The sequence below is a fragment of the Paenibacillus intestini genome (assembly GCF_030803945.1).
GTDB lineage: Bacteria > Bacillota > Bacilli > Paenibacillales > Paenibacillaceae > Paenibacillus > Paenibacillus polysaccharolyticus.
The window spans coordinates 1-115,343 of the sequence record NZ_JAURUN010000006.1 but is presented as its reverse complement, the minus strand read 5'-3'; the positions used below and the strand labels follow the sequence as shown (position 1 = coordinate 115,343).

Below are 115,343 nucleotides of genomic sequence, written 5' to 3'. Positions count from 1 at the left end.
ATATTTGGTTCGGTGAGCATCTTCCAGTCGGTTATTGTAGCAAGCTTTATGCTATACGGTCTCGGACTAGAGACAACTAGTACAGGACTGTTTTATCTGTTTACGATTATAACGGGTCTAACCTTCATGCTGATCGTTCAGGCGCTGGTTACTTGGCTAGATCTGCCTGGACGTTATGTAATCATCTTGTTATTGGTCTTCCAGCTTGCAGGAAGTGCGGGTACATTCCCAGTAGAACTGATTCCTTCATGGCTGCAATCCATTAGTCAGTGGCTACCAATGACACACAGCATTATGGGTCTCAGAGCCGTTGTCTCCAGCGGTAACTTCAATGTGATGTGGCATCAGGCTGAAATATTGAGCGTCTATGCAGCTATATCTGTGTTGCTTACGCTAACGTACTTCCTCCTGAACGGCCGACGTACTAAGAGAGAAGCTGAAGTTGCCGAAAGCGGTCAGCCTTTGACCGTATAATATTTAATGAAGCAAGACGACAATTCGCACAACTTTCTGCAAAAAAAAGTTAAAGCATATGTATCGAAATTATGCAATATAGTAGTCAAATAGTACAAATGGCCTGCGGCGCGAAATTAAGCTGCAGGCCATTTTGTATTCAATAGTATGAAAATAGAAAGTTATATTGGAAGCTGAAGCATGAAAATTGCGAAAATATGGTCAAACGTAGGCTGGATATGGAACGATTTTCTTTTATCAGCAATTAAAATCAGTTGTGCTCTGCTATAAAATGTGTATAATTATTCGAAAAAGAGATGTTTTTAAACGTCAATACACTAAAGCTGTACTGCAAAGCAATTCTTATCAGAGGTATTAAAAAGTTTAAATTGCGCTGATGTTAGGTCGGTGTTAAAATAATAGAACTATATCAAAAAACGTCGCTCCATCTTGAGTAGTCGTGCCAGCGGCTACATATTGTTGTATATATGCTGTTACCGGATCACCGGATTCAGTCCTTCGCAATAATCGCGGTCTTTACCGCAATACCAGGCTTACAACAGATGGCTCAAGCTATCACCTCTCCATCTCAGCAGGCAGGCTTATCGCAAGCGAAATGCCAGCTCCTCCCGTTTCAATGTTGCCTGTTGTTATGTTCTTGATCTTTCCGAAATACTTCATTATAGAAAGGTTGCGTTCCATGAGACACATCGGATTACCTCCAAAACAAGGTCTGTATGACCCACAATTCGAAAAAGATGCATGTGGTATGGGTTTTGTTGCCAACATCAAAGGAGTACCTTCACACGATATCGTTAGTCAAGCACTGACCATGCTCAGTAATATGGAGCACCGTGGGGGTCAGGGAAGTGAACCGAATTCCGGTGACGGAGCAGGCATCCTGATTCAGATTCCACATCGTTATTTTGCAAAGGAAGCAGATCGACTCGGTTTTGCATTGCCTGAACAGGGATTCTATGGCGTGGGCATGTTGTTCCTGTCTCATGATCCGGCAGTCCGTACTGCACATGAAGAGAGCCTGAAGAAGATTATTGAAGAAGAAGGACAGACCTTCCTGGGCTTCCGGGATGTACCTACGTATGATGAGATGCTGGGCCGTTCTGCATTGGCAGCGAAGCCTTATGTACGTCAGGTGTTTATCGGAAGATCAGATGAAGTGAAAGATGAACTTGCATTTGAACGCAAATTGTATGTCATCCGCAGACGTGCTGAACTGGCCATTCGTTATTCTGCAGACGAGGCGGAAGGAGAGTCATTCTACTTGCCGAGTTTGTCATGCCGTAAAGTGGTCTACAAAGGCATGTTGACAACCGAGCAGGTCGGCAAGTTCTATCTGGATTTGCAGGAAGAACTGGTTGAGTCAGCGATTGCACTCGTACACTCTCGTTTCAGTACGAACACCTTCCCGAGCTGGGAGCGTGCTCACCCGTATCGTTTCATGATCCACAACGGTGAGATCAACACGATGCGTGGTAATGTGAACTGGATGCATGCACGTCAGTCCTTGTTCGAAAGCGAACTGTTCGGCGATGATATTGCGAAAGTAAAACCGGTTATTAATCCGGACGGTTCAGATACAGCGATGTTTGACAACACGCTGGAATTCCTGTACCTAAGCGGACGCTCCCTGCCACACGTGGCGATGATGATGGTTCCTGAGCCATGGAGCACTGATGAAGGGATGGACCCTGCGAAAAAGGCATTCTATGAATACCACAGCACGATGATGGAGCCATGGGATGGCCCTGCGGCTATGGCATTTACAGACGGTTTACAGATCGGTGCTACGCTTGACCGTAACGGTTTGCGACCTGCTCGTTATTATGTAACGAAGGATGACCGAATCATTCTTTCTTCCGAAGTCGGTGTTCTGGATATCGCACCGGAAGACATTCTGTACAAAGATCGTCTGCGTCCAGGACGGATGTTGCTCGTAGATACTCAAGAGGGCCGTATTATCTCTGATGAAGAAGTCAAAGCACTCATTGCTGCAGAGAATCCTTATGAGGATTGGCTTGAAGAGCACTTGATGGATCTGAACGAATTGCCGGAAGCACCGGAGCTTCCAGACCCTAAACATGACAATGTTACGCAACTTCAACTGGCTTACGGATATACATTTGAAGAACTGCGCAAAGTGCTGGAGCCAATGGCATCCACAGGAATGGAAGCCACAGGTTCCATGGGTTATGATGCACCTCTGGCTGTTCTGTCAGATCGTCCGCAACGCCTGTATAACTACTTTAAACAGATGTTTGCACAGGTAACCAATCCGCCGATTGACGCGATTCGTGAAGAGATCGTTACCTCTACAGCGACAACGATTGGTCCGGAGCGTAACCTGCTTAACCCTGAACCGGAGAGCTGTCGCCAGATTCGTCTGGATACACCGGTATTGTCTAATGAAGACTTTGCGAAGATCCGCCACGTTCGTCGTCCGGGCTTCCGTTCCATGACAATCCCGATCTTCTTCACCGCTGCAGAGGGAGCGGAAGGGTTGCGTAAAGCAATGGACTTGCTCTTTGAAGCAGCAGACCGTGTCATCGACAAAGGACATAATATTCTGATCTTGTCTGACCGCGGTGTGGATGCCGAGAATGCAGCAATCCCGGCGTTGCTGGCTGTTGCAGGTCTGCATCACCACCTGATTCGTCAGGGTACAAGAACTAAAGTCAGCATTTTGCTCGAATCGGGAGAACCGCGTGATATTCACCACTACGCATTGCTTCTGGGTTATGGCGTAAGTGCGGTTAACCCTTATCTGGCATTTGAAACACTGGATGATATGATTCAGCAAGGTTTGCTGCGCGGCATTTCCCATGAGAAAGCCGTTAAAAACTACATTAAAGCCGCAACAAAAGGCGTTATTAAAATATTGTCCAAAATGGGAATCTCAACGATCCAATCGTATCGCGGTGCTCAAATTTTCGAAGCCGTTGGTCTGAAATCAGATTTCGTTGACCGTTACTTCACTTGGACACCTTCACGAATCGGTGGTATCGGTCTGGAGGAAGTAGCAGCAGAGGCGCTGACACATCACAACCGTGCCTTCACGGATAAGGACGGCAATGATAAAGTGCTGGATTCCGGCGGTGAATACCAATGGCGTAATGACGGGGAAGAGCATTTGTTCAACCCGCAAACGATCCATACGTTGCAACACGCTGTACGTACGGGCGATTACAAACTGTACAAAAAGTATTCCAAACTCGTACAGGGTGAGAATGATCAATTGCTTACGATTCGCTCCATGCTGAAGCTGAAACCGGTCGGAGCATCCATTCCGCTCGAAGAAGTGGAATCGGTGGAAAACATCATGCGTCGTTTCAAAACGGGTGCAATGTCCTTCGGTTCGATAAGTAAAGAAGCTCACGAAGATTTGGCAATCGCCATGAACCGTGTAGGCGGTAAATCCAACACAGGTGAAGGCGGAGAAGATCCAGCTCGTTTCGTGAAAGACAGCAATGGGGATTCCCGTCGCAGTGCGATCAAACAAGTTGCATCCGGACGTTTTGGTGTAACTTCCAACTATCTGGTTAACGCTGACGAGATTCAGATCAAAATGGCACAAGGGGCTAAACCAGGTGAAGGCGGACAGCTGCCAGGTCGTAAGGTATATCCTTGGGTAGCAGAAGTTCGTGGTTCTACACCAGGTGTAGGTCTGATCTCACCGCCACCGCATCACGATATCTATTCGATTGAGGACTTGGCTGAGTTGATCTATGACTTGAAAAATGCTAATCCGCGTGCCGAAATTAACGTGAAGCTGGTATCTGAAGTGGGTGTCGGAACGATTGCTGCAGGTGTAGCTAAAGGTCGTGCGGACATTATCCTGGTCAGCGGTTACGACGGCGGTACAGGGGCATCTCCTCAAGGTTCCATCCGTCATGCCGGTATGCCGTGGGAGCTTGGACTTGCGGAGACACATCAAACGTTGATGCTGAACAATCTGCGTGATCGTGTTGTTCTTGAAACGGATGGTAAAATGCTGAACGGGCGTGACCTGGCGATTGCAGCGTTGCTTGGAGCGGAAGAGTATGGTTTCTCTACTGCACCACTCGTTGCATTGGGCTGTATCATGATGCGTGTCTGCCAAATGGATACTTGTCCAGTTGGTGTGGCAACACAAAATCCGGAACTGCGTAAAAACTATATGGGAGACCCTGAACATGTCGTAAACTTTATGCGTTTCGTTGCTGAAGACATGCGTGAGATTATGGCTGATCTTGGATTCCGTACCATTCAGGAAATGGTTGGACGTACAGATTGTCTCGAAACGGTAGAAGCTGTGGATCACTGGAAGAAAAAAGGTGTGGATCTGTCGGTATTGCTACATGTGCCTGAACTGCCAGAAGGCGCTGCACGTTACCGTACACAGCATCAGAATCACCAACTGGAAGAAACGCTGGATATGCAACAACTCGTGCCACTCGCACAGCCAGCTATTGAATCCGGTCAACCTGTAGAAGCGGTTCTGCCAATCACCAACGTGAACCGTGCAGTGGGTACCATCCTGGGTAGTGAGATTACACGTAAGTATGGTCTTGCTGGTTTGCCTGAGGATACGGTTAAATTTAAATTTGTCGGCTCCGCTGGACAAAGCTTTGGTGCTTTTGTACCAAAAGGTATGACGCTCACGGTTGAAGGAGACTCCAACGACTACGTGGGTAAAGGATTGTCAGGAGGCAAGCTGATCGTTATGCCTTCACCAAAAGCGACATTTGAAGCGGAGAATAACATTATTATCGGAAACACTGCTTTATATGGGGCGACTAGTGGGGAAGCGTATATCCGCGGTATTGCCGGTGAACGTTTTGCTGTACGTAACTCCGGAGCTAAAGTCGTTGTTGAAGGTGTAGGCGATCATGGCTGTGAATACATGACAGGCGGGCGTGTCGTAGTACTCGGCGATACAGGTCGTAACTTTGCAGCAGGGATGTCCGGAGGTATTGCTTACGTGTATGATCCAAAAGGCACATTCCTGCAACGCTGCAATCTGGAAATGGTTCTTTTGGAGCGTGTAGAAGATACTGCCGAAAGTGCAGATCTACGTGGCATGATTCAACGGCACGTAGCACTCACTGGAAGTGATGCAGGTCAGCGTATCCTGGATACATGGCAGGATTCCCTGAATCAATTTGTACGTGTCATTCCGAAGGACTTCAAACGTATGACGGAACAGATCGAGCGGATACAGGCGACAGGTCTGACAGGTGAAGCCGCTTTGCTGGCCGCATTTGAAGCAAATATGCGTGAGCTTGCGCGCACCGGAGGGTAATGTTTCGTATATTTTCCTGAAAAAAGAAAAGCTTTGAAACAAAAGGAGTCTTATAGCCGCCAGAGCGGCGTCATAAGGCTCCTTTTTGCTTTCGACAAAATTAGAACCCGCTCAAAAAACGTTATCGCCATGAGACGACAACATCAAGGAACGTTCTAAAGTATAATTAGGTTTAGTTTTTGGCGTGCAGAGAAAGTATAAAGATAAGAGAGGTTAGCGGAATGAAGATGAAGCATCCAAACATGGGCGATTCTAAGCCGACAAGTAACAAAGTCGAAGCAACCCGAGTGGACATCATGAAAGTTTTACTGCAATGTGGAATCGACCCGGAGCGTTTGAAACATTTCGTATCCTCCGAGAGCAAGCGTACATGAGCCGTTGCACACCAAGGAATGGAGGGAAATCATGATGCACAAAAAGGCCCAGAAACCGGAGCAGGAAGTACTCGGAAACTGGGTTTTCTTTTCGGGTGTAGCATAATTAATCCATACTGCGTTCCATTCGTACAAAAGCGATAAAACGACGAGCTTCTTCCTCTGTTAAAGGTTTACCATCAATCATCAGATCAAAGCGCTCTAACACTTCCTTATCTGACAATTCAAGCGCATCCACGAATTCACGCACGTCTTCATCCATAACCACATCACTTTGCTTCGTACGTCCAATCAAATAATCAATGGACACATCGAAAATGTCAGCAAGCCGCGTTAACACCTCGAAATCCGGTTTGCGCCGGTTTTTCTCGTAGTGGGAAAGAGCTGCTCTCGTAATATGAATGGAGTTCGCAAGTTCTTCTTGAGTAAGTCCCCGCTGTTCTCGTAATTCAGCAATGCGATTTCCGTAGCTCATAAGCTATTTCCCCCTGAACACCATCATATATATTGAAACAATCCTGAGCCAAGTTTTTGATCAGGGTAAACTTTCCTGCAAATGTACTACGCCTCATTCGTCTCATATACCACTTATTAAATAGGTCTGTCTAAGGACAGCTCATATTGTCGTAAATCAAAAGAACCATGTCCAAATACCGCTTGACATGATACGTATTGTATCGTAAATTGAACGTATGGAGTTACAAAATGTATCATAGTTAGTAGTTTAAGTATTTCCTCATGGTTTGAGCGTTATACCTGTCAAAAGTAACGTTCTCGTCCATGCTGGCCAATCCATTCTAAAGGAATGAAATCATGAATTCAAAAATTCTTCAGGAATGGGCCGATCTGAAACCAAATGTCCATATGTACATTCAGGAATTTCATGGGAAAATGGTAGACCGCAAAAGACGACCCGTCCTGTTACTTGGTATGGATACACAAGCGATCACTTTCCTGAGCGACCTGAACTTACCCGTAATATCAGAAATGGTACTAGGTTTAGATGTAGAAGACAGCCGTATATGCGTCAGGCTTCATGCCAAGCTGCAATGGAAACAGCCTTTTGGAGAACTGATATTGTATCATTCAAACTTGCATATTCAGAAAGACCAAACACTATATATAACTGGACAGTTAAACAGAATGCTTACCGAAGTTGAATTTGAGGCGGTTCCCCGTTCTACATATGGGAATGCAACAGATCCATCTCCTCAGCTAAAGCCTTATCGTTACATTGATTTTATCATATAGGATGAGGTGGACTCTGAACAATTTCTGAACAAGCATGTACTTAACGCCATTTTACTATATTTCGTAGCGTTATGCATTAGTTCTTTAACACCAAAAGCATTTGCGCAATGAATAAAGGGGCGAGGGGGAGCATATATTTCTGGAAGTTTGGATATGGTTGAAATGCACTGCCACATTCTATTCGGTCTGGATGATGGTCCTGTTCAAATGGAGCAGTCCGTTGCGATGGCTGAGAAGGCAGTAGCTTCAGGAATTACCTCCATTATTGCAACTCCGCATCACCTGAACGGACATTACAACAATGAACCAAAGGTAGTCAATCAGGCTGTTTATATGTTTCGTGCCGAGCTTGCCAAACGAAATATCCGTTTGCAGATTGATCCCGGTCAGGAGATCAGAGTGCATGATAGGCTGATTGAAGACTTGTATGCAGGAAAGTGCTGCACACTTGCCGGTAGCCGTTATATGTTGCTGGAGTTGCCCTTTGGTCATATTCCCTCACAGTTCCCCGGAATACTGCACGAACTGCGAATCGCGGGAATTACCCCTATTATCGCTCATCCGGAACGCAACCTTGTCATTTTGAAAAAGCCATTGCTGTTGTCCGAATACTTGTTTCAAGGTGGACTATGCCAGCTTACGGCGGAATCATTCACTGGGCTTTTCGGGCGAAAAGTTCAGAAGTGGTGTTTTCATTTTTGCAAAGAAAACGGGTTTCATTTCATTTCATCAGATGCACACGATACGAAACATCGAACGTTCAAACTGGATGTCGTATATCCGTTGCTCGAAAGACGTTTGGGACGTTGCTGCATTCAACATTTTCAAGATAATGCACAATCCATATGGAATAATCAACGTATTTCGGCTGTATTACCAGCCAAGAAAAAGCGCAGCTTTTTATTCTGGTGAGCAGCTACTGATGTACCAAATACATAGTCACTTAATATGGCTGACTTAAATGGGAGGAAAATCGAATGGAACTCAAAGAGTATTTACACATTTTACGTAAACGCATCTGGATTATTGTTGCCTTCGTAGCTGTGGCTTGTATTGGTGCAGGTGTCAAAAACTACTTTTTTACTGTACCGATCTATGAAGCAGGCGCCAAATTAATCGTCAACCAGGCATATAATGCCCAAGGTGTTCCAAGTTTGGATATTGGAACTATTCAGACAAACATCAAAGTGATCAACTCTTATATGGAGATTATTAAATCTTCTGCAATCCTCGATAAAGTGGCATCTACATACCCCGATCTTGGTATGACTGGTAATCAAATAGGGCAGAACATCCGAGTTTCCACCGCCAATGAGTCCCAGGTTATGAGTCTAACGGCTACGGGACTATCATCCGAAAAAGCCGCAAAAACCGTAAACGCAGTTGCGAAAGTGTTTAAATCTCAAATCCCCGTAATTATGAAAGTAGACAATGTCACGATCCTAAGTGAAGCGAAACCTACGGATTCCTCCAATCCTATTAACGTCAACCCCATCATCAATATTTTGATCAGCTTTATTGTTGGCCTACTACTGGCAGTAGGGTTTATATTCCTGCTGGAATATTTGGATGACACCTTGAAAACGGAAGATGAATTGGAGAAAGAATTAAATCTCCCTGCACTTGCTGTCATCTCCAAGATAAGAAAAGAAGAGAGCCGTATGTCAAAACAGTCATCCATATCTCAAAAACAGGTAGGTGATGGACAGTATGTCACGATTAACCAATGAACGAGTAGGCCTGGTAACGATGGCTAATCCCAGATCCACTTCATCAGAAGCCTATCGAAAGCTACGAACCAATATTCAGTTTTCATCCATAGACAGTCAGATTCAAACGATCATGATTGCCTCGGCATCCTCAGGGGAAGGGAAAACAACGACGATTGGCAATCTGGCAGTCACCTATGCGCAGGAAGGGAAAAAGGTTCTGGTAATGGATACGGATCTCCGTAAGCCGGCAGTACATCTGATGTTTAATGTGCCCAACCATGTAGGCCTAACCAGTGTGTTATCGAGTCAATACAAAGTGACGGAAGTGCTTCGGGAAACCGGGGTCGAAGGTCTTCATGTCTTATCTTCCGGGCCGATTCCCCCTAATCCTTCGGAGATGATCGGATCACGTAAGATGACAGCACTCCTTGAAGGCTTGAAGGAAGAGTATGACGTTATTCTCTTCGATACACCGCCGGTTCTAACCGTGACAGATGCATTGATTATCAGTTCATTGTGTGATGGTGTCATTCTTGTGGTGAATGCAGGCAAGGTGAAAAAGGATCTGGTCAAAAAGGCGAAGGCTCATCTTGAACATGTGAATGCACGTATTCTGGGCGCTGTGCTGAACAATGTGCAGGTTCCGAAAAGCCGCAATAACAGTTACGGGGAAAAATAACAGGCAAGACAATGGAGTTTTATTTTCAAATCATTTTATAAGGTCATGTCTACTATACCTCTATCAAGGTAGGCACTCGGTCACACTGTGGGTAGTGTACCTTAGACGTGTATCGTCAGGGGTGTGATGTGAGGAGGGGTTCAATGCCCTATTTATGAATGATATGTTTCATGTTTTCATGGTTTTGAGTTAAATAAAAAAACTAAATGGATAGGGTGATATCTATGACAAAGGTGAGAAAAGCAATTATCCCTGCTGCTGGATTGGGAACCCGTTTTTTACCTGCTACAAAGGCAATGCCTAAAGAAATGCTCCCTATTGTGGATAAACCGACTATCCAGTACATCGTTGAAGAGGCGGTTGCTTCCGGGATCGAAGATATTATCATCGTGACGGGAAAAGGAAAACGTGCGATTGAAGATCATTTTGACAGTGCGTTTGAACTGGAGCATAACCTCCTTGAGAAAGGGAAACTCAGTTTACTGGAAGAAGTCCGGAAGTCCTCCAACGTGGATATCCATTACATAAGACAGAAGGAAGCCCTTGGACTTGGGCATGCGGTCTGGTGCGCCCGGAATTTCATAGGCAATGAACCCTTTGCCGTGTTGCTTGGCGATGATATCGTCGTGTCGGAAGTGCCGTGCCTGAAACAGCTCATCCAGCAGTATGAAAAGGTAGAGCAGTCGGTGCTTGGCGTGAAAACGGTAAGTCCAAGTGAAACATCACGCTATGGGATTATTGATCCGTTGCACACAGAAGGACGTTTATCTTCTGTTAAGAGTATGGTTGAAAAGCCTCCACTAGGTTCGGCGCCGTCTAACCTAGCCATTATGGGAAGGTACATTTTGACTCCGAAAATTTTTGAGTATCTGGAAGAGCAACATGTCGGTGCAGGAGGGGAAATTCAGCTTACAGATGCGTTGCAAAAGTTGAATGATGATGAAGGAATTAGCGCCTATGACTTTGAAGGCTCTCGGTTTGATGTAGGGGAGAAGCTGGGCTATATTCTCACGACACTCGATTTTGCACTCAAAAATAAAGAGTTGCGTGCACCGGTGCTGATGGCGATTGAAGAGATTCTAATGAAGGAACAGATGAATCAAATCCTTGTAGCTGGAGGGGATAGTCTGTGAAGCTATCAGGACCGGAATACTTTGGGAGTGGGGAAACCTTGGTTAAAGAGGGGAATGCCGCTGTACTTGAGCAGCCATACTCACAACGTGTTGGCGGGTATACGGATGTGATGAAGCCATTGGCCGATTTTGTTATCGCTATTCTGTTACTGCTCATCACATTACCGGTCATGCTGCTTTCGGCTATTTTGATTAAACTGGATTCCAAAGGGCCCGTGATCTTCAAGCAGGAGCGGTACGGGAAGAATGGAGTCAAATTTAACATTTATAAATTCAGAACGATGCGTACAGACGCACCGAAATATGGCCTTTCGCCAACGACCAGCCATGATCCGAGGATTACACGACTAGGCAGAATTCTGCGCAAGACGAGTCTCGATGAACTGCCGCAGCTGCTCAATATTATCAAAGGCGATATGAGTTTTATCGGCCCAAGACCTGAGATGAAACGTATTGTGGAGGAATGTTACACCGATCTGGAACGCAGGCGTTTTCTGGTGAAACCGGGAATTACGGGATTGTGGCAGGTGAGCGAGGCTCGGAAGGAGCCTATTCACCATAATCTCCAGTATGACTTCCACTATATCTCGAATGTATCCATGAAAATGGACATTACGATCATTTTTAAAACTATCGGTGTAATGATTAAAAGCAACACCTTTTGACCATTTTGGATCATAATTTGGAGTGTGATGTAATGAAACATATTGTAGTGACAGGTGCTGCCGGATTTCTGGGCTCTCATCTCGTGCAATCTTTGATCGGCCAGGGCCATCGGGTTACAGGGATCGATAATCTTTCAACAGGTGTGATTCGCAATCTGGCAGGGGTTATGGAGAACCCTAACTTTGTATTCCATGAAGCAGATGTTACACGTCCCGATACAATGGATATTTTCGTTGATCAGCAGGTGCACGAAGTCTATCATCTGGCTTCGCCTGCTTCACCTAAATTCTATCAAGCAGATGCGATTGGCACGATCTGGGTGAACACGCGAGGAACCTATCATATGCTGGAACTGGCTCGGGTCAAAGGAGCCAAGTTTCTGTATTCCAGTACAAGTGAAGCCTATGGCGATCCCGAGATTCATCCGCAGCCGGAGAGTTATCGAGGCAATGTAAATACGTGGGGGCCACGAGCTTGCTATGATGAAGCCAAACGGTTAGGCGAAGTTTTTTGTTATGAATACTACACAAAACAACGAGTTTCCGTGAAAGTTGCGCGTATTTTCAACACGTATTCTTCCGGGCTTCGCAATGATGACGGCAGAGTGATATCTAATTTTGTAACGCAGGCGCTGACGGGTCAAGATATTACAGTGTATGGAGATGGTTCACAGACCCGATCCTTCTGTTATGTGGATGATAACATTCGGGGATTACAAGCTTTCATGGCGGAAGATCGGGCTGATGGAGAGATTATCAATATCGGAAACCCTACGGAATACACGATTCTTGAGGTCGCTCATTTGGTGAAACAGCTCACACAATCGGACAGTAAGGTTGTATTCTTGCCTTTACCTGAAGATGATCCGAAGGTTAGACGTCCAGTGATTGATAAAGCTCGTGAAATATTAAACTGGGAGCCGGAGATTGGTCTGGAAGAGGGATTGAAACGCACGATAGAGCACTATCGATCGATGCTGCAGGTACAGGAAACTTGATTACACTGAACTGATAACAATGAAGCTGAATAAAAGCGAGTTGAGAACCATGCAAACTATATTGATTGCTCACAGTTTATATCCACCCCATATTATTGGGGGAGCCGAGATATCGACACAGATTTTGGCCCAGACGCTGGAGTCCAGTTATGACGTTAAAGTCATTACAGTTGGTGGACACAAGGAGGGCGGGGTGCAGACGGATACAGTGAACGGGATTGAAATCTCGCGGCTACCATTTAATAATCGGTACTGGATCGGTGATACAGCAAGGCAGGCCAGCACTTCTGACAAAGTGTTATGGCGTATCCAGGATATTTTTAATGTGAAGCAGTACCAGCATATTAAACAATATCTGATGATGAAACGTCCTGCTCTGATCCACACTCAGAATATACCGGGACTAAGCCTTGCGATCTGGAAAGCGGCGTTTGAACTGAACATCCCGGTTGTGCATACCCTGCGCGATTTTTCGTTAATTGAACCCATCGCGATCTCGGCATATTCCATGTTCTACAGACAGATTTCCAAACACTACAGCCGCAGAGTTTCTTCCGTTATTGGCATATCCGAACATGTCCTTAACAAGCATACCGAACTGGGGTTTTTCGCGCACGCGTCCAAACATGTCATTCATAACATTGTTGAGCGGGATAATCAGGTTCAGCATGTTAATGCGGGGAAAACGGTTCGTCATGAGCAACCCCTGCACGTTGGATATTTTGGACAACTAACCGAGGTCAAAGGAGTTCAGTATCTGATTGAAGCAGTGCAAAAGCTCGATCAGCAGATTGTGGGGAAGCTGTTCATCCATGGGGATGGCCCTCTGCTTCACACATTACAAGAACTTGCAGGGGCTGATCCCCGGATCGTGTTCGTGGGCAAAATCGATAAAAAGGAGATCACTTCCCAGATGAAAAAGATGGATCTCACGATTGTACCGTCCACCTGGGATGAACCTTTTGGCAGAGTGGTCATCGAATCGTATCAAGCAGGTACGCCAGTTTACGCTTCCAAGGTTGGGGGCATGCCCGAGATTTTGCTGGATGCGGATACCTTCTCTTTCACCGCCCATCGTGCGGATGCGATCCGTGACGCAATCCTCCATTATTACGCCTTATCTGAAGCGGAGAAAAATGAATTAATGCTACAATGCTGCGAACACAGCTTATCCTTTAATGAAGATTATCTTCTCACCAGACATGCGATCATCTACGAGAAGTTAATTGGAGGTGAAGGCTAAGATGTACATGACTTCTCTGAACGTCAAATCGCCATCATTAGTTCAAGCGAGGTCTGATGCGCCTTCCTCAGTCATCATGATGTTGATTCATTTCTTACTGCTCTATCTGTCCATTTATGGTCTGATTTCGATCTATGTCGATAATATTGTGATTCGTTCGTTAAAGGACGCAGGCATGTTGCTACTTGCGGTATACACACTTGCTCGGGTATATCGCCAGCAGATTCATTTTCTGAATCTATTCCTGTTTATACTGGCCTCCCTCATCGTGCTCGGATCGTTAAATGTACTTGTCGGTTCCAGCGTGGTCACGTTAGTCTATGGAATCAAAATTACGCTTTTACCACTGGTGATGCTGTTTGCAGGCATGTTTATGGCCGAGCAGGGTGGAATGTACGCATTTGCCAGAACCAATCTGGTTATTTTTATTATGCTCATTGCAGGATGGTGCGCCCAATATGCGCTGGGTATAGAAAAGTTAATCACTATGGGATTCGTATACGGCGTAAACATCAAAAACTATTTTGAGGGTGTGCCGCGTTTATCCTCCATTACGTACTCGCCGGATGGTTATGCGTATGCACTGTTAATGACAGGCATCATTGCAGAACAAACCAAGCTGGCAGTGAAGCACCGCAGCTTTCGCCTGATGATCCAGTTGCTGACGATCGGCTTTTTGCTTTTATCTACGATTCGATCGGCTTTGTTGCTCTGGTTTGTATATCAAGTAGTTCTTTTTTTACTTCAGATTCGCAAGTACAGCAAAAAGAATATGTTAGTTCTGGCGGTTGTTTTTCTGACACTGCCTGCAGTTGTGTTTTTCGGAGGCAGGTTCCTGCAGTCCAAAAATCTGCTCTCCAGTTCATCCCTGCTTGATCGATTACAGATATGGGGAAGCAGCCTGACCTCGCCGTTCACCATGAATGGCATGATCGGCAACGGAATTGGTTCGGTTGGTGCTGCCAGCCGGCGCACACATATGATGGGTCTGAACTCCAGTAATTTTGCAGTAGATAACCAATACTTTTCCTTGTACGAACAGACGGGTTGGATCGGGCTTGCCTATTTTTTGATGTTATTCTTGTGGTTGTTGATCACACTGGTTAGACGAATGAATGCCTCACCTTACTCGGCAGGTTCCAGACTTCCTCAGGTGGCTATAGCCCTCGGCGCAGGAGTGGCTGCGGCTAGTATGACGACCAACGTTCTTGAGTTGTTTCCTGCGAACGTTTTTTTCTGGATGTTCATAGGCATAGCTCTGTATCAGCATCGTAATGCAGGTGATATACCATATAAAGCGGGTGAGCGAAAATGAAGGTTTTGCACATCGGAGAATATGTGGTGGGCGGTGTTGCCACGTATTTAAACGAGCTGGTGTCCTACCAGCGTAACCGGTTTGAGGTTTATGTATTGATGAGTGATTATAACTCGGCAAAGGATTTTGATCTGGAGCCAGAGCATATCTTTCGTTACAGTTACAAACGCCACCCGAAACACTTTTTCTCAGCGATGAGACAGATTCACCAAGCTATTCGGCGGATCGAGCCGGATATTATTCATGTACACAGCTCATTTGCGGGTATGCTCGCAAGGGGCTTATTTTTTTTCACCCCGCGCAAAGCGAGTATCTTTTACTGCTCACATGGCTGGTCTTTTTTGATGGATACCAAACCCCTGCATAAAAAGGCTTATTTCATGATCGAGAAAATACTGGAATTCAAAACAGACTATATCGTGAACATTTCAAAATATGAGATGCAGCAATCGATTCGCATGGGCATGTCTCCAGCCAAATCCCGATTCGTTTATAGTGGCCTGCGTGACCGCAAGTCTCACAAGCCTCAAAATCACGAAGAGCAGCCGCAAGTAATTGTGCAAAAAGATCAGGAGCAAGAGGATGACAGCATGATTCGGCTCTTGTTTGTGGGCAGATACGATCGGCAGAAAGGACTGGATCTGCTGCTGGATGCATTCAGGCAGTATCCCGAGCTGCAGCAGCGTATTCAGTTATACATCATTGGAGACAGCGTATTGGAAAAAAATGAATGGACCTTTACCGACAATATGATCCGGTTAGGGTGGGTCAATAATGCAGAGATTGATCACTATTACGAGCAGTGTGATGCGATCATTATGCCTTCCAGGTGGGAAGGGTTACCCTTGGTCGCGCTGGAAGCAATGAAAAATCACAAACCCGTCATCGCTAGCAATCGGGCCTCGTTGCCAGAGCTGGTGACGCATGGGGAGAATGGCTACATCTTTGAACTTGAACGACTCGAAGGGTTGAGAGAGATTCTAATGCAACTTGATAAAGAAACGTTGGCAACTATGGGTGAAGCAGGATATCAGGTGTATAAAGAGAAGTTCAGCTCGGATCGAATGAATGAGGAGTTCGTGAGTCTCTATTATGAAGCGAGAAATGTAGAAGTTAGCTTCCAAACCGCGGGGCCGGCTTCCCGTTTGGAAATTTCAAAGAGAAATGGAGATTAACATGAATACAATCTATATCAATGCCCGTTTCCTGACACAGACCGTTACCGGGGTTCAGCGATATGCCATTGAACTCGTGAAGGAAATCGATAATTTGATTGACGCTGGAGAAGTAGACGGTACGAAAGTAGAGTTTTGCCTGCTCTCACCCGCGAATGTGGTTACTCATCTTGAACTGAAACATATTCGGCACCGGATTGTTGGCAGACTGAAGGGACATGTGTGGGAACAGCTGGAGTTGCCATTTTACGCGAAAAAAGGATTGCTAATTAACCTGTGTAACACAGGCCCGGCATTCAAACGCAATCAGGTCGTGACGATCCATGACGCTTCTGTATTCAGTTATCCGAAGGCATTTTCCTTCGCGTTTCGGTCATGGTATCAGTTTTTAACGGTTCGCTTAGGCAAGATTTCGAAAAAGGTCATTACAGTGTCTAACTTTTCCAAAGGTGAACTTATTCAACACTGCAAAATTGCCGCTCAGAAGGTATCCGTTACGCACCTGGGCATCGATCATATTCATCACAGGCAGGCGGCTCAAGGCACACTTGAGAAATATAGGATTAACTCCCCGTATGTACTGGCTGTCAGCACGATGAACCCTTACAAAAACTTTAAGCTGATCTTGGAGATTTTACCTCAGGTGAAAGCACAGAATTTGAGTGTTGTCATCGTGGGCTCCAAGAACAGTAAGGTGTTCAGCAATCATGCTGTGAATGATTCGGAAGGTGTGAATTGGGTAGGGTATGTGACGGATGAGGAGTTAAAAGCGCTCTACGAACATGCCACCGGTTTTATTTTCCCATCCTTGTACGAAGGGTTTGGCTTACCGCCACTGGAGGCGATGGCGCTTGGTTGTCCGGTTATCGTGTCTTCCCGTGGTTCGATCCCGGAAGTATGCGGAGAGGCAGGACTGTACTTTGACCCTCATCATCCACAGGAAGCAGCTTCACGTCTGGTAGAGATGATGTCTGATCCGGAGCTTGGACAGCGAATGTCCATTCAGGGCAAAGAGCACTCGGCCTTCTTCTCCTGGAACAAATGTGCCAAGGATACGGTCAACATTATTATGAGCACGGTGTAAGCATGGCAAATGTATTGTTGTGAGGGAGATAAAGCTATGAACAAAGTGTTTGTTGCGATTGATTTCCCGCCTGAAAAGGGAGGGATTCATGATTATGCCTACGGGCTGATATCACAGATTCCAGCAGAAGAGACAACGGTGCTGACCAATAAAATAAATAATACCGCAGAGTCCGAGCAGTTTGACCGGAAGAGTGATTTTGAAATCATTCGGAAACGTATTTTTTCGGATTCTAATAAATGGCTGTTGATTCTCTCGCAGCTTGTTCTGGTCATGCAACTGATTTTGTTGAAATGGCGCAAAAAAACAGATGAGATTCATTTTGTGAATATATTCCCGGTTGGCTTAGCCGGTCCATTCATGAAATTCCTTTTTCGAGTAAAATACTTTCCTTATGTTCACGGCCTGGATGTGATGGGGATGGTTAATAGCCGATTATTCCCACTGCTGTTGTTCATTCTGAAGCGTGCGGACAAGGTGATTGCCAATAGCCAGTATACGAAGTCGAAGCTGGTTGAACTGGGGATTTCGGATTCTCAGATTGTCATTATTCCACCGGGACTTAATGTGAACAAGTTAAACGCGGATACAGGGAGCCAGGGGGATTTACGGGATAAGTATGGTCTGCATGGCAAAAAAGTGATGATCACCGTCTCGCGACTTGTGGAACGCAAAGGTCATGATGTCACACTGAAAGCCGTGAGTCAGGTTATTACGCATATTCCTGATCTGAAGTATGTTATCTGCGGAGATGGGCCGTATAAGGGAGAACTCGAACGACTGGTAACTCAGTACGGACTCGAATCTGTTGTTGTATTTACAGGACGTACTACAGACGATGAGCTTCAGCAATTATATGAATGTGCGGATCTCTTCATTATGCCAAGCCGGGATATCAAGGAGAAGGGTGACGTGGAAGGGTTCGGGATTGTATTCCTGGAAGCCAACTATTATCGATTACCTGTCATTGCAGGCAACAGTGGCGGTATTCCCGACGCCGTGAAGGACAATATCACCGGTTATCTCGTAGATCCGGTTAATGATCAGGAGATTGCTACACGTATCAAACAATTAATGACCGACGATGGGCTGGCCAGAGCGATGGGGGATAACGGATACGACTGGGTGGTCAACTATTGTTTGTGGTCGCATCGTGGAAAGTTGTTGAAGCAATTGGCCTAAATATCAATGTGATTGGGGTGAAGAGCATGAGGGCTTCTGTAGCCATTTGTACACACAACAGAGCGGTAGACACTATGCAGGCTGTTGAGAGTGTATTGAAAGGAGATACCGATCCTGCCGATTACGAAATTTTGGTCATAGATAATCATTCGACAGATCATACTAGGGATTTATTTGATTCGTCTCACATGCCGGAGCATGTAAGGTATATTTTTGAACCACAATTAGGCCTTTCTTATGCAAGAAACCGGGCAATCAAGGAAGCAAAAGGTGAGTTTATTTTATTTCTGGATGATGATGCATTGGCATGTCCTACTTGGATAAACGAAGTCATTAAGATATTTGATATGGATTCCCGGATTGGTTGTGTGGGTGGGAAAATCGTTCCTATATGGGAGGGCGGAAGGCCCGAATGGATACCACAAGATATTGTGAGCTTGTACACACTAATGGATTTCTCTGAAAAAGTTGTTGAGATGCCTGCGCCTTCTATTCCTTTTGGGGCCAATGTAGCATTCAGAGTGAGTATTTTCGAAAAGTTAGAGCCGTTTAGAGAAGATTTGGGGCGGGTTGGTACAAATCTAATGTCAAGTGAAGAGAGTGAGCTAATAAGTCGAGTCCGCCAAGAACATAAAGTTTTCTACAGTCCATATGCAGTTGTTGAACACAAAATAGCAAAAAACAGATTAACCAAACGTTGGCTATTACGCCGGGTGTATTGGCAAGGTATAAGTGATGCCACGCGGTATAAGAAAAGTGCATGGGGCGTATTCAAACATACGATAAGAATTGTGCAAGCAGCTCTATTAATCGTCATCTCTTTCAATAATGTGCAGAAAGTCATGAGTGAGATGGCTAAAATATCTTATCGGAACGGCACGATTGTGGGATCTTTCCGAAATGGCAGAGGGCTGAACACCTGATGAACATGGCGATTGCCCGAAAACCAAGGCAGCGAAGCATTATTCAGACCATTGTCATGACAAGCATGGCTAATATTCTCATTATGGCTGTGACTACGCTAACTTCCATTATTACAGCTCGCATGTTCGGAGCGACGGGGAAGGGAGAGCTTGCGGCTGTTTTATTCTGGCCTGCATTCATTTCGGGTCTGGCCGCATTTGGTCTGCCCACCTCGTTAATTTACAATGTCAAAAAAAACAGCCAGCAACTCCCTGTCTATATCAGCATGAGCTTTGCCGTTCAGATTCCGATCAGTATCATCGCTGGGGTGATCAGTTGGTTTGGTATCCCTATCTGGCTATCAGCATATTCAGAATCTGTCATTACCATTGCAAGGTGGTATACCGTATCCATGGTTCCAGTGATGCTGTTCATGGGTGTGCTTGCGGCAGCCGCACAAGGTACCGACAAGTTCCATATTTATAATCTGTCGCGTTTGCTGGCTCCCTTATTGAATCTTGCAGGGTTGGTACTACTGTGGGTAGCGCAGGTATTAACCGTGGAACGAGCCATTATTATCAGTTTTGCCAGCACTATACTGGTGTTGACCTGTTATATGATTGCCATGCGTCAGCAAATATTCAGTTCCGTCAGCAAGCTGGTAGCTCAGATTCGAACGGGGATTCATCTATTCAGCTATGGCCTTCGTGTATATGGGGTAGAGTTGCTAGGCACGTTGTATAGCCAGTTTGACAAAATTATTATTTTGGCTCTGCTGACACCCAAAGATTTCGGGTTATATTCGGTTGTGTTTGCCCTATCGCGTATGTTTAATGTTGTGCAGACGGCCATCACCAATGTCATATTTCCAAAGGTAGCCGGCATGGAGCAGCAACAGGTGTTGTCTCTTGTTGGCAGAGCTTTCCGCATTAGTATGGTACTTATGACGATCATCATCATACCGAGTATGCTGATTGGTCGTTTTTTTATTGACTTGTTGTTTGGCCCGGAATTTCTGGAGGCCAGCGGTGTATTCTATCTGTTGTCTCTGGAGTGTATCGTTGGCGGAGGATCTTGGATTCTGGCTTCGGCTTTTAATGCGCTCGGTAGACCAGGCGTTATCGTGCTTCGGCAGGTCATCGCACTTGCTGTGACGATTACGTTGTTCTTTGTGCTTACGCCCATGTTCGGGTTATACGGTTTAGGGCTGGCGTTGTTACTTGGTTCCTTCGTCCGTATGTTGATGTCATTAATATCCGTTTCGATTATTTTCAAAATGCCGATGCACAAGATGTTATATAACAAGGAAGATATGGCCTTCCTCAAGCAAAAATGGAGAGAAAAAAATCTATTTAAAGGAGCAAGAAGAGATGTCAAACGTGCAAAAGATTCATCCCATGGATGAGTTGAAAAAACGACTTGAATCGATCCTTGAAGTTGTGCCTCCTCATTCGAAGATCTATTACATTGATTATCCCGTTCACAGCAATTGTGGTGATCTGCTTATTATGAAAGGAACAGAGGCTTTTTTCAAAGACCATCATATTCATGTGTCTCAACGATACAGCGTCCATGACTTTCATGACCAAGTTGAAATTCCCCAGGATCATATTATTGTTCTTCATGGTGGTGGGAATTTCGGTGATTTATACGAAGCTCATCAATCATTAAGAGAACGTATCGTTCAGCATTACCCGCATCATCGAATCGTGATTCTTCCTCAGACGATATTTTATAAGGATCAAGCTATTCTTCAAAGAACTGCATCTGTTTTTGCTCAGCATACAGATCTGCATATCTATGTTCGCGATGAGATATCGTTTCAAATTGCCTCGGATCATTTTTCCAACTCTAAGGTGAACTTAGTTCCCGATATGGCGCACCAATTATGGCCGATGGAGATCCAGCGTAACTCTCGTAAAGAGAGATTGAATTTCTTTAGAACTGACATTGAACAAACAGCAGCTCAACAATCTCTGAATTCCGCAGAGCAGCAAGGAGATTACCTGGATTGGCCCACCTTGTACAACAAATATGAGCGAAAGCTAATCTACTATATCAGTAAAGGGTTGAAGAAACCTGCTTCGCGAGCCCTCTCCCAATTCATATGGATGAAATATAGTGACTACCTTGTGAATAAGGCGGTACGCTGCTTCTCGGATTATCGCATGATTCACACATCCAGATTACATGGTCACATCCTGTCTTGTCTGATGGCGAAGCCTAACCTATTGATTGATAACTCTTATGGGAAGAATTCGGGATATTACCGGATATGGACACATGAAGTGAACACAGCCAATATGGACTCCTCTTCCAAGGCGAGTGCTCCGCCCGTGACCAAGTATATGGAATCAACGGCAACCGTATAACGAACGAAAAGCTGTCCCGTATCACCTTAAAATATATAGAGTGGAGTGGTTGCATTGAGAATCGTACTTCTCTCCGGTGGATCAGGTAAACGGTTATGGCCTTTGTCCAACGACACGAGATCCAAGCAATTCCTGAAGGTGCTTGAAGGCGAGGACGGACAGACGGAATCGATGGTACAGCGCGTATGGAGGCAATTGCAGCACACGGGGTTAAGTGGCCAAGCAACGATTGCAACGAGCAAACCGCAGGTGGAGATTTTGCGAAGTCAGTTGGGTTATGAAGTGGATCTAGTCGTTGAGCCTGAACGAAGAGATACCTTCCCCGCAATCGCCTTGGCGGCCGTATATTTGTACTCCGTGCAGGGAGCCAGCTTAAATGAAACGGTAGCCATGCTTCCGGTTGATCCCTATGTGGAGGAGTCATTCTTTTATAAAGTAACAGAGCTGGAGGACGTGCTGGATGACTCCGGTGCAGAGCTTGCGTTAATTGGCGTGAAACCCACGTATCCTTCGGAAAAGTATGGTTACATCATTCCAGAACGGTCTGAAACTAAAGAAGAACAACGTTACGCCAAAGTATCCCGTTTTCAAGAGAAACCCCGTGAAGCTGAAGCGGCAGAGATGATCGAACAATCTGCCCTTTGGAATTGCGGGGTTTTTGCATTCAAACTCAATTATTTGATTAATCTGCTCATCTCGCTTGAACTGCCTATCCAGTATGAAGAAATGTTGAAACAGTACGGGAGACTGCAGAAAATCAGCTTTGATTATCAAGTGGTGGAGAAGGCTCAGCATATTGTGGTTACACCTTACGAGGGGTACTGGAAAGACCTTGGCACATGGAACACGCTGACAGATGAGATGAGTACCAATATTGTGGGCAAAGGTGTCATGACGAACAGTACGGTGAACACACATCTGATTAATGAATTAAACATTCCGGTCTGCGTACTGGGAGTATCCAACTTGATCGTGGCAACAAGTCCTGATGGCATTCTGGTCAGTGAAAAAGAGGCGAGCCCTCAGATCAAGGAAGTGTTAAAAGATAGCGCTGAGCGCCCCATGTATGAAGAACGTCGTTGGGGCTGTTACAGAGTGCTTGATTACACACGCAATAAAAAAGGCGAAGAAGTATTAACCAAACGCATCATCATCGAGCCCCATAAAAACTTTTCGTACCAGTACCATCTCAAACGAAATGAAGTATGGACCGTTGTCTCGGGACAAGGTGAATTCATTATGGACGGCGAGCTCAGACCGCTTCATCAAGGAGATGTCATTGTGATTCCGGCAGGAGGGAAGCACAGTGTCAAAGCGTTGAGCGAACTCGAAATTATTGAGGTGCAGATGGGCAGTGAACTGGTGGAAGAGGACATCGTTCGCGTTGAGATGGAATGGGAAGATATTATCCAAAATTGCGTGAATTGGGGGAAAACAAGATGAATATTGCGGTGATTGGAACAGGCTACGTAGGTCTGGTATCAGGGGTTTGTTTTTCGGAGATTGGCAACCAGGTGATCTGTGTAGACAACAATGAGGAAAAAGTACAAATGCTGAATGAGGGCATCGTTCCAATCTACGAACCTGGTCTTAAAGAGTTGATGATTTCCAATATGCAAGCAGGTAAACTGTCGTTTACCTCAAACATTGGTGAGGCGATACACCAGTCAGATATTGTCTTTATAGCCGTAGGTACACCTTCTCTACCAAACGGTGAGGCGAATCTGAGTTATGTAGAGCAAGTGGCTATGGAGATCGGCACCCATCTCGAAAACTACAAAATCATCGTGACTAAAAGCACGGTTCCTGTAGGTACCAATGACCGTATCCGCGATCTGATTCGCAGTATATCCTCCCAGCCATTTGACGTGGCCTCTGTTCCCGAGTTTTTGCGAGAAGGCTCCGCAATCAAGGATACGCTTAACCCTGACCGGATTGTCATCGGCACCAGCAGTGATCGGGCCATCCAGACGTTAAAGAAACTTCATCGGCCCTTGACAAGTAATCTGATTATTACAGATATCCGCTCAGCGGAGATGATTAAATACGCATCCAATGCTTTTCTGGCAACCAAAATATCATTTATTAATGAAATTTCGAATATTTGTGAGAAAGTTGGGGCGGATGTTACACGTGTTGCAGAAGGCATGGGGTACGATAAACGCATCGGGTCTGCTTTTTTGAAGGCAGGGATCGGTTATGGCGGCTCTTGTTTTCCTAAAGATACACAGGCGCTGATCCAGATTGCAGGTATGGTGGATTATGATTTCAGGCTGTTGAAATCTGTAGTGCAAGTCAATCAGGACCAACGTATGCAAGTGATCTACAAACTGGAGGAAGCGCTGGGGTCACTCGCAGGCAAAACAATTGCTATCTGGGGACTGGCGTTTAAACCGGATACCGATGATGTGCGAGACGCACCAGCCATTGATATTGTTCAACATCTTATTGATGCTGGAGCATCGGTCAGAGCCTACGATCCGATTGCAACGGCTAACTTCCGTAAAGAGATCGACATTGCCTCGATTTCGTGGGAGGATAGCCCGCTTCATGCTGCTCAAGACGCGGATGCGCTATGTGTACTGACAGAATGGAAGGAATTTGCCCAGGTTGATCTGACAACCTTAGCCCAAACGATGAAGGATCCTGTGATGATTGATGGTCGTAATGTGTATAGTGCGGAGCAGATTCAAGCATCTGCTTTCCACTATTATTCTGTCGGACGTCCAGGTCTCGTGAAGGTGGAAGGGAAAGCACCAGCAATTATCTAATCTGCCAGTGAATATCAACAATATGAGTGAGGAAGATCCCCATGAAAAAGTGGATGAAATGGACGGCTTGGATTGCTTCCCTTTTGATCATCGTTGTATTTGGTTATGCGATCTATCTCTATCAATCGGTTAAATCAACCGCTGATCAGATTTATGAGCCTCGTAATCCCGTAAAGCCTGTTTCGGTAACCGATGCGAAGGGCGGACTCCAGGTTGAACTCAATCGCAAAGAGCCCTTTAATGCCTTGATCCTGGGGGTGGATGAACGCCAGAATGATCGAGGACGTTCAGATACGATGATTGTTCTAAGTGTGAATCCGGGGAAAAAGAAAGTGCTGATGTTTAATATTCCGCGAGATACACGAACAGAAATTGTAGGACGCAACACCGAAGACAAAATCAATCACGCTTATGCTTTTGGGGGCGTGGATATGTCTCTTGCAACAGTTGAACAATTTTTGGGAATTCCCATTCACTATTATATGAAAGTAGATATGGAGGGGTTCTCCAAAATCATTGATCTTGTTGGTGGTGTGGATGTAAACAACCCGTTTGCCTTTGACTATGAGGGTAAACGTTATGAGCAGGGCAATATTCATCTGGATGGTGTCGCTGCTCTCGGATTCTCCAGAATGCGTTATGATGATCCGAAGGGCGACTTGGGAAGGAATGATCGTCAGCGAGAGGTCCTGAAGCAGATGCTCAAAAATACGATGCAATTCTCCAGTGTGCTTCACCTTCAGAATATGTTAGATGAGCTGGGTACACATGTCAGAACAGATCTGACATTTGATGAGATGAAAGAACTGCTTCTGGATTATCGTAGCGACCTGGAAGAAATCGATACAGTTGAGATCAAGGGAAAAGGCGAGAAGATCAACGGTATTTATTATTTTATTGTAGGTCAAGAGGAAAAGGAGCGCATTCACGGATTACTGACGCAGCACCTAGAACAGTAAGGGCAACGTTCGTGAAACAGCAAGGAAAGTGGTGAAAACATTGCTGAATGCGGAGGGAAGAGAAACAAGAAAACAGAAATATCAACGGAAGAATCGTTCGTATAAAATGTTGTTTTGGCTAATGCTGGCAGGGGTCTGGATTGCGATAATCTGGCTGATGTCTTCCCAATCCTATCAACAGCAAAATATTCAGCCATGGCTTCAACGTTTGACCAAACAGGTGCACATCGGGGTTACATTGCCCGATGTGCACCTGTTTTATAATGGTCACGAGTATTCACTAAGAGAAAGGCCTTATGCTTTTGTAGAATTCCTCTTTCGCAAGACTGCGCATCTGTTAATCTACGCTGTTCTCGCAGTATTAATCTATGGCAGTCTGCGTTACAAACGGGTGAGAGTCATAACTTGTATTACGGTGGCGCTGATGTTCGTTGCAGTGATTGCCTCCATTGACGAGTATATCCAACAGTTCAGCCCCAATCGTACGAGTTCAATCTGGGATGTCGGTGTAGACTTGATTGGTGGAAGTTGTGGCATCTCGGTTTATACAGGAATTCGAGCTTTGCTGGGTAGGAGACATCATTGATTTCCCAGGAAATGCATTGTGTAGTTCGGGCGTAGCTTCTACTTGTTTGCAAACCATCATACATATGGGGTAGGCAGGACAAGGGGGCTGAATGATGCTAAGAAGAAGAAACCGTAATGCACTGTTCAAAAAAAGTGGACTTATTTTATTTGTAGTGCTTTTGCTGTGGCTGATTATTAGGAGTGTACCTGCGCTGTTTCGTGCAGATGCGGCTACAGAGGCTGCTGCTGTGGCGGAAGAGTTTTACAAATACGAGCAAACGGGTGACTTCGGAAGCTCCTGGGAGCTTTTTCATCCTTTAATGAAAGAGCGATTTCCGAAGAGTGCCTATGTGCAGAATAGAGCTCACATTTTTATGCAGCATTTTGGTGTGCAGACGTTTGAACTGGAGATGGAACCGCCAGAGCGGGAATTTGATGTGGAGATCATTCAAGGCGTTAAGCCTTTTTCTGAAGCATACAAAATCAAAGTTACACAAACGTATTCCGGAACCTTTGGAAAGTTTGATCTTGTGCAGATCTGTTACCTTGTGCAGGATGGTAAGCAGTGGACGCTGTTATGGTATTATCCAGATGATAGGAAACACAACACTGAAACTTCATCGTGATGCATGATAGGGTGCAATATCAGGATGAGGAGTAAATGTTACATATGCTGTGATGTAAATGGAGGTTGAATATACCGTTTTGTATCATTAGTCCTTGACCAAGCGCTATAAATGCGAGACTTTTGTCGCATTTATAGCGTTTTTTTGAATTTTCAACCTAAATCCATGCTTAAAAAGCTTGACAATAGTCCCGGTGTCAAGTAAATTACGAATTAGGATACAAAATGTATCAATTTTCAGCGTCTAACGACAAATAACAGGGACTAGAGACTCCCTGTGAGGGGAAGGTATTCCATTGAATGAAACGGGCCGCTTTTACTGTGTCAGTTGTGGGATGATTGTGTCGGTCGCTAGAGACGCCGCCCAGAAGCCAGAGGGCAATGGAGGCAATCACGTGTTTCGTACTGGATTTTACCGGAGTGAAATGCCACTTGGATGCTGTGAGGCGTGTGTAGTTGAGTCAAAACGAGAAGGTAAGTCCCAGTTTGCAGGACAATATACTAAAGATTATGATACACTATGCTCATATGAGAAACGGGCATGAAATAAGTCCGTCCATGAAGGAGAGGATTGAATGCAGCAGGAGCCGGTCGTCCGACTTCAAGGCGTCAGTAAAATCATTTCCTCCCGATCATTGGTCAGTGACCTGACCCTGGATATTTCTCCGGGGCAGGTTTTTGGTTTTTTAGGACCAAATGGCGCGGGGAAAACAACAACGATTCGAATGATGGTAGGTCTGATGTCCATTAGTAAAGGAGATATTTTCATCTCTGGACACAGTGTAAAGAATGAGTTTGAAGAGGCGATAGCCCAGGTGGGGGCGATTGTGGAAAATCCGGAGATGTACAAGTTTCTGACCGGATATCAGAATCTGGTGCATTTTGCCCGTATGTCACCTGGCGTTACCAAGGAACGTATTGCAGAGACCATTGAGCGTGTGGGCCTAACAGCGCGGATTCATGACAAGGTAAAAACCTATTCTTTGGGTATGCGTCAGCGCCTTGGTGTCGCACAGGCTATATTACATAGACCTAAGCTGTTAGTTCTGGATGAGCCAACGAACGGTCTCGATCCACAGGGCATAAGGGAGTTGAGAGATTATCTGCGGCTCCTCACCCACGAAGAGGGGATCACCGTGTTTGTATCAAGCCATCTGTTGTCCGAGATGGAATTGATGTGTGACACCGTAGCTATTATTCAGAACGGTAAACTGATTGATGTTCGAAATCTGCGGGATGAGCAAGGTCCAGATGCTTTAATTGAAGTTGCGTTTGAAGTCGATGACGCTGAACGTGCTGTTGAACTCATGGAGGGTGAGGCAGTTATTCAGGGTAAGGTTATCGTGTTGTCTCTCTCTCGAGAACAAATTCCAGCGGTCAATGCCAAACTGGTACGTGAAGGCGTGCAGGTTTATGCCATTCGTAGTGTGACTCGTACGCTGGAAGATCAATTTTTGCAAGTGACTGGAGGTGGCGGCATTGGGTAGTTTCGGCAATCTGCTACTGAATGAAAATATGAAGGTGTTCCGTCGTGTACGTACCTGGATTATGTTAGCTATTCTTGTTCTGATCTCGTTACTCATGCCTGTCTTAATGAGAGAAGGCATGGGGTCAAGTGACACCTTGTTTTGGCAGCCTGCGGCTACAACAGTTCAGATTGCATTTTTTCTGAACACCATCTTCTGTGTAGTCATTGCAGCAGAAACGGTGGCGGGTGAATTTACATGGGGAACCATTAAACTGTTACTTATCCGACCATGGTCACGCAGTAAAATTTTGGCTTCCAAATATCTCACTGTAGTAGGCTTTAGTATATTAAGCACACTACTGGTGATTGGTATGGCCATGCTTAGCTCATATATTCTCTTCTCTCATGAGGTTTCGGTAGACAGCAGTATAATCGCAGCTGATGCGTTTACGAGATGGGGATATCTGTATATCGACTTGTTTATTACACTTGCGATTGCCTTTATGGTCTCCTCGGTATTTCGTTCAGGTGCGCTTGCGATTGGTTTGTCCTTGTTTATTATGTTTACACAAAATATATTCTCGCTGATCTTTAATCCGGATCGTTATGAATGGGCTAAATATGTTCTGTTCAATAATATGAACTTGAGCAAATATATGAACTCTTCATCGGATATGGGCTTGATGAATGGAGCAAGTGAGGGCATGACTCTCGGGTTCTCCTTGGCAGTTCTCGCTGCATATTATGTCATCTTTATGGTGATTTCCTGGGTTGTGTTCAACAAAAGAGATGTGGCAGGTTAACTCCTGCCTCTTTTTTTGTTTTCATGTGGCATAGCTGTCTATTCAGGGTACATACTGGTATTGTAATGTTAGAATCATATTATCGTCGCAGTCACTTTGGCATGACAGCGCATGGAGGGATCATTTTTCTTGATTAACAACAAATTTTACCGCATATGCACAGCAATTATTTTACTGTTGCTGATCGTGTATTTGGGGGATAAAGTCAACTTTATTTTCCGCCCTCTCACTTCGCTGATTCATATCATTATTATCCCGCTCTTGATCGCAGGATTTTTCTACTATCTGTTGCGTCCGCTCGTGGACTTCATGGAGCGGCACAAAATCAAAAGGGCACTGTCTGTCCTGATTATTTATGTGGCTGTTGGACTCCTCATCGCAGGATTCAGCGTTCTCGTGTGGCCTTCCCTGCGGGAGCAGTTATGGAATTTTATCGAAAATACACCTAAGCTTGTGTCATCTCTTGTAGAGCAGATTAAAGCACTGGAAAACAATCGTTTTCTTGCCCGTTACCTGCCTGAGAATTCGGACTTGTTTACCAGATTGTCCAAGTATTTAAGTCAGGGGATTACGCAGGTTACGGATTATGTCTCTGGTCTATTTTCTGTGGTGTCCAACTTGGTCATTATTTTGGCAACATTTCCGATTATGCTCTATTACATGCTCAAGGAAGGCAGCAAATTTGGAACCAACTTGACGCTGTTATTGCCGAGACATTACCGAAAAGACGGGGAAGAGACGGTGCATGAAATTGATGAGGCTCTGAGCAATTATATTGTAGGCCGGGTTATCGTTAATGTGGCGCTGGGCATTCTCATGTTTATCGGTTTTCTTCTTATCGGGTTGCCTTATGCGCTATTGTTAACGGTTGTGTCCATTATTCTGAACTTTATCCCTTATGTAGGGGCGCTACTGGCGGCGATTCCTGTTGTGATTGTTGCTTTTATCGACTCGCCTTCCATGGCTCTCTGGTCTCTGATCATTATCGTCATTGCACAGCAAATACAGGATAATCTCATCTCTCCTTATGTGTATGGCAAACAGCTTGATATTCATCCGTTGACTACAGTGATCCTGTTACTTGTTGGAGCCGACCTGGGCAACATTCTAGGTATGATTATTATTATTCCGCTTTACATGATCCTTAAGATTATATTTAAGAAAATCCAGAACCGGATTGTTGAAGATCGAGCAGATGCCAAATAAGATGTAGGTAAGATATTTCATCCCTCAGCATAAAGAAAAGGTCTGTCCACATCGGAAATGACGTGGACAGACCTTTTAAATCAAACGTTTGTTTCTTTCTCGTCTTCATCGGTGTAGTCTGACATATTCAGTGGTTCTTTCGGGACGATAGCCACCTTGTAGAAGCGATTTTTATCTTTTTCCAGCAGGACAAAGGTCAGGTTTTCGTATTCATATTCTTCCTGTTCGTTCATCTCCGGACGGTGGCTGTATAGCCATCCACCAATCGTATCCCACTCGTCCGCATCAAGCGAAGACATGAACATATCGTTGACCTTGGACAGCGAAACCTTACCATCCATGATGATATAATGCTCATTCACAATCTGAATTTCTTCTTCTTCGTCTGCGTCGAACTCATCGCGAATCTCACCAACAATCTGCTCCAATACGTCTTCAATCGTTACAATCCCCGACGTGCCTCCATACTCGTCGACGAGAACAGCAATATGCACGCCATCCTTCTGCATTTTTTTAAGCAGATCCTTGACTGGAGTTGTCTCATGAACAGCCGAAACGGGCTGAATGAGGGAAGACAGGTCGACGGGTTCATCATTACCATACAGTTCTAAGAAAAATTGTTTCGTATTAATGATACCGATAATATCGTCTTTGCTCTCATTAACGACTGGAAAGCGAGTGTATTGCTCTTCGCGAATGATCTCTAGATTTTCCTCGTTCGTTTTATTTAGATAAAGGCAGACCATGTCGGTCCGGGGAACCATGATCTCTTTGGCCAGCATCTCATCAAATGCAAAAATTCGGCTAACATACCCAAATTCCGCCTGATTGATTTTACCACTCTCAAAGCTCTCGTTAATAATGATCTGGAGCTCTTCTTCAGAGTGTGCGTCTTCATGTTCCGAAGCAGGCTTGATGCCAAACAATTTGACCAGTTGGTTCGCAGAGCCGTTCAACAGCCAGATAAAAGGATACATCACTCGGTTAAACAAGATGATAGGACCGGATGTCAACAGTGCGACAGTCTCGGCTTTGCGGATCGCTATCGTTTTGGGTGCAAGTTCACCCACAACAACGTGTAAATACGTGATCGCTACAAAGGCAATGACAAAGGACAAAAATGAAGCGAGTGCATCTGGGATGCTCATGCTTTCGAACACCGGGTGGAGGATTTTCTCTACCGTGGGTTCACCGAGCCAGCCCAGTCCGAGAGACGTAATCGTAATCCCGAGCTGACAAGCAGACAGATATCCGTCTAGGTTAGCGACGGCCTGCTTCACAGCGAGCGCCCGTTTGTTCCCTTCTGCAATCATTTGGTCGATCCGACTCGGACGAACCCGTACCAGAGCGAACTCCACTGCCACGAAAAATGCCGATAACCCTATCAAAAATGCAACCAAAACCAAATTTAACGCATACCTCTCACTGTCCATTCACTACTCTTCTCCTTTTATGTAATAAGTTTTAACGAGTATTATATCTAATTTTACGTAAGAAGACCACCTTTACCGGAAGAAAAGAGGAAGAGTCTGGAAAGGGAGTTATGCAAAACAGTGTTGAAGTTAGGTTATGTAAAGTTTTATCTAAGTATTCGTTACGAATGAGGTCTACATTGGGTATCTATGATTAGCTGGGAACAATATCGTCAAAGCTGTTTAGAATGAAAGCGAAGAAAAGGCTGGAGAGCGAGATAACGGAATATTACAAAACAGATAATTGAAATATTATAGCGTATGTACTAAGGGGGAGGCCACATGTTCTGGCTGGTCATTATTTTACTTGTTTTTATTTTTCAAGCGGCTACGATTCTCGTGCTGGAGTTCCGCAATCCAGCCAAAGCAGTGGCTTGGCTGTTCATCTTATTTTGTGTGCCCTTAATCGGATTTGTTGTGTATTATTTCGTGGCTCAGGACTACAGTAAACGCAAAAAGCTGCGAAAGGGCGGGTCCCGCATCTTCAGAGAAATGCGGGAAGCGATCTGGAAACAGGCGCACATTATAGAAGAGATTGCCCAAATGCCAGGGGATCGATATACCCACCAGCACCGTTTATTCAACCTGTTATCCCATTTGTCCGAGAGCCCGATTACGGGATGTAACCGGAGTAAAGTGCTTACCAATGGGGAAGAGGCATTTGCGGCTATGCTTAGAGAGATGGAGAAGGCGAAGCACCATCTGCATGTCGAGTTCTATATTTTCAGAGATGATGTGATCGGTACTCGCTTTCAACAGGTCATGATCCGTAAAGCACAGGAAGGAGTGAAAGTCAGGTTCATCTGTGATGGGCTTGGCAGTCATAAACTGAGCTGGAGTTTTATCCGCAAGCTTCAGGATGCGGGTGTTGAGTTTCATTTTTTCCTGCCTCCGCTCATTGCAACGATTGATCGCAGAGTTAATTACCGAAACCACCGTAAAATTGTAGTTGTGGACGGAAAGGTTGGTTTTGTTGGCGGTATTAACGTCGGAGATGACTATCTGGGTCAATACCCGGAGGTTGGATTTTGGCGAGATACCCATGTGCAGATTGAAGGAGATGCCGTCTATTTCCTGCAAAGCACGTTTCTTAACGACTGGAAGCTGGCCTCGGGAAAACGGATTATGGAGCCGCAACTCGGAGAATTGTTCCCACCTCATATTTGCAGCGGCGGAGAACGAATTCAGATTTTAGGTAGTGGACCTGATCAAGATTGGGACGCCATTCAGGAGATGTGTTTTGGCGCGATTTCAGTAGCCTGTGAACGGATATATATTACAACACCGTATTTCATTCCTGATCCAGCTCTTTACGAGGCTCTCAAGACCGCTGCGGTCAGTGGAGTGGATGTGCGAATTATTATTCCGTATCAATCCGATTCACGGTTAGTGCATCTGGCTTCTCTTTCTTATGTTGAAGAGTTGCTACGTGCCGGTGTGAAATTTTATCAATACCGCAAAGGTTTTGTACATGCCAAAGTGATGATTGTCGATGAATTACTGGCGACAGTAGGGACGGCCAACATGGATATGCGCAGTTTCTTTTATAATTTTGAATTGACGGCTGTATTGTTTGAAAGCTCTGCGATTCATCGTCTGATGCATGATTTTGAACGTGACCTAGAGGAGTGTAGCCAAATAGATACTTTCGCTTTCCAACATCGCTCACGTCTACAAAAAGGGGCTGAAATGCTTTCTCGCATGCTTTCTCCGCTTCTTTAGCCGATTTAGGGCAGATTTCTGAAGATAAATTCACTTTTTTTGAATTTATCTTCTTTTTGCTAAGTCTTTTGCTCCAATTTGATCTTTTATGATATAATAGTTATATAAATCATGTCGTGATGAAGGAGGGGAGTCTGGGGAAACAGGCTCCCTTTTGCTCTTTTTTGGAAGTGTGATCCGGCAAGCAGTACATCTTGAATCTATTTTATATCGCCTTTAGATGCCCGTTTTGATGGTGGGTTAAAGTACATGAAGAATACAGTTTGGCTCGTTTTCTACATGCAGCTTCCCCGTGGAGTGATTTAATGGATATATAAAATGGATTCACATTCTGATTTTACGGGGGGGATACCATGTCCAATGTAACGGTGAAAGAATTAACGGCCAAGCAAGCCGACCGCGGCGTCAAAAGCTCGGTGTTTACGCTGAAATTTCTGCAACGTATTGTAATGATCCTGATCGGTGCTGTCCTTATGGCTGTATCGCTTGAAGTATTCCTCGTGCCAAACGGCGTCATCGACGGCGGTATCACGGGGATCTCGATTATGGTTTCAGAGCTTACACATCTGCCGCTGGGGATATTTCTGACTTTGCTCAATATGCCTTTTCTAATCCTTGGTTACAAGCAGATTGGTAAGACCTTTGCATTATCTACTTTGCTGGGGATCGTCGTGATGTCTATCGGCACGTCTCTATTGCATGAAGTTCCGGCACTGACACCCGGTGAACCACTTCTGGGTGCTGTATTCGGCGGATTGATCCTGGGTGTGGGAGTAGGTCTCGTCATTCGTTCAGGTGGTTCACTTGACGGTACAGAGATCGTTGCTATTTTGTTTAGTGAGAAATCACCGCTGTCTGTAGGACAGATCGTATTGATTATTAACGTATTTATTTTCGCGGGTGCTGGATTTGTATTCGGCTGGCCGAACGCTCTGTACTCGATGATTGCTTATTATATTGCCATGAAGATGATTGATATCGTGAATGAAGGGCTGGATCAGTCCAAGTCGGTCTGGATCATCAGTGAGAAGTATCGTGATATCGGTTCCGCGTTGACAGATCGTCTCGGACGTGGTGTAACGTATTTGGACGGAGAAGGCGGATTCAGCGGGGATGAGAAAAAGATCATTTTTGTTGTCATCACTCGTCTGGAAGAAGCCAAGCTGAAGTCCATTGTTGAGGACTGGGACCCGCAGGCCTTTGTAGCTATCGGTAACATTCACGATGTGAAGGGCGGACGTTTCAAGAAAAAAGGCATCCATTAGCGAAGCTTTCTGCTCGATATGACTCTACTATACCAATAGCCGATATCCTGAATCACAGGGGATCGGCTATTTTTTCTTGAGATGTTTCAGAATCAGTTCGATAGGTTGCGGTGGCACTGCTGCAATCAGGTCGCCAACGGTTGTCAGGCGTTCAATAATATTCATAAGGTGATAATCCTGAATAGAGACATCACGGCGCACTTCATCCCAAGTCAGGGGAGTGGAGACTGTTCCCCGTGGCTTTGCGCGAGGGGTATAGGGAGCAGCTAATGTTTTGCCGCCATAATGCTGGAGATAATCAAAGTAAATTCGATCACCCCGATCTTTTTTGAGCCGTTCCAGCGTAAACAAATCAGGATGTTTTTGCGTGACATATTTACCTACAAAATGACCAATATCCCGTAACTCATCAAATGTTACACCCGGAGTAATTGGTACAATAATTTGAACACCTGTGGCGCCAGAGGTTTTGGGAACCGATTGCAACCCGAGGGAGGACAATGTTTCACCTACAATCAAGGCGGCCTGCATGATCCGCGGCTCGTGCTCCATCGAAGGGTCGAGATCAATCATCCATTCACAGGGTAGCGTACTGTTAATCGCATGAAGCGAAGGATGGAATTCAAGTGCGGCCAGATTTCCTAACCAGAGAAGTTCAGGTAGCCCGTTCATGACAATATACCGTATACCTTCATGATCCTGTGTTTGAACGAAATCAGGCACAGGCTCCGGGGCATTTTTCTGATAAAAGAACGTGTCACCAGCGCCATGAGGGTAGCGAATGGTTGTCAGTAAACGGTTGTGAGTGTAGGTTAGCAGATAAGGAGCCAGTGCGGCCAACTTTTGCAGATAGATGGCTTTGGTAATCCCTGCCTCTGGCCATAACAGCTTGTCTGGATTCGTAACCGTGAGTTCTACACCCTCAATCTTGATGGAGCCTTTGACTTTGTGTGGCACCACTTCACCTCCTTTTACTGGAATTCATGTTGTAACTGGCTCGCCAGACAGTCCTCCCGTGTTACTTCTGCAAAGGTTTGGATGCTAGGATGTCTCAGTGTGCGATGATGCGTCAGTTCCATATACTGCACCTTAAGTCCAATCTGGGGTTGTACCCAAGTTGTCTCTGCGCTACGCTCAGGAATGTTATGGAACGGTCTATCCTTTATGATAAGTGGTTGCACCTGTGAAGTGAGTTCCCGCCAGCGATTAATGTTCAACTTCCCTGTTCCTACATGACCAATATAGATAAAATGAGGTCCGTCATATACGCCAATCGCAACGGCGTTGACGATTCCATCACGATATGTAACGCCCCCGATCATGGCGTATAGATCATGCATGATCTTCACCTTCTGCCAGCGTGAGTCCTTGCTACCGATCCCGTAGGTGCTGGTGAGATCCTTGCAGACGATGCCTTCCATCTGATGTTGCCTCATAACGCTTAGCAAAGTAGATGCATCCGTTGAGTTGGTTACTTCCTGAACATGAGTGCTGGTATGTAGCACTTGGTGAAGCAGCTGCTGACGGGCAGATAGCGTCAGATCTGTGACCCAATTTCCATCGTAATATAGAATGTCAAAAACCATATAAGTTATCGGTATCTGCTGTTTGGCTTGAGCAATGTTATCCGGCTTGCTCATGCGATCCCGGCGAAGTACGTGATAAAAGGAAGGACGTCCCGTATCCGGATCGAGAGCGATGATCTCACCGTCCAAAATGTAAGAGTTGCCCTCGCATAGATTGCGCGGTCCCACTAGTTCTGGATACTGGGTCGTCCGGTCGTGTAACCTGCGATTGACCAGCCGTAACTCTTGCCCGTTCTCATAGGCGAGCATGCGTACACCATCCCACTTGATCTGGGCAATCCACTGGGAGCCTGTGGGTAAAGTGTCTCGGGATACAGGTTCAAACGGACTAACAGGTTTGATCATGTGTTACTCCTTTCCTTCCTTAAGCCAGCCACGTATGAGGATTAAATCAAATGCGTGGAGGGCATTAATGTTTTTGCAACTTATGTTTCAAATGATGAATCAGGATCAACAGCAGCGGCATAAAAATGCCACAGGTTAAATCCCAGTCAATCCAATAGGGAATGATCACTTTCAGATAGAAGGTTTCATTCGGAGCGATCAGGATGGAACATGTTAAAATAAGAAATGCCGCTGGGAAGATGAGATTCCGATAGCTGGACAAGCGAAACAGATGAGCGAGCCCAAGCACAAAGCTGTAGAAGAAGAGCACACTTTTGAAAAATACAGCGATAACCCAGACGGAAGCCATAATAGCCTCAATGCGTTCTAAAAAGTTACCAATGTTAATCAGACGGGACAGATTAAATGAAGTAAACCAGTAATGCTGTGTCATGAATGGTCCCATAATAAGCAGACACATACTTATGGTTAGCGTTAACATTAATCCGCCGATCATACCCATGAGCAAAAAATCTCTTTTCAGATGAGGGCGTTGCTCTGTGTAAGGCAATAACATCATGAAAATACATAATTCACAGTACGGATATGTAAGTACAGCGATAAAGCCTTTGAACGGATCAACGAATCCCCGACCAAGAATGGGTTTTATATTGTCGAGCTCTGCCTTGGGGAGTAGGCATAGGGTGAGAATAATCAAGAACAGGACAACGATAGGCAACAGGATTTCGGCAGTCCTTCCCATGTTAGGGAGTCCCGATCGCAATCCCCAAGTCAGGGCGCAGATGAATGTCAGGTGCAACACCCATAATGGCGAATTTCTCAGAATGTTCGTCGTCATAAAGTCTCCCATTTCACGGATAAACGTCGATGCACCAATCAGAAAATAAAAAATATAGAATGCGCTGATCACAGCACCCACCCAAGGCCCCAGCACCCGGAGTACATGTTCAATTAAATTTAGACGCGGATCCAAGCGATATACAGCGAGCATGATCAGAAGCACACCTATTCCGCCTCCTACGCCAAGCAATGAAGAGATCCAGGCATCCTGCTGGGCATAAGATGTGATCATCGAGGGGAAAAAGAGGATCTGCTCACCGATTGTGCAAAGGAACATCAGCGAAGCAAGTTGCCTGACGGTCAAACGTCCCTTTTCAATCATTCAATAAATCTCCTTCGTCTGACAATGTTTAAGTCTGAGTTAGGATGTACCAATATTTACGGTTTTATCAGAAGTATAAAAAAAGCCCGACCCTTTACCTCCTAAGGAAGCTTTGGAGGAACGAGGTCAGGCTTTTTTTGCAGTAACAAATTTGATCAAGAGAAGGAATGCAGAATGAAATCGGCAGAGTGAATGGATGGTAACAGTTTGTGTTCAAAGTAACACGAATTGAGCTTTAGGCCTCTGCGATCAGGCGGATTCCGATGTTTTGCGGGTCTGCTGCATACCATGCATCACCATCGGGACGTACTTCAACGCCAGACTCGCGCAGACGTTCAACGGCCTGCTCAACTTCATGGTTATGGGCATACACAATGGTGAAATAGTTGATTCCCGTAGCATTGGCAGGATTGATTGGAGCGTTAACTCCGGCCCAAATATTCAGTCCCAGATGGTGATGGTAGCCTCCGGCAGACACAAACAGTGCTGACATATTGGCGAAGTTGCCTACAACATCAAATCCGAGAATACCGGAGTAGAAGCTGCGGGCTTCCTCCAGACTACGAACGTGAAAGTGAACATGACCGATAACGGTGCCAGCTGGCAAACCATCCCAAGTTTCACTTGCCGACAGATCAAACAAGCTTTGCACATCCACTGGATCGCTTGCCATGACGTAATTATTGTCAGCATCCCGTTTCCAAGTATCACGAGGGCGGTCGGCATAGATTTCAATCCCGTTCAAATCGGGATCAGAGATATAAAAGGCTTCACTCACTAGGTGATCTCCCTGACCAATATCGATCCCGGATGCGACAAGATTACGAACGGCAAGTCCAAGCGACTTGCGGTCAGGTAGCAGAATGGCAAAGTGGTACAGTCCGGCATGGGAGCGCTCGGGCAAAGTGATGCTGTTGCTCACTTCTTCAAGGCGAAGAAGGACGTTCTTTCCGTCCGCTGTCATTGTGGCAATATGATCTTGGCGTGTCAGTAGTTTAAGGCCAACAACGTCCGTATAAAATTGGATGGACCGATCTAGATTGCTAATTTTGAGACTGACTTCACCTAGATGGGTTGTGGCTGGGATTTGATAAGTCGTACTCATGGTTATATCCTCCTTATAATGACTTCTCATCGAGAACAAATCACAAATTATAATGTGTGAATATTAAAATATTGGAACGAAGTGCATATCGATGTAAAAGTGAGCATTGAAACATGTTATTTTTTGAAAATGAAGATCATCACTTTATAAATATAAATAAGTTACTTTTCATAAGTTAATATAAAATATTTACTTTGTTTAGTCAATAACTTAGTCAATATTGTTTCATCAAAAGTGTCTGAGATGTTTGTTTAATTGGGGATGGTCATAGTGGCGAGTCGAGGGTGGTGACAGATAAATGATCCACCACTTGCTAACGAACCGATAGGGCAGTTTTGGGATCATGTTGACCCAATTACGTCCGGTCCGTTAGATACAAGCGGGGCCCCCAACCCTCCTACTCCAACAGCACGCTTAAGTTTTGGGTTTAGCGGGGGCTTTTTTGCGTTTCGGAGTTGCAGGTGTAGCATCGGTTTCTCCTCCAGCAACAGCCTGGGCGGTTGTTTTGCGCGGAGCGCGTTTTTTAGGTTTAGCCGTGGTTGTTCCAGGGGCTGAAGGAATGGGCTTTACTGCTTCAATACTTGCTTGAAGTGCAGCCATAAGATCCATCACATTAGCTTCCGGTTTGGCTGGAGCGATCTTGATCTCCTCCCCAGCAACCTTGTGTTGAATGAGGTCAAGCAACTTTGCCCGATAATCATCTGTATATTTACCAGGTTCAAACGGAGTTGAAAGTTGGTCGATTAGCAGTTTGGCCATCGTGAGTTCTTTTTCGTTTACATTTTGAACTTCAGGAAGGTTAGGAACCTGTGACACGGGACGGATCTCATCCGGGTAAAAAATAGTTTCCATCGACAAGCAGTCTTCCAGAACGCGGATGGCGGCGAGACTACTTTTGGAGCGGATGGAGATTTTAGCAATGCCTATTTTTCCCGTATCCCGCATGGCGTTCATGAGAAGCTGATAGGCATTACCACCAGCCTGATCAGGAGAGAGATAATAGGTTTTTTGAAAATAGATCGGGTCAATTTCAGTCAAATCCACAAAATCCAGAATGGTAATGGTTTTGCTACTGGACTCGTTTAAAGCCTCAAGTTCTTCTTTTTCGAAAAGAACAAATTTGCCCTTTTCATATTCATAGCCTTTGGTGATCTCTTCCCATTTGACTTCGACCTCACAGGAGGGGCACTGGCGTACATAAGCGAGCGGACTTCCGCAAACGTTATGAATGTAACGCATGGAGATATCTTTGTCCTCCGTAGCCGAGAACATTTTGACAGGGACATGCACGAGACCAAAACTGATCGCACCTTTCCAGACCGTATGCATAAAGGCGACTCCTTTCAAATTTCTTATTTGTTAATAGTATGGGCAGCTGTTGTAAGGGATAGTCGTAAACCCTTGATTGTATGGTGGTTAGGGATATCTAGATGGGGGTCTTCAGCATTTTGTATGGTTCAGCAAGAGTCGGGGATGATAACAGAAACATGATGGGGAGGTGCCAGATGAAGAACAGGCGAGATGAGGAAGAGGCGCACAAGCGCACGTTTACCCCCTACCCTCTGGAGGATGCCGAGAGTGCAGAAGAGTTTTATACGCCGGCAGCAGATGTCAATTGGGAAGCGGTAACTTCAGAGAAACTGCCGCTCGATCGGGAATCCTTTATGCTGGATATCGATCGTATGGTGAATGAGGGTTTAGGCGGCGGTCAGGTTACAGAGGATAATGGTTATATTGGGGATAGTACGACAGATACGATTGTGCAAGAGGATCACAATGATGACCCGGAAGGAGACTACGAATAGTATGATGGATGCAAAACGGGCAAAAGCTATTTATAATTCCAAAGATACAATCGCGGTGACGCTTGAAGGCGAGCCTGTCTGGATTGAAAATGTGGATGAGGCAAACGGCATGGCAACGGTACAGGTGGGCAGCAGACCAGGGAACACCCAGACGGTGCGAGTGGATCGTCTGGAAGAGTAGCAGTCATAAAAATGTGACAAGTACAGCGGAAACTAGAGGTTATTGTCATTCTGGAATTCAATGAAAGTGCGGCCGATACCGGGAGGTATCGGTTTTTTAGGTTCAGATCCTTTCTGTGATTACGCAAAGAGATAGTTATAAAGTCTAACCTTTCCAGCATCTTCCTTCGATGTTGCGGGCAAGGAAAGGGACCGATATAATAAGGTTCAAAGTGAACTCAGACGGAAGACCGTCAAAGGTGGGGCGTATATTGAATCAGACGCACGAGCAGTGGGTGTATCACTCCCACAGCATTGCAGATACAGAAACGCTTGCGGCTGCACTTGCAGCACAGGCACAGGCTGGCATGGTTATTGCACTGGACGGCGATTTGGGTGCGGGTAAAACCGCTTTTTCTCAGAAGTTTGCCTGGCATTTGGGCGTGAGAGATGTTGTAAGCAGTCCAACTTTCACGCTGATCAAGGAATACGAGGGTCGATTGCCGCTATATCACATGGATGTGTATCGCATATCGTTGGAAGAAGCGGATGAGCTGGGTCTTGAAGAATATTTTTATGGTGCGGGAGTCAGTCTGGTGGAATGGTCCAGCATCATTCCTGAGTTGTTACCCGAAGAGCATCTTCATGTGCAGATTGAGACGACAGGTCTGGAAGATCGAACGATAACGCTGGATGGGTATGGTGAGGGATATGCCGCGCTATGTCGACAGTTCAGACAGAATGGAGTTATAGGATGATACAAGGTTTTGGAAATGAAGGGACGAACGAAGGTTTAGGGAAAGAAGAAACGTTAGAAGCATTAAGGAATGATGGGACGATTGAGGAGCAAAAAAAGCCGCGTCAGCGGTTTTTGGTGTTGGATACATCTACCGCGGTGATGGCTGCAGCGGTGATGGAGGAGCGGTCGCTACTGGAAGAGCGCAATGAGCGAGCAGAGCGTAATCACTCGGTGCACGTCGTGCCTGTAATGGAGCAGTTGCTCGCTGCCAGCGGCACGAAGCCAGGCCAACTGGACGGGATTGCCGTCGGCATTGGACCGGGCTCGTACACGGGCATCCGCATTGCGGTGACCGCGGCAAAGACGCTGGCCTGGGCGTGGGACATCCCCGTTGCCGGGGTGTCCAGCCTGCAGGCCCTCGCCTGGGGCGGCTGGCACAGCGGCCTCGCCGCCAAGGCGCAAGCTGCGGCAGATGATGCCGCAGCCGGGGCTGGCGGAACGCCATCCGCGGACCAGGGCGGCACGAGTGCCGCCCCTGTCCACTGGATCGTTCCGCTCGTGGATGCGCGGCGCGGTCAAGCCTATACCGCGCTGTTCGCCTCAGCCGGCGGCGATACACCCCGCCGGCTGGCGCCGGATGCCATCCGTCAAGTGAACGGATGGCTGGAAGAGCTCGCCGCCCGCTTGGCGGAGGCGGCGCCGGAAGAGCGGCCCGCTGCCGTCTGGATCGTTGGCGAGACGGGCCAACATGCGGCGGCAGCGGCAGAGCTTCGCTGCCCCGCAGGAACGGCGCTCCAGCTCGTACCGTATGAGCTGGAAGGCCGCTGGATTGGGCGCCTCGGCGCCGAAGCGCTGCTTGCAGGTCAGCGCGATGACGTACATGCCCTGGTGCCGAACTACACCCAGCTGTCCGAAGCCGAAGCCAACCTGCTGCGCAAAGGCTGAAGGGAGAGGGAGAGCGGATGGACAACGTAGCGAATGAAGGACAGGAGACCATGTTTCAGTTCAGACTCATGACCGTGGCAGATATTCCTGACGTGATGGAGATTGAGCATGAAGCATTTACCCTCCCTTGGACGGAAGAGGCATTTCACAATGAATTGAAGCACAATCATTTTGCTAAATATATGGTCATGGAGCTGGATGGGACTGCTATTGGATATGCGGGAATGTGGACGATTATGGACGAAGCGCATATTACCAATATAGCAGTGAGAAAAGCCTACCAGGGCCGCAAACTGGGCGAGAAACTGCTGGACGAGTTAATGAAGACGGCAGCCTATCTCGGCATGGAGCGAATGACATTGGAGGTTCGGGTGTCGAATGTTGTGGCTCAGAATTTGTATCAGAAAAAAGGGTTTGAATCGGCAGGTCTGCGCAAAGGGTATTACTCCGATAACGGAGAAGATGCAATGATCATGTGGGCGGTACTTCCGCCTGCGGGCCGGAGCGGCGAAGAGGAAGGAAGCGTAATGGATTCATGAATGATCTTATAGATAATCAAGGCGGAACTCCATCCTACATTCTGGCGGTAGAGACCAGCTGCGATGAAACATCGGTAGCTGTGGTCAAAGATGGACGTGAAGTGCTGTCCAATCTCATCTCTAGTCAGATCGAGACACATAAAGCGTTTGGCGGAGTTGTGCCCGAGGTGGCTTCACGCAAACACGTTGAAGTGATTACGCTAATGCTGGAGCAAGCGATCGAGCAGTCTGGCATTCGCCCGCGTGATCTGAGCGCGATTGCGGTTACGCAGGGACCTGGATTGGTCGGCGCATTGCTAGTGGGTATCGTAGCAGCGAAGACGCTTGCGATGGCTCTGGGTAAACCGCTGATCGGCACCCATCATATTGCGGGTCATATTTATGCGAATCGTCTTGTGCGAGAGTTGCAATATCCAGCGATGGCACTAGTCGTATCCGGGGGACATACAGAGCTTGTACATCTGGAGTCCGAGGGCAAGTTCAAGCTGATTGGACGCACTCGGGACGATGCTGTCGGTGAAGCATATGACAAAGTCGCTCGTGCGCTCGGCTGTCCATATCCGGGAGGGCCGCATGTAGACCGCATGGCATCTGAAGCTGAAGATGTTGTTCCTTTGCCACGAGTGTGGCTTGAAGCAGGGTCCTATGATTTCAGTCTAAGTGGGTTGAAATCGGCTGTACTCAACGCACTGAATCAGGCCAAGATGCGTGGTGAAACACTGGAACCGTCTGCGGTGGCACGTGGTTTTCAAGAAGCAGTCGTTGAAGTGCTCGTGGAAAAAGCGGTACGTGCTGTTCGTGAATATGGCTCACGTCAGTTACTTCTGTGCGGTGGGGTTGCTGCCAATCGCGGTTTGCGGACTGCTCTGCAGGAACGCTGTGCGAAGGAAGGACTTGAACTCGTCATCCCGCCAATGGAATATTGTACGGATAATGCAGCCATGATCGGCGCGGCAGCACATCTGAAATGGATTCGCGGCGAGGGGACTAATTTTGACGCGAAGGCGGACCCGGGACTTTCTCTGGAAGCTTGGTCGGTTCAGACCGAGGCGTAAAGTTCTCTCTTTTTTGAAATGAATGGTTGACAGCGGTTTGTGAAGAATGTATATTAGTTACAAATTTAAACAGGAATTATCTCCTGAACTGAAAAACGCGATGAACAGGAACAGTAAGGTCACTCCGGGTCATTAGAGAGCTGCGGGATGGTGCAACGTAGCCGAAGGAAACCTGAAACTCACCTGGAAGCGGAACGATGGAACACGGCTAGCAAGAAACGGGCCGAAGGCTGAAGCCAGCCGACAGTATATCGTTACGGGTTGCCTCCGTGAATGGGCCATTGTGCTCGGGTCGAAGCATATTAGAACGAAACGGAGACAACTTCCGTTACGCTAATTACGAAGTGTAGAGATCGATGCACAATACTAAGGGGACTTTCAAGCTGTTATTCGAACAGGCTTGAGGTCAACAAGAGTGGTACCGCGAAGGTGAACAGCCTGTCGTCTCTTGCATTATGCAGGAGAAGGCAGGCTTTTTTGATTTTTATTTTTTGATCAATATTAACAATAAATATCATATCAACAAACGTAATGAACGGGAGCAGTAGAACGGCAAAAGCGCTCAGAGAGCTGCGGGGTGGTGCGACGCAGTGGCTGGAATCGTTTGAATCTCGCCCGGGAACAGAGCTTTGGAAACATGAGAAGAGGCAGAGCTTGCTCGTCACTAAACGAGACGGTGTCAACTCATGTGTACTTAGCAACGGTTAACCTCCGTTACAGGGTGTTTCTCTGAAATGTTACGGTTTCGCCGTAGTTAGGATGAAGTCTAATGAACTTTTTGGAGAACACGAGGTGGATGGTGTCAGTGCAGGCTGAGCCATCAAGCGAGAGTGGTACCGCGGAGGGGAGAATAACCCGCCGTCTCTTTGATGAGATGGCGGGTTATTTGTTTTTGCTGCCGGCAGCAGGGTGGGCGAAAGGGAACAGCCATATGGATGCAAGTCTGATCAGGAAATCTGGAACAACAGTTGTTCAGGGTGTAAGTCGACGTACACTTTGAACCATCACACATCACATTGAACATAACTTTTCACAAACCGAACATAACCGAACCGATATCCCAAAATTAATGGAGGTTAATGAATATGACAACCAATCCGAACAAACGCATGATTGACATTTTTGATACAACGCTGCGAGATGGAGAGCAAGCACCCGGAGCTAGCCTGCATCCTGAGCAAAAAATAGAGCTGGCTCACCAGCTGGCAGCGCTTGGCATTGACGTCATTGAGCCTGGATTCCCCATCTCCAGTCCAGGGGAGTTTGAGGCGGTTCAGGCGATCTCAAGACAATTGCAACAGGTGGAAATCTGTGGATTTGCACGTGCAGTCAAAGGCGATATCGATGCTGCGGTGAAGGCTACAGCAGATGCGGCCCGGCGACGAATCCACCTGTTTATATCCTCATCTGATATTCATATTGAGCATCAGCTACGCCGTCCACGCAGTGAAGTGGTGGCAACGGCTCGGGAGATGGTCTCCTATGCACGCCAGTTTACGGATACCGTGGAGTTCACAGCGATGGACGCTGCGCGTACCAAGATGGATGATCTGATTGAAATGATTGAAGTGGCCATTGAGGCAGGGGCGAGTATTATTAATCTGCCGGATACCGTTGGTTATGCGCTACCGCATGAGTATGGAGAGATGTTCCGACGCGTACGTGAAGGGGCGCGGGGCGGCGATAAAGTTCGCTATAGTGCCCACTGCCATAACGATCTGGGGCTTGCCGTGGCAAACAGTCTGGCTGCCATTGCGAATGGTGCTTCCCAGATTGAAGTGACGATTAACGGGATTGGGGAACGGACAGGAAATTGTGCGTTAGAGGAACTGATTATGGCGCTGGAAACACGCGGAGATGTGATCGGAGCCACGACCAACATCAAGCTGAATCAGCTGTATGAGACATCTCGCCAGATTAGCCGGGCCATGCATTTCCCGATTGCTTACAACAAACCGGTTGTTGGACGTAACGCCTTCCAGCATGAGTCGGGCATCCATCAGGACGGTTTGCTGAAAAACCGCAATACGTATGAGATTATGGACCCGGAAGCACTGGGCATTCCGCGCAGTATGATTATTCTGGGGAAACACTCCGGTCGTCACGCTCTGAAGGATCGGGTGCGCAAATACGGATTTGAACCGGATGAGCAACAAATGGAACAGCTGTACGAAGTGTTCAAAGTTACCGCAGATCAGCAAAAAGTGGTAAGTGATGACCAGTTGTTGCAAATGGTAAGCCAAACGATGAATATTCCGGCACAGGACTATGAATTGGTTGAGCTGCAAGTGACGGCAGGTAGCATGACAGACCGCATGGCTGCGGTCCGTATTCGTACGAGTGCAGGGGAACAGTCCTACTCTGCCGTAGGCAAAGGTCCTGTAGATGCGACGATCCAGGCTATCGGGCAGTGTATCTCAGATGACATTACGTTTGTTGATATGGAGATGCATGCCTTGAGTGGGGGAGAAGGAGCCAGCGCGGAAGCCGTGATCACCGTAGAACGTGCCGGACGAGAGTTCAGGGGTACAGCAACACATCATGATATTGTCATGGCTGCAGGTTTGGCTTACGTTGCGGCATGTAATGCAGCTGGACTTAAAGCGGAAACTGTTGCGGATAGTGAAGAGGTGCCTGTACATTAAGGTGCATTAGATATGTGATTATGATATAGCAAAAAAAAAGCTAAAAACGGTTCCTTCCCGCCATGATTTGGGCGGAATGGAACCCTTTTTCTGTTTTTAATGATAGGAGCAGAGTAGGAACACGCTCGCTTGCCCATTTAAAATATGAAAGAATGGAATAAACGAAAAACCATATAGCAATAATCAAATCTGTCAAGGTGTGACTATAGTTATCCACATATCCAGTATAATTTGTGGGTAACTAAGGTGAAGTACTGCAACATGTGTTTTCGAAACATGAGGTTCTCAGGGGATAGAATGCATCTGAGTTACCAACATTGCTGTGGATAATGTGGATAAAACGGTGGATAAATATGGTTTTTTTATACAAAGCTTATTCTACCAACGTTTGATTACATGAAAAGGGTTGTGAAATGTTACTCATTGTTGTGGATAATAAAAGGGGATGCCTTCCGAAATTTATTTTATGTAATCCATGGATATTTGACAAATGTGAAAATATGATTTTTGATCTCTACCAAGCTGAGAGTGTTGAAGTTATTTTATCAGCGAGTCCCGCGTCTTCTAAATCGCTGGATTCCTACACAATACAAGAGGCTCCACGTTACTTTCGTAACACGGAGCCTCTTGTACATTTTCAGCTGTTTGTTGTTCACATCACTACATCCGATATACCCGACCTCATGTCTTATCGTGGGCTATAACTCATTTTATTAAAATTGAGATGTAGAATCACAGACAGAATCATCACGCGGAATCACAGCTTAGCCCATCGCTAGGTTTTCCCACTCTTCATAAGCTTTTGCAAGCTGACTTTTGTGCTCCTCCGATGACTGCTGTAGTTCCTGTAATTTCATATAATCCTGATACACTTCTGGCAAAGTCATCTGTTCTTCGAGCGAAGTGATTTCGGACTCCAATTCAGCAATCTGTTGCTCCAGAGCTTCCTGTCTGCGCTGTCTGTTTCGTTCTTCGCGTTTGGCTTGTTTATCTGCCTCAAAGGAAGCGGCACCGGATTTTTCAGTTGTTGCTGAACCGGCACTTGCTGTTGAAGAAGCGGATTTGGAAGCGGCCTGGCGAGCCTCGGCGGCCTCACGTGCAATGTCCTCCAATTCCTGCTTTTTCTCCACGTAATCGTCATAGTTACCGAGGTATTGCTCAGTGCCGCCCGGATGAAGCTCAACGATCCGTTCTGCCATTTTGTTCAGGAAGTACCGGTCATGTGAGATAAAGAGCAGCGTTCCTTCGTAATCCATTAAGGCGGCTTCCAGCACTTCTTTGGCGAAGAGGTCGAGATGGTTCGTCGGCTCATCGAGAATAAGCACATTGGCTTCCTTCAGCATGAGCTTGGACAGAGACACACGAGCCTTCTCTCCACCGCTGAGCGAGGATATTTTTTTGAGCACATCATCACCGCTGAACAAAAAGTTACCCAGTACGGTCCGAATGCGAGCTTCTTCCATGCCCGGATAAGCACTCCACAGTTCTTCGAGCACCGTGTTGGACGGATTCAGTCCAGTCTGCTCCTGGTCATAATAACCGATCTGTACTTTGGTGCCCCACTGAATATCACCCTGCACAGGACGAAGACTGCCGGTAAGACATTTCAGCATCGTTGATTTTCCGATCCCGTTAGGCCCAATCAGGGCCACGGTTTCACCACGTCGTAACTCGAAGGACACATTGCGGAACAGAGGTGACCCCTCATCGTATGCAACGGATAACTGATCGACACGCAGGACTTCCTTGCCAGACATAACAGCGGTCTCAAATGAAAAATGGGCTTTTTTGAGATCGCCAAGTGGTTTATCCAGACGATCCATTTTCTCCAGTGCTTTGCGACGACTTTGGGCACGCTTCGTCGTTGAAGCGCGTACGATGTTCTTTTGCACAAAGTCCTCCATCTTGGAGATTTCATCCTGCTGTTTCTCGTATTGTTTCATCTGAATCTCATACTCGGCTGCCTTCAGCTCCATATAGCGACTGTAATTACCCGTATATTTTTTGGAGCGATGACGTTCAATTTCAACGATTGTCGTTACAAGTCTGTCGAGGAAGTACCGGTCATGGGATACAACTAACAGTGCGCCAGAGTATCCTCTCAAATAATCTTCCAGCCATGTCAAGGTTGCGATGTCCAGATAGTTGGTAGGCTCGTCCAGCATAAGCAGATCGGGAGCTTGCAACAGAATGCGGGCTAATGCGAGTCTGGTCTTCTGACCGCCGCTGAGTGTGCTGATGGGGGTGTCTGGGGAGAATTCACCAAAACCCATACCATGCAGTACGCTGCGAATGCGCGTTTCCATCTCGTAACCGCCATGATCCTTGAACCAGTCCGAGCGTCTTGCATAGCGTTCCAGCAGATCAGCGTATTGCTTTTCATCTCCCATTCGTGCGGGATCGGCAATATCATGCTCCATCTGTCTCAGTTCAGCTTCGGTCTGGGTCAGATGAGCGAAGACATGCATCATTTCTTCCCAGATACTGCGGTTAGACTGCAGACCGCTGTTCTGCGCGAGGTAACCAAGCGTTGTTTCTTTGGATTTGAAGATTTGTCCGCCGTCATGGGACATTTCTCCAGCGATGATTTTGAGTAAAGTTGATTTTCCTGCACCGTTAACGCCAACCAGTCCGATGCGCTCACGTTCTAATATTTGTAAGTTCACGCCGTCCAGGATTGGATCGACACCAAAACGTTTAATAATTCCGGATACTTGCAGCAACATAGAATTAAGTTCCTCCATAGGTCGAGTTCTGAAATAGACACTTACTTCTCAGTTTACATGAAAAACAGAGCAAATGCACCGATTGGGAACGGCTCCAGCTTGTAGTCTTTTTGGTCAATCAGTGATAAACTGAAAGAAGGCATGTTATACCATGACGATTTTGCAGAAAATGAATCATTTGAAACCTGATCATCCAGATGACATCTTGTCTTAACATATAAGTGCAATGGCTTGAATTTATTTATTACCTTCCACATCAACAGGAGGTTCGTCAGCATTATGCAGGATCATGCGGAACAGAAGAAGCAGCTTCGCTCCCGGCTTAGACAGCTACGCGATCGTTTGGACGAGCAGATGCGTCAGCAAGCCAGCATGCGAATGAATGACGGACTGAAGCGTGAACTGGATCGTCTGCGGCTAAACAAGAACAGGCAAAAGCGTGAGACGCTGGTTATTTTCAGCTACCTGTCTTATGGCAGTGAGGCTTCCACCGATTTTCTTTTTGAAGAGGGTTGGAAACAAGGGGATGTGTTGCTAGCGCCCAAAGTGCTCGCTGATCCGCCACGAATGGAACTGCGGCGAGTGACGAGCCGGGAGGATATTGAACCAGGCGTTTGGGGCATACCTGAACCTAAGGCGTCTTGTGAAGTGTTGCAACCCGAAGATTGGCCGGCTTTGGATCTGGTGCTGGTACCCGGACTGGGTTACGACCTTCAAGGAGGACGTATCGGATACGGTGGTGGTTATTACGACCGGTTTGCGGCGTGTCTTGAGAACCATTGTGCTAAGCAAGGTAAAAGACCTCTCATGGCTGCTTTGGTATTACCTGGCCAGTTGGAGCCTGACATTCCGATGGACCCTCTAGATCTGCGGCTGGATCTGTTGATAACACCCGAAGGTATATTACATATCGAATAAAGGGTTGTGATGTGATTGAACTCAGAAGTAAACCAAGGTCAATCTTCCAGTGGGAAGCTGACTCATTTTAATGAACAGGGACGAGCCCGGATGGTGGATATTTCGGGTAAGGATGTAACGGTACGTACCGCTGTTGCTGTAACGAAAGTCACGATGAACCCGGAGACACTGGAAGCCATTCGCCAAGGCCGTATTGGAAAAGGCGATGTGCTCGCGGTTGCTCAGATTGCTGGTATCCAAGGGGCGAAAAAAACGTCTGATTGGATTCCGATGTGTCATCCGCTTGCACTGAATGGTGTGGATATTCGTTTTCATGATAACGGCGTGGACGAACTCCATATCGAAGCAACCGTCAAGACAGAAGGCAAAACAGGTGTCGAGATGGAGGCACTCACGGCTGCCTCGGCTGCGGCACTTACGGTCTATGACATGTGCAAGGCGATGCAAAAAGATATGATCATCGGCCCGACAATGCTGCAGTCCAAGAGCGGCGGTAAAAACGGTGATTTCAACCGATAACGGATAATTATTTTCATAGAGGAGAAGGGTGATCTTTATGGTGTGGAGAACAGCAATCCTGACAGCCAGTGACAAAGGGGCCCGTGGAGAACGTGAGGATACAAGTGCGCAGGTGATACGGGAACTTGTAGAAGAAGAACTGGGTGGTCAGATCGTGGAGTATCGGATCGTTCCGGATGAGCCTGATGAGATTATTGCGGCATTAATCGAGATGACCGATTATTTTCACGCCGATCTCGTACTAACAACGGGTGGAACGGAGCTGGCCATTCGGGATATTACGCCTGAAGCGACCAGACGAGTGATTGAACGTGAAGTTCCCGGCATGGCGGAAGCGATGAGATATAGTGTGATGAGCAAAAATCGCTCTGCGATGTTGTTCCGCGGGGTATGCGGGATTCGCGGACGCACATTGATTGTGAATCTGCCGGGTACGCCGAAGGGTGTGCACGAACATCTGGCAGCGATTATGGATCAGCTTCCGGAAGCGCTCTTGATGGTTACGGGTCAATTCAAGCAATAAGGAAAATAAATTACAGTTATAACATTTTACGGGTTATGTAAGTGATTACATCTGTGGTATGATGGGCATAAATCCAAATGCGTTAGGATATCTGATGAACATGACTTCGGATATGTACGTGTTGAACGCTTGAAACAAGGAGGAAGAAGTATGCTAGGACCTATTGGGCCAACTGGTATTATTTTATTAGTTGTGGTTGCATTGCTGTTGTTTGGGCCTAACAAGTTGCCGGAATTGGGACGGGCTGTCGGGCGTACGTTCCGCGAGTTCAAGGAAGGCGCACGTGATATTATTTCGGACGATGATGCTTCCAGCCGGAAAGAGCAGGAAAAAGCGAAACCGGTAGCAGCTGATACAACGGCCGCTGAGAAACCTGTGGATAAACGCCTGCCGGAATAAGTTTCATGGCTATGAGAGAGACCCCTTCCTGCCGGAAGGGTTTTGTATTTTAAAGCTGAAATTCCAGGGGAGGCAGGCATGACGCGGCAAAATGAAGAAATGACGCTTACCGAACATCTGAGTGAGCTGCGCAAGCGGCTGATCTATGTATTGAGCATTTTTATTCTGGGACTGATTGCAGGTTTTTTCGTGGCAGACCCGGTTTATCAGTATTTGACGAAGGCAGAGACGGCCAAGGGCTTCGTACTGCATGCGTTCTCGTTCTGGGACGGTATCGGGATTTATATGAAGATTGCCGGGCTCTTTTCCATTATTATCACGTTGCCTTTTACGGTGTACCAGCTCTGGAAGTTTGTGAGTCCTGGTCTGCGGCCACAAGAACGTAAGGCATCTCTGAAGTATGTGCCTTATGTATTTCTACTATTTCTGGTGGGAGTCGCTTTTTCGTATTATGTTGTTTTTCCAATGGCGCTTGCGTTCACAACCACGATTACGGAGAAAATGGGACTTGTCGAGACTTATGGTATGAAGCAGTACTTCAGTTTCCTGTTTGGCATTGTATTGCCAGTGTCACTGCTGTTTGAGTTGCCACTGCTGATTATGTTCCTGACAGGGCTACGCATTCTGAATCCGATTCGTCTGCGTAAAATGCGCAAAATTTCTTATTTCGTGCTGATTTTTATTGCAGTGGTCATTACACCTCCAGACTTAATATCTGATCTGCTTGTCATGATTCCGTTGTTGCTCTTGTATGAGATCAGTGTGTTTCTATCCGCCATTGTGTATCGCAAGCAACTTGCAGCCGATCAGGAGATTGAAGCTCGTTATGTGCGGTCCGAGGACAACCAGCATACAGGGTAGAGAATTCTATAGTTTATGTATTTAGAGTAAGAATGCTGCCTGTATCAAAAATGAGGTGCGGGTGGAGGATGAATCTACTCGCCTGAAGACCCGGAGAAGACGATTTGTTCTGATCCGGGTCTTCTGGTTCGATTGGAAGATGAGAAGAGATCTGGACATGCAGGCATATTATACGGGACGATGGATACAATGGAAAAGGGGATACGGGGTGAAGTTTGCATCTAAGGCAACGAATCTCGTAAAATAGAAGGCATGAATGTAACATTCATCCAGCTGTACCAGGCGTGATTTGGCTTATTGGATATAAGTGGTCAAGCTGTATGGATGTAAATTCAACGTAAATTCTCGCAAGAATTCATCAAAAAGACTTGAAATCATGCTTCAAGTTGAGTATCATAAAGTTGGTTGTTAGCACTGAACACTGTCGAGTGCTAATACATATGGCTGCAACCTACAAATGCAAGGCTATATAATTTTAAAAGGAGGCTATTTTTCATGATCAGACCTTTAGGTGAACGCGTATTGGTAGAACCACTGGAGCAAGAACAAACGACTTCTTTCGGGATCGTACTTCCGGACTCCGCCAAAGAAAAACCGCAAGAGGGTAAAATCATTGCAGTTGGTGCGGGTGCATTGAAAGACGGCGTACGTGTAGCTCTGGAAGTGAAAGAAGGAGACCGCGTTATTTTCTCCAAATATGCCGGTACAGAAATCAAATTCGAAGGTAAAGAATATTTGATTATGAAAGAGAGCGACATTCACGCGATTCTCGACTAATTTCAAATTTTAATCGGTTAACCGAACCATATAGCAGTACCATTTTACACAATATACTAGGGAGGTTTTCTTAAATGGCTAAAGACATTAAATTCAGTGAAGACGCTCGTCGCTCCATGCTTCGTGGTGTGGATGCATTGGCTAACGCAGTGAAAGTAACGCTCGGACCAAAAGGCCGTAACGTGGTTCTGGAGAAAAAATTCGGAAGCCCGCTCATCACAAATGACGGTGTGACGATTGCAAAAGAGATCGAACTGGAAGATGCATTCGAGAACATGGGTGCACAACTGGTTAAAGAAGTTGCAACGAAAACAAACGATGTTGCCGGTGACGGTACAACAACTGCGACAGTACTTGCTCAAGCCCTGATCACAGAAGGTTTGAAAAACGTAACTGCAGGCGCTAGCCCAATCGGTATCCGTAAAGGGATCGACAAAGCGGTTAAAGCTGCGGTTGCTGAACTGCAATCCATCTCCAAACCGGTTGAGACTAAACAATCCATCGCACAAGTAGCGGCAATCTCTGCAGCTGACGAAGAAGTAGGCGAACTGATCGCTGAAGCTATGGAAAAAGTGGGTAAAGACGGCGTAATCACCGTTGAAGAATCCCGTGGATTCGCAACGGAGCTTGAAGTGGTAGAAGGTATGCAATTCGACCGCGGATACATCTCTCCATACATGATCACAGATACGGACAAAATGGAAGCAGTTCTCGACAACCCGTACATCTTGATCACAGACAAAAAAATCTCCAGCACGCAAGACATCCTGCCATTGCTTGAGAAAATCGTTCAACAAGGCAAACCGCTCGTATTGATCGCTGAAGATATCGAAGGCGAAGCACTGGCGATGCTGGTTGTGAACAAACTGCGTGGTACATTCAATGCTGTAGCGGTTAAAGCTCCAGGATTCGGTGACCGTCGTAAAGCAATGTTGCAAGATATCGCTGCCCTGACTGGTGGCCAAGTAATTACGGAAGAACTGGGTCTGGACCTGAAATCCGCAGTTGTGGAACAATTGGGTACAGCTCGTCAAATCCGTGTTACGAAAGAAAACACAATCATCGTTGACGGTGCTGGTAACAAATCCGATATCGATGCTCGTGTTAGCCAAATTCGTACACAATTGGAAGAAACCACTTCCGAGTTCGACAAAGAGAAACTGCAAGAGCGTCTGGCTAAATTGTCCGGCGGTGTAGCAGTAATCAAAGTCGGTGCGGCTACTGAAACTGAATTGAAAGAACGCAAACTGCGTATCGAAGATGCTCTGAACGCAACTCGCGCTGCGGTTGAAGAAGGTATCGTATCCGGTGGTGGTACTGCGCTTCTGAACGTATATCATGCTGTTGCTGGTGTAGCATTGTCCGGCGACGAGCAAACAGGTGTTAACATCGTACTGAAAGCTCTGGAAGCGCCAATCCGCACAATCGCGGCTAACGCTGGTGAAGAAGGTTCCGTAATCGTGGAACGTCTGAAAAAAGAGCAAGTTGGCGTAGGTTTCAACGCTGCAACTGGCGAGTGGGTTAACATGATCGAAGCAGGTATCGTTGACCCTGCGAAAGTAACACGTTATGCACTGCAAAACGCGGCTTCCGTAGCAGCAATGTTCCTGACTACTGAAGCGGTTATCGCTGACAAGCCAGAACCGGCAGGCGCTGCTGGCGCTCCTGACATGGGCGGCATGGGCGGAATGGGCGGCATGATGTAAGGTTATTGACCTTATCTCATGTGTCTAGCAGAGCAAATTTTCGATCAATTTGATGTAAGATTTGTGAAGCAGTCACTGTTACAAAATATAACTGAACCAATGACCACTTCTTAGTTTCTATTAAGGAGTGGTTTTTGCGTTGCTAAAGTTTGCTTTTCAGGACTTCTTGGATGATTGTAAGTTTTAAAAACACGATAAAGTAAAAAATGACGCAACAAAAAAAACCAAGATGAGCTAATAGATATGTTTTATAGATCAATGTCTCAATGAAATTATGGGTGCACTGGATTTTTAAGAGGACGAAAGAATTTCTACTTATTGAATTGAATTCTACATTAAAGTAAAGGCTCTTAACCACCTATCAGTGACTCAGGAGCCTTTTTTTAGGGGGGGAACTTGGCGGTAAAGGTCCACTACTGGCTTGGCAGTAGGACCTGTCACCCCAAAGAAAGGAGGCGAACAACTACTCTAAAGATGAAAATGTAGCGATTTTCCCAATTTCTTATTTATAAGTGAGATTCGAAAGATACTGTCAGAGTAATGCTGTCAGTGTTTTTTTGCGCATAAATGATTAACAAAGCAAGTTATATAACTTGATACAATTAAAGTTACTTACTCCGTGGTCTTACTAAGGCACTTCTTTAATATTGATATGGATAAGTTAGAAGGTTACAATTGATGAACAAGAGCACCTCTAGAATACGTATGTTACTTTTAAAGTACGTATTCTTATGAGCCATATTAATCAAATTAGTACTTGTGGCATCTTTTAATGCGTAACGATAGAGAAAAACGTGAATAGAAATGCTCAGGAGTTTCGTCAATGGGAGTAGACAACAGTGTAATCACCATCACGTCAAAGATTCAATGCTATATTAGGAATTAATAATTTGATTTTAATGCAGAGGTGATAATCATGGAATTGAGGATACACATACAAAAAGAACTGTGGGATTCTATAGAAAAGAACTATCATAATGAGAGCTATTCAAGTGCAATCCTAGATGCTATTCATTTACTTACGGAGACAATCAGAAATAAAACTGGTCTTGAAGGGGATGGCTCCAGCTTGATTGGCCAGGCGTTTGGCGGTAATCCTCCTATGATTCAACTTAACAAGATGCAGACTGAGTCAGAGAAAAATGTACAAAAAGGAATGGTTGACTTACTGCGAGGAGTGTATACCACATTCAGGAACCCTCGAAGTCATGATAAGCACAGTGATGATAAAAGTGATGCTGATGCCATAATTCTCTTTCTTGACTACTTGTTAAAAGTAATTGATAACTCTAAGATTCAATTTGAATTAACAATGTTTTTAGATAGAGTATTCGATAAACACTTTGTATGTAAGCCTGAGTACTCTGACTTGCTAACTGATGAAATACCGAAAAGGCAGAGAACTAATGTTGCAATAGAGGTTATTTTGCGAAGAAAGAATGAAAATGCAATTTTGCCCAACTTACGCTTTTTCATGTACACATTAATACAAAAGATGGAAGATGGTGAAATTAGACAAGTATACAACGTTATTAGTGATGAATTAAAGTACACAAGTGAATTTAATGATATTCAAACAATTTTACATATCGCTCCCGCTAAATATTGGAATTTAATTAACAAGGCAGTGAGAATTAGGATTGAGAACATGTTGTTTGAAGATGCAAAATCAGGCTATTACAATATTGTAGACGAGAATTGCAAAAAAGGAGCACTTAGCACGTGGATTGAACCAGAGCATTTTAGATGGTTTGAAGAGAATGCTGGGTGGTCTTACATGATAGTTGAGAAGTTGCAAAGTACGGAGGAGTACGAGAGGGCTTATATAGAAAAATTTCTTTGGGATAAGTTTTGTATTGCTAATAAGGATGAGATGGGTGACGCACTTAAATATTATTTTATCAAAGGATTTCATAAGAAAGAATCGATAATTTTAGGAAAGTTAAGAGACAAGATACAATATAATAAGAATCATCCTTGGTGGAAGGTATTCGAAGATCAGTTAAGCGAAACACCTGAGATACAATATGTTGATTTACCGTTCTAATCATACTATGTGAACGGCAATTTTTTCTGGTACACTGTTTAAAGAAAGATAACCTAGCCATCATAAGTTGAAATTTTTCGCTTTACCCGCTACAACCAATAGACAAAAAAATAGAGCTATATATGAATAGTGATTAAGCTCTAGAGAGTACGTATCCCAATACTTTAAGTATTCGTACCGTAACATCCTTCGATGGTATGACCGCTTACTTGGCGCGTATCCTTTGAGATGTGCTGGAGAAAATTTCTGAAAATCGTTAATGAAGTCGATAACGTTAACTGTATCATCTACAACGTAACTTTCAGACCATCTGCAATTGTTCACTGGGAATAACATTCATTATTTAAATGAAACAATCATTCTTTATACTTTGCAAGTAAGCCTTCATAAATGAAGTGATAATTATATATTAATTTAATATAGTAAGAGTGCCAAATCTGTGGAACGTCTGAAAAAAGAGCAAGTTGGCGTAGTTTAAAACGCAGCTACTGGCGAGTGGGTTAACATGATCGAAGCAGGTATCGTTGACCCTGCAAAAGTAACTCGTTCTGCAACTGCAAAACGCGACTTTCATAGTAGCAATGTTCGTGACAACTGAAGCAGTTATCGCTTACAAGCCAGAACCTGCTGACGCTCCTAACTTGGGGAATATGATGTAATAAAGGTTTAAAATACCAACTTATGTATTTCTAAAAATATATAAGTTTACAATATTATTTAGAGTAGTTCTCATAGAAAAATTCTGAGAGGTCTACTTAAATTTTTTGGGAGGATTTCTCATGTCTATGGAAAAGTTTTATGAAGATCGTGTAGTAGCATTTATTGATATTCTTGGTTTTAGAGAGCATGTGAAACAAACGTTACATAATTCTAGTCATGCTAGAAATCTTCAACGAGTCCTGGAATTTATTTCAAAATTAAAACATGATAATGACGAGGGTATATTAGCACAAAAGGAACTTGGAAAAGAAGTGTCAGTATTCTCTGACTCGATTGTGATCTCTTATCCTCTAAGTTTGGAATCAGCAAGTTTTTACTTGCTACTAGACATCAGCCACCTTCAGTTAGAAATGATGGGATTGGGCATTTTAATGAGAGGCGGGGTTACAATTGGCGAACTCTTTCACAACGACAATATCGTATACGGTCCTGCAATGATTGAAGCTTATGAACTTGAGAGCAAGATGGCAATCTATCCGCGTGTTATTGTCAATCCAATGGTTTTAGAGGAGGGCATCAAGAAGGCTGTTCACGATCTGGAAGATGAGCTTGAACATTTATTAGGTCTTTTGGAAATAGATGAGGATCATCAGTTATTTATTGATTATATGTTCCAATGGCAAGAAATTGACGATGAGTCTGCTTATTTTAATGCACTGGATCTAACAAGATCGATAATTGAAAACCAATTACAGTCTTTAAAAAATCCTGGTGTGTTACTTAAATATAACTGGTTAAAACGTTACTATAATAAGACTTTAGATAAATTAGACACACAGTACACAGAAGGCAGATATCTCTAATATAGCACTGTACAGTTGTTAGAGCTATGGCTCCCTCTTGAAAAGATGTATGAAGACGCATTGGGTGAAAAATAATTACAACCGAGTAAGGAGGGACAGCGATGAGAAAAAGTACAAAATGGGTATTATGGATTCTAGGTTTCATATTGGCCGGGATCTTTGTCAATTTCTATATGAATCAATTTAGTTTTGCTTATGCGTTGATTGCTGTGCTGCTCATGTTCTTTACAGGTTGGGGCTTCTTGGCTAAGCTGAAAAATGACGTTCATCAGCATGAAGAATATCACAAAAGAATGCACGAGTCAGCGGAAGAGGATATAGATCGTTACACGAGATAATCTGCAGGGTGTTTCAATGTTTCTATCACCACTTCCGATATTGGTTAAATACCAATTAGGAGGGGATAGGGTGAAGATGAAACGAATGAAATTATCGCTGGTGTTAGCTATTGTATTAATGTTCACTATGCTGACCGCCTGTGGTGCGGATGACATCAAACATGAGAAGAGTGCGCATTGGGACGTATCCTTGCAGCGTTCAACAGGTTCATACGGGATTGTTTACATAGGAGATGAGAGTACTGTCAAAGATTTCGTCTACAATATCAAAGGACCAAATTTTGAGCGGTGGGGACGGGCACTCGCCAAACAACCGACACCGGTTACCGAGTCCGGTGCATTAAATCCGGTGGATAACAAAGAGCCCATTACGTTTAACATTAGCTGGAATGACAAAAGTGAGAGTGTAACGTTTGAGTAGTTAATAATCTCCATCACAAAAATCCCTGCCAGCATCATGCTAACAGGGATTTTTGGTGTTTGTTACGAGGATGGAACCTAAGAAATTAAGCTAAATGGAGCGGGAGCTCTATACAGGCTTTACCGTAAACGTGAAGTGATACGGACGGTTCGCTTGCAGCGTGTACTCTGGGTGCGTACGTGCACTCCAGCTGTCGTCACCGCCAACACCCATCTGCATGTAGTTAATGCGGGCGATGGTATGTGAGCTTACTGGCAACTTATAGACGTGGTCGTTCGCTTCCAGTTCTTCAGGCGACCATGGCAGTGCATTGATTTCAAACGGCGCATTAGCTTCAAAATGCAACCCGATGCTGCCCTTTGCAGCATCTTGGCCTACAGCCGATGTAATCTCAGCAAAACGGACATCCGTTTTGTTACCACATTCCTGTGGTTTCAGGTAAGGAACAAACTGATCACGAACGGCTCCGGTGTAATAGCCAAGGCGTGCACTGGTCAGACGGTCGATATAGTTGTCATGCGGCCCTCTACCATACCATGAGATCGTATCCAGACTGTCTTTTAATTCAAACAGCATACCGAACTCAGGAAGTTCAGGCAGACCTGCACCGGAGACGAGGGTTTGACTGATTTCAAGCTCGCTATTCGGTTTGATGTGATAGGTGATGGACAGCGTACTTCCCGGGCTGGCATCCCACGTATAATCTGTTGTCACATGACAGCCCTGCGCATCCGTATGATGTTCAAAACGAATCAACTTGTTCGTCGCATGAGCATCACGCCAGAAAGCGGCACGTTCATTCAGTTTGTTACCCAGATCGTTATCGGTCATCGCACGCCAGAAGTTCGCACGAGCGGGTGCCAGTAATTGCTCCTGAGAGTTAATCTGATAGGAAGTAAGTGCGCCAGTAACCGAACTGAAGCTTATGGAGACTTCACCCGCATTCACTTTCAATCCGCCATCTTGCAGTTCCTCCACTTGAAGCGCGTCACTTGCTCCCGCAACAGGTTGCTGAATTGCACGCAGACGAGGAGATACGACGAATTGCTCCCAACCAATCTCATGTCCTGCTTCTGCCCACTTCGTAGCTTTCTTGGTTTCCAGAGAGACAGTAAGAACAGCTTCTGTGTACAGGTCGGAAGATGGTGTGTAAGGGATATGGACTTCAACGGATTCGCCAGGCTGTGCAGCAATGTCCAGATGCCCTTTTTCCACAGATACTCCGTTATGGGACAACGTCCAGGCGAGTGCATATTCGTTCAGGTCTGTGAACAGGAAATGATTCGTGATGCGAACCAGTCCGGTTTGCAGATTGAGCGCCTGCATGCGAACGTTCTGATAACATTTTTTCACTTCTTCGAGCTTCGGCGTAACCGTTTTATCTGCCAAAATCAGTCCGTTACCGCAGAAGTTGCCGTCATGCGGAGACTCGCCAAAATCTCCACCGTAAGCGAGATATTCTATACCGTCTGCTGTCTTGGTACGAATGGATTGATCCACCCAATCCCAGATAAATGCCCCTTGTAAAATCTCATATTTATCAAACATTTCCCAGTACAGGTGCAGACCGCCGCAGGAGTTGCCCATCGCATGGCTATATTCACAGATGATATAAGGTTTTTTATCCCCTTTCATGCGTGCATACTGTTCGATATCGTTCGGGCTGATATACATCGTGGATTCAATATCACTTGCCGAATCGGTAGGGCGGTAGTGATAAGTTCCTTCATAATGAACGAGTCTTGTTGGGTCGGCTTGTTTCAGATAGTCGTACATGGCGATAAAGTTATCGCCGCCAAACGATTCATTACCAAGCGACCAGATGATGATGGACGCATGGTTTTTGTCCCGCTGGAACATGGAGTTACAGCGATCGATGACGTTGTCGCGCCATTCCGGCTTGCTTGCCGGGATGTTGTCGTCGTTCATTTCTTTTTGCCCATAGTACCAGGTACCATGTGTCTCCAGATTCGTCTCGTCAATCACATACAGTCCGTATTCGTCACACAGCTCATACCAGAGCGTCTGGTTTGGATAGTGCGATGTGCGCACGGCATTAACGTTATAGGCTTTCATCAGCTCGATATCACGAATCATATCCTCACGGCCGATGGCCCGTCCTGAATCTGGCGAGAATTCGTGGCGATTGACACCCTTGAACACGATGCGTTTGCCGTTAATTTTCATCAAGCCGTCCTTGATCTCAAATCTGCGGAATCCGACACGGGTACGAACAGCCTCGACCGTTTCGCCCAAAGTATTCTGGATGGAAAGTACCAATGTGTACAGGTTAGGCGTTTCAGCACTCCACAAGAGCGGGTTCACAACTGGAGTAGAGAGGTGTAACGTTATTTCTTCTTCATTGGCAAAAGAAACTTCTGCCGCGAGCGGCTGATCCAAAACAAGCTTCTGCTCCGCATCATAGAGCTGCGCTTGAACCGTCAAGCCTTCCACTTGCTGTCCAGCATTATGATTGTACAGTTTCACATCCAACTGCAGTTCTGCATTCTGCAAAGCATCATCGAGTTCCGTCCGAACGAAGAAATCAGCGATCTGAACCGGCGAAGGCGAGTGCAGATATACGCCGCGGAAAATACCGCTAAGTCGCCAGAAATCTTGATTCTCCAGCCAGCTTGCATCACACCAGCGATAAACCTCAACCGCCAGCTTGTTCTCACCTTCTGTTAAATATGCCGTGATATCAAACTCCGCAGGTGTGAAGGTATCCTCACTGTACCCAACAAGTTCTCCATTCACCCACACATAAAAGGCAGATTCAACGCCTTCAAAGTGCAACAGGACCGGACGATCTTTCCAGTCCGCAGGAACTGTAAACGTGCGAATATAGGAACCGACAGGGTTATAGGTTGCTGGTGCAAAGGGTGGTTTTAACTCAGGCTCGCGCTCCACCCAAGGATAAGTCATGTTCGTATAGTGAGGGTAATCATAGCCTTGAAGCTGCCAGTTGGATGGGACAGCGATCTCATCCCAATTGCTAGCGTCATAACCGGCTTCGTAAAAAGAGACAATGCGCTGTTCTGGCGTTTCAGCAAAGCTGAACTTCCATGAACCATTTAGCGTCTGGTACCAAGGGGACGAAGTAAATTCATTGGACAAGGCTTCTTCTATTGTTGGAAACGCTACCATATTAGCATGGGCCGGCAGACGATTCACCTGAAACGTCTCGGGATTGTTGTTCCATTCCGGATATCCGTTAGCCGGAGGGGTGTGCACAAGTTTCGTTCGCATATCAGCAACTCCTTTGATCATGTTATAATATATTCACAGTATAGAATTGATCAGGTACTTAGAAAATAAAGAATATTGCCCATATATATCACAATATGAAACTAAAGCTGGAGAGCGTGGTGTACCGCATGAATACACGAATCTTTTTTGGTAAAACAGACGAAGCCGCACGTCTGCCAGTCTATATGACGACCGTTGGGTATTGGGAACATCAATTTGAAACGGAGCGCCCGGAAGGCTTTCCCGATTACCAGATTCATCAGGTCATTCAGGGACAAGGCAGGCTGATTATAGAGGATGAAGGAGAGTATATCGTTGGCCCAGGGGAGGTGTTTATCACCTACCCCGATATTCCGCATGAGTATAGGCCTATTACGGATCACTGGGAACTGGCATGGGTATCCTTTCAAGGGCGGGAGGCAAGTCAGCTACTGGCCTATGCGGGAATCACCAGTTCAGGAGTATATAAGCTTAGAAAACCCAAACTGCTGAACGCTTTGGAATTGTTGCTTGTAAGGGAGGAAGGCACGGGGGATGCGATGAATGCTGCCGATGATCGGGACAGTTCCAAACACCTGTATGCCTTGCTACTGGATCTGAAGCCTTTGCTCATTGTGTCGGACAACGATAACGACGAGATGGAACGGTTGAAACCCGTGCTACGTTACATTACAGAGCACCTGGATCAGCCTTTGTCGCTGAAGGAACTGGCGGATGTGGCTGTTGTATCTCCTCAATATCTATGTCGGTTGTTTCAAAAGGCACTTCGTGTCAGACCTGTGTTTTATGTCAACCAGGAACGAATCAATCGTAGCAAACAGCTGATGTTCAGTGAGCGGGAGCTCCGAATTTATGAAGTGGCTGACCGGGTAGGGTATGAAAATGCGAGTTACTTCTGTACGATATTTAAACGACATACGGGCATGAGTCCCGAGAAATTTCGCAAACTGCATGGTTTAGGCTGAAAAGACGAGTAATAGTGCCTAACTTATTTTTCTTCTGTTCTTCATCTGTCCTTCGTTCATTTTTTGATCTGTTCTTCATCTGGATTTCAGTTTCTCTTAAGGTTGAGGGATTAATATAAATCTTGTAAACCCCTTCTCGTGTTAAATAGATGTGTGACTGGCCCTGTTCGGATTGTCCTCCGAGCAGGGCACTTTTTTTATGTTTAGCTGAGCGATCATACTCATGATATGATGAGAGAGAAGAATGAGCATAATAATATAATGTGAACCAAGAGATATTGAGAGATACCGGGAGATACCGATTAGATGAGGCTCTTTTTCGCATAAAAGGGAAAGGCAGGGAAATGCATGGACGCTCGTCTGCACGCATTGTATCGTCCGGTACAGATGAATGGGATGGACCCCCGTACATACTACATAGAGAATAGTCCTTCCCCTGTGCTTACACCTTATGTAGCCTGTTATTGGGAATCAGGAACTCGGGAACATAGGGAAGATGGCAAGTATGGCACAGATGGAATGGACATGGACATCAAGGTCAATGACTTAAGGTTGAAATTTCCGGCCTCTGCCCGGGTATTACCAGATGGTTGCACTGACATTCTGATCGATTATAATCCAGAGCAAGAAAGGCATACGTATAGCTATTGCGGCAATTACATGCAGCCTTTTGCTTTTCCGTTATCGTTGACAGCGCCTCCGGAGGGAGCTTATACGTTTGGAGTTCGCTTTTTTCCGGGGGGAGCTCCTTTTCTACACGGTCAGTCACTGGATTTGTTTACAGATCGTCGTGTACCCCTGGAAGACTGCTGGCCAATTCGATGGGACGAGCTAAGGTTGAAGATGGAGGAAACGGTGAATTTTGCTCAGCGTGTGCAGGTGATGGAGTCTTACCTCCGCCGAGTGACCCTGCGCAGTAGCCCGATTCATCATCATGCTGATCAGGATTTGATTCGTAATGTGCTCTACCGGATCTTCAAGGATAATGGCCGCTTGAGTATACAAGACCTTGCCCAGGGAGAAGCTGTCAGTGAACGTCAGTTGCATCGCAAAATGACCGAACAAGTGGGCATCAGTCCCAAGCGTTTTAGTGAAATTGTTCGTTTCCATCAGGTGTTGCATGGCATCCGCAAAGGCCTGGCTACGGACGGAGCTGGACTGGCACAGACGTATGGATTTTACGATCAGGCTCATCTGATCAGGCAATTCCGCAAGTTTTACGGCGATACACCGCTAGTTGCTGTTCAGGAGCATCAACAGATGTTGTCCGAAAAGTACAATGATGCGGCCGTATCTTCCGTTATACTATGAATCATAGACTTATCACAAAGGAGTAATGAATCATGAATGGAACATTGCAAATTCGAGAGCATCTGTTAACGGAACTGGAAACAGGCGTACGCACAGGCGCTTCGTTAATTCGTCTAATTCGTCCGGAGGACTGGGCGTATCGTCCGCAGGACAATATGCGTTCCCTTGTGGAGCTGGTGCATCATTTTATTCAGATTACGGCTTCGGATCTTGTCATCATGCAAGAGAAATGTGAGGCTGAAGTAGGTCAAGTGGAGAACCGTTTATCTGGAAACCAGGATATTGAGCAACTGGAAAAGACATTATGGAGCAATTTCGAGGCGTACAAAGCATATATTACAAGTCTCAGCGAAGAGGACTTTCTGAACCGCTCTACCAAAGCTTTCTATGCAGAGCATGGACACCTGCAGGTGCAGTGGCAGATCGAAACGCTCACACATGTGTTCCACCATCGCTCACAGCTCTATAATTACCTCAAACAACAAGGCCATGAATTGAACTTTTTTATGCTGTATGCCTAGTTTGTTCCTGGGTATGTTCTTGGACAAGCAGCTCTGCCGGATCATCCGGTGGGCTTTTTTTGTTTTTCGCGGGATACGTTATCTATTAAACTTATATGTCAGCTATAAATGTACGTTCTACCAGGGTTAATTCACCGTGGCTTTACTAGATTTGAAACATAGAATACCGTATCAAAGCAAAAAGGAGGTGATTTTGATGGCCATCCTTTTACCATTACAGTTCTACAATCTGCCAGCGGGTGTGGGTAAATCCTACTATGAAAACCTGTCTGGCGGCACCAATGCAAGTGTTACGGTGAACAACAATGGACCGTTTCCGGTATCTCTCGTCATCACTCGTGTAAATGCTCCAGTTGTCACTTATATTGTTCCGGTGAACAGCAGTTTGAGCATTACCGCAAGTCAGGTGCTGGTCTTCGCTTTGCTGGCGAACCAGGGAGGTGCTGCTTCCGGTACGATTGAAGTTGCTTTGGCGTAATCTATCAGATGTTAGTAGAACGTATGAACCTCTGCCGACCGGGTCGGCAGGGGTTACTTTTTCATATTGAAGCCTTGTCGTAAACAGGGGAAGGCGTATCAAACTACATAAAATGTTGGGGCCCGAGAGTTTACTCTGAACCGTACACGATTAATGGAATAGTATAGACCGCACGTTGAGACTGTGCCTGGGATTCGGGAGGTTGATAGAATATGAACCGTAAGCAAACCAAAATATTGGAAACGCAGCGACTTGTATTTACGACATGGGACGAAGGTGATCGTGCCCTCGCGTTTGCGCTCTGGGGTGATCATGAGGTGACCCGTTGGGTTCGTGGCAACGAGGTTCTGAGCGAAGAGGAAGTAGAGGCGAGGCTAACTCAGGAGATCGAGCGTGAGAAGCAGGAGGGAGTGCAGTACTGGCCCCTTTTTCAGAAAGATTCAGATGTGTTTATCGGTTGCTGTGGCCTCTGCCCTTATGATCCGGAGGAGAACATCTATGAGCTTGGTTTCCTGCTGACTCGGGATCACTGGGGACAAGGCTATGCGCAAGAAGCGGCGCAGGCTGTTGTTCGTTATGCTTTTGACAAATTAGAGGTAGCGACGCTGGTGGCAAGTCATCATCCGGATAATGAAGCGGCATGTCACATTTTGAGCCAACTGGGATTTGAGCAAATGCGCGAGCGACGGGATGAAGCAACAGGTGTGATGAAGCCTTTCTATAGATTACGGAAAAATAATACTGCCCGCTGATTAACGTTCTAGGGTATCTTATCTTGAGTCGTTTTCATGCATTTTTTATTTCGCGTTCAGCTTCTATTAAGGTGGGAAGGATATGATAACTCTTGTAAACCCCTTCTCGTGTTAAATAGATGTGTGACTGACCCTGCCGGGCGACGGCGGGGTATTTTTTTGCTTGTTTTCGACGTTTTACAATAAAATAAAGATAAACAAAAATAAATAAAATAATAATCTGTGTTTATTATTGACTAACAAACAAAAACAAAGGTATAATGAATGTGAAAAAAGGAACTTAATTTGATCGTGACAGCCCCATTTTATACTTGAACATAGGAGAGGATAGACATGAACGTGACCCTTCAGACCGAAAGACAGCAACCTGCCGGTTTCAATATTCCATTTGTACGCGAGATGGCAGAGATTACGCAGCATATGTGGAAAAATGGATGGGATGAGCGTAATGGCGGTAATGTCAGCTATCTGCTGAAAGAGGAAGAGGTTGCACCTTACATTGACATTCATCATGTGATCCGCACCATCACACCTGCCTTTTCCGTGCAAGAACTGGCGGGACAATATTTTATCGTTACGGCATCGGGCAAATATTTCAAAAACGTGCTGGCAGACCCGGAAGGCAATCTGGGTGTACTGCGTGTATCTGCGGATGGACAGGTGCTGGAGGTATTGTGGGGGCTGAACGGTGGCGCGAACCCGACAAGTGAACTGCCGACCCATTTTATGAGCCATATTGAACGTTTGAAAAGAGACCCGAACCACCGGGTTGTCATGCACAACCACGCGACACATGTACTAGCCATGACCTTCATCCATGAGCTGGACGAGGCCAAGTTTACCAAGACACTCTGGCAGATGTGCACCGAATGTGTGGTGGTATTCCCAGATGGCGTTGGGATCATTCCTTGGATGATGCCCGGTTCGAATGAAATCGGCCGCGCAACGGCGGAGAAAATGCGGGAGTATCACGCGGTGATCTGGCCGCAGCACGGCATTTTTGGAACAGGTACAACGATTGACGAAGCGTTTGGTCTGATTGAGACCATCGAGAAAGCAGCACAAGTGTACATGCTTGTTGCAGGTCACGATATCAGGCAGCGGATTACGGATGAGCAACTACTTGCCCTTACAGAGCAATTTGGCGTAACTCCTCGTCCCGGTATCATTCAAAATGAAGTGTAAACAAGATCCATATGACAATTGTGTTATATGAAGCTGACCATATGAAATCGTGATCGTGGCCTTTGGTTCTTTGAACCGAAGGTCTTTTTCTTTTTTCAGGCAAACAATCGCCGTTTTGGGTCAAAAACGTTCATTTTGCTTAGCAAGAAAGGCTTTGTTATCGAATATTGAATCGTAGAATGCATTATCACGCGCTGGCGATTTTCGGGTGAAATGACGTATTGTCAACGGCTCTGCGATTTTGCATAATAACTATGCTTCATAGATAAGAACAGACATTGTTACCCAGATGAGAAGCAAAGAAGCTTATAGACAAGAGATGGAAGGAAGTTATGATCATGCTTGGCAAAATGAAGAGAATCTTAATCGGCAAGCCAATGAAGTCGGCTGAATTGGATGCAGAAAAATTGGGGAAATGGAAGGCGCTCGCCATCCTGTCTTCCGATGCTTTATCATCCGTGGCCTACGGTACGGAACAGATTTTGCTGGTGCTGGTTGCGGCGGGATTCGCCGCCTTGTGGTACTCGGTTCCGATTTCCATCGCCGTGCTGGGATTGCTCGTCATTTTAATTTTTTCGTATCGCCAGACCATATTTGCTTATCCTACAGGGGGCGGCGCGTATATCGTAGCCAAGGATAACCTGGGCACCACACCGAGCTTGATTGCCGGGGGTTCATTGCTAGTCGATTATATCCTGACCGTGGCTGTAAGTTCTTCCGCAGGTACGGATGCGATCACATCTGCTTTTCCTGTACTGCATGACTATAGTGTCATTATTGCGCTTATTATGATTGTGTTTCTGACCGTTATGAATCTACGAGGGGTTACGGAGTCAGCTTCGGTGCTGGCGATCCCTATTTACCTGTTTATCTTTTCGATTGCGATACTCATTATTTCGGGTGGATTCAAATTTCTGACTGGTGGTATGCATGCTGCGGCTCCGGAATTCGGAACAAGTCTGTCGCATGTCAGTATCTTCCTGCTGCTTAAAGCGTTCAGCTCTGGATGCTCGGCTTTGACCGGGGTTGAGGCGGTTAGTAACGCCATTCCGAACTTCAAGCAACCTGCGGAGAAAAATGCAGCCGGAACGTTGCTGCTGATGGGATGCATCCTTGGTGCCATGTTTATCGGTATTACGCTGTTAGCCTTTGGGTATGGGATCAAACCTGATCCCAAAGCAACGGTCATTTCCCAGATTGCCGAAGCTACGTTTGGCAGAGGATGGATGTATTTTATTATCCAGGGTGTTACAGCCCTGATCTTGTTCCTCGCGGCGAATACGGCATACTCTGCTTTCCCGCTGTTGTCCTTCATGATGGCGAAGGATAAATATATGCCGCATATGTTCATGGTGCGAGGAGACCGTCTGGGCTTCTCCAACGGGATTATTTTTCTCAGCGTCATGTCGGCACTTCTTGTCGTTGGATTTAAAGGGGATACTGGCAACCTGATCCCGCTCTATGCGGTCGGGGTGTTCATTCCTTTTACACTGTCGCAGCTCGGCATGATGATACGCTGGATTAAAATTAAACCGTCAGGGTGGAAGACAAAACTGCTGGTGAATACAATCGGTATGCTGACCACACTGTCGATTACACTCATTTTTATTTTCACCAAGTTCACGCAGACATGGGTTATCTTTATCTTCTTGCCACTGGTCGTTTATGTGTTCATGCGCATTCGCAGCCATTACTGCAACATCGCAGACGAACTACGTATCGATATTCAGGTGGATAAACCGGCCAAGAAAGGCAATACGATTGTTATTCCGGTGGCGGGCATTACTCGGGTGGTGATGAATACCATCAGTTACGCCCAGACGATGTCGGATCATGTGGTGGCACTGTACATCGGCTTTGATGATGAGGCTATACGGAAGATGGAGCAGAAGTGGGAAGAATGGAATCCAGGCGTCCGTCTGGTCGTAATCAAATCGAGGTACCGCAGCATTATGGGCCCGCTGAAGAAATTCATTGATACGGTGGAATGGAAAACAGCCGAAACCGATCATATCACCATCCTGATACCGCAATTTATTACGAAGCACTGGTGGCAAAATGTACTGCATAACCAGACCAGCTTCATGATTCGGGCTTATCTGATTAATTATAAAGATGTGATTGTGACGACGGTGCCGTATCATCTGAATCGGTAATGGGAGGATAGGCCGCAACGATATAAAAAAGGTTCGTCGATGTACGGTGATATTTTGTATAGAATGTACACATCATTTTACCGCAAGGAAACTCCGGTGTGGAGTGTACTTGCGGTTTTTATGTGTATTGTAAGTTTGTGTAATGTGCAATACGCCTCTATTTTATCTATGTTATGTAAAGTGCGTACTTCAAACCAGAATCATGATTATGTTAACAATGGAATTGGTAAAAGCAAATATTTCCTAATTACGACAGCAACCTACGATCAGCAAGTAATAAAGGATAATATGACGAAATATCCGCAGTTCCAGGGCAGCAGTCGACCAATTGCACGCTTCAGCCGATTCGACAGCAACATTCGGCGCAGTTATGGGTGTTTTTCCGGAAGCGAGACAAATTGTCGAAGGATCAATTGAAGCCGTGCCGAATGGACAAGGTTCGCCATGAGAGATCCTAGATGCCGCTGCGAAGCAGATTACGGAAAAAATCAATCAGTACAATAGTACAGTCAAGAAGTAATTCATACCTTGCAGGGTTGACGAGTGGGAAACTGAATGCGGTCTGTATGCCGCATTCGTTTTTTGTAATTGATTAACTAAAAGGAAGAATTTTTTTTAAAAAATATCGAAAAAAAATGTATAGTAAGGAGGGGAGGCATAGTCTGTCAATAGACAAAGATTGTTTGAAGAAGTGAGGAAGTAAAGAGACTACATACGTGAAGGAGAAGAAAGAATGAAGAAACTGAGTTTACTTGTGATGTTTTTTATGCTTTTATTTAGTTCCAATGTGTTTGCAGAGGATTTAACAGTGAAGGATGTTGAGCTCGATCCTGCCATTACGGCTTCTGTAGGAGATAAGTTTAACTTAAATATCTATGTTATTTATGATGACGAATTCACATTACATGATGCCAATGATCCGTATTATAAGAGACCGGTCGGTCTTACGAAAACAGATTATACTATTAGTGATCCCCACCTGCTTCAAGTATTAAGCAATGGCATGGTCAAAATTCTGGGAGTTGGTTCTTCCAAAATTACAGTTAAGGTTGAAAATATAGAAAAGTCAGTTATCATTTCAGGAAGCTTAGACAGCCCAATAGATGGGGGATATTTAAAAAATGGTGTGACACTTGTTCCTATGAAAGAGGTAGTCCAAGCTTTGGGAGGCAGTGTCAATTATTTGGCTCAGCAGGGCCTCTTTGAAATTAAAGTTGGTTCTACGCAAGTGAGTTTGCCTAAATCAGGTACAAAGGCTAGTTTAAATGGAAATTCTCTCACTTTAAAGTCTCCACTTCTTGTAGAGAATGGCGTGACTTTAATGCCTGCTTCAGTGCTATCTGATGCTTTCGGAGCAGGATTAAAAAATAATGGCGAAACGATGCAAGTATCTATTGGTCAAGGGAAAATGAATATCCAGATTGAAAAGCCAAAGAAACAAAACAGTACAACAGTTACTAAGCCGACTAAAAAAGGAAAACTATATGCTGTACCGGCAACAGGGGATATGAAGGGATGGAGTATTCTCAAAGGTCATCCATATGAGAAGAGTGTTATTGTATACTTCAAAGTTGACGGATCGATTGTACAAATCCATACGAAGGACATCAGTAAGGTGGATCTGAACAAAAAGGTAAAGTGGACAGACCTGAACGGTAAAAAGCATACGAATACGGTAAAGGAGCTTTACCTCTTTTTCGGAAAAACAAGTGGTCTGTATTCAAGTGAATTACTGTATAAAATGTTCGGAGAGACCTACGCTAACTGGATTGCCATAGGCTCTATTAACGCAGAACAATATGTTGATCAGTATTTACAAAAATAGGGATTTGTTTAAAATGTGTTTCAACGAAGACAAGTGAGGAGAATTTCATTCATGACTTGTTATTTTCTTCACTATAGAAACAGCTTACAGGCAAAAGTCTGTAAGCTGTTTTTTTTGCGAACGAATCGATTCTTTTTCGAAACAAGTGAATGCAAACGATAAACTAAAGAAAAATCTAGAAATTCGTTTCAAGATGATTGACATGCTATCGACTCATATCATATAATCAACACGTTCATTAAATTGATAATGATTATCATTAACGATTAGGGGAGACTATACAGATGAAAAAGCAATGGATTCTACCGTTCATCGTGCTGATGTTGTTTACGATGATTGCCAGCGCATGTGGTAACGGGGCTTCAAGCGGTGCATCAGACAATGGAAAACAAGAGACAACTGCAACGGAAGGGACGAGCAGTGAAGCAGCGAATACTTCAGATACGATAACGTATCAATCCGAGACAGGGCCCGTGGAAATTCCGGCTAAACCGCAACGTATCGTTGCTTTGACGAACGGTCCCAATATCCTTTCTATGGATGTAACGCCAGTGGGCGTAGATAAATGGACAGCAGAAAATCCGCTGTTCAAGGATAAATTAAAAGACGTTGCTATCGTAAGTGATGAAGATCCGGAGAGTGTCTCCGCTTTGAATCCTGACTTAATCATTGCAGGTTCACATATGAAAAATCTTGAACAACTTTCCAAAATTGCCCCAACGATCATATACACATGGGGTAAACTCGATTATTTGCAACAGCAACTGGAGATTGGTAAAGTGCTGAACAAAGAGTCTGAAGCACAAGCATGGATTGATGATTTCACCAAAAGAGCCGGGGAGATCGGCAATGAGATTAAAGCGAAGTATGGAGATAAAGTAACGGTGTCCACCATCGAAATCGCTGATAAAGAAGTTTTTGCCATGGGGGATCACTGGGCACGTGGAACGGAAGCGCTGTACCAAGCCATGAAGTTGAATATGCCTGAAAAAGTAAAGAATGATACGTTAAAAGATGGTTATCACTCCTTGTCACTTGAAGTGCTTCCGGAGTACATGGGTGACTTCATCGTGCTCAGTAGAGACATGACTCGGGATAACGAGATTATGAAGTCGGGAATCTGGAGTAAAATTCCGGCCGTTCAGAACAAACAGGTTATCGAGCTCGATACCAAAGCGGTGACGTACAGTGACCCGATTACGCTCGACTATGTATTGAATATTTTCAAAGAAGGATTTCTTGGCACAGGGAAATAATCAAGCAATTAACACCTAAGGGATTACGCGTAAACCTTTCATAATAAAAATGATATAAGAGAAGAGACGATGAGGCACAAAGGCCCTTTTCGTCTCTTTGTTAGTTAAACGAAAACGGCCTATCTCGTACATTCGAGATAGGCCGTTTTCATTAAAAGAAACAATGCTATAAGAACAAAATCAACTTACTGCAAAGAATGTTTGAACAAGAGAAAAGATTTATTTATCCTTTAAGTCTGCGATGGATTTGATATCCATGTATGCTGGTACAACAAGCCCCGTTTTTACACCTGTCATATTGGCACCAAGGTCATCCAATTGATCCTTGTATTTAGCCCAATAATCAGCATGTGTCAGAGGAAGCCATGCAGCCGGAGAAGCATCCACGTCGCCCGATGCAACACCCGTCCACATTGGTCCGGCTTCAACTTGCAGTGCATTGACTTTATAACCGAGATTTTTTTCCATTACATATTTCAGTAGGTTCGTACTTGCAATCTCGGAGTCCCAGGCAACATAACCGAGACGGAACGTATCGCCGTTCACGGGTGTCAGACCTTTCGTCCATTCATCAATCTGATCTTTGTGTTTCTCAGCATAGTCTTTGGCAGCTTGTTCCGGTGAGGTACCGTCCTGAATGACAATCATCATCTCGCCCATCTCATCCGAAGTCCATTTGAAGCGGGACAGGAATTCATAAGCTACCGGATGATCTTCTTTCAGACCTTTACGAGCGATGGTATGAATTTCTTCGGCATCTCCATAGACTTTATCGGGATCTTCCAAATATTTCAGGTCATATTGGTTGAACATCCAATGCGGAGTCCAACCTGTAATAATAATTGGTTCTTTATTCTTGTAAGCTTTGTCCAGCGTAGCCGTCATGGCTGCGCCGGACCCTTCTACCAAATTCCAGTTGGTCAGGCCATATTTTTCAATGGCACTGGCGGTGGATTTCATAATACCGGCACCTGGGTCAATACCGATAATCCGGTGGTTGACTTCATCTCCAACGTTGGCATTTGCCGCAGGTTCAGAGGATGAACCAGAAGTTGAAGCCCCCGTTTCCAAATCTTCAATCGAGTTAACGTCCGTCATATATTTAGGAACAACCAGACCTGTGCGTACACCTGTCATATTGGCTCCAAGGTCCTCAACTTGATCTTTGTAACGTTCCCAGTAGTCAGCATGTGTCAGTGGTAACCAGGCCGCAGGAGATGCATCTACGTCACCTGAGGCCACACCCGTCCACATAGGTCCAGCTTCAACTTGAAGTGCGTTGACTTTGTATCCGAGTTTGTTCTCCATGACATATTTCAGCAAGTTGGTACTTGCAATCTCGGAATCCCATGCAACATAACTCAGTTTGAACGCATCACCGTTCACCGGTGTCAGACCTTTTGTCCATTCGTCAATCTGATCCGCATGTTTCTCTGCATAATCTTTGGCAGCCTGTTCAGGGGATGTACCATCCTGAATGGCAATCATCATCTCACCCATCTCATCCGAAGTCCATTTAAAGCGCTTCAGGAACTCATAAGCAACCGGGTGATCTTCTTTCAGGCCTTTACGAGCGATGGTATGAATTTCTTCGGCATCACCAAACGATTTTTTGGGGTCTTCCAAATATTTCAGATCATACTTGTTGAACATCCAGTGAGGAGTCCAGCCAGTAATGATGATTGGTTGTTCGTTTTTGATGGCTTTGTCCAGTGTAGCGGTCATCGCGGCACCCGAACCTTCAATCAGGTTCCAGTCTGACAAGTTATAATCCTTGATGGCTTTGGCGGTTGATTTCATAATGCCTGCACCTGGATCGATACCAATAATCTGATAGTTCACTTCCTTACCTACAGCATTGGCTGCTCCGTTGTTGCCACCAGCAGATGTTGTGCTGCCCGTGAAGTATTGAGAGAAGCCAGCAACAAGTACAAGTAGTGTTGCCGCTGCAGTAATCCATGCCTTTTGTTTCGTAGAGACACGAGAAGTTTTTTTGCGGCCAGGCATAAACAAATTTTGCGTAAAGCGGTCAAGCACGATGGCAAGTACCACGACAGCAAGACCGGCTTCAAAACCTTTACCAATCTGAAGCTGCGTTACAGCACGGTACACTTCTGCACCGATACCCTGTGCACCGATCATGGATGCAATAACAACCATGGACAGGGACAACATGATGGTCTGGTTAATACCGGACATCACCGTAGGCAAGGCGAGCGGAAGCTGTACCTTGAACAATTTCTGAGCCGAAGTTGATCCAAAAGCATCCGCTGCCTCAACCAGTTCACTGGAAACTTGCTTAATCCCCAGGTGAGTCAGACGAATGGTTGGCGGAATAGCGAAGATCACCGATGCTATAACGCCGGGAACAACGCCGAGACTGAAGAACGTAACGGCTGGCAACAGATAAACGAATGCTGGCATCGTCTGCATGAAGTCAAGCAGCGGTGTGATAATCCGTGCAGCCGTTTTGCTGTATGCCAGCCAGATACCAACAGGCACACCGACCAGAATTGAGATCAATCCTGACGTGATAACAAGACCGAGCGTGTCCATGGATTGAGACCAGTAGCCCAGGTTATCGACAAGCAGGAATCCGATAACAGTAAACAGGGTAAGAGGCAATCTGCCTACCAAAAACGCCAGTACACCTAGTATAGCAATAAACAGGAGCGGATGAGGCAACATAAACAGCCCCGAGAAAAATCCGACTACTTCCTGAATAACGACAGAGATCACTTTAAACAATCCGGAGAGCGAGGAGCTCATCCAGTCAACGATGGATTCAATCCACGATGCTAGTGGTATTTTGGGAATCATTCACAGGTTCCTCCTTTGTTGCGACTTCACCGCTTAGTGCACCGAGCAGGGCTCCGCGAACGATAACGCCTTGCAGACGGCCAGTTTCGCTTACAACGGCGAGTGGCACATGGGCTGAACTTACAATCTCAAACAATTCATGAATGAGAGTTTCAGGCGACACTGTCGGACCATCTGTAATCAGAATATCGTTTAATACTTTATTTTCGCGCATTGCACGGGTTGCGTCTTCTGCTGTAATGACGCCCAGCAATTTTTTGGAGCGGTCAATGACAAACAGGTTCGATATCCCACGCTCACGCATTAACTCGAGAGCAACACGGGGACCACGATCTGTTGTAATGGTTTCAGGACGACGCATAACGTGTGATGCTGTGAGGACCTTGGACAAGTCCACGTCTTCGACGAAGCGGGCCACGTATGAGTTGGCCGGTTGAATCATAATTTCCTCCGGTGTACCGATCTGCACAACGGCGCCGTCTTTCATAAGAGCAATCCGATCGCCGATGCGCAGCGCTTCGTCCAAGTCATGGGTAATGAAAATAATCGTCTTTTTCATCTTATCCTGAAGCTCAATCAACTCATCTTGCATATCACGACGAATCAATGGATCAAGCGCACTGAAGGCTTCGTCCATCAGCAGTACTTCCGGGTCATTCGCAAGTGCCCGAGCGAGGCCGACACGTTGCTGCATCCCGCCGCTCAGTTCATCCGGCATTTTGTCTTCCCAGCCTTTAAGGCCAACCAGTTCGAGTGAGGTCTTGGCTTTCTCACGGCGAACTTCCTTATCTACCTTTTGAATTTCTAAACCATATTCCACATTATCAAGAACAGTGCGGTGCGGAAACAACGCAAACTTCTGAAACACCATACTGATCGTTTTCCGGCGTACTTCACGCAATTGTTCTTTGTTCATTTTTCGCAAATCTTTGCCATGAACCAGTATTTCTCCGGATGTTGGTTCAATCAGGCGATTGAACATCCGAACCAGTGTGGACTTACCACTACCGGACAGGCCCATAATAACGAAGATTTCGCCTTCTTTAATTTCCATGTTGACCCGATTGACACCAACCGTTATTTGTTTTTCTTTGGCCAACTTTTCTTTGCCCCAACCTTGCTCCAGTAATTCAAGACCTTGCTCGGTTTGGGGGCCAAACAGTTTACTTACGTTTTTTACTTCAAGTATGGTCATGTTTTCACCCCTTCTGATGTGTTGTGCACTTCGAACGGCCTTCAGCAACCACAAGCCCATACACTTGTGCGCCCAGCCACGAAATCCGGTAATTTTTGCTTCGCTTCCCGTCTTTCTGGGTAACGGTTTGTATTCTAACAATAGTTAACCAGTATAGCAACCGAATAAACAGTACATAATGTTTATACAGTAAAAACTGTACAAAGTTTTCCTTCGAAATGCTCTGTTTATCTCCTTATTATGGCTAATCAGACATCTTTACATTTATTATTGCTTTTCCTACAATAGAAAATGAGCTGAATTAAAGCTTATTTTTTTGGTTAAATGATCATCGTAGGCAAATTGAAGCATGGTAAAGTTCCCAAGATAATCCATTGGGTGTGAGGTGTTTTCTAGCTTATAGAATATCCAGTTACATGCTTTCCCATGTAAGCAGAGCTTGAACATGCTGATTTTTTGCCAAGACTGGAATGTCAGAATGGAGGTTGCAAGCATGAGCTTGGACCATTTGCAAGAGGATCAGCAGACAGCGGTGCTGAAGATCCGTAAACGCGTTATCGAAGCCATTGGACGAAATATGGATCTATACGGCGTAACGTTGTCCACGGGACATTTATATGGATTGCTATTTTTCGCAGAAAAACCGATGACCCTTGATGATATGGGCCGGGAAATGGAAATGAGCAAAACAAGCATGAGCACCGGAGTACGAACTCTGCTGGATCTAAAAATGGTAAATAAGGTGTGGAGCAAAGGCTCCAGAAAAGATCTATATGAAGTGGAGTATGACTGGCATCAGACGTTTACGGATTATTTCGCCATTAAATGGAGAAAAGCGGTGGAGAGCAACCTTCAGATTCTTCGTAAATCCGTAGATGAGATGAACCGGTTGATGGATCAGCTTGATGAACAGACTGACGCTGAGCTTCTGCAAGTACTGCATGAGGACAAGCGTAAAGTATTGCAAGCGGAAGCATACTACCGATGGCTCGACAGGCTTATTGATACGATGGAAGATGAAGAAATCTATAAGCTTGTTCCAAAAGAAGAGATTAAAGAAGAAATGAAAGAACAGTTATAAGCTCGAAACAAAGGACCCATTCCGTCAGGAAGGGTCCCTTTGCTTTTTAACGCCCGATGACACTCAAGTTTTCGTGTACCAATGCCGTAGAAGGATGCATGACAACGGGCTTCAATAGGTTTTTCTTTTTCCGCTGTATATGTTGTGAGGGAATCCGCAATGTGGAGCCTTTGGCTTGTGAATGAATAAGCGGAGAATTCATTCGGTCTGTCCAAACGACATGCTTCCGGTCGCGACTCGATGTAAATGTAGAGGATGGAGCGACTTCCAACCGATGAAGTGCAAGTTCCTTGAAATTGTGCTTTGCTTGCTTCTCACGCCCGGTAAGCTCTGCCAACCGAATATGAGTCTCTTTCCAATCATCGGTCACTTCGACAATGACGACAGGGGCAATACCTTTCAGTTGATCAGTATAAGGTTGACAGGACACGTCACCAATAATCAGATCAGGTTTAGCTTTGCGAAGTTGTTCCAGTTGGTTCGTTAGATTACGTTCTTGCTCCGCTGTCTTCTTATTCTGACTATGGCCCAAATTCAGTGATTCAACTGGCTTCAATCCCAAGGAGTGTAGGTGCTCATCAAAGCCAGCGCTAGATATTGTGGCTACACGTAACCGATGTTTCTTCATATATATACTTGGCGCAATGCCAGTCATCTGCTTGAATTTACGACTAAAATAATATTCATTGCCATATCCAACGGATTCTGCAACCTCTTTGAGAACACAGTTTTCCTCTATCAGTTGCTTTTTGGCTTCTTCAATCCGTAGCCGATTGAGATAATCGGTAGGTGACATGCCTTTTGCTTTTTTGAAGCTGCGGGAATATGAGCTTGGGGTCAGTCCGGCGATTTTGGCCAGATGATCCATGCTAATACCTTCACTCATGAAACGACGCATATATGAAATGCTACGCTCCAGTGCGGGATCTACCTTTTCAAGGTTTTCTTCCAATCGATGCTCTGACAGGAATTGTAGAAGTTCATGTAACTGACTATGTATGCTGACAAAATGCTCTGCAAGTTCCCCTCGATAGGAATCATACAACTTGGCCATTCGTTCTGCTGCCTGCTGTTCATGCCGGATGCGCATTTTGCCAGCCTGCCATTCAAATGGAAGATAGGAAGAAGCGGTCATGTTCCATTTGCCTCGTACTCGCTGCATATTGACTTGTTCCATACTTAACATAAGGAATTCAGTGATTCCTGAATGAGCCACTGCATCGATAGTCAAGCCGGGTTTGATCAGAAACAGTTCACCAGCCTGTGCTTCGTAAACGATGTCGTCCAGAACCAGAAGGCCGTTGCCTTTTAAAATAAGACAAAGTATGGGCCGGCTTACCGTGATGCCTTGTATACGGAAATTTTTCCCGCGACGTACTCGGCACATTGAAGAGAGTAGCGGTAAAGAAGAGGTTTCGGTTAATACGGGAAACGATTCATTCATACGGACCATCCTTTTGTCTTATTTTCTTAATGATAACAATTATCATTCTCAAATGGAAGGCGTTTTTGAAAAATAATTTCGACAAAACAGAAAACGTGAAAAGAAAAATGAAAATTTTATACGTCGAATGTAACATATACGTCAAAATGTGAGCACAAAAAAAAGATGACACCCAGCACCAAAGCTGTAGAGCCATCTTATCCTTACATTATTAATCAAACCTGAAATCTAACGAATCTGGAAAGGACTTAATTCAGTGTAATCAAAAGAATATTGTCCAGGAAAATATCACTTAATGCTTGTTGCCCTGTTCCATTGGCCTCTGAATGATATAAACGGAATTCATCTTTCGCATGGATGTAGAAGATTCCTGGAACATCATCACGCAAGTGGAACGTTTCCCATTCGTCAGCGGCTATTTTGCTTACTTTTAGAGATGGATTGACTGCATAAAGACCATTTTTGCCAGAAATGTAGACAACCTCCGGTTTATCATTCATCCATTGATTCGTAACATAGGTTACGTTGCTCAAGTTGAGATTAGACGTTTTACTCACCTTGCTCGCAGTAACCGTTTTGGCGTACGCTTTTTGATCCGCATCAATGATTACCACCTTGTCTGTTCCAACTGCACTGACTTCTCGCACGCTTTTGGAGTGAAGCTGAAATGTTTTACCGGATGTTGTCAATGCATAAGCTTTGCCCAGGGTATAGTTATAATCCTTGTTGCTGTCCAGCTTAATACCACTATTGTACACATATAGATTGTTGCTCCAGCCACCGGAATAAACGGCATTTACATCAAGCTTGGCTTTTGCATTCACGGCCGTGCCTTTACCTGTGTTGTAGTTGGCCTTGTACATCACAATAGCTTTTGTAGAGTAATATTGCTCGTCAGGATTGGTGTTGACCATGAGTTGTAATTCATTTTTGGCAAAGTTCACAAAATAACGACTCTCTACAGCACCTTGGGCCAGCTTCTGTACGTTTCCAGTACCGTTTGATGCTTTGGAAGCCACCCACGTATTCCCGCCAACCAAGGTATTATAGTACACACGTCCTTTGGTCACGATTAGAAGTGGGTGGTCCGTATTAACTTTGTCCGCAATTTTGGTTGCAGATGATATACCTTGGTCGCCATTGGCACGATATATGCTTCCCTTGGAGTCTATGTAGTAGATAAATCCGTTATCCGCATAATAATTGATGACATCGGAAGCGAATGTCTCTGGTTCATCACTGGAACCGTCATTTGGAACGCGAAGTAATGTTGTGGAAGTAGAGGACTGAGTGTAGTAGAGATATGATCCCGCTGCAGTCAAATCTACGCCTTCAAAATCAATTAATACTTCTGCTGGATTGCTACCATCTCCGGATACTTTGTAAAGTACGCCATCAGATTCATAATAGACGGTTGACTGGCTTAGCGAAGCTGCTTGGGCAGCGGTTCCGCCTGTTAATGTAACTGCTGTAATGAGTGTAAATAACAGCAATGCACAGAGGGTGCGTTGTACGTATGTATACCCTGTTTTCATTCTTGCTTCCTCCCCCTTAGATATATATGTCGTCAATTTCTTATGTTATATCGGTAAACTATGGAATTTATGTTAGATCTAGAATGGGGATGAGAGCGGGGATAGAAGGAGAAAAAGCAAGAGAATGAAATTGAATTTCATACTCGGTTCAACTTGAAATCCATTTGCGCATGATGCTACCATTCTCGTCCTGAAATATTCTCCACCTAATTTGGACGTGGTAACATGGTTGTGACTGAACCACAACGACAGGAGAGAAACGATATGATGAAGATAGCAACCATAGGTACAGGTTCCATTGTAGATGCCATTTTATCCGCGATCAATGAACTGGAGGATGTCAAGGTCACAGCGATGTACTCCCGTAAGAGAGAGACTGCGCAAGAGCTTGCAGGTAAATATGGGGTAAGTACAATCTATACAGACCTGGAGTCCTTACTTTCGGATCAAAATGTAGATCTCGTTTACATTGCTTCTCCCAATAGTATGCATTATGAACAGGCCTATCAGGCACTTCAACATGGTAAACATGTTGTATGTGAAAAACCGTTCACGTCCACGCTTCAGGAAGCAGAAACGCTGATTGCACTTGCAAAAGAAAAGAACCTGCTGTTGTTTGAGGCCATCTCCAACATTCATTTGCCCAATATCAAAATCATCGAGGAGCAACTACCAAAGCTTGGTGCGATCAAACTGATTCAGTGTAACTACAGTCAATACTCCCGTAAATACAATGATCTTCTAGCGGGGCAGACACCGAACGTATTTAATCCCGAGTTCTCTGGTGGAGCGCTGATGGATATCAACATTTACAATCTGCATCTGGTTATGAGTTTGTTTGGCAGTCCGAATACCGTATCGTATACAGCGAATCAGCATGCGAACGGCATTGATACATCAGGAGTTGTGGTCCTCAAGTATCCCGAGTTCATTGCAGAATGTGTAGGTGCTAAAGATACGAATGGCATGAACTTTGTGCTCATCCAGGGAGAAAAAGGGTACCTTCAGGTTGTAGGAGGAGCGAACGGTTGCCGGGAAATCAAGCTTCAGATCGGGAAAGAGCCATCTGAGGAGTATAGTGCGCAGAACAAAGCCAATTGGCTGTACTATGAGTGGGAAGTGTTCAGAGATATTTATTTGGCTAAAAACTATAAGCGGTGTTATGAACTGCTTCAACACAGCCGTTCTGTAATGAACGTACTGGCGGAAGCTCGCAAAAATGCGGGAATTGTTTTTGCCGCGGACGCGGATAAATGATTAATAATTAATCTCAGTAGTTGTCGCTGATGCTCGCCATATACAGCATATCAAACAGATAGAGTACCGAGATCATGGAAGACATTTTGGATAACCTCAATTGTTCGTTATAACCATAGCTTAGCAGTGTTTCATCACAATGTCTGGACAGTGTTGAAAGATTGTTTTCGGTCACGGCGATGACTTTACGTTGCATATTCTTCAGTACTCTGGCAGCTTCAATCATGGATGAGTTCTCTCCCGTATGAGATATGACAAAAGACAGGATGAACTGACTGGTATTCATTGTATTTAAATAATGCATGTTGGGACCATTGTGTGCCACCGCCGCAATGCCAAGCTCGTTCCATTTGGCACAAGCTTGCTGTGCCAAATAATAATTCATATCGCTACCGTAGATATCGATACGTGCGGATTCTTTGACCCAATTCGCGATTCTTACTAGAACAGGAGCGCTTAACATACGGTGTGTCTCATCCAGCGCCTGGTGATATAGGTAGGGAACAGAGTCAATCGCAGCCAGTACATTGCCTTGTTCTGTGATTGTATGATCCGGCGTCCGTAAGGGGGAAGGGGGATGTTGTTGATATTCTAGCGCAAGCTTTAACTGAAAGTCTGGGTACCCTTTGGTACCCAGCTTTTTGCATAGACGAACAATAGTGGACGCACTTGTATAAGTCTGCTGAGCCAGTTCATGGGCTGTAGAGTGGAATACAACTTCGGGGTCGTTCAGGATAAAGTCCACAATATGCTTCTCCTGTGCCGTTAATGATGAAGCATATTTTAATTTCTGGAGTAGGTTGTATTCCATGCTGTTGTTCCATTCCTCACTATAATCATCCCAAGTACATGTCTCCACATCATAACTCGCGTCTGTTTATTTCTCAATCAGATCTGACTCTCCGCAAGTTGCTGACGGCGGTTCCACATGGTTACGAGACGGAGTGAAATAAAGCTCGTGAGCAGCATCACTGCACCGGTGCCCAGCAACATCCATGGCCCAATCATTAACATGCCGGTAGCCTGACCAGCAATCAGGGCAATCAGGGGCAAGACAACAAGTCCGCCAAGCTGGTAAGCTTCCTGAAATCCCCGTACTTTAGCCGAGATCAGCACATTGAGGAGAATAACGGCTAAACTGCATGTAGGGACTACCCAAAGGATCAGAATGATCCAGTTCCAGTTCGGAAACATCAGTGTGCCAAAGATCGGGTACATCAGGATGTTGGCAATGACCCCATAGATGATGAAGGTCACCCAGGACAACAACACTGACGGAATGAAAGCAGCCAGAACTTTACCTCTAAACAGTGTACTCATGCTCATTGGTGTAAATAGCAAACCTTCCAGTGTCTTGCGTTCCTTCTCGCCAGCGAAACTGTTGGCAGTCAGGATGCTGGAAGCCATCACTGGAATGATGAGAAACAAGGGGGCGAACATATACAAGCCAAGAAAATAAACAATGCGTTGATTGTCTGTGCTCATGGTAGCAAGGGAGGGCATCTGTCCACTCTGAATGAGCTTGTCTAATGTGTCCAATACAACATTTAAGTTACTAATCGAGTGTAGATCCACGCGGGATGCAACCCACAACATAGCAGAGGGAACAATGATTCCGATAATTAGCGGTACAATCAGCATAGGCAGCCATAGTTGCACACTGGATGTGACAGAACGAATATCTTTACGAATGAGTGCACGTATCGCCTGACGATTATTCATGTGCATTCGCCTCCCTTATCGCAAAATAGATGCTTTCCAGATCATTACCTTCCATACGTGCCTGATAGACCTGACCATGCTCGGTCAGCTGCCGAAGCAACAACGGAATATGCTCTCGAGACGAGAGTTGGTATGTTGCTGTATGCGCTGTAACCGTCTCAGGCGAATAAATCCCCGTCTTCCAACCGTGTGGCATATCTGCTTCGACCTCTAGTCGCGGTGCGGATTGATAACGCTGAATGATCTCCTGTTCAGTCCCTTTCTCAACAACACGACCCTTTTCCATAAAAATATAATGATCACACACGGCGGAAAGCTGAGTAAGCACGTGTGAGGAGATGAGAATCGTCAGGTTCAGCTCCGTATTTAACTGACGAATGATGCGAAGAACCATCTGGATTCCGTCAGGATCGAGACCGTTGGTCGGCTCATCGAGAAACAGAATCGAAGGGCGGTGCAACAGCACCCGTGCCAGACCTAAACGTTTCTTCATCCCTGTGCTATAGGTACCGACCTTACGATGCTGGTAATCCTGAATCTCAAGGAGATGCACCAACTCGTCAATGCGTTCAGTTGCACGTTTTAGCCCAAAGGCATCCGCAAAAAACAGAAGATTATCCCGCCCACTCATATTTTCGTACAAGCCACTTTGCTCGGTCAGTGTTCCGCAGATTCCCAGCACCTTTTCTGTTTCTATTGATGTATCCATGCCTTGGATGGTAACCTGCCCGCTGTTTGCGCCCAGAACTCCGTTCATGATCCGAATGAGGGTTGTTTTACCCGAGCCGTTTGGGCCAATAAGCCCGGTTATACTGCCCTGTTGAATCGTGAAGCTGACATCTTGTAGCGCTTGATGCTCACCGAAATATTTGTTTATATTGAGAACCTCAATCATGTATAATCACCGTCCGTTTTCTAATTTGATAATTATACGTCCAGCGGTGTCAGATCGTTCAACTAAGACTAAAGAAATATATTATTGCTTCAATAGTCCTGAAATTCTAGTGCATAATTCCCCGGGAAATTTCACCAAATCGGGTCTAAGGTTTGTTTTTTTGACAGGCTGTACGATGTATCCTTGAAAAGAAGGTATGAAGGCCGTTTGATTGCTGTTTCATTGCTATAGATAATGGAGTAATAGAGTATAGGCCGATATATACATAATGAGTTCGTCTAACACATCCATTTATTCAGTGTGAAGATGTTAAAGCGGGCTAAGTGCTGTGTTAGACCCAAAGGAAAGGTGAAGTGGTTCATGAGTACACCGAATGAATATCGTTTTCAGGTCAACCTGAGCGGAATGATCCAAATTTTATCGAATCATTTATACAGCAGTCCAAAAGTTTTCCTGCGTGAGCTTATGCAGAATGCAACAGATGCGATTACGGCACGCAAGGAAGTGGAACCGGGATATCAGGGAGAAGCTCGTATTGAGCTAACAGGAACCGGAGATCAATTGACGATGATGGTGGAGGACAACGGAGTTGGTTTGACCGAAGCGGACATCCATGAGTTTCTAGCTATGATTGGACAATCCTCGAAGCGGGGACAACAGGCATTGCTGGATGGCGAGACATCGTTTATTGGACGTTTTGGTATTGGTCTGCTGAGCTGTTTCATGGTCAGTCATGAGATCGTCATGCTGACTCAATCGGTGAAGGGCGGCCCTTCCATGGAGTGGCGCGGCAAGCCGGATGGTACGTATACGATTAGGCAGTTGGACACGCAATTGTCTCCCGGAACGAAAGTATATCTGCGTTGTACGCCGGAGGCGGCACACTACTTTGAAGCGGAGTATGTGAAAGAAGCTTTATTTTATTATGGTGCGCTCCTGCCTTATCCAGTCACGTTGATTCATGACGGGGTGCATTCTGTCGTAAATCAGGATTCTCCGATTTGGTTAACACGTCCAGAGCTTGCTCGTTCCTGCCGTGCGGAAGTGCTTGCGTTTGGTGAACGTCTGCTTGGGGAGAAATTCCAGGATTTCATCCCGCTGACAACGGCTTCGGGGCGCACGGGAGGCATTGCCTATGTGTTGCCGCACGCCGTGAATTTGAATGCCAAGCGTTCTCACCGGGTCTATCTGAAGCGAATGCTTATTTCGGAGAAGGCCGAGAATATTTTGCCGGAGTGGGCGTTTTTTGTAAAATGTCTGATCTGGACCGACGAGCTGCAGCCGACAGCTTCAAGAGAGCATTTTTATGAAAATGAAAAGCTGGAAGAAGTGCGCTCCGAGCTCGGAGACGCCTTGCGGATGGGACTTACCGAAATGGCTGAACAGCAGACTGAACGTCTACAGAAGTTGATTCGTCTGCACGCCCTTTCGATGAAGGCGCTGGCTGTTCAGGATCAGGAATTTTACGCGATGATTCACCGCTGGTTGCCTTTCGATACAACGCGAGGACACCGGGAACTGGGTGAACTGATTGATGAAGGAGAGACACTGTACTATACCAGTACCATTGATGAATACCGCCAGATCCACCATGTGGCTTCTGCACAGTCCATGTTGGTCGTTAACGCAGGTTACATCTACGATAAAGAGCTGATGGGGATGTTGCCTGTCATACTGAATCATGTAGAGACCGAGCGAATTGAGCCAGATGAAGTATCGATGACGTTCACAGATATTGCACCAGCTGAGCGCAACCAATATTATGATGCATTGCGTCTGGCAGATTCGGCGTTACAACGTTTCCGCTGCCGCGCAGAAGTGAAAGGATTCAAGCCCGCTGACTTGCCAGTGTTGTTTACCCTTTCGCAGGAATCATCCACGCTACGTGCGTTGGAAAAAGCCAGCGAAGAGAGTACCGACTTATTCTCATCTGTTCTTGGGTCGTTGTCATCAGGTATTAATTCGGCAGGATACTCGACGTTGTATCTGAATGTGAATAATCCCATCATTAAACGGGTGTTGACGTCACCAGATAATCAGATGACACCGATTGCTATTGAAATGTTGTATGTCAATGCACTGATGATGGGGCATTACGCCATGAACAAGCAGGAGCTTGAAGTATTGAACCAGGGAATTGTACGGTTTATTGATTGGGGTTTAAGCGCAAATACGAATCATGAGGGAGATGCCTGATGAAGACAGAGATGGAATTCGAAGATTTGATGGAAGAGGCCTATCAGCTGCCGAATGGTTCCGCAAAGCTTGGTTTTTTGGAGGAAGCAGCACGGGTGGCTGATCTCAATGGTATGGTTGAGGAGGCATACGAAGCACGTTCAGAGATTGTGGATGTCGCCACCTTCTGTGGATATCCGATGAAAGCTTTGATCGCTTTCTCCTGGCAACTAGGCAAGTTTGATCAGCAACCAGAGCTGTATGATGAAGAAACGTTATTGTGGTCTTATAAATGGATTCTTGGCAAAATGCCCGATTTCCCGGAAATCTCACGTGAAAAGATTATGGAGCTGTTAGAGGACTTCGGGGCACGGTTCAAGTCTTATGGGTATAGCGAACGTTCTTACTGGTACTACCGTTTTCGCATTTTTATGGATTTCGGAGAGCTGGAAGAAGCGGGGCGCAGTTATGACAAGTTTAGAGCGTTAGACCGCGACTTCATGAGTGACTGCGAGGCGTGTGAGCAGGACGAGATTTTGCGTTATTTTATGTTAAAGGGAGACGACGAGAAGGTGCTGGAAGTGGCCAAGCCGATTCTCAAAGGACGCATGAGCTGTGCGGAGATCCCACATCTGACCTTATCCGAAGTTCTGATGCCACTGTATCGTCTGGGACGGAAGGATGAGGCAGATAAACATCAGGTTAAAGGATATCGTTTAATCAAAGGTGAGAATGATTTCGTGCAGAGTTTTTCCGAGCAGATGGAGTATCTCGCACTTACGAATCCGGCCAAAGGGATTGATATCCTCGAGGAAACACTGGTGCTTGCAGCCGATCATGAAGATGCGTATGCCAAAATGATGTATTATGCAAAGGCAGCTTCGTTATTGCGGCGCTGGGCTGAAGAAAAGGACTCAGAAGGGTATCGTCTGCGTCTGCCAGCTTCCTTCTCGTATGAGGGAGATCCGGGAAACCTGCTCAAACTTGCAGATTATTTTGAAGAGTATGCCCAGGCTACCGCAGCCAAGTTTGATCAGCGCAACGGAAACACACATGTATCCTCATTAATTGCATAATTTAAAAGGCTTGTTCGTAAAGGAGAAATCCTTTCGAACAAGCCTTTTTGTCATTTACTTGTATAGCATAATTATTGAACGGATGTTGCTGGAGGAGCGCTTTCTGTCGTTGGCATTGGTGTAGTCTCTGGCTTGCTCTCAGGTGCTTCAACATTCTTAGCTGCATCCTCCGCTGATGGCTGCTGTGGTTGTGCTGGCTGTTGTGCAGCTATCAATTCAGCGACGATGCGATCGGTCGGCTGTGTAATTAACGCATACATGATCGCAGCGTGTTCCTGACGAATGAGAGGTTTGCGTGAGAGGTAATCTGCAGCATTGTCCTCCAGCATTTTGACCTCAGGGCCGTAGATACCCAGCTTCACCATCATTTGCACTGCAGGCACAGCCCAAGCATCTGTGTGGCCTGCAAGTTTAACGTTCTTAAACAGTTCGCTTGGATACTGCAGCTGAAATACTCTCCATATCATAACTGCTGCTTCTTGCCGAACAATGGCTTGATCGGGTTTAAACTGTTTCTCGTCTGCACCTGTAATCATACCCATTTCATAAGCAAGCTGGATATAGCCAGCTGAGGCATGGCCAGCCCAGTCGGTGTCTGCAGGCGCTGGTGTTTTGCTAGGCTTGAGTCCACTTAATTTAAGAATATCCTCGATAAATTCCGCACGAGTTACAGTCGTTTTAGGCATGAAAGACTGGTTAGCTTCATTTTCGAAATATCCAAGCGATTGCAAGCTATGGATCGCTTGAGCATAAGGATTGTTCTTCTTAACATCCAGGAAGCCCGCCGCTTTTTTCCCTTTTTTGGCATATCCGAATGGGTTGAGATACGGCTCTCTCATGTAGGTTGTTCCATCTTCATAGGTTTTGAAGGCTGTGAACTGTCCTGTTAATTCATCCGTGAACAGATTGTCTTCCACTTGAATCAGCTTACGTTCACCCAGATACGGATCACTAATGCTTAATTGACTGGACGTTTCACCGCCAGTTTGCAGTTTGCTGATGAGTGCACTGATCCGAAGGTCGGCATAAAAACCGTTGAAACGTTGCAACTCTTCCGCAGGTTGCGGTGTGTAATCCTTGAATTGTACGGGTTTAGCGTACTGAGGAAAGAAGTTTTGAATAAAGGCCGAGTAGAGCAGGTTACGCAGAGCTCCATTCTGATTATAGGTAAGGAAGACGCCTGTGTTCTGCTCAGGAATAAAAAATAGATAAGAGCTGTAACCTGACAGGTCGCCTGCTTTGGTGATTACTTTGGAACTGCTTCCCGCCCCAGGGAGCTGAAATGGTGCTTCGAATCCGTACGTGCTATCCGGCAGCAACGGGTGAATGGAAGAGCGATACTGCTCCATACTTTTCACGGTTGCTGATTTCAAAATCTGCTGGTTATCTTTCTTGCCGTCATTCAGAAAGGCAATCATAAACTTGCCGATGTCATCCGCGGTAGACAGCATGCCGCCTTGTGGCAATGGATTGGGATCAATGAAGTACATGTCAACCGGATTGTGAGCTGCATCATAACCAGTGGCAAGCTGTTTCTGGAATTTTTCATCTAGCATAAAACTGCTGTTGTTCATGCCTAAAGGCTTAAAGATGTGCTCTTGCATGTACGTTTCAAACGGCTCGCCGCTGACATTTTCGACGATCAACCCGAGTAGCAAAAACGAGAAGTTATCGTACATGTAGGCGCTACCAGGCTTTCGCACAACAGGAGGCATGTGCTGCTCGGCGTATTCCTCCATCGTTATGTACTTGCCTTGGTCTGTGTGGATGTCTTCCGGCTGTGGATCACGGATTTCAAACCCGGTGGTATGTGTCAACAGATGTTCTACGGTTACTTCCGCATCGAATGGATTCTCGAAGTGCAAACCCTTCACATAGGTCTGAAAATCAGCCTTCAGGTCGACTTTACCTTGCTCAACAAGCTGCATGACCGCAGCGGCTGTGAAGGTTTTGGAGACAGAGGCGACACGAAAAGCGGTGTTTTTCGGATCGACAGGTGTTTTTTTGTCCAGATCGGCATGGCCGTATCCTTTTTCTGCAATTACCTGACCATCCTTTACAACGACGACAGACGCGCCAACGTAATGTGGTTTGGTTTCAGATGAAGCAAAGAACTTATCCAGAAAAGCATTAGCCGATTCGGCATTCAGTGTTACAGGCTGTTTCGAACCGTCAGTGTCAGGGGCTGTTGCCCCGGTCTGAGCCTGCACCTGGGGAGCCCAGAGGCTGAGAGAAAGAACAAGTGCCATGCATGCGCTGGTCAGGGCGCTCCATCTGGACCGGGTATTTCGATTGAATAAATGCACGTCATCACTCCTTTAGTCATTTTTACCAAAGTAGGTAGTTCACTGTGTATTACTGCTTCTGAGCACGATAAGTTTCACGAAAATAAACGCCGATGTTGATGATCCAGATGACTGACAGCAGTATGATCGGGAAAGCGGCAAAGGAAAATAAGATCGAATATACGACTAAAGCGGCCATACCGACGCCAAGCAGGAGATTCATCATCTGAAACGAGCGATAGGCTGCGCGATACACGATCCATTTCTCGCCCTCATCCAGCTTTTCGAAGTGATTTTTCTGCATGTTGCGGGAGTTCAAGTCCAGTGCGCGATCAGGGAAGTAGCGATTGTAACGTTTGATCGTCACGCTCTGCAGGACAACGACGATGATTACAGCGATGCAGGCGGCGACCAAATTTCCAAGCGTAAACAGATTGCTAGACTTGGGCAAGTCTCTACTCGATGCGTATAACGACAAGGCAAGGGCGACCCATGCAAATGAAGTAATCACACTGAACGTGCTAAGCATCATGGCGCTTCCCAGCGAACGTTCAGCAGGGGACATCAAGGAGGGAGGGTCACTTATATCATCCGCTTCATCTTCTTCAGGACGGGCAGAAGGAGTACGAGCCAGACTAATGCTGTTCCAAATGGTCATAACAAGCACCGCCAGAGCGATCAGGGCAAACAGCAGGTCGTAATCGTAATAAACGGACAGGGTCCAGTTCAGATCAGAGGGAAGCTTGGTGATTGCGGCTGAGGAAATAAATCCGACAACAGCACCGCCAGCGGCATAGAGCGGAAGACGCATTCTTCTTTTTTTGGATGAGGTATTAGCGGTTGGATTCATCTATATTTCCACCTTTCAATTCAAATATTTTTTCAACAGATTCGCCGAACACATGAGCTATTTTTAATGCCAGAACGACCGAGGGAGAATAATCTCCGCGTTCAATCAGAGCAATGGTTTGCCTTGATGCTCCGATGAGCTTCGCCAGCTCTGCCTGAGACAATCGGTCTCTGGCTCGTAACTCCCGAACGTGATTGTGTAATTCTTCCATGTACTCACCTCCATGAATACAATGTATATGATAATCGACTAAATGTAAAGTATAATATACAAAATGAATATGATTGTTTACTGTTAAAGATGATGAAAGAACTCGAATAAACGTAAAAAAGAGCCCCGAAAGGCTCTCAAATGTTTATTTGCGTCTATGGATAGATATTGCTTAAGAGGCATCTGCAAAGGAAGTGTTTGGATTGCGTTTGGCCTCTGCTCGAAGTGACATTCGAAAAAAGAAAAGGGCTCCCAAACCTGCTGTCAGGTATAAACCGGCCATCACATATGAAGGGAAGAGAGCTCCTATTGCCAGGCCAAGACTTCCCAGCAGAGCGGCAACATTATAGCTGAGTCCATCAGCTGCCAGGTATGCCGCGCGGTTTGAATCGGGAATGATGCCGGCTAGAAGAACCTGACGCACAGGTGAATACATAAGCTCCCCAATGGTGAACAGTACAGCAGAAGTTATAAGCAACCATGCCCAGTTACTGAAAGCCAGAACGACAAAACCAGAGGTATAGAGGAGCATTCCGGCTGTTATGATCGTTTTGGAACTGATGCGTCTGATGTACTTGCCGAATGGAATGGCAATTAAGGCAACCATTACTGTGTTGATGATCATGACTATGCTGAACATGTGAAGGCCCGATATATGAAAGCCGAGAAATTCTGAAGCAAATTCATTTTTTAACCTTACGGCAATATATTTATCCAACTGAAATTCAAGGGCAACTGCAAGAACGGTTGCTGTAAAAAAGACCATAAAACGTTTATCGCGAAGTATTTTTTTGTACGTGTTTAACATGTTGTTTTGTAAAGCTGACTTCAATTGTCCAGAGGGTTCAGATGGTGGAGATACAAATGGGTCATTTGCTGAATTAATTGAAACGTAATGTTTATTTACCATTGTTTCATGAATTAGAAATAGTAGAATTAGCAAGGTTACGATACTTTCCGCACATACCAGACTAAACAGCAGAAAACGAAATGATTCAAATAAAAGGCCTCCCAGCAATGCACCGAAAGTTATGGCTACATTGGTTGTCCAGTACTGCAAACCATAGATGTAATGACGTTCCTGCTCACTGCTTACATCAACAATCATGGCACTTGCAATCGGAGCGGTTATCCCTGAACTGATGCTGCTAAGTAGAAACATAAGACATGTAAGTGTGACAGAATTCATCCAGGGTGAATTGGCAGCTGCGAGCCAGAATAGAGAAAATACCTGCAGACTTTGGGCGATGACCATCAGTTTTTTACGTCCCATTCGATCAGACAAGTATCCAACACCAAGTCCCGCCAGCATGGAAGCAGCAATATTAACGGTCAGTAGGAGACCTGCCCATCCAACGCCAATCTGTATACTCAGATAAATCCCCATAAACGGAAGAACAGTCTTTTGTGTCAGATCAGTAAAAAAATCAGTAACAATTCGAATTTTAATATTCGAGTGCAAATCAGTAAATTTCATAGCAAGTATGTCTTCCTTCCTGTGGTCATGTTGATGTTATCGAGTATAATAAAATAAAACCGGAAGAAAAACTGTATACATAGTCGTTCATGTTTCGTATTTTAGGGAACAAAGAAAATGGACCATTCGGAGGGACATACATCGCATGGATATATCGGAGCATTATATACAATTGCGCTTGAAGCTTAAGCATGTACATGATGATCAAGAGCTTTACATCACTATAGGTGAACTTGCGGATTATCTGTGCTGTACGATGCGTAACATGAATCTGATTATGAACAAGTTTCAGGAGCATGGTTGGGCAAGATGGAGCCCGCAGCGCGGAAGAGGAAAAAAGTCAATTCTGGTCTTTTGCAAGCCAGTGGCAGAAGTTGCTGCAGAACGTTTTGATCAGCTTTTGCATGCAAACAGGATGGAAGAAGCCTATGAAATGTCCTCCTCCCTGCCACCTCAGTTAAGAGAGAGGCTGTTGCATAATCTGCAACTTCAATTTGGTCTACGTTCCATTGAAGGGGTTGCAGGTAGAACGGATACATTACGAATTCCGCAGAGTACTCCTTTCCAGACCTTTGACCCAACGCAGACGGCGATGTGGGGGGAAGGTTTTATTATCACTGAGGTTTTTGACCGTCTGGTTCATTACAATGCAGAGCGGCAGCAATGTGAGCCAAGTCTGGCTATAGCGTGGGAGAGTGATCAGGAGGGCAGAGAGTGGACGTTTTATCTGAACAAAGGCGTTCAGTTTCATCATGGTCGTGTGATGGAAGCAGCAGATGTTAAATTTACGTTTGATCGTATCGTTACTGATCCTGATAATCCTTGCAAAACCATGTTTGGTTCAATTCAACATGTTGAATTGATAGACAACCTGACCGTACGCTTTGTGCTACATAAGCCTAACTTCATGTTGCCTGATCTGCTGAGCAGTTTGTGTGCTTCGATTGTACCTTGGGATGTACAAATGGAATCCCTTCGTCCGATTGGAACAGGACCTTATCGAATTATGCATCATGACGCGACCTTGTTGGTAATGGAGGTATTCCCGACTTATTTCCGAGGCCGAGCATATATTGATCGGGTTGAATTCTGGCAGCTTCCTCAAGCAGACTTGACTGAATCTTTAGTTAAGAAGCGTCTATTTTCAGACGGTGAACTTCGTTCTGTGGAGCATGAGATTCAGGGCGGTGTATTTATGACGTTTAATATGCAAAAGGAAGGCCCTCATCATGATCTTTATTTCCGTCAAGCTGTCCGATTGTTACTCGATTCGGATCAGTTGGTTGAATCAATGGACAATCCTTACATGGAGAAGGCCGATCGTTTGATTCGTATTCGAGCACGGGAGCAACAAAATGTAATTCCTTCTGAAGAGGCTGTGACAGGTCAGACGGGATCGGACAAGTCGGGACTTGTACAGGCAGCAACGTTGCTTGAGCGCAGTGCATACCAGGGACAACCGTTGCGAGTCTGGGTTGAAGAAGGGAAGCAGATGGAGGCAGATATGGCTTGGTTTGCCAAGCGTTGTGAATCAGTGGGTTTAAACATAACTGTTGTGACTGGCGATCCTGTTCATATGGTCTATCATGACGAACTTCAGCCTTATGAGATGATCTATACGGGGGAAGTATTTGATGAGCATGTGATGCGGAGTCTGATAACGATGTATACATTCGGAAATACGTTATTTCTGCTTGCAATGAATGATTATTGGAGAGGCGAGCTTGCCCAAGCATGTGAAAATATCGTTATGTTTCAGGAACCTGTGCTACGTATGGAAAGATTAATTCAACTGGAGGGGCGGCTGATTGAAGAGGCGCTTATACTGCCGGTATATGCTTTCAAAGAAGTGCACGCCCATGATGTCTCGCTACGGAATTACAAAATTTCAGGCTATGGTTTGCCGGATTTGCGGCAACTTTGGATTAAAAGAAAAACAGATGCGCCGAATACGGAGACAAGTTATCCGGTGTATATCCCGCTATGGTAGACAAGAAATCCGTTTCAACAACGTTTCATGCCATGCTTGTCAAACTAGTCCGCATATATCGAACAAGTCCCTCATAACATGTACTAATCAAGTAGGGGTTCTGCTGTACGCACAATCCTGAAGTGAAAACATGTGCTAAAGGGGATGATGTCATGCGCCGAATATCATGGATGCTTGCCATGGTATTGGTCTTATCGGCCTTACTTGCCGCCTGCGGGAAGAAGGATGCGGCAGCTGTGGTCAAAGATCTGAACGAAGTCGTTGGAGAGATGGAAAGTTACCAGGGAGCAGGCGTTATGACGCTGCATACCGGAGAAACACCGCAGCAGTACAAGGTCGAGGTATGGCATCAGAAGCCTTCGTATTACCGTATTGCATTAACCAATGCCAAGAAGGATGTTACGCAAATTGTACTTCGTAACGATGAAGGTGTGTTTGTACTGACACCGAGCCAGAATAAAAGCTTCCGTTTCCAAAGTGATTGGCCGGATAACCAGGGTCAGGTTTACTTGTATGAGACGTTAATTCGAAGCATTACAGGGGATACGACCCGTCAGTTTGCAGACGAAAAGGAAAGCTATGTATTCGATGTTGCTGCCAACTACAATACACATGCTCTCGTAAGACAAAAAATCTGGCTGAATAAGAGTGATTACGCACCAAAACAAGTAGAAGTATCGGACTCCAACGCCAATGTGGTGGTGGACGTGAAGTTTGACAGCTTCAAATTCGGAGCGGAATTTGGAAAAGATGCCTTTGATATGCAACGCAACATGACGGCTGCAACAGAAGAAGGGAATAAGGCAGGAACAGATGCAGGTGCTGCTCCAGCCGAGAAAACCGATGACACCGCCGGACAACAGCCTGCTAATCCTCAGGCTACGCCAGGCTCCGAGGGAACCGGGGGAGCTGTTGATGGGCAGACAGGCGTAAGTGAGGGGACGGATCAACAAGGAACACAAGGAGCAGAAGGTTCAGAAGGGGCAGCAAGTGGGCAGGGTACCGAAGAACCTACTGTGGCTGAACCGCAAGAAGCAGAGAGCTTTGGTGTTATTCAACCGACATATGCGCCGGAAGGTGTCAAGCTGAAGGATGATCAGATTCTGGAAGAAGCCGGGGATTATTCCGTTCTGCTTCGGTATGAGGGAACCTATAATTACACCATATTTGAAGCAAGACCTCAGGATCGTGCTGTATCCCTTGCCCCTTCCCGTCTGGTTGATCTTGGATTTACAGCGGGTATGATTAGCGGAGATGCTTTGCAGACGCTGACCTGGACTTCCGATGGCGTGGAATACCGAATTACAAGCGCGGATCTGCCTGAGAATGAGATGGTACGTATAGCGACCTCCATGCAGGAAGAGTCAGGTAAATAAAACGAGAACGCATAGCCGTGCTATCCCAAGGAATGCTATAGAGCATCGGAGAATTCAATTCTCCGGTGCTTTATCTATTTTTACAGTACCCAAGAACATGCCTAGTTCAGTCTAAAAATACAAAATACGCTTCTACGCGCAGTGAACCGGGTAATAAGCTGATGTAAGCAAGTTATATACAGCTGTATATTGAGACCCAAGCGGACTGTAATAACTGTGCTTATCGGCCGTCTTCTGCACTTGATTATGGTTCTCTGCAGGCTATTACAGCATATGATCTGAGAAGCGAAATTTCTGCTTATTTGACAGTGACATGCTGGGGCATTACGATGGAGTCTGACGTGAGCCGGATTAAGAAGATTAGAGAAGGTGACTTAACGTGCAAGGACAATATCGGCCGACTCAGGCAGAGATCAATCTGGATCATTTGCGAGGCAACGTAACCGCCTTTCGTAAGGCGTTACCTCAGGGTACGAGATTTCTCGCTTGTGTAAAGGCCAACGCTTACGGGCATGGTGCAGTAGAGACAGCCAGAGAATTGGAACGAGTAGGCGTGGATTATTTAAGTGTAGCGTTCCTGGACGAAGCTCTTGAACTGCGTCTGCACGGCATCACAAGCCCGATTCTGGTATTGGGGTATACGCCGCCTGAAGGAGTCGCTGTAGCGTGGCAACATGATGTGACGATTACATTGTTTAGCAGAGAAGTGCTTGAGGCTATCAAACAGGTGAATCCAGGCACATTCGCAAATCAGCTGAAAGTTCACATCAAGATCGACAGTGGCATGGGCAGATTGGGTCTGCTACCTGGCAATGAGGCCATTGACTTTATACAAGAGGTTTCCTCACTTGATCAGGTAATGCTGGAAGGTATGTTTACTCACTATGCCAAAGCAGATGAAGAAGACAAGACCTATACACTGGAACAGTATCGACGGTTTCAGAGCGTTACAGAGACGCTTCGGAATCAGGGATGTGTCATCCCGATTATACATACGGCGAACAGTGCCGCTACTATTGATACACCTGAATTATCCTATGATATGGTACGTGTGGGCATAAGTCTGTATGGACTGTATCCTTCGGTAGAGGTGAATCATCAGGTAGTGGAGCTGCTCCCGGTAATGACACTGAAGACAAAAGCGGTTCTGGTCAAAACACTGCCGTCCCATTGGGGAGTCAGTTATGGAACCCGTTATTTTACACAGGAAAATGAACGAATAGCGACCTTGCCTATCGGCTATGCAGACGGATTTTCAAGAATGCTGACAGGTAAAGCGCAGGTGCTTGTACGTGGCCGCCGCGTTCCTGTTGTTGGTACGATCTGCATGGATCAGTGTATGGTGTCGCTACAATCTTTCGCAGAAGAAGCGGAAGCAATTCAAGCCGGCGAAGAGGTTGTTCTCATCGGTCACCAGTCTGGTGGTGTAATTACCGCTAGTGAAGTGGCAGACCAGCTTGGTACGATTCACTATGAAGTGATCTGCATGATGGCACATCGTATTCCTCGGGTCTATACCCGGGGAGGAGAGGTAGTCGCCAGAATCAATCCCCTTTTGACAACGTAATTCGCAAATTGGACACGATTACCAGTAAAGTTTTTTTCAGAACAGAAGGAATACTGTCGCAGTATCTCGAAATATGTACGATGTCAGGAATTAAATCCTGAAATGCGATGTTTAGTCTGTACGAATAATGATTCCCGTGTTTATAATGGAGTACAGCATACTTGATATACGCGGGGCATATATATTCCTTTGTATAAAAGTTCTGGAAAAGCGTAATACTGGTTCACAATGGCGAAAGGTTTGTGGGGGTGGAAGAAAGGTGGCCAACTTGCAGAACACCAAGCGGATTATGATCAGTTTGCCTGATTATCTTTTGCAGGAAGTGGATGGCATCGTAGCGCTGGAGAATTCCAACCGCAGCGAATTGATTAGGCAAGCAATGAAGCTGTACTTGACTGAACGGAAGAAACGTTACATCCGTGAATCAATGCAGCGAGGGTACATGGAGATGGCGAAAATTAACCTGACCATGGCATCCGAAGCCTTTCACGCGGAGGAAGATGCGGACAGCACTCTGGACCGCTTAGTTAGCGGGGTGTAGACAGTGATCGTAAAACGTGGTGACGTTTTTTTTGCGGATCTTTCTCCCGTTGTCGGTTCTGAGCAAGGTGGCGTCAGGCCGGTTCTGGTCATCCAGAACGATATCGGCAACCGATTCAGTCCAACCTGTATCGTGGCGGCGATTACCGCCCAGATTCAGAAGGCAAAGCTGCCGACGCATGTCGAGATTGATGCAGCGGCACATGGCTTTGACCGGGACTCGGTAATTTTGCTCGAACAGATTCGGACGATCGATAAGCAGAGGCTGACCGACAAGATTACGCATTTGGACGAGGAGACCATGAAATTGGTCAACGAAGCCTTGCAGATCAGCTTGGGTTTAATCGATTTTTAGGGTAAAGCGTAGCACTTGATGTGCTTGCTCGCCTGTCTGTTGACAACGGATGTTCCTGTGAGGGAACACACAATTTCAGAATGTAATCTTAAGAGCGTACGATACCTTTATGGGTGTTGTGCGCTCTTTTGATTAAGACTTGGTGAAAGCGTAGAACATTGATGCTCTTTTCGTTATAATGGAATCTGAGAAACCGTTTACCCGAAAGACCTATATAGATAGATGGAGGAGACATATGAGCATTTACATCAATCAGGAGAAACTTCAGTTTCATTTACAGACCCGCGAGGCGAGCTACGTATTTCAGGTATTGCCTTCGGGGTATTTGGTGCATTTGTATTATGGTAAAAAACTGCGTGATACCGACCTGAGTTGGCTTCATGTTCGGACGGAAAGAGCATCCTTTAGTCCAAATCCGGTGCCAGAGGATCGTACGATTTCGTTTGACACCCTGCCAGTGGAACTTCCGGTCTATGGAACGAGCGATTTCCGCAACCCGGCCATCCAGCTGGAACTGGAGAATGGTTCAACGGTATCCGAGTTTACGTATACAGGCCATCGTTTGGTCAAGGGAAAAGAGGCGTTAACGGGACTTCCGGCAACATATGTAGAATCCGAAGATGAAGCGGATACGCTTATTATTGAAATGCAAGATCAGGTGTCGGGTGTGAAAATTGAGTTAACGTATACCGTGTTTACTGCCTTTAATGCCATTACACGCTCGATGCGTATCGTGAATGAGAGCGCTAACGTGGTAAATGTACTGCGAGCACTCAGCTCTTCTGTAGACCTGCCACATGCAGATTATGAATTGCTGCAACTCTCGGGTGCTTGGACTCGTGAACGTGACATCGTTCGTCGTCCACTCGCTTCCGGATTGCAAGGAATCGAGAGCCGCCGTGGCTCCAGCAGTCACCAGCAAAACCCGTTCATTGCCCTGATGACACCGGGAACGGATGAAGATCAAGGTGAAGTGTATGGATTCAGTTTAGTATATAGCGGTAGCTTTACTGCACAGGCAGAAGTGGATCAGTTCTATACCACTCGTGTATCTGTTGGTATTAATCCGTTTGAGTTCAGCTGGAAGCTTGAACCGCAGGAGTCGTTCCAGACACCTGAGACTGTTATGGTCTACTCGGCTACGGGCCTGGATGGCATGTCTCAATCCTACCACGAATTGTACCGCGAACGTCTGGCGCGTGGACAATTCCGCAATGCTGAGCGTCCTGTGCTGGTTAACAACTGGGAGGCAACATATTTCGGATTTAATGCCGATAAGATTGAGCAGATCGCACGTGCAGGGCAGAAGCTCGGCATTGAGTTGTTCGTGCTGGATGACGGTTGGTTCGGTCACCGGGACAGCGATAATTCATCCTTGGGCGACTGGATTGTGGACAAAAACAAGTTGCCTCAAGGACTGGATGACTTGGCTAACCGTGTCACAGGTCTGGACATGCAGTTCGGGCTGTGGTTCGAGCCAGAGATGATCTCCCCGGATAGTGAGCTGTATCGTAAGCATCCGGACTGGTGTCTGCATGTGCCTGATCGCCGCCGTACCGAAGGAAGACAACAGCTTGTGCTCGACTTCTCCCGTCAGGATGTGCGTGACGAGATCGTTCGGATGTTGTCCGATGTTCTGGGCTCTGCACCGATTACTTACGTGAAGTGGGACATGAACAGGAACATGACAGAGGTCGGCTCTGCATTGCTTCCGGCGGACAGACAGCGCGAAACGGCGCACCGTTATATGCTCGGACTGTACGAAGTGATGGAGCGTATCGTTACCTCCTTCCCGCATATTTTGTTCGAAAGCTGCTCTGGCGGAGGCGGACGTTTTGACCCGGGAATGCTGTATTACATGCCTCAAGCATGGACCAGCGATAACACGGATGCAATCTCCCGTTTGCGGATTCAATACGGTACAAGCCTTGTATATCCTGTAAGTTCCATGGGTTCACATATTTCGGCTGTGCCAAACCATCAGGTGAACCGGATCACTTCTCTGGAGATTCGCGGTCATGTTGCGATGTCGGGCAACTTTGGATATGAGCTGGATCTGACGAAGTTTACAGACGAAGAGAATGCGATTGTAAAAGCACAGGTCGACCTTTACAAGGAAATTCGCAGTACGGTACAATACGGTACTTTCCGTCGTCTACTCAGTCCGTTTGAAGGCAATGAAACGGCATGGATGTTCATTGCACCAGATGGCGGTGAAGTGATTGTATTCTACTTCCGTGTACTTTCTGAACCGAATGCACCACTTCAACGTCTGAAGCTGAAAGGGCTTGATCCAAACGCGGATTACCGCCTGAAAGGCGGCTCAGAGACGTTTACAGGCGATGCTTTGATGTATGGCGGTATTGCTGTGGGTAGTGAGTCGGGAGACTACCTGAGCGAAATGTTCCGGTTTGAGCGGGTGTAAATAAGTTGAACTAGAGATTTTACACAGTCCACTCCGATGACAGAATAACCTTCCATTCGCTGTTATCCCCAGATTTTTTTGATCCCCTTTTCTGAAGGGAAAATCCGGTGATAAAGGCGAACGCTTCGCTATTCCAGGTTTTTTCTGTCCTCTCCGTTAACGTGTAAAAGAAAATTTCAACTTATTTAGATGAATTGGTTATTCTGAAGAAGACCTGAGGATGTCATGATGACGTTCTCGGTCTTTTTTTTCGTTCAACGGGGAAGGATGTTAGGAGTGCAATAACGCAAATGACAGACGTGCCATAGGAATGATAGAAATTTCAACGTGATTTTGTGATAATATAGAGAAGAGTGTTATTTAGAGCTTGAAAAGCTTGAGATCAACTTCGGATGATCGACCATACTGTTATTATGCAGCACAGCTGCCCTGAAATGAGTATTATGAACGATTCAGGAAGGAAAGAGGGATTTATTTGTCTGAACAGGAAACGGTTCTGGAACCCAATGAAGAAACATTAAAGGCGGAACGCCAAGAACGAATCATCAAACAGGTAGCCAAGGAACTGTCACTGTCCTTGAAGCAGATTCGCACCACATCGGAGCTTCTGGACGAAGGCAATACGATTCCATTTATCGCCCGCTACCGTAAAGAAATGACTGGAGAACTGGATGAGAACCAGCTGCGGCAGATTGAAGAACGCTTGGTGTATTTGCGCAATCTGGAAGACCGTAAACTGGAAGTTATCCGTATTATAGAGGAACAGGGCAAGCTGACCAAAGAGCTGGAGAAATCCATTAAGCAAGCTGTCAAGTTGCAGGAAGTAGAGGATCTGTACCGTCCTTACCGTCAGAAACGTAAAACGCGTGCCAGTGTAGCCAAGGAAAAAGGTCTGGAGCCGCTCGCCGTATGGATCTGGGAACAGCCGAAACAAGGAGATGCACTTCAGGAGGCTACACGTTATATTAATGCAGAACTCGGGGTGGAGGATGCAGAGTCGGCCCTTCAAGGGGCTAAGGATATTCTCGCTGAAAATATTGCCGATGATGCGGCTATTCGTGCCTGGATTCGCAGATATACATTGGATCACGGCATGCTGACTTCAGAAGCCAAGGATACGGAGCAAGAATCAGTATATGAGAACTATTATATTTACCGCGAATTAGCCAAAAAGATGCCGCCGCACCGCATTCTTGCGATTAACCGCGGGGAACGGGAGGGTATTCTCAAGGTTGGACTAGACGTGCAAGCCGAACCAGCTCATCGCCATATGGAAAGCCAGATTATTCGTGGTGCTTCTGCGGTGCAAGATATTTTGCGTGCCGTCGTCGAAGATGCGTACAAACGTCTGATTGCACCGTCCATTGAACGTGAAGTGCGTGCCGAGTTGACGGAAAAAGGGGAAAATCAGGCGATTTCGGTGTTCTCCGCGAATCTTCGTAACCTGCTGTTACAGCCACCGATTCATGGCAAACGTGTACTGGGTGTCGATCCGGCATACCGGACAGGCTGTAAACTGGCAGTTGTCGATGATACAGGGAAATTGCTCGAAGTAGCTGTAACTTACCCGACACCTCCGCATAACAAGAAGCGTGAAGCGGCTGAAGTGTTCCATCGGATGATTAAGCAGTACGATATTGGATTGATCGTTATTGGTAACGGGACAGGGTCGCGTGAGACAGAGCAGTTTGTAGCCGAGATCATTCAAGAGAATGGCGATGACAGTCTGGTTTACCTGATTGTGAACGAGGCTGGTGCAAGTGTGTACTCTGCATCCAAGCTTGCCCAAGAGGAATTCCCGGATCTGGATGTTGCCGAGCGTAGCGCGGCTTCTATTGCTCGCCGGGTACAAGACCCGCTGGCTGAACTCGTTAAAATTGATCCAAAAGCGATCGGCGTCGGCCAATACCAGCATGATGTATCCCAGAAGGTTCTGGAAGAGAGCTTGAAGGCTGTTGTAGAATCCGCAGTTAACCATGTTGGCGTGGATGTTAATACGGCTTCACCTTCCTTATTGTCTTATGTTGCTGGTGTTAATGCAACGATTGCCAAAAACATTGTCAAATATCGTGAAGAGAACGGCCGTTTCACAAGTCGTCGCCAGTTGCAGAAAGTGCCCCGTTTGGGCGCAAAAACATATGAACAATGCGTAGGCTTCATGCGTATCTCTGAAGGAGAGAATCCACTGGATCGTACGCCAATTCACCCTGAATCGTATAAGGTGGTTGATCAGCTCTTCAAAGAGCTTCAGGTCGAGCTGGACAAACTCGGAAGCAAAGAACTGTCTGTACTTCTGTCCGAACAGCAGACAGAACAGTTGGCTGTTAAACTGAATGTCGGCGTGCCTACACTACGCGACATTCTGGACAGTTTACAGCGCCCGGGTCGTGACCCTCGTGAAGAGATGCCGCTGCCGATTTTCCGCACCGATGTACTCAAGATTGAAGATCTGGTGGAAGGTATGGAACTGCAAGGTACCGTTCGAAATGTCATTGATTTTGGTGCCTTCGTTGACATCGGCATCAAAAGTGATGGGCTTGTCCATATCTCTCAATTGAGTAACGGGTACGTTAAACATCCGATGGATGTTGTTTCCGTTGGTGATAATGTGACCGTCTGGGTGATGAATGTAGATACGAAAAAAGGTCGTGTTGGCCTGACGATGAAAAAACCTGCATCTGCAAATTCGTGATTAATTATCGCGTTTTGGCATCATGATGTGATGTCAAACTAAACGTCTGTAAACGTATAATGGGACAGCCTTCCGCATTGGGAAGGCTGTTTGCTGTTAAGTATTATCCTTTTTGGTGCAATGGTATGGATAGGTATGGTGTTTGGTGTACAAGGCTTAGATTTCGTTCTCGATGTTGCGCTGTGAACTGCTGGCAGGTTTGTTGCGATAGAAATACCAGCATTCGTTCAGTAACTTGATTTGACGACTGTCCTTTTTGTGGAACGCCCGCATGAGTTGGTTGCAGAGCCATTGAGGCAAAGGAATCTCCTCCTTTTGCATAATTCATCTGTACGTTAGCATATGTGGCAATAGCCTGGACTGTGCGGGATAACTCCATGTCAATTAAAAATGATCATAATCTGTTGAACCAGAACGAAAAAAAGCACATTTCCCTGTGCGGGAAGTGCGCCTTTTGCATTGTATTGAGTTTTGCCAATCAAAAGAGAAGGATTACAATATTGCGGTAAAGTAATGGTTGAGGAATGCTCATACATCTGGTTTTAAACAGAAATAATTTCCCTATGAAATGTATCAGAACGACTCCATCTCTTCTTCATACCATTGTTCCAATTGGGCTTGTAGTGCCCGGATCTCGGTAAGCAGGGAAATCAAAGGATAATTGCTTTCACGCAGGGCAGCAAAACGCTCTTCAAGGGCATTGATATAATCAAGCCCGCCGATGATGGACAAGTTTTCGTTTAACAGATCGAGATGATCACATTCGGCAATAGCCCAGGGTAGAACGGGTACATCTGTTGCCGTGAGTTTGTCGATTTCCTTGTGCAGACGCAGATTAAGCGCACTGAGTTGATAAGCATAATCCGCGGGCATTTCAACAAACTGTAATTGTTGCTCCTGCTGCAGGATGACATAGCGCATTGTAGGCATAACGAGTATTAATCTCCCCTCATACATTCTACTTGACAGTGTAGCCTACGAAACGGTTAAAATTCAAGTATTGTACGGGAAAAACAGTGTGCTCGGGCGGGTGGAGAGAGAGGAGAATGATGGAAAATAAGGAATTACAACAATGGATTGAACAGATTTCTCTGGAACATTTCGGAGTTCCGTTTACTCATGAAGCGATATTTAACCGTCGTCTGACGACAACGGGTGGAAGGTATATGCTCAAAAGTCATCGGATCGAGATAAATCCACATCAGCTCGAAGTTTATGGAAAAGACGAGGTTGAGAAAATTATCAAGCACGAACTGTGCCACTATCATCTGCATATTCGAGGGCGGGGATACCAGCATAGGGACCCGGAATTCAAGGCACTTTTGCAAAAAGTAGGTGGTTCAAGGTTCTGTCAGTCTCTCCCCGGAGACAAGGGCAGAAAACCGCTACCGTATCGGTACAAGCTGGTATGCAAGAGTTGCGGGATGGAGTATTTACGTAAACGGAAAATAGATCCCAAGCGTTATCGCTGCGGTCGATGTTCAGGCAAACTGACAATTCAAACCATCTGACGAACACTAGGAATAATTTGTTGTAAAAAGGGAGTCAAAGGCAGGTTGACTTGAATTATTAATCATGATAAATTAATGTTATTCAAGTTAATTTTCCCTGATAGCTCAGTTGGTAGAGCACTCGACTGTTAATCGAGTTGTCACAGGTTCGAGTCCTGTTCGGGGAGCCATTTCTTGGAGAGATACCCAAGTGGCTATAAGGGGACCCTCTGCTAAGGGGTTAGACTGCGTAAGCGGTGCGAGGGTTCGAATCCCTCTCTCTCCGTTCTGAATATACTTCTATGCCAGGGATGAGAACCCTAAAGGTTCGTCGGAGCATAAGCTTCGGTAGCGATACATCGCAGTCTCGAGCGAAGTGAGAGTATCCCTCTCTCCGTTCTGATTATACACTTTTAATCCTCTTTACATGAATGAGAAAATTATTCATGTAAAGAGGATTTTTTGGTTTTTTAGCATCTGAGCCGTTTACAGGGAAATACCCAAAAGTTCGTACAAACCTGATTTTCCAGCCTCGGTTACTTCTACGGAGCGACTTCCTGTTTTTTGACGAATCCAATTCAGTTCAAGTAATCGCTGAACGAGCTGTTCACCAAGCAAGCCGGACAGGTGATGACGGCGTTCGCTCCAGTCCAGGCATTTACGAGCGATGGCCCGGCGTGATCCTGGCTTCAATTGCAGCTTAATTCCAAATGAGCTAAACCACTGCGATCCCTCCTCCGTAATTAGATAATCCTTACCTTGCGTTTCTTTAGGTTCAACCAGATAACCTCTCTTGAGCAATGCTTCGCAGAGTAAAACCCCGAGTTTTCCAGCCAGATGCCCGTAACAGGTGCGAGCATAACTTAATTGTTGCAATTGATTGGATTGCTTCAATGAGCGAACCTGTACCGCTGGGGCAATGCTGGCCATTTTCTCAATCAGATCCGCAATGTCCTCGTTCGCAAGACGATAATACCGATGACGACCTTGCTGTTCTACTTCCAATAGTCCTCCCGTTACAAGTTTAGCAAGGTGATTACTTGCGGTCTGTGGACTGACTGCGGCCATATAGGCCAGCTCGCCAGCAGGTAACGCCCTTCCATCCAGCAGAGCGGAGAGAAATATAGAACGGCTTGTATCGGCAATAAGTGAGGCAATAACAGTAATATTCGGATATGCATTCATACTTCGATGATAGTTGAAATAATACTGTATTACAATTGGTTTCAATTCATGAATTGAACAGGAGAGGTATAAGGTGAGCAACGATATGCAGCAGTGTAGCACAAAACAAACTACCCAGTCGGCTCGGATGAATCAGCACGAGACTATTAATTCCAGTATTCTATACTATGGCACCCCTGTGATCATCCTTAGTACTTTAAACGAAGATGGGTCTACGAATCTTTCCCCATTATCGTCTTCTTGGGCGCTGGGGGATTGTCTGGTGCTGGGGATAGGTACACAGGGCAAGGCTTATGAGAATCTCTGTCATTATCCTGAATGTGTTATTAATCTGCCGGATGACTCAATGTGGGGAAAAGTTGAAGCGCTGGGGCGGTTGACGGGAAGCTCTCCCGTGCCAGAAGTTAAAAAACAAATGGGATATACGTTTTGCCAAGATAAATTTAGGGCAGTAGGTCTGACGTCTCAAAGCTCAGTTCAAGTAGCGCCAGATAAAATAGCTGAATGTCCGCTTCAGATTGAAGCGGCTGTACAACATATACGTATCCCGGAGCATACGCCGAATATGGCGGTTGTAGAAGTGAAAGCGGTGAAGGTGCATGCACATTCTCATTTGATTTCAGATTTCAATAAGATTGATCCAAAGCAATGGCATCCGTTGATTTATAATTTCAGGCATTATTACGGACTTGGGGAGAGACAAGGGGAGAATTTTCGGGCATAGAAATAAATGGCTGATGAGATTGAGTAAGAGGGCAAATAAGAGGTCGAGCGAGAGGTTAAGTGAGAGCTGCACTCCTTGGCATGTTACGGAACCCAAAAAACAAGCACAGGCTGGCTCGGTTAAGGAGACTGCTGTGCTTGTTTTCATTTCACTAATGTTACTAACCTTTGAATGGTACTTTATCAGCCTTCCGAGACAATGGTTTCCTCAGGCGCAATCGGTTTGCCTTCTAACAGGCTATGAATCGCATGAGCGACGCCATGCTCCACATTGGTTAGTGTGATTGTTTTAGCCATGGCGCGAATTTCGGGTTCAGCATTGCCCATTGCGATACCTAGCCCAGCCATTTGTAACATGGAAACATCATTAAAGTTATCCCCGATCGCAACTGTGTCTTCCATCGAAATGTTCAAGTGCTCCGCCAGTTTGGAGAGGGCATTGCCTTTGGATACATCCGGGTGTTGCATTTCAAAGTTATGCTCAAAGGAGACTACCATTGCCACATCGGTTCTGGAGGAGAAATATTCACGTCCGCGTTGCACCTTCGCTGGATTCATCGAGAAGGCCATGATGTTATAGATGCAAGCTTCTGCCGGAATTTCAAGATGGTTGTTCACGCGGTGATAGTCTTTTTTGTCGTAGTGTTTTTTGATCGAACGGATCATGCGCTCGATATCTTCACCGGGTTTTGATCCCAGGACACGTTCCAATTCGGCGAGCATCGTCTCATGAGTACTGATTGCAGCGTATATGCCCATCTGAGTTGAAGCTTCATAATAAATGTGCTCATCTTCCAGCCATTGCATGACAGAAGCGGCCGTTTCACGTTCCAGAGGGAGGTGGAATAAGCGTTCTCCATTCTCATCATGAATGGTAGCGCCGTTGGAACCGATAATCGGTGTTTTGATTCCGCCTTGGCGGCTAATCGCCACAACATCTGAATATACGCGTCCGGTCGCAATGGTTACTTTCATGCCAGACTGTTGCGCTTTCTGGATGGCATCGGCATTCTCGCGGCTAATCTGGCTGTCTCTATTCAACAAAGTTCCATCTAAATCGGTAGCAAATAACTTCATATCTTTACAACTCCTTATCTTGTGTGGGTTCAGGGATTAGAATCTCAACCTTTTGTTCGTTTAAAAAATCCAGCCATTCCTGATCCGGCCATTGATCTGTAATTAATACGTCTACCAGCGACCAGTCTGCAAAACGATAACCATAACGTTTGCCCATTTTGGAGTGGTCGGCGAGGATAATTACTTTTTTGGCCGATTTCATCATCTGATGTTTGAACTTGCCTTCCTCTTCAGAAGCACTGAATCCATCCATAGTGAGACCGCCAATGCCTATAAAGGCTTTATCCACATAGTAGTGGGAGAGTGTCTCAATAACCGGTGTACCGTAGACATAACGCTGTTCCTTATCCAATTGGCCTCCTAACAGTCGAATCTGGACTGCTGTGTGCTTGGATAACGAATCAGCAGAGTGAATGGAATTTGTAATTACAGTGCAGGATTTCCCGTTCAGATTCTCCGCGCAGGACTGCACCGTTGTGGAGGAATCCAGGATAATGGTTTCTCCTGAACGAACGAGAGCAGCGGCCAGTTTGCCAATGGCTCTTTTTTCCTCAGATACATACTTCAACCGATCCTGATACGACTTGAACTCTTGTGGGGGAGAAGGGAGGATTGCGCCACCACGTGTACGAATAATGGCTTCCTGCTCTTCGAGTTTAATCAGATCCCGGCGTGCCGTATCTCGTGAGACATCGAATAAAGATACAATCTCTTCAGCCGAGATACGATGATGCTTGCGCAGGTGCTCAATAATGAGTTGCATGCGTTCTTCTTGAAACAAACGTAAAGCCTCCTTATATTCATGGATGACCGTGCGTTGTACTATAGTTTAATTATAAGTAATTATAATGTGATCTGCAATATTGTAAGTGAAAATAAGTTTTCATAAGTTTTTTAATCATTAATTTACATAATTAAAGTACGGTCATGACAAGAATGTGATTTTAGATATAACGAGATAAGGTAAATAAGAAGCGAGATTAGGAGATAAGAAGTCGGCCAATGGGTTGAGAAAATGACCTTTGGATGCGAGCAAAAATTTGGATTTTAAAAGAATATAAAAAAAGTATTGCACTGTTCTGTTTCTCTGTGATATACTCATTCTTGTCGCCAAGAAGACAAATTGTTCATAAGGCCCGTTGGTCAAGGGGTTAAGACACCTCCCTTTCACGGAGGTAACAGGGGTTCGAATCCCCTACGGGTCATAGTATTACCTCATTCTTCACCGTTAAGAGATTCTTCCTTAATAAGGGGGTTTCTTTGAAAGTCACTGCTCTGTAACATCCGATATGAAGCATGGCATAACATCAGGTGAAGGTACATTGAGAGCCATTAGCTCAGTTGGTAGAGCACCTGACTTTTAATCAGGGTGTCGAAGGTTCGAGCCCTTCATGGCTCACCATTTAACAATTTAATATGCGGTCGTGGTGGAATGGCAGACACGCTATCTTGAGGGGGTAGTGGGTGTATACCCGTGGAGGTTCGAGTCCTCTCGACCGCATTATATTTGAACAGAAAAAACCTTGATATCAAGGTTTTTTCTGTTTTTATTATGGCTTTAGCCAGTTGAGTGCGTGAAACGCGCGAAACAAAAACCAGCTAATGTTTGTCAAGCATTTCTGGTTGGATGAGTTCTCTTTTCATGTTATACTTTTTTTCGACCAACACGAATAACCTCCGCGGCTATGGAGGTTTTGGTTAAATATGGATTACTCCTGATAGGGTTGCCCTTTCTGCAAGATGGAGAAAATGTGATGCAACAGCTTGTTTGCGCAGGCGATCACGACGACCTTGTAGGGCTTGCCCTCTTTTCTTTTTTTCTCGTAATATGAACCCATTTTTACATTTTTATTCTTCCTTAATCCACATTGCACAGCCAGATACAGAGAGCGTCTAAGCCTTTTGGAGCCTCGTTTCGTTATTTGTGTACTTGTCGCCGTCAACTTCCTTGAACTGAAAATCCCGGGTCAAGGCCTGCAAACGCCACAAGTTGCTTCGCATCGTTAAATTGCCTGATATCCCCTATTTCAGCTATGATCGCTGCTGCCAGTTTCGTTCCAATTCCCGGTATGGTCTTCACCAATTCAACCTCTGGCAAACTTGCCGCCATTTCTTCGACTTGCTGTTCGAGCTCATTCAGTTGCTCAATCATCGTCAGTAATAACCTGACCATTCCTAGCAGTGCTTTGCTCTGAGACGAGCTATGTCAACTTTCTTTCCATTCACTCAGCATGACCTCCAGTTTTTTGTTTTTCTCAATCGCCCACTGTTTGAGCATGCCCAGCTCAAGTATAAATACGGAAATTGAAAATTTTGGGCTGAAGGATACTATATAAGCACATTTGGTCTAAATGAAGCAACAGTAAGAAAGTATATTCGTGAGCAAGAAGCACATGATTAAGCGGTGGATAAGCTAAGTGTAAAAGAATACGAAGATCCATTCAGCAGTAATCGAAGACACTGAGCCTGAACAGCCCTGCTGTCAGGCTAGCGTCTATAGGGCAGTTTGGTAACTAGTAACCATTGCACTTCGGATTTAAGTTGTTCATCGGGATGTGAATTAGGAATTAGAGCGAAAGAATAAGTACTTAAAGCGTATCAATCTTCACATTTGAAAACTCTTAGAATGGCTAAAGAGACGAAAGGATATTGGATATGTCTATTTGGATCAAGACTTCGTATACAAACCCCGATTTCTATTACAATTATTATCGAGAGCATTAGGATTTGAGAACCCTCCGTCTGTATATCGCTGATACAAATTCTGACAAGTTATATGAAAAGGGAAGTCTACAAGGTAAAGTTAATTACCTGCGAGAAAAAAAGTTGATAAATCACATTTATGTTATTTATATCCACTTATATATTTATAATAGTTTTTAGACATTATTAATTAAAAATGTTTGTCAGGTTTTTTTTTTGCGGACAAATCAAGCGAAAAAATAGCTGAGCAGAAAAATTATAAAAAACAATTCATGGAATTTTTAGGATTTAGGAGATGTTAGACTTTATATTAAAATTGTAATATAATAGGATTTTTTTGAAAATTTATGTTCAATATACAGGGATAATATGTTATTGTTGTAACTACAAGTATAGTAACGAAAACATTGGAGGTCGTTTTTTACATAATATATTACTAATGTTATTGTTAGTGAACAAAGTTAAATTAATGAAATTGATTCGAACTGAAGAAGGACAGAATTTTATGAATGTAATTTCTTGAATTTCAATTAGATCTGTTATCAGCTGAATTATTCTCTAATATTAGTTGGTATGGTCGTTTTTGCTGTTTCAGATAAAAATGTAAGGATAAATGCTTAGAAAAATTATTAAAATTGATATGAAAATTGCTAAATATTCCTACAAAAATTCAAGTATAAGAAAATTACTGATATAAAGTTAATAACACCACAATATTGGAATTTTTAATTTATGAGAAAAGTGAAACTTTTCTTTTCTTTAATTTGAATTTTTTAGTTACTTACTTTTTTCGCTAATTACGTCTTTTCAATATGCGCTTACAGTGATCTTTCTATGAGCTGTATAACAAAATTAACATGTTTACATTAATGATAGTTTGATGATAAACCGAGCTTTCTTGTTGTCTAGGAAATTGAAAAATGGTTTGTCAATTGATTTGTTGAAGAAGCTGTGAATTTCGTATTTTTTATCGAATTCAGATGAATAAATCATAAGGCGGTGCCCGATGAAATTGTTTTGTTTACCTTGCGCTGGGGGATCATCACATTCCTTATATGCCAATTGGGTACATGAATTTAAATCGTTCCATGTTATTCCGGTAGAGCTTCCTGGAAGGGGATCGCGATTCAATGAAACTCTCCTTCTAACCATCGAAGAGATGGCAAAAGAAGTAGAGAAAAAAATTCAAGATAATTTAAAACCAGGGGAACACTTCGCAATATTCGGCCATAGCATGGGAGGTCTTTTAGCCTATGAATTAGGTTTGAGATTTAAGGATAGTTTATATATACTCTCGCATATTTTTCTCTCCGCGTACAAACCACCTCACTTTGTGAGAGAGGAGAATTGTCATGAATTCTCAGATGAAAGATTAGTTGAATATATTATTAAATTAGGGGGTACTCCTGACCACTTCTTTGACAACGAAGAAGTTCGGAAGTTGTTTTTGCCTATTTTTAGAGCGGATTTTACTGCGGTCGAAACCTATGTAAGCTCGGCGGAACCTAAGAGGCTATCTATGGATGTAACGATATTGGCAGGTAAGGATGATAAAATTTCACTAGAAGAATTGAAGTGTTGGGAAATTTATTCAAATAATCCTATAAAAATTCATATATTTGAAGGCGGGCATTTTTATCTGAATGATCAAAGAGAATGCCTGTATAACATCCTGTGTCAATCCTTAAAGTATAATCACGAGAATTTTAGGTAGAGGAGTTAATCAGAAATGGAGAAACCTCAAAATTTAATTGATTTAATACAAACTTATAATGAAGACGAGCGAGGAAAAGAAAAAGGCATAACGTTTATACAGTCCAAAGATCGCGAAACTAAAACTACATACGGTGAATTATATAGAAGTAGCTTATCTTATTTGTATTGTCTACAATCACGGGGCTTACGTAGTGGAGACCGAGTGATTCTTCAAATTGAAAATAATGAATCTTTTCTTAAATTGTTTTGGGCTTGCATCTTAGGCGGGATTATTCCAGTCCCCCTATCAGTTGGATTTAATGAAGAAAACTATACTAAATTGAAAAATATTTGGACAGTTCTGAATGGTGCTTACTTACTAACTGATAAATTCGTTTTTGATAAATATTTACACTTTTATGAGAGTCATACAGAATTTCAGCCATACCAAGATTGGCATTTAAAAACTTTTCTATTTGAAGACTTCAAATTGGAACTTCATAACAAAGGCGTAATTGCTAAAATAGTGCCTGAAGATACAGCTTTTATTCAATTTTCATCAGGCTCAACGGGTGAGCCAAAGGGTGTGATTCTAAGCCATCAAAATATTATGTGTAATTTGTCGGCAATGGAATGTCTAGCTTTCACTTCTTCGGATTCATTCATTAGCTGGATGCCTTTGACCCATGATATGGGTATTATCTTAAATCACCTCTGTCCTTTATTTAACAGCATTGATCAGTTTTTGATTCCGACTTCATTATTCATAAGACGACCGACGTTATGGCTAGATAAAACAAGTAAACATCAAATCAGTTTTTTGTCTAGCCCGAATTTTGGTATGAAATATGTTCTTGATATGTTTCATTCCAACAAGAGTAGAGACTGGGATCTTTCTTCTATAAGAATACTAGCTACTGGTGCAGAACCTATAGACTATCAATTAGGTGTTAGGTTCGCAGAAGAAATGAGTAGATTTGGATTTGATGCTAATGCGTTGCTCGCTTGTTATGGCCTTGCCGAGGGTACTGTAGGTGTAAGTACTCAAAGACCTGGAGAAGGATTAAGGCTCGTTTCTTTAGATCGGCGATTTTTAGAAATAGGAGATAGAGTAAAGATCGTTAATCAAGAAGTTCCAAACGCTATAGATTTTGTCGAATGTGGTGTTCCGATAAAAGACTGTCACGTTCGTATTTGTGATGAGCACAATAAGGTACTATCAGAACTTCATATTGGATATATTCAAATTCGTGGTGGGAATGTCACAAAGGGCTATTATAACAATGAATCAGACACGCAGGATCTATTTACCGAGGATGGCTGGTTGCTTACTGGAGATTTAGGATACTTAGATGACAAAAAAATGATTGTTACTGGTAGGGCAAAAGAAATAATTATTATTAATGGTCAAAATTATTATCCGCGTGACATTGAGCGAGTAGCTGAAGAAGTAGAGGGGATCGATCTCGGGAAGATTGTAGCATGTTCTGTGCAGAGCCGGGAGGGTGCAGGAGAAAGTTTGGCTCTTTTTGTCTTATTTAAAGAGTCCCTAGAATTGTTTGTGCCTCTGATGGATAGTTTGAAAGCGAATATAATCCAAAAAATAGGTGTTGATCCCTCTTATATAATTCCGATAAGAAAGATTCCTAAAACAACAAGTGGGAAAATTCAACGATACCGGTTAGCAAAGCGATTTAATGAAAATCAATTTGATAAAACTGTGCAGGAATTGAAAGACTTTGATCGGTTGCCAAAAGTGAAGCTTGATTATGATCAAATTGCCGAAAAAGTCAGATTTCTATGGACAAGCATTCTGGGTGTTGAGATTCCTTCGACTGAAAAACTTTCTTTCTTTGAGCTAGGTGGAAATTCCATTCAATATATGTCACTTTTTCATCGTGTTCAGGAATGTTTTATGATTCAGCTTTCACTATCCGAGTTTCTTGAATCAACTGAGTTATCGGAGCAAGCTACATTAATAGAGTCCAAAATTGGGTTTGCAGAACAGCTTACTCCTATTCCCGTATTAAAACACTCGGAGAGTGTCAACTTGCTCACTTCAGCACAAATGAGAATCTTTGTTCTTCATGAAACACTACAGAGATCGGAAGCTTATAATTTGCCACTATCTCTTAGTATAGAAGGAACACCTGACCGAAGACGTGTTGAGGACGCCTTGCAACACCTGGTTGCCCGCCATGAGGTACTGCGAACTTCGTTTGAATGGGAGGGGGACGTACCGGTACAGCGGGTACAGGCCGACCTT

96 protein-coding genes, 5 tRNA genes, 5 pseudogenes and 1 other annotated feature (1 of these 107 running past the window's edge) are annotated in these 115,343 nt (G+C 45.2%); of the genes and pseudogenes, 80 read left to right on the top strand and 26 right to left on the bottom strand.

The features are described 5' to 3' along the window. The 3 genes from J2T16_RS17270 to J2T16_RS17260 all read left to right on the top strand — a co-directional run. On the top strand, nt 1–474 hold the 3' end of the coding sequence (locus J2T16_RS17270) for a YhgE/Pip family protein (protein ID WP_499018869.1). It extends 1,809 nt beyond the left edge of the window; the window shows 474 of its 2,283 coding nt (coding positions 1,810–2,283); the start codon falls outside the window, past its left edge; it ends in the stop codon at nt 472–474. Between the two features lie 679 nt (nt 475–1,153). Continuing rightward, nucleotides 1,154–5,752: a glutamate synthase large subunit gene (gltB, locus tag J2T16_RS17265; protein WP_221787815.1), complete on the top strand. Its 4,599-nt coding sequence runs from the start codon at nt 1,154–1,156 to the stop codon at nt 5,750–5,752. 221 nt (nt 5,753–5,973) lie between these two features. After that, the gene (locus J2T16_RS17260; RefSeq protein WP_186809745.1) at nt 5,974–6,126 is read left to right on the top strand and encodes a hypothetical protein; all 153 of its coding nucleotides are present in this window, start codon (nt 5,974–5,976) and stop codon (nt 6,124–6,126) included. 106 nt (nt 6,127–6,232) lie between these two features. On the opposite strand, the gene J2T16_RS17255 is transcribed toward J2T16_RS17260, so the two are convergent. Beyond that, nucleotides 6,233–6,601: a helix-turn-helix domain-containing protein gene (locus J2T16_RS17255; protein WP_090918292.1), complete on the bottom strand. Its 369-nt coding sequence runs from the start codon at nt 6,599–6,601 to the stop codon at nt 6,233–6,235. A gap of 338 nt (nt 6,602–6,939) precedes the next feature. Between J2T16_RS17255 and J2T16_RS17250 the strand changes: the two genes are divergently transcribed. The 23 genes from J2T16_RS17250 (at nt 6,940) to J2T16_RS17140 (ending at nt 30,237) form a co-directional block, all read left to right on the top strand. Next, on the top strand, nt 6,940–7,377 hold the full coding sequence (locus tag J2T16_RS17250; RefSeq protein WP_154890816.1) for a hypothetical protein: 438 nt from the start codon (nt 6,940–6,942) through the stop codon (nt 7,375–7,377). A gap of 153 nt (nt 7,378–7,530) precedes the next feature. After that, a complete protein-coding gene (locus J2T16_RS17245) occupies nt 7,531–8,289 on the top strand; it encodes a tyrosine-protein phosphatase (RefSeq protein ID WP_260510778.1) in 759 nt (252 codons plus the stop codon). Nucleotides 8,290–8,354: 65 nt separating this feature from the next. Beyond that, a complete protein-coding gene (locus tag J2T16_RS17240) occupies nt 8,355–9,107 on the top strand; it encodes a YveK family protein (protein ID WP_090918286.1) in 753 nt (250 codons plus the stop codon). Next, complete coding sequence (locus tag J2T16_RS17235) at nt 9,088–9,768, top strand: CpsD/CapB family tyrosine-protein kinase (RefSeq protein ID WP_090918284.1); 681 nt, start codon at nt 9,088–9,090, stop codon at nt 9,766–9,768. The genes J2T16_RS17240 and J2T16_RS17235 overlap by 20 nt, the downstream gene beginning before the upstream one ends. A 224-nt stretch (nt 9,769–9,992) precedes the next feature. After that, entirely contained in the window at nt 9,993–10,901 is a 909-nt protein-coding gene (gene galU / locus J2T16_RS17230; RefSeq protein ID WP_499018865.1) for a UTP--glucose-1-phosphate uridylyltransferase GalU, read from the top strand. Further along, nucleotides 10,898–11,566, top strand: coding sequence for a sugar transferase (locus J2T16_RS17225; protein ID WP_208606761.1), 669 nt, complete (start codon nt 10,898–10,900; stop codon nt 11,564–11,566). The genes galU and J2T16_RS17225 overlap by 4 nt, the downstream gene beginning before the upstream one ends. 32 nt (nt 11,567–11,598) lie before the next feature. Then, nucleotides 11,599–12,564 carry a UDP-glucuronic acid decarboxylase family protein gene (locus J2T16_RS17220; protein WP_221787823.1) on the top strand — a complete coding sequence of 322 codons (966 nt, stop codon included), beginning with the start codon at nt 11,599–11,601 and terminating at the stop codon, nt 12,562–12,564. A 49-nt stretch (nt 12,565–12,613) separates the two neighbouring features. Beyond that, nucleotides 12,614–13,807: a glycosyltransferase gene (locus J2T16_RS17215; protein ID WP_499018862.1), complete on the top strand. Its 1,194-nt coding sequence runs from the start codon at nt 12,614–12,616 to the stop codon at nt 13,805–13,807. 7 nt (nt 13,808–13,814) lie between these two features. Next, the gene (locus tag J2T16_RS17210) at nt 13,815–15,122 is read left to right on the top strand and encodes an O-antigen ligase family protein (protein WP_499018860.1); all 1,308 of its coding nucleotides are present in this window, start codon (nt 13,815–13,817) and stop codon (nt 15,120–15,122) included. Next, nucleotides 15,119–16,297, top strand: a complete 1,179-nt coding sequence (locus J2T16_RS17205) for a glycosyltransferase (RefSeq protein WP_221787828.1) — start codon at nt 15,119–15,121, stop codon at nt 16,295–16,297. The genes J2T16_RS17210 and J2T16_RS17205 overlap by 4 nt, the downstream gene beginning before the upstream one ends. Nucleotide 16,298: 1 nt before the next feature. Next, on the top strand, nt 16,299–17,381 hold the full coding sequence (locus J2T16_RS17200; protein ID WP_499018858.1) for a glycosyltransferase family 4 protein: 1,083 nt from the start codon (nt 16,299–16,301) through the stop codon (nt 17,379–17,381). 36 nt (nt 17,382–17,417) lie between these two features. After that, nucleotides 17,418–18,563, top strand: coding sequence for a glycosyltransferase family 4 protein (locus J2T16_RS17195; RefSeq protein ID WP_336120893.1), 1,146 nt, complete (start codon nt 17,418–17,420; stop codon nt 18,561–18,563). Beyond that, nucleotides 18,524–19,486, top strand: coding sequence for a glycosyltransferase (locus J2T16_RS17190; protein ID WP_336120892.1), 963 nt, complete (start codon nt 18,524–18,526; stop codon nt 19,484–19,486). Before J2T16_RS17195 ends, J2T16_RS17190 begins: the two co-directional genes overlap by 40 nt. A 5-nt stretch (nt 19,487–19,491) precedes the next feature. Then, the gene (locus J2T16_RS17185; RefSeq protein ID WP_336120891.1) at nt 19,492–20,871 is read left to right on the top strand and encodes a lipopolysaccharide biosynthesis protein; all 1,380 of its coding nucleotides are present in this window, start codon (nt 19,492–19,494) and stop codon (nt 20,869–20,871) included. Continuing rightward, nucleotides 20,837–21,838, top strand: coding sequence for a polysaccharide pyruvyl transferase family protein (locus tag J2T16_RS17180; RefSeq protein ID WP_221787833.1), 1,002 nt, complete (start codon nt 20,837–20,839; stop codon nt 21,836–21,838). Before J2T16_RS17185 ends, J2T16_RS17180 begins: the two co-directional genes overlap by 35 nt. Before the next feature lie 54 nt (nt 21,839–21,892). Then, nucleotides 21,893–23,281 carry a sugar phosphate nucleotidyltransferase gene (locus tag J2T16_RS17175; RefSeq protein WP_221787834.1) on the top strand — a complete coding sequence of 463 codons (1,389 nt, stop codon included), beginning with the start codon at nt 21,893–21,895 and terminating at the stop codon, nt 23,279–23,281. Next, a complete protein-coding gene (locus tag J2T16_RS17170) occupies nt 23,278–24,609 on the top strand; it encodes a UDP-glucose dehydrogenase family protein (protein WP_221787835.1) in 1,332 nt (443 codons plus the stop codon). Before J2T16_RS17175 ends, J2T16_RS17170 begins: the two co-directional genes overlap by 4 nt. A 41-nt stretch (nt 24,610–24,650) precedes the next feature. Beyond that, a complete protein-coding gene (locus J2T16_RS17165; RefSeq protein WP_154982728.1) occupies nt 24,651–25,568 on the top strand; it encodes an LCP family glycopolymer transferase in 918 nt (305 codons plus the stop codon). A gap of 31 nt (nt 25,569–25,599) precedes the next feature. Next, nucleotides 25,600–26,154: a VanZ family protein gene (locus tag J2T16_RS17160; RefSeq protein ID WP_221787836.1), complete on the top strand. Its 555-nt coding sequence runs from the start codon at nt 25,600–25,602 to the stop codon at nt 26,152–26,154. A 94-nt stretch (nt 26,155–26,248) separates the two neighbouring features. Continuing rightward, the gene (locus J2T16_RS17155) at nt 26,249–26,761 is read left to right on the top strand and encodes a hypothetical protein (RefSeq protein ID WP_499018854.1); all 513 of its coding nucleotides are present in this window, start codon (nt 26,249–26,251) and stop codon (nt 26,759–26,761) included. Between the two features lie 574 nt (nt 26,762–27,335). After that, on the top strand, nt 27,336–28,247 hold the full coding sequence (locus J2T16_RS17150) for an ABC transporter ATP-binding protein (protein ID WP_499018852.1): 912 nt from the start codon (nt 27,336–27,338) through the stop codon (nt 28,245–28,247). Next, a complete protein-coding gene (locus J2T16_RS17145) occupies nt 28,240–29,031 on the top strand; it encodes an ABC transporter permease (protein ID WP_090918249.1) in 792 nt (263 codons plus the stop codon). The genes J2T16_RS17150 and J2T16_RS17145 overlap by 8 nt, the downstream gene beginning before the upstream one ends. A gap of 129 nt (nt 29,032–29,160) precedes the next feature. Beyond that, the gene (locus tag J2T16_RS17140; protein ID WP_154958541.1) at nt 29,161–30,237 is read left to right on the top strand and encodes an AI-2E family transporter; all 1,077 of its coding nucleotides are present in this window, start codon (nt 29,161–29,163) and stop codon (nt 30,235–30,237) included. Between the two features lie 80 nt (nt 30,238–30,317). Here the strand turns inward: J2T16_RS17140 and J2T16_RS17135 are convergent, their stop codons facing one another. Then, a complete protein-coding gene (locus tag J2T16_RS17135; RefSeq protein ID WP_090918245.1) occupies nt 30,318–31,670 on the bottom strand; it encodes a hemolysin family protein in 1,353 nt (450 codons plus the stop codon). Nucleotides 31,671–31,991: 321 nt separating this feature from the next. Between J2T16_RS17135 and cls the strand changes: the two genes are divergently transcribed. Further along, nucleotides 31,992–33,431, top strand: a complete 1,440-nt coding sequence (gene cls, locus J2T16_RS17130; protein WP_499018850.1) for a cardiolipin synthase — start codon at nt 31,992–31,994, stop codon at nt 33,429–33,431. A gap of 353 nt (nt 33,432–33,784) precedes the next feature. Continuing rightward, the gene (locus J2T16_RS17125; RefSeq protein ID WP_154890835.1) at nt 33,785–34,696 is read left to right on the top strand and encodes a YitT family protein; all 912 of its coding nucleotides are present in this window, start codon (nt 33,785–33,787) and stop codon (nt 34,694–34,696) included. A 66-nt stretch (nt 34,697–34,762) separates the two neighbouring features. On the opposite strand, the gene ligD is transcribed toward J2T16_RS17125, so the two are convergent. From ligD to ku, 5 genes are all read right to left on the bottom strand, one after another. Further along, the gene (gene ligD, locus J2T16_RS17120; RefSeq protein WP_336122732.1) at nt 34,763–35,653 is read right to left on the bottom strand and encodes a non-homologous end-joining DNA ligase; all 891 of its coding nucleotides are present in this window, start codon (nt 35,651–35,653) and stop codon (nt 34,763–34,765) included. 14 nt (nt 35,654–35,667) lie between these two features. Further along, nucleotides 35,668–36,627 (bottom strand): ATP-dependent DNA ligase, encoded by a 960-nt coding sequence (locus tag J2T16_RS17115; RefSeq protein WP_499018847.1) that lies wholly within the window; start codon nt 36,625–36,627, stop codon nt 35,668–35,670. A gap of 64 nt (nt 36,628–36,691) precedes the next feature. Then, nucleotides 36,692–37,789, bottom strand: coding sequence for a GerAB/ArcD/ProY family transporter (locus J2T16_RS17110; RefSeq protein ID WP_499018845.1), 1,098 nt, complete (start codon nt 37,787–37,789; stop codon nt 36,692–36,694). A 235-nt stretch (nt 37,790–38,024) separates the two neighbouring features. Further along, a complete protein-coding gene (locus J2T16_RS17105) occupies nt 38,025–38,894 on the bottom strand; it encodes a VOC family protein (RefSeq protein WP_090918232.1) in 870 nt (289 codons plus the stop codon). Nucleotides 38,895–39,308: 414 nt separating this feature from the next. Then, a complete protein-coding gene (gene ku / locus J2T16_RS17100) occupies nt 39,309–40,223 on the bottom strand; it encodes a non-homologous end joining protein Ku (RefSeq protein ID WP_499018843.1) in 915 nt (304 codons plus the stop codon). 176 nt (nt 40,224–40,399) lie between these two features. Between ku and J2T16_RS17095 the strand changes: the two genes are divergently transcribed. The 8 genes from J2T16_RS17095 (at nt 40,400) to J2T16_RS17060 (ending at nt 46,781) form a co-directional block, all read left to right on the top strand. After that, nucleotides 40,400–40,699, top strand: a complete 300-nt coding sequence (locus J2T16_RS17095) for a hypothetical protein (protein WP_499018841.1) — start codon at nt 40,400–40,402, stop codon at nt 40,697–40,699. A gap of 4 nt (nt 40,700–40,703) precedes the next feature. Beyond that, nucleotides 40,704–40,880: an H-type small acid-soluble spore protein gene (locus J2T16_RS17090; RefSeq protein ID WP_090918464.1), complete on the top strand. Its 177-nt coding sequence runs from the start codon at nt 40,704–40,706 to the stop codon at nt 40,878–40,880. A gap of 250 nt (nt 40,881–41,130) precedes the next feature. Next, nucleotides 41,131–41,616, top strand: a complete 486-nt coding sequence (gene tsaE, locus J2T16_RS17085) for a tRNA (adenosine(37)-N6)-threonylcarbamoyltransferase complex ATPase subunit type 1 TsaE (RefSeq protein ID WP_154982736.1) — start codon at nt 41,131–41,133, stop codon at nt 41,614–41,616. Further along, on the top strand, nt 41,613–42,542 hold the full coding sequence (tsaB, locus tag J2T16_RS17080; protein WP_260510768.1) for a tRNA (adenosine(37)-N6)-threonylcarbamoyltransferase complex dimerization subunit type 1 TsaB: 930 nt from the start codon (nt 41,613–41,615) through the stop codon (nt 42,540–42,542). Before tsaE ends, tsaB begins: the two co-directional genes overlap by 4 nt. Nucleotides 42,543–42,559: 17 nt before the next feature. After that, nucleotides 42,560–43,081 carry a ribosomal protein S18-alanine N-acetyltransferase gene (gene rimI, locus J2T16_RS17075; RefSeq protein ID WP_090918224.1) on the top strand — a complete coding sequence of 174 codons (522 nt, stop codon included), beginning with the start codon at nt 42,560–42,562 and terminating at the stop codon, nt 43,079–43,081. After that, the gene (gene tsaD, locus J2T16_RS17070) at nt 43,078–44,136 is read left to right on the top strand and encodes a tRNA (adenosine(37)-N6)-threonylcarbamoyltransferase complex transferase subunit TsaD (protein WP_090918222.1); all 1,059 of its coding nucleotides are present in this window, start codon (nt 43,078–43,080) and stop codon (nt 44,134–44,136) included. The genes rimI and tsaD overlap by 4 nt, the downstream gene beginning before the upstream one ends. 522 nt (nt 44,137–44,658) lie before the next feature. Beyond that, nucleotides 44,659–45,005: a binding site (T-box leader), on the top strand. A gap of 5 nt (nt 45,006–45,010) precedes the next feature. Further along, a complete protein-coding gene (locus J2T16_RS17065) occupies nt 45,011–45,136 on the top strand; it encodes a hypothetical protein (RefSeq protein WP_499018837.1) in 126 nt (41 codons plus the stop codon). Nucleotides 45,137–45,221: 85 nt separating this feature from the next. Further along, entirely contained in the window at nt 45,222–46,781 is a 1,560-nt protein-coding gene (locus tag J2T16_RS17060; protein ID WP_154958538.1) for a 2-isopropylmalate synthase, read from the top strand. A 764-nt stretch (nt 46,782–47,545) separates the two neighbouring features. On the opposite strand, the gene J2T16_RS17055 is transcribed toward J2T16_RS17060, so the two are convergent. Then, a complete protein-coding gene (locus J2T16_RS17055) occupies nt 47,546–49,507 on the bottom strand; it encodes an ABC-F family ATP-binding cassette domain-containing protein (protein ID WP_341181949.1) in 1,962 nt (653 codons plus the stop codon). Nucleotides 49,508–49,786: 279 nt separating this feature from the next. Here J2T16_RS17055 and J2T16_RS17050 point away from each other — a divergent pair, with 279 nt between their 5' ends. The 13 genes and pseudogenes from J2T16_RS17050 (at nt 49,787) to J2T16_RS16990 (ending at nt 59,539) form a co-directional block, all read left to right on the top strand. Continuing rightward, complete coding sequence (locus tag J2T16_RS17050) at nt 49,787–50,425, top strand: 5-formyltetrahydrofolate cyclo-ligase (RefSeq protein ID WP_336120884.1); 639 nt, start codon at nt 49,787–49,789, stop codon at nt 50,423–50,425. Between the two features lie 15 nt (nt 50,426–50,440). After that, nucleotides 50,441–50,944 carry a cyclic pyranopterin monophosphate synthase MoaC gene (moaC, locus tag J2T16_RS17045; protein WP_276326730.1) on the top strand — a complete coding sequence of 168 codons (504 nt, stop codon included), beginning with the start codon at nt 50,441–50,443 and terminating at the stop codon, nt 50,942–50,944. 37 nt (nt 50,945–50,981) lie between these two features. Continuing rightward, complete coding sequence (locus J2T16_RS17040; protein WP_017690080.1) at nt 50,982–51,467, top strand: MogA/MoaB family molybdenum cofactor biosynthesis protein; 486 nt, start codon at nt 50,982–50,984, stop codon at nt 51,465–51,467. Nucleotides 51,468–51,617: 150 nt separating this feature from the next. Further along, nucleotides 51,618–51,866, top strand: a complete 249-nt coding sequence (locus tag J2T16_RS17035; protein ID WP_221787852.1) for a twin-arginine translocase TatA/TatE family subunit — start codon at nt 51,618–51,620, stop codon at nt 51,864–51,866. A gap of 78 nt (nt 51,867–51,944) precedes the next feature. Then, nucleotides 51,945–52,727, top strand: a complete 783-nt coding sequence (gene tatC, locus J2T16_RS17030) for a twin-arginine translocase subunit TatC (protein WP_336120883.1) — start codon at nt 51,945–51,947, stop codon at nt 52,725–52,727. 495 nt (nt 52,728–53,222) lie between these two features. Then, nucleotides 53,223–53,504 (top strand): co-chaperone GroES, encoded by a 282-nt coding sequence (gene groES / locus J2T16_RS17025; RefSeq protein WP_090918205.1) that lies wholly within the window; start codon nt 53,223–53,225, stop codon nt 53,502–53,504. A 74-nt stretch (nt 53,505–53,578) separates the two neighbouring features. After that, the gene (gene groL / locus J2T16_RS17020) at nt 53,579–55,210 is read left to right on the top strand and encodes a chaperonin GroEL (protein WP_090918203.1); all 1,632 of its coding nucleotides are present in this window, start codon (nt 53,579–53,581) and stop codon (nt 55,208–55,210) included. A 916-nt stretch (nt 55,211–56,126) separates the two neighbouring features. Then, nucleotides 56,127–57,257, top strand: coding sequence for a TIGR02391 family protein (locus tag J2T16_RS17015; protein ID WP_499018830.1), 1,131 nt, complete (start codon nt 56,127–56,129; stop codon nt 57,255–57,257). A gap of 149 nt (nt 57,258–57,406) precedes the next feature. Next, a pseudogene (locus J2T16_RS17010) lies at nt 57,407–57,590 on the top strand (GMP synthase (glutamine-hydrolyzing)); the annotation flags it as partial. Between the two features lie 106 nt (nt 57,591–57,696). Continuing rightward, nucleotides 57,697–57,916 (top strand): annotated as a pseudogene (gene groEL, locus J2T16_RS17005) (chaperonin GroEL); the annotation flags it as partial. A gap of 120 nt (nt 57,917–58,036) precedes the next feature. Next, complete coding sequence (locus J2T16_RS17000) at nt 58,037–58,780, top strand: hypothetical protein (protein ID WP_154958531.1); 744 nt, start codon at nt 58,037–58,039, stop codon at nt 58,778–58,780. A gap of 101 nt (nt 58,781–58,881) precedes the next feature. After that, nucleotides 58,882–59,118 (top strand): hypothetical protein, encoded by a 237-nt coding sequence (locus tag J2T16_RS16995; protein ID WP_154958530.1) that lies wholly within the window; start codon nt 58,882–58,884, stop codon nt 59,116–59,118. A gap of 70 nt (nt 59,119–59,188) precedes the next feature. Then, nucleotides 59,189–59,539 carry a hypothetical protein gene (locus J2T16_RS16990; protein WP_336120882.1) on the top strand — a complete coding sequence of 117 codons (351 nt, stop codon included), beginning with the start codon at nt 59,189–59,191 and terminating at the stop codon, nt 59,537–59,539. Nucleotides 59,540–59,647: 108 nt separating this feature from the next. Here the strand turns inward: J2T16_RS16990 and lacZ are convergent, their stop codons facing one another. After that, nucleotides 59,648–62,788 (bottom strand): beta-galactosidase, LacZ type, encoded by a 3,141-nt coding sequence (lacZ, locus tag J2T16_RS16985; RefSeq protein ID WP_499018825.1) that lies wholly within the window; start codon nt 62,786–62,788, stop codon nt 59,648–59,650. 95 nt (nt 62,789–62,883) lie between these two features. Between lacZ and J2T16_RS16980 the strand changes: the two genes are divergently transcribed. The 10 genes and pseudogenes from J2T16_RS16980 to J2T16_RS16935 all read left to right on the top strand — a co-directional run bounded on the left by J2T16_RS16980 (nt 62,884) and on the right by J2T16_RS16935 (nt 73,237). Then, nucleotides 62,884–63,753 (top strand): AraC family ligand binding domain-containing protein, encoded by an 870-nt coding sequence (locus J2T16_RS16980; RefSeq protein ID WP_336120880.1) that lies wholly within the window; start codon nt 62,884–62,886, stop codon nt 63,751–63,753. A 348-nt stretch (nt 63,754–64,101) separates the two neighbouring features. After that, complete coding sequence (locus J2T16_RS16975; RefSeq protein WP_499018824.1) at nt 64,102–65,064, top strand: DUF6597 domain-containing transcriptional factor; 963 nt, start codon at nt 64,102–64,104, stop codon at nt 65,062–65,064. Between the two features lie 32 nt (nt 65,065–65,096). After that, nucleotides 65,097–65,585, top strand: coding sequence for a DinB family protein (locus J2T16_RS16970; RefSeq protein ID WP_499018823.1), 489 nt, complete (start codon nt 65,097–65,099; stop codon nt 65,583–65,585). Between the two features lie 196 nt (nt 65,586–65,781). Beyond that, nucleotides 65,782–66,063, top strand: coding sequence for a hypothetical protein (locus J2T16_RS16965; protein ID WP_090918184.1), 282 nt, complete (start codon nt 65,782–65,784; stop codon nt 66,061–66,063). Nucleotides 66,064–66,275: 212 nt separating this feature from the next. Beyond that, entirely contained in the window at nt 66,276–66,815 is a 540-nt protein-coding gene (locus J2T16_RS16960; RefSeq protein ID WP_221787864.1) for a GNAT family N-acetyltransferase, read from the top strand. A 333-nt stretch (nt 66,816–67,148) separates the two neighbouring features. Beyond that, nucleotides 67,149–68,000 (top strand): rhamnulose-1-phosphate aldolase, encoded by an 852-nt coding sequence (gene rhaD / locus J2T16_RS16955; RefSeq protein ID WP_221787866.1) that lies wholly within the window; start codon nt 67,149–67,151, stop codon nt 67,998–68,000. A 338-nt stretch (nt 68,001–68,338) separates the two neighbouring features. After that, on the top strand, nt 68,339–70,156 hold the full coding sequence (locus tag J2T16_RS16950; RefSeq protein ID WP_090918178.1) for a potassium transporter KimA: 1,818 nt from the start codon (nt 68,339–68,341) through the stop codon (nt 70,154–70,156). Between the two features lie 237 nt (nt 70,157–70,393). Further along, a pseudogene (locus tag J2T16_RS16945) lies at nt 70,394–70,676 on the top strand (ABC transporter substrate-binding protein); the annotation flags it as partial. Nucleotides 70,677–70,889: 213 nt separating this feature from the next. Further along, complete coding sequence (locus tag J2T16_RS16940) at nt 70,890–71,981, top strand: copper amine oxidase N-terminal domain-containing protein (protein ID WP_154890859.1); 1,092 nt, start codon at nt 70,890–70,892, stop codon at nt 71,979–71,981. A gap of 284 nt (nt 71,982–72,265) precedes the next feature. Then, nucleotides 72,266–73,237, top strand: coding sequence for an ABC transporter substrate-binding protein (locus J2T16_RS16935; RefSeq protein WP_154890860.1), 972 nt, complete (start codon nt 72,266–72,268; stop codon nt 73,235–73,237). A gap of 219 nt (nt 73,238–73,456) precedes the next feature. Here the strand turns inward: J2T16_RS16935 and J2T16_RS16930 are convergent, their stop codons facing one another. Together J2T16_RS16930 and J2T16_RS16925 are read right to left on the bottom strand one after the other, a co-directional pair. Next, the gene (locus tag J2T16_RS16930; RefSeq protein WP_154890861.1) at nt 73,457–76,057 is read right to left on the bottom strand and encodes a glycine betaine ABC transporter substrate-binding protein; all 2,601 of its coding nucleotides are present in this window, start codon (nt 76,055–76,057) and stop codon (nt 73,457–73,459) included. Next, nucleotides 76,023–77,252, bottom strand: a complete 1,230-nt coding sequence (locus tag J2T16_RS16925; RefSeq protein WP_154890862.1) for a quaternary amine ABC transporter ATP-binding protein — start codon at nt 77,250–77,252, stop codon at nt 76,023–76,025. The genes J2T16_RS16930 and J2T16_RS16925 overlap by 35 nt, the downstream gene beginning before the upstream one ends. A gap of 493 nt (nt 77,253–77,745) precedes the next feature. On the opposite strand from J2T16_RS16925, the gene J2T16_RS16920 reads away from it, so the two are divergent. Next, nucleotides 77,746–78,333, top strand: a complete 588-nt coding sequence (locus tag J2T16_RS16920) for a GbsR/MarR family transcriptional regulator (protein ID WP_090918165.1) — start codon at nt 77,746–77,748, stop codon at nt 78,331–78,333. A gap of 46 nt (nt 78,334–78,379) precedes the next feature. Here the strand turns inward: J2T16_RS16920 and J2T16_RS16915 are convergent, their stop codons facing one another. Together J2T16_RS16915 and J2T16_RS16910 are read right to left on the bottom strand one after the other, a co-directional pair. Next, complete coding sequence (locus tag J2T16_RS16915) at nt 78,380–79,777, bottom strand: helix-turn-helix domain-containing protein (protein ID WP_221787870.1); 1,398 nt, start codon at nt 79,775–79,777, stop codon at nt 78,380–78,382. Nucleotides 79,778–80,025: 248 nt separating this feature from the next. Then, nucleotides 80,026–81,312 (bottom strand): DUF5050 domain-containing protein, encoded by a 1,287-nt coding sequence (locus J2T16_RS16910; RefSeq protein WP_221787871.1) that lies wholly within the window; start codon nt 81,310–81,312, stop codon nt 80,026–80,028. Between the two features lie 267 nt (nt 81,313–81,579). On the opposite strand from J2T16_RS16910, the gene J2T16_RS16905 reads away from it, so the two are divergent. Next, entirely contained in the window at nt 81,580–82,569 is a 990-nt protein-coding gene (locus J2T16_RS16905; protein ID WP_499018975.1) for a Gfo/Idh/MocA family protein, read from the top strand. A 13-nt stretch (nt 82,570–82,582) separates the two neighbouring features. Here the strand turns inward: J2T16_RS16905 and J2T16_RS16900 are convergent, their stop codons facing one another. From J2T16_RS16900 to J2T16_RS16890, 3 genes are all read right to left on the bottom strand, one after another. Next, nucleotides 82,583–83,380: an SIS domain-containing protein gene (locus tag J2T16_RS16900; protein ID WP_494390509.1), complete on the bottom strand. Its 798-nt coding sequence runs from the start codon at nt 83,378–83,380 to the stop codon at nt 82,583–82,585. Nucleotides 83,381–83,457: 77 nt separating this feature from the next. Beyond that, nucleotides 83,458–84,291 carry an ABC transporter permease subunit gene (locus J2T16_RS16895; protein ID WP_499018821.1) on the bottom strand — a complete coding sequence of 278 codons (834 nt, stop codon included), beginning with the start codon at nt 84,289–84,291 and terminating at the stop codon, nt 83,458–83,460. Then, entirely contained in the window at nt 84,284–85,186 is a 903-nt protein-coding gene (locus J2T16_RS16890; RefSeq protein WP_336120877.1) for an ABC transporter ATP-binding protein, read from the bottom strand. Before J2T16_RS16890 ends, J2T16_RS16895 begins: the two co-directional genes overlap by 8 nt. Nucleotides 85,187–85,546: 360 nt before the next feature. Between J2T16_RS16890 and J2T16_RS16885 the strand changes: the two genes are divergently transcribed. After that, complete coding sequence (locus J2T16_RS16885) at nt 85,547–87,382, top strand: HSP90 family protein (protein ID WP_221787874.1); 1,836 nt, start codon at nt 85,547–85,549, stop codon at nt 87,380–87,382. Then, complete coding sequence (locus J2T16_RS16880; RefSeq protein ID WP_221787875.1) at nt 87,382–88,437, top strand: hypothetical protein; 1,056 nt, start codon at nt 87,382–87,384, stop codon at nt 88,435–88,437. The genes J2T16_RS16885 and J2T16_RS16880 overlap by 1 nt, the downstream gene beginning before the upstream one ends. 71 nt (nt 88,438–88,508) lie before the next feature. On the opposite strand, the gene J2T16_RS16875 is transcribed toward J2T16_RS16880, so the two are convergent. From J2T16_RS16875 to J2T16_RS16860, 4 genes are all read right to left on the bottom strand, one after another. Further along, nucleotides 88,509–90,686 carry a serine hydrolase domain-containing protein gene (locus J2T16_RS16875; protein WP_499018820.1) on the bottom strand — a complete coding sequence of 726 codons (2,178 nt, stop codon included), beginning with the start codon at nt 90,684–90,686 and terminating at the stop codon, nt 88,509–88,511. 106 nt (nt 90,687–90,792) lie between these two features. Continuing rightward, nucleotides 90,793–91,572, bottom strand: coding sequence for a DUF3169 family protein (locus J2T16_RS16870; protein WP_221787879.1), 780 nt, complete (start codon nt 91,570–91,572; stop codon nt 90,793–90,795). Further along, nucleotides 91,556–91,783: a helix-turn-helix transcriptional regulator gene (locus tag J2T16_RS16865; RefSeq protein WP_090918145.1), complete on the bottom strand. Its 228-nt coding sequence runs from the start codon at nt 91,781–91,783 to the stop codon at nt 91,556–91,558. Before J2T16_RS16865 ends, J2T16_RS16870 begins: the two co-directional genes overlap by 17 nt. A gap of 171 nt (nt 91,784–91,954) precedes the next feature. Then, the gene (locus tag J2T16_RS16860) at nt 91,955–93,259 is read right to left on the bottom strand and encodes an MFS transporter (protein ID WP_221787882.1); all 1,305 of its coding nucleotides are present in this window, start codon (nt 93,257–93,259) and stop codon (nt 91,955–91,957) included. Nucleotides 93,260–93,404: 145 nt separating this feature from the next. Between J2T16_RS16860 and J2T16_RS16855 the strand changes: the two genes are divergently transcribed. From J2T16_RS16855 to J2T16_RS16825, 7 genes are all read left to right on the top strand, one after another. Then, the gene (locus tag J2T16_RS16855; protein ID WP_499018819.1) at nt 93,405–95,249 is read left to right on the top strand and encodes an ABC transporter substrate-binding protein; all 1,845 of its coding nucleotides are present in this window, start codon (nt 93,405–93,407) and stop codon (nt 95,247–95,249) included. Nucleotides 95,250–95,401: 152 nt separating this feature from the next. Beyond that, nucleotides 95,402–96,625, top strand: coding sequence for a DUF4367 domain-containing protein (locus J2T16_RS16850; protein ID WP_090918143.1), 1,224 nt, complete (start codon nt 95,402–95,404; stop codon nt 96,623–96,625). A gap of 379 nt (nt 96,626–97,004) precedes the next feature. After that, nucleotides 97,005–98,192 carry an alanine racemase gene (gene alr / locus J2T16_RS16845; protein WP_499018818.1) on the top strand — a complete coding sequence of 396 codons (1,188 nt, stop codon included), beginning with the start codon at nt 97,005–97,007 and terminating at the stop codon, nt 98,190–98,192. A gap of 259 nt (nt 98,193–98,451) precedes the next feature. Beyond that, nucleotides 98,452–98,733 carry a CopG family ribbon-helix-helix protein gene (locus J2T16_RS16840; RefSeq protein ID WP_024630715.1) on the top strand — a complete coding sequence of 94 codons (282 nt, stop codon included), beginning with the start codon at nt 98,452–98,454 and terminating at the stop codon, nt 98,731–98,733. Nucleotides 98,734–98,736: 3 nt separating this feature from the next. Continuing rightward, the gene (locus J2T16_RS16835; RefSeq protein WP_024630714.1) at nt 98,737–99,087 is read left to right on the top strand and encodes a type II toxin-antitoxin system PemK/MazF family toxin; all 351 of its coding nucleotides are present in this window, start codon (nt 98,737–98,739) and stop codon (nt 99,085–99,087) included. A 235-nt stretch (nt 99,088–99,322) separates the two neighbouring features. Beyond that, nucleotides 99,323–101,512 (top strand): alpha-galactosidase, encoded by a 2,190-nt coding sequence (locus J2T16_RS16830; protein WP_499018816.1) that lies wholly within the window; start codon nt 99,323–99,325, stop codon nt 101,510–101,512. Nucleotides 101,513–101,987: 475 nt separating this feature from the next. Beyond that, a complete protein-coding gene (locus J2T16_RS16825) occupies nt 101,988–104,204 on the top strand; it encodes a Tex family protein (protein ID WP_499018815.1) in 2,217 nt (738 codons plus the stop codon). Between the two features lie 156 nt (nt 104,205–104,360). Here the strand turns inward: J2T16_RS16825 and cmpA are convergent, their stop codons facing one another. Both cmpA and J2T16_RS16815 read right to left on the bottom strand, forming a co-directional pair. Beyond that, on the bottom strand, nt 104,361–104,504 hold the full coding sequence (gene cmpA / locus J2T16_RS16820) for a cortex morphogenetic protein CmpA (RefSeq protein WP_221787894.1): 144 nt from the start codon (nt 104,502–104,504) through the stop codon (nt 104,361–104,363). A gap of 273 nt (nt 104,505–104,777) precedes the next feature. Continuing rightward, nucleotides 104,778–105,134: a hydrolase/acyltransferase gene (locus J2T16_RS16815; RefSeq protein ID WP_090918133.1), complete on the bottom strand. Its 357-nt coding sequence runs from the start codon at nt 105,132–105,134 to the stop codon at nt 104,778–104,780. Nucleotides 105,135–105,253: 119 nt separating this feature from the next. Between J2T16_RS16815 and J2T16_RS16810 the strand changes: the two genes are divergently transcribed. The 3 genes from J2T16_RS16810 (at nt 105,254) to J2T16_RS16800 (ending at nt 105,980) form a co-directional block, all read left to right on the top strand. Then, the gene (locus tag J2T16_RS16810) at nt 105,254–105,715 is read left to right on the top strand and encodes a SprT family protein (protein ID WP_221787934.1); all 462 of its coding nucleotides are present in this window, start codon (nt 105,254–105,256) and stop codon (nt 105,713–105,715) included. 94 nt (nt 105,716–105,809) lie between these two features. Continuing rightward, a tRNA-Asn gene (locus tag J2T16_RS16805) sits at nt 105,810–105,885 on the top strand. A 6-nt stretch (nt 105,886–105,891) separates the two neighbouring features. After that, nucleotides 105,892–105,980: transfer RNA gene (locus J2T16_RS16800), tRNA-Ser, on the top strand. 200 nt (nt 105,981–106,180) lie between these two features. Here J2T16_RS16800 and J2T16_RS16795 read toward each other — a convergent pair. After that, the gene (locus tag J2T16_RS16795) at nt 106,181–106,879 is read right to left on the bottom strand and encodes an ArsR/SmtB family transcription factor (protein ID WP_499018814.1); all 699 of its coding nucleotides are present in this window, start codon (nt 106,877–106,879) and stop codon (nt 106,181–106,183) included. 127 nt (nt 106,880–107,006) lie between these two features. Here J2T16_RS16795 and J2T16_RS16790 point away from each other — a divergent pair, with 127 nt between their 5' ends. Beyond that, nucleotides 107,007–107,603, top strand: a complete 597-nt coding sequence (locus J2T16_RS16790) for a flavin reductase family protein (protein ID WP_499018974.1) — start codon at nt 107,007–107,009, stop codon at nt 107,601–107,603. Nucleotides 107,604–107,785: 182 nt separating this feature from the next. On the opposite strand, the gene J2T16_RS16785 is transcribed toward J2T16_RS16790, so the two are convergent. Then, nucleotides 107,786–108,679 (bottom strand): Cof-type HAD-IIB family hydrolase, encoded by an 894-nt coding sequence (locus J2T16_RS16785; RefSeq protein ID WP_221787898.1) that lies wholly within the window; start codon nt 108,677–108,679, stop codon nt 107,786–107,788. A gap of 4 nt (nt 108,680–108,683) precedes the next feature. Beyond that, nucleotides 108,684–109,460 (bottom strand): DeoR/GlpR family DNA-binding transcription regulator, encoded by a 777-nt coding sequence (locus J2T16_RS16780; protein WP_499018813.1) that lies wholly within the window; start codon nt 109,458–109,460, stop codon nt 108,684–108,686. Nucleotides 109,461–109,812: 352 nt separating this feature from the next. Between J2T16_RS16780 and J2T16_RS16775 the strand changes: the two genes are divergently transcribed. From J2T16_RS16775 to J2T16_RS16765, 3 genes are all read left to right on the top strand, one after another. Further along, nucleotides 109,813–109,884 (top strand) — tRNA-Glu (locus J2T16_RS16775). Between the two features lie 121 nt (nt 109,885–110,005). Continuing rightward, nucleotides 110,006–110,081: transfer RNA gene (locus tag J2T16_RS16770), tRNA-Lys, on the top strand. Nucleotides 110,082–110,097: 16 nt separating this feature from the next. Beyond that, nucleotides 110,098–110,180, top strand: a tRNA-Leu gene (locus J2T16_RS16765). 208 nt (nt 110,181–110,388) lie between these two features. Here J2T16_RS16765 and J2T16_RS16760 read toward each other — a convergent pair. After that, nucleotides 110,389–110,864: pseudogene (locus J2T16_RS16760) on the bottom strand (IS110 family RNA-guided transposase); the annotation flags it as partial. A gap of 87 nt (nt 110,865–110,951) precedes the next feature. On the opposite strand from J2T16_RS16760, the pseudogene J2T16_RS16755 reads away from it, so the two are divergent. The 3 genes and pseudogenes from J2T16_RS16755 to J2T16_RS16745 form a co-directional block, all read left to right on the top strand. Continuing rightward, nucleotides 110,952–111,080, top strand: a pseudogene (locus J2T16_RS16755) (transposase); the annotation flags it as partial. A 1,308-nt stretch (nt 111,081–112,388) separates the two neighbouring features. Further along, nucleotides 112,389–113,096 (top strand): thioesterase II family protein, encoded by a 708-nt coding sequence (locus tag J2T16_RS16750; protein ID WP_221787904.1) that lies wholly within the window; start codon nt 112,389–112,391, stop codon nt 113,094–113,096. Between the two features lie 15 nt (nt 113,097–113,111). Continuing rightward, nucleotides 113,112–115,343: non-ribosomal peptide synthetase (locus J2T16_RS16745; protein WP_499018812.1), on the top strand; the 2,232-nt coding region annotated here is incomplete at its 3' end.

Excerpts from the sequence above, each read along its gene's own strand:
- J2T16_RS16920 (WP_090918165.1), top strand. The coding sequence starts at position 77,746 with ATGAGCTTGGACCATTTGCAAGAGGATCAGCAGACAGCGGTGCTGAAG.
- J2T16_RS16900 (WP_494390509.1), bottom strand. The coding sequence starts at position 83,380 with ATGGAATACAACCTACTCCAGAAATTAAAATATGCTTCATCATTAACG.
- J2T16_RS17200 (WP_499018858.1), top strand. The coding sequence starts at position 16,299 with ATGAATACAATCTATATCAATGCCCGTTTCCTGACACAGACCGTTACC.
- J2T16_RS17135 (WP_090918245.1), bottom strand. The coding sequence starts at position 31,670 with ATGGACAGTGAGAGGTATGCGTTAAATTTGGTTTTGGTTGCATTTTTG.
- J2T16_RS16890 (WP_336120877.1), bottom strand. The coding sequence starts at position 85,186 with ATGATTGAGGTTCTCAATATAAACAAATATTTCGGTGAGCATCAAGCG.
- J2T16_RS17195 (WP_336120893.1), top strand. The coding sequence starts at position 17,418 with ATGAACAAAGTGTTTGTTGCGATTGATTTCCCGCCTGAAAAGGGAGGG.
- J2T16_RS17115 (WP_499018847.1), bottom strand. The coding sequence starts at position 36,627 with ATGATCAAACCTGTTAGTCCGTTTGAACCTGTATCCCGAGACACTTTA.
- J2T16_RS16910 (WP_221787871.1), bottom strand. The coding sequence starts at position 81,312 with ATGAAAACAGGGTATACATACGTACAACGCACCCTCTGTGCATTGCTG.
- J2T16_RS16935 (WP_154890860.1), top strand. The coding sequence starts at position 72,266 with ATGAAAAAGCAATGGATTCTACCGTTCATCGTGCTGATGTTGTTTACG.
- gltB (WP_221787815.1), top strand. The coding sequence starts at position 1,154 with ATGAGACACATCGGATTACCTCCAAAACAAGGTCTGTATGACCCACAA.
- J2T16_RS16960 (WP_221787864.1), top strand. The coding sequence starts at position 66,276 with ATGAACCGTAAGCAAACCAAAATATTGGAAACGCAGCGACTTGTATTT.
- J2T16_RS16940 (WP_154890859.1), top strand. The coding sequence starts at position 70,890 with ATGAAGAAACTGAGTTTACTTGTGATGTTTTTTATGCTTTTATTTAGT.
- J2T16_RS16895 (WP_499018821.1), bottom strand. The coding sequence starts at position 84,291 with ATGAATAATCGTCAGGCGATACGTGCACTCATTCGTAAAGATATTCGT.
- groES (WP_090918205.1), top strand. The coding sequence starts at position 53,223 with ATGATCAGACCTTTAGGTGAACGCGTATTGGTAGAACCACTGGAGCAA.
- galU (WP_499018865.1), top strand. The coding sequence starts at position 9,993 with ATGACAAAGGTGAGAAAAGCAATTATCCCTGCTGCTGGATTGGGAACC.
- J2T16_RS17220 (WP_221787823.1), top strand. The coding sequence starts at position 11,599 with ATGAAACATATTGTAGTGACAGGTGCTGCCGGATTTCTGGGCTCTCAT.
- J2T16_RS17110 (WP_499018845.1), bottom strand. The coding sequence starts at position 37,789 with ATGATTGAAAAGGGACGTTTGACCGTCAGGCAACTTGCTTCGCTGATG.
- J2T16_RS16830 (WP_499018816.1), top strand. The coding sequence starts at position 99,323 with ATGAGCATTTACATCAATCAGGAGAAACTTCAGTTTCATTTACAGACC.
- J2T16_RS17210 (WP_499018860.1), top strand. The coding sequence starts at position 13,815 with ATGACTTCTCTGAACGTCAAATCGCCATCATTAGTTCAAGCGAGGTCT.
- J2T16_RS16750 (WP_221787904.1), top strand. The coding sequence starts at position 112,389 with ATGAAATTGTTTTGTTTACCTTGCGCTGGGGGATCATCACATTCCTTA.
- J2T16_RS17185 (WP_336120891.1), top strand. The coding sequence starts at position 19,492 with ATGGCGATTGCCCGAAAACCAAGGCAGCGAAGCATTATTCAGACCATT.
- J2T16_RS16785 (WP_221787898.1), bottom strand. The coding sequence starts at position 108,679 with ATGAAGTTATTTGCTACCGATTTAGATGGAACTTTGTTGAATAGAGAC.
- J2T16_RS17260 (WP_186809745.1), top strand. The coding sequence starts at position 5,974 with ATGAAGATGAAGCATCCAAACATGGGCGATTCTAAGCCGACAAGTAAC.
- J2T16_RS16970 (WP_499018823.1), top strand. The coding sequence starts at position 65,097 with ATGAATGGAACATTGCAAATTCGAGAGCATCTGTTAACGGAACTGGAA.
- J2T16_RS17180 (WP_221787833.1), top strand. The coding sequence starts at position 20,837 with ATGTCAAACGTGCAAAAGATTCATCCCATGGATGAGTTGAAAAAACGA.
- J2T16_RS16975 (WP_499018824.1), top strand. The coding sequence starts at position 64,102 with ATGGACGCTCGTCTGCACGCATTGTATCGTCCGGTACAGATGAATGGG.
- J2T16_RS17065 (WP_499018837.1), top strand. The coding sequence starts at position 45,011 with ATGGCGGGTTATTTGTTTTTGCTGCCGGCAGCAGGGTGGGCGAAAGGG.
- cls (WP_499018850.1), top strand. The coding sequence starts at position 31,992 with ATGTTCTGGCTGGTCATTATTTTACTTGTTTTTATTTTTCAAGCGGCT.
- J2T16_RS16815 (WP_090918133.1), bottom strand. The coding sequence starts at position 105,134 with ATGCCTACAATGCGCTATGTCATCCTGCAGCAGGAGCAACAATTACAG.
- J2T16_RS16870 (WP_221787879.1), bottom strand. The coding sequence starts at position 91,572 with ATGAATCCAACCGCTAATACCTCATCCAAAAAAAGAAGAATGCGTCTT.
- J2T16_RS17095 (WP_499018841.1), top strand. The coding sequence starts at position 40,400 with ATGAAGAACAGGCGAGATGAGGAAGAGGCGCACAAGCGCACGTTTACC.
- J2T16_RS17150 (WP_499018852.1), top strand. The coding sequence starts at position 27,336 with ATGCAGCAGGAGCCGGTCGTCCGACTTCAAGGCGTCAGTAAAATCATT.
- J2T16_RS17255 (WP_090918292.1), bottom strand. The coding sequence starts at position 6,601 with ATGAGCTACGGAAATCGCATTGCTGAATTACGAGAACAGCGGGGACTT.
- tatC (WP_336120883.1), top strand. The coding sequence starts at position 51,945 with ATGACGCGGCAAAATGAAGAAATGACGCTTACCGAACATCTGAGTGAG.
- J2T16_RS17060 (WP_154958538.1), top strand. The coding sequence starts at position 45,222 with ATGACAACCAATCCGAACAAACGCATGATTGACATTTTTGATACAACG.
- J2T16_RS17240 (WP_090918286.1), top strand. The coding sequence starts at position 8,355 with ATGGAACTCAAAGAGTATTTACACATTTTACGTAAACGCATCTGGATT.
- J2T16_RS16980 (WP_336120880.1), top strand. The coding sequence starts at position 62,884 with ATGAAACTAAAGCTGGAGAGCGTGGTGTACCGCATGAATACACGAATC.
- J2T16_RS16810 (WP_221787934.1), top strand. The coding sequence starts at position 105,254 with ATGGAAAATAAGGAATTACAACAATGGATTGAACAGATTTCTCTGGAA.
- J2T16_RS17125 (WP_154890835.1), top strand. The coding sequence starts at position 33,785 with ATGTCCAATGTAACGGTGAAAGAATTAACGGCCAAGCAAGCCGACCGC.
- J2T16_RS17165 (WP_154982728.1), top strand. The coding sequence starts at position 24,651 with ATGAAAAAGTGGATGAAATGGACGGCTTGGATTGCTTCCCTTTTGATC.
- J2T16_RS16875 (WP_499018820.1), bottom strand. The coding sequence starts at position 90,686 with ATGGCACTTGTTCTTTCTCTCAGCCTCTGGGCTCCCCAGGTGCAGGCT.
- J2T16_RS16950 (WP_090918178.1), top strand. The coding sequence starts at position 68,339 with ATGCTTGGCAAAATGAAGAGAATCTTAATCGGCAAGCCAATGAAGTCG.
- J2T16_RS16795 (WP_499018814.1), bottom strand. The coding sequence starts at position 106,879 with ATGAATGCATATCCGAATATTACTGTTATTGCCTCACTTATTGCCGAT.
- J2T16_RS17205 (WP_221787828.1), top strand. The coding sequence starts at position 15,119 with ATGAAGGTTTTGCACATCGGAGAATATGTGGTGGGCGGTGTTGCCACG.
- J2T16_RS17215 (WP_499018862.1), top strand. The coding sequence starts at position 12,614 with ATGCAAACTATATTGATTGCTCACAGTTTATATCCACCCCATATTATT.
- lacZ (WP_499018825.1), bottom strand. The coding sequence starts at position 62,788 with ATGCGAACGAAACTTGTGCACACCCCTCCGGCTAACGGATATCCGGAA.
- J2T16_RS16915 (WP_221787870.1), bottom strand. The coding sequence starts at position 79,777 with ATGAATGAATCGTTTCCCGTATTAACCGAAACCTCTTCTTTACCGCTA.
- groL (WP_090918203.1), top strand. The coding sequence starts at position 53,579 with ATGGCTAAAGACATTAAATTCAGTGAAGACGCTCGTCGCTCCATGCTT.
- J2T16_RS16860 (WP_221787882.1), bottom strand. The coding sequence starts at position 93,259 with ATGAAATTTACTGATTTGCACTCGAATATTAAAATTCGAATTGTTACT.
- J2T16_RS16790 (WP_499018974.1), top strand. The coding sequence starts at position 107,007 with ATGAATCAGCACGAGACTATTAATTCCAGTATTCTATACTATGGCACC.
- J2T16_RS16855 (WP_499018819.1), top strand. The coding sequence starts at position 93,405 with ATGGATATATCGGAGCATTATATACAATTGCGCTTGAAGCTTAAGCAT.
- J2T16_RS17235 (WP_090918284.1), top strand. The coding sequence starts at position 9,088 with ATGTCACGATTAACCAATGAACGAGTAGGCCTGGTAACGATGGCTAAT.
- J2T16_RS16850 (WP_090918143.1), top strand. The coding sequence starts at position 95,402 with ATGCGCCGAATATCATGGATGCTTGCCATGGTATTGGTCTTATCGGCC.
- J2T16_RS17050 (WP_336120884.1), top strand. The coding sequence starts at position 49,787 with ATGCAGGATCATGCGGAACAGAAGAAGCAGCTTCGCTCCCGGCTTAGA.
- rhaD (WP_221787866.1), top strand. The coding sequence starts at position 67,149 with ATGAACGTGACCCTTCAGACCGAAAGACAGCAACCTGCCGGTTTCAAT.
- J2T16_RS17250 (WP_154890816.1), top strand. The coding sequence starts at position 6,940 with ATGAATTCAAAAATTCTTCAGGAATGGGCCGATCTGAAACCAAATGTC.
- ku (WP_499018843.1), bottom strand. The coding sequence starts at position 40,223 with ATGCATACGGTCTGGAAAGGTGCGATCAGTTTTGGTCTCGTGCATGTC.
- J2T16_RS16880 (WP_221787875.1), top strand. The coding sequence starts at position 87,382 with ATGAAGACAGAGATGGAATTCGAAGATTTGATGGAAGAGGCCTATCAG.
- J2T16_RS17105 (WP_090918232.1), bottom strand. The coding sequence starts at position 38,894 with ATGAGTACGACTTATCAAATCCCAGCCACAACCCATCTAGGTGAAGTC.
- J2T16_RS16885 (WP_221787874.1), top strand. The coding sequence starts at position 85,547 with ATGAGTACACCGAATGAATATCGTTTTCAGGTCAACCTGAGCGGAATG.
- rimI (WP_090918224.1), top strand. The coding sequence starts at position 42,560 with ATGGACAACGTAGCGAATGAAGGACAGGAGACCATGTTTCAGTTCAGA.
- J2T16_RS16905 (WP_499018975.1), top strand. The coding sequence starts at position 81,580 with ATGAAGATAGCAACCATAGGTACAGGTTCCATTGTAGATGCCATTTTA.
- J2T16_RS17015 (WP_499018830.1), top strand. The coding sequence starts at position 56,127 with ATGGAATTGAGGATACACATACAAAAAGAACTGTGGGATTCTATAGAA.
- tsaD (WP_090918222.1), top strand. The coding sequence starts at position 43,078 with ATGAATGATCTTATAGATAATCAAGGCGGAACTCCATCCTACATTCTG.
- J2T16_RS17155 (WP_499018854.1), top strand. The coding sequence starts at position 26,249 with ATGCTAAGAAGAAGAAACCGTAATGCACTGTTCAAAAAAAGTGGACTT.
- J2T16_RS16865 (WP_090918145.1), bottom strand. The coding sequence starts at position 91,783 with ATGGAAGAATTACACAATCACGTTCGGGAGTTACGAGCCAGAGACCGA.
- J2T16_RS17000 (WP_154958531.1), top strand. The coding sequence starts at position 58,037 with ATGTCTATGGAAAAGTTTTATGAAGATCGTGTAGTAGCATTTATTGAT.
- J2T16_RS16930 (WP_154890861.1), bottom strand. The coding sequence starts at position 76,057 with ATGATTCCCAAAATACCACTAGCATCGTGGATTGAATCCATCGTTGAC.
- J2T16_RS17035 (WP_221787852.1), top strand. The coding sequence starts at position 51,618 with ATGCTAGGACCTATTGGGCCAACTGGTATTATTTTATTAGTTGTGGTT.
- tsaB (WP_260510768.1), top strand. The coding sequence starts at position 41,613 with ATGATACAAGGTTTTGGAAATGAAGGGACGAACGAAGGTTTAGGGAAA.
- J2T16_RS17040 (WP_017690080.1), top strand. The coding sequence starts at position 50,982 with ATGGTGTGGAGAACAGCAATCCTGACAGCCAGTGACAAAGGGGCCCGT.
- J2T16_RS16965 (WP_090918184.1), top strand. The coding sequence starts at position 65,782 with ATGGCCATCCTTTTACCATTACAGTTCTACAATCTGCCAGCGGGTGTG.
- J2T16_RS17245 (WP_260510778.1), top strand. The coding sequence starts at position 7,531 with ATGGTTGAAATGCACTGCCACATTCTATTCGGTCTGGATGATGGTCCT.
- J2T16_RS17170 (WP_221787835.1), top strand. The coding sequence starts at position 23,278 with ATGAATATTGCGGTGATTGGAACAGGCTACGTAGGTCTGGTATCAGGG.
- J2T16_RS16925 (WP_154890862.1), bottom strand. The coding sequence starts at position 77,252 with ATGACCATACTTGAAGTAAAAAACGTAAGTAAACTGTTTGGCCCCCAA.
- J2T16_RS16995 (WP_154958530.1), top strand. The coding sequence starts at position 58,882 with ATGAGAAAAAGTACAAAATGGGTATTATGGATTCTAGGTTTCATATTG.
- J2T16_RS17090 (WP_090918464.1), top strand. The coding sequence starts at position 40,704 with ATGGATGCAAAACGGGCAAAAGCTATTTATAATTCCAAAGATACAATC.
- J2T16_RS17055 (WP_341181949.1), bottom strand. The coding sequence starts at position 49,507 with ATGTTGCTGCAAGTATCCGGAATTATTAAACGTTTTGGTGTCGATCCA.